This window comes from Novosphingobium pokkalii, from assembly GCF_014652855.1.
Taxonomy (GTDB): domain Bacteria; phylum Pseudomonadota; class Alphaproteobacteria; order Sphingomonadales; family Sphingomonadaceae; genus Novosphingobium; species Novosphingobium pokkalii.
The window spans coordinates 1-101,096 of record NZ_BMZP01000017.1 but is presented as its reverse complement, the minus strand read 5'-3'; the positions used below and the strand labels follow the sequence as shown (position 1 = coordinate 101,096).

The following is a 101,096-nucleotide window of genomic DNA, read 5'->3' as shown; positions in this document are numbered from 1 at the left end:
TACGCCTTGGGAATCCCAAAAATCACACTTCTGCCAAAGTAGTGCTAGCCTGCAAAGCGCCGCGTTGCCATGCATCTGCAACAATTCCCTGCTGGAGGGGAAGCGGATGGGGCCGTCTCGCCCCGGCGATATTTCGCATGGGGGATATGACCATTTCTTGACGATTGGCCTGCGCAGCCTCTAGCGCGCGCCAAGCTTTGTTATGCAGCCGGAGTGGGTCCCGTTCGCCAAATTGCCGCCTTGCCCTATCGCACCATCGGTGATGGCCTTTCCGCGCCCATCGAAGTGCTCCTCGTCACCTCGCGCGGGACGGGGCGCTGGGTCATTCCCAAGGGCAATTTCGGCAAGGGGGAGGCCGCCCACGCCGCCGCCGCCCGCGAGGCGGAGGAGGAAGCCGGCGTGGTCGGGGCGATCTGCCCCGCCGCGCTTGGCCGGTTCGAGTATCGCAAGACCCTGCGGTCTGGCGCGTCGGTGATGGTCCAGGTCCAGGTGTTTCCCCTGGCCGTGACCGAGGAACTGCCGCGCTGGGCCGAAGGGGAACAACGCAAGCGCCAATGGTTTTCGCTTGCCGCCGCAGCCGATGCGGTGGACGAGCCAGACCTGCAAGCCTTGATTCGCAGCTTCCGGGCCACGGAATTCCGGGCCCTTGCCACCACCGCACCGTTGGTCCGCAGCTTGGGCCACGTGAAAGAGAGACTGGGCATGTTTCACTGGTTCCAGAACCTGTTGCCGCGTCAGGGCAACTTCTTCGAACTGTTCGAGGCGCACGGCCAAACCCTGATTGCCGGCAGCAATGCGCTGGCGCGCCTGCTCCAGGGCGGGTCGGGCATGGCCGATCATGTGCGCGAGATCGCCGAGCGCGAGCACGACGCCGACGCGATCACCCGCGAAGTGCTGGTGACCGTGCGCCGCACGTTCCTTACGCCCTTCGATCGTGGCGCGATCACCTCGCTGATCAGCGCGATGGACGATTCGATCGACCAGATGCACCAGACCTCCAACGCGATCTCGCTCTATGAAGTGACCGCGTTCGAGCAGGAAATGGCCGACATGGCCGCGATCATCGTGGAATGCGCGCGCGTGATCGCCGAAGCGCTGCCGCTGCTGCGCTCGATCCACGCCAACGCCGCCCGCCTGCACGAGCTGACCGAGCGCCTGGTGCGCCTGGAAGGCAAGGCCGACGAGATTCACGATGCCGGCCTGTCCAAGGCGTTCAAGGCCCACGGGCAGAGCGCGCCGATGCAGTTCTTCGTCGCCCGCGAAATCTACAGCCATCTTGAGCGCGTGGTCGACCGGTTCGAGGATGTCGCCAACGAGATCGACGGTCTCGTGATCGACCATGCCTGATGTCCGGGCCTGAGGAGCTAGGTTCATGAACCATGTGGCCGTGGCCCTGCCCCTGATCATCGCGCTGGTGATCATGGCCTTGGCGTTCGACTTCATCAACGGACTGCACGACGCGGCAAACTCGATTGCCACAGTGGTCTCCACGCGGTTGCTCACGCCGGTTCAGGCCGTGCTGTTTGCCGCGTTCTTCAACTTTGCCGCCTATTTCACATTCGGCCTGAAAGTGGCCGAAACCGTGGGCAAGGGCATCGTCGACAAGGATGTGATTACCCCCCAGGTGATCTTCGGCGCCCTGGTCGGCGCGATGACCTGGAACGTGATCACCTGGTGGCGCGGCATCCCGTCTTCGTCCAGCCATGCACTGATCGGCGGCCTCCTTGGCTCGGGTGTGATGCACGCGGGCACCGGGGCAATCGTGTGGAAGGGCGTCACCTCCACCACCTCGGCCATCGTGCTTTCGCCTGTGGTCGGCCTGGTCGTGTCGATGCTGCTGATGCTGCTGTCTTCCTGGGCCTTTGCCAAGGCTTCGGCCCGCACGGCGGAAAGCACGTTCAAGAAGCTGCACCTGCTTTCGGCGGCAGCCTACTCGATCGGCCATGGCGCCAACGATGCGCAGAAGACCATGGGGATCATCGCCGTGCTGCTCTATTCGCAGGGCATGCTGGGCGGCACGTTCCACGTCCCCGGCTGGGTCGTGCTCTCGTGTTATGTCGCCATGGGGCTGGGCACGCTCTCGGGCGGGTGGAAGATCATCGAAACCATGGGCAGCCGCATCACCAAGCTGTCGCACCACCAGGGCTTCTGCGCCTCGGCCGGCGGCTCGATCATGCTGTTCGCGGCCAGTGCCTTCGGCATTCCGGTCTCGACGACGCACACCATCACCGGCTGCGTGGTCGGCGTGGGTGCCGCCCGCCGCGCTTCGGCCGTGCGCTGGAGCGTCGCGCAGCGTGTCGTCGTGGCCTGGCTGGTGACGATCCCCGCCTCGGCCTTTGTCGGCGCGGTGTTCTACGAGGTGGCCAAGATTTTCTGACGAGCGGCCATGGCCGTTGCATGAAGCCGTTGGCGCCATCGGGCCGCCAACGGCTTTTTTGTTTCACGGCGCCTGCCGGCAGGGTAACCGGATATTAGGCTGCAAACGCATAGAAAGCGCCCCCGAGGCTGGAGACCAAAGTAACCGCCGCGAAAGTGTGCAGCCTGTGCAAGGGCACCCGCTTCGGAGCATTTTTCCATGCGCGTGATCGTTACCGGCGGCGCCGGCTTCATCGGATCGGCTCTTGTCCGCTTTCTCGTTCTGGAGCGCGGCTATGACGTGCTGACGATCGATGCCCTGACCTATGCCGGGTGCGAAGCGTCGCTGCGCGCGGTGGCGGGCCAGCCGAATCATCGCTTCCTGCGGGCCGACATTCGCGACGGCAGCGCCATGGCCCAGGCCATCGCCACGTTCCGGCCCGACCGGATCATGCACCTGGCGGCCGAAAGCCATGTCGATCGCTCGATCACCGGCGCGGCCGATTTCATCCAGACCAACGTGGTGGGAACCTTCGTTCTGCTGGAGGCGGCGCGCGCCTATTGGCAGGATCTGGACGCGGCGGCCAAGGCCGCGTTCCGCTTCCTCCACGTGTCCACCGACGAGGTTTATGGTTCGCTGGGGGAAACCGGCCTGTTTGCCGAGACCACGCCCTACGATCCGTCCTCGCCCTATTCGGCGTCGAAGGCGGCGTCCGATCACCTCGCCAAGGCCTGGCAGCGCACGTATGGCCTGCCGGTGGTGGTGTCCAACTGCTCCAACAACTATGGCCCTTATCACTTCCCCGAAAAGCTCATTCCGCTGACCATTCTCAACGCGCTGGAAGGGCGGCCGCTGCCGGTCTATGGCCAGGGCGAGAACGTGCGAGATTGGCTCTATGTGGAAGACCATGCCCGCGCGCTGGACAGAATCGTGGCGCAGGGGCGCGTGGGCGAAACCTACAACGTCGGCGGTCGCAACGAGCGGCGCAACATCGAGGTGGTGCGGCGGATCTGCGCGGTGCTCGATCGCCTGGTGCCGGGGGCGGAGCCGCGCGAAAACCTGATCACCTTCGTGGCGGATCGGCCGGGGCACGACGCGCGCTATGCGATCGACGCCACCCGGCTGGAAACCGAACTGGGCTGGCGCGCCCGGGAAACCTTCGACAGCGGCATCGAAAAGACCGTGCAGTGGTATTGCGACAATGCCTGGTGGTGGCGCCCCTTGCGCGATCGCTATGACGGGGCGCGCCTGGGCCTGGAACCCGCGCCGGCGATGCAGGCATGACAGGGGCGGGCATGAGCAGCGCGTTTACGGGAGGCGCCACGGCATGAAGGGCATCATTCTGGCAGGGGGTAGCGGCACCCGGCTCTATCCGATGACGCTGGCCACCTCCAAGCAGCTCCTGTCGGTCTATGACAAGCCGATGATCTATTACCCGCTCAGCACCCTGATGCTGGCCGACATTCGCGAGGTGCTGATCATCTCCACCCCGCGCGACGTGCCCGCGTTCCAGGCGCTGCTGGGCGACGGGTCGCAGTGGGGCATGCAGATCGACTATGCCGAGCAGCCCAGCCCGGACGGGCTGGCGCAGGCCTATGTGATCGGCGCGGATTTCGTCAACGGCCAGTCCTCGGCGCTGATCCTGGGGGACAACATCTTCTATGGCCAGGGGCTGCCCCAAGTGCTCGCTTCGGCCGCATCGCGCCCGCAGGGGGCGACGATTTTCGCCTATCATGTCTCCGATCCCGAACGGTACGGCGTCGTCTCGTTCGATGCGGCGATGAAGGCGGTGGCGATCGCGGAAAAGCCGGCGCGCCCGGAGTCGAACTGGGCGGTCACCGGGCTCTATTTCTATGACGCGCAAGTGGTCGACATTGCTGCCAATCTCAAGCCTTCGGCCCGTGGCGAACTGGAGATCACCGACGTCAACCGCGCCTATCTCGAACGCGGCGAACTTTCGGTGGAGATGCTGGGGCGCGGCTATGCCTGGCTCGACACGGGGACGCCGGACAGCCTGCTCGATGCCGCCGAATATGTGCGCATCCTGGAAAAGCGGCAGGGGTTCAAGATCGCCAGCCCGGAAGAGATCGCGTTCCGCCGGGGGTTCATCGATGCGGCGGGCCTGATCCGCGCCGTCGATAAGCTGGGCAAATCGAACTATGCGGACTATTTGCGCGCGGTGCTGGCCTGGCACGGCGTGGGATGAGCGGCGCGATCTGGTTCAACCTTGCTTGACCACCGCGTCGATCGCCATCAGGCGTTTCCACAGTTCCTCGAAATCGCCGAGCGGCAAGGCGTTGGGGCCGTCCGACAGGGCCTGGTCGGGATCGGGGTGGGTTTCCATGAACACCCCGGCGACACCGGCGGCCACCGCAGCGCGCGCCAGCAGCGGCACGAATTCGCGCTGACCGCCCGAGCGTTCGCCCAGGCCACCGGGTTGCTGCACCGAATGGGTGGCATCGAACACCACCGGGCAGCCGGTCTCGGCCATGATCGCCAGGCCGCGCATGTCTGAAACCAGGGTGTTGTAGCCGAACGAGGTGCCGCGTTCGCACAGCAGGAATGCATCCGGATCGTGGCCGGCCGCGCGGGCGGCGTTGCGCGCCTTGTTGACCACCTGCTGCATGTCGGCCGGGGCCATGAACTGGGCCTTCTTGATGTTCACCGGCTTGCCGCTGGCCGCGACCGCCGCGATGAAATCGGTCTGCCGCGCCAGGAAGGCGGGCGTCTGCAACACGTCGACCACGGCGGCCACTTCGTCCACCTGGCCAGCCTCGTGCACGTCGGTGATCACCGCAAGGCCGGTTTCGCGGCGCACCTTGTCCAGGATTTGCAAGCCCTTGCTCATGCCAAGGCCCCTGAACGATTGGTCCGAACTGCGGTTGGCCTTGTCGAACGAGGCTTTGAAGATGAGCGTCAGGCCCAGCCGTTGCGCCACCCCGGCCAGCGTCTCGGCAATGGCCATAGTCATCGCCTCGCTTTCGATCACGCAGGGCCCGGCAATCGCGAACAGGGGGGAGGCAGGCGTAAGGGCATTGCCGCAAAGGTTCATGAAGCTGGGACTCGCCTGGATGGAAAAGGGGTGGGCCTGGTTCAGATCGGATCGATATCCCCCTGTGCGCCGGCGCGCGGGGAGAGCAGGCAAATCTTGGCGGAACGGAAATTTTTGGCAAGGTGGGGGCAATGTCCATTTTGGCGTCGAGATCGATGCGCGCGCTGATCGTCGTTCCGGCGCGCTTCGGCTCCACCCGCCTGCCGGGCAAGCCCCTGCTGCCGATTGCAGGGCGCACCCTGTTGCAGCGGGTCCATGCCGTGGCGCAGGCGGCGGCCGCCCTTGCCGGGGACTGCGCGGTGGTGGTGGCGACCGATGACGCGCGGATTGCCGATCATGCGCGCGGCATCGGCGCGGCCGTGACGATGACCGATGCTGCGCTCGATTCCGGCTCGGCCCGCGCCCATGCCGCTGCCCTGGCGCAGCCGCAGGCACCGGAACTGGTGATCAACCTGCAAGGCGACGCGCCGTTCGTGGCGCCTGGCGTGGTGGCGGGGCTGATCGCGGCGCTGCGCGAGGGCGACGCGGATGTGGCCACGCCGGTCTATCGGCTGGACTGGGAGCGGCTGGACCGCCTGCGCGCGCACAAGCAGGCCGCGCCGTTCAGCGGCACCACCTGCGTCCGCGATGCGCAGGGGCGAGCGCTGTGGTTTTCCAAGGCGATCCTTCCCGTGCTGCGCAACGAGGCGCAATTGCGCGCGAGGGACACGCTTTCGCCGGTGTGGCAGCACCTTGGGCTCTATGGCTATCGCCTGGCCGCGCTGGCATGGTTCGCCCAGGCGCCGCCAAGCCCGTGCGAAGTGCTCGAAGGGCTGGAGCAATTGCGCTTCCTGGAGGCGGGGCGGACGATCGCGACGATTCCGGTCGATCCGCCGCTGCATGCCATGGCGGGCATCGATACACCGGAAGACCTGGCCCTGGCCGAAGCCGCGATTGCGCGGCTGGGCGATCCGTTTCCGGCATGAGCGGGCCGATGCCACCCCCGGGCGGGCCGATGTTCGTCATCGTGCGGCACGGCAACACGTTCGCGGCGGGCGAGCCGGCGCCGCGCATCGGGGCGCGCACCGATCTGCCGCTGACGCCAGCGGGCGTGGCGCAGGCCGAGGCGCTGGGCCGCCATTTCGCGCAGCAGGGCTGGCACTTTGGCCGAGCTCTGGTCTCGCCATTGCAGCGCACCCGGGCGACGGCTGCGGCCATCCTGGCGCATCAGCCGGCCACTCTGCGGCCGGAGCCATGCGAATGGCTGCGCGAGATCGACCATGGACCCGATGAAGATCGCCCGGAGGCCGAGGTCGTGGCGCGGATCGGCCCGCAGGCGCTGGCCGCATGGGACCGCGAGGGAACGCCGCCGCCGGGCTGGATCGTGGATGCGCCCGAGCGTCTGCACGCCTGGCAGGCGTTTCTGACCACGGCAGCGCAGCCAACCTTGCTGGTCACCAGCAATGGTGCGGCGCGCTTTGCCTTGCTGGCGCTGGGCCTGGCGCCGGGTGGCGCGCTCAAGCTGGCCACCGGGGCCTATGGACTGATCGTGCGAGAGGCCGATGGCGCCTTGCGCCTGGCCGCGTGGGACGTGCGCCCGTGAGCGCGGCCGCGCCTGCGCTGCTGCGCTCGCCGCCGTTCCCGTTGGGCGATGCCGCGATATCGGGCGCAGGCCAGGCGCCTGCTGACAGGGCGCTGGATGCCGAGTGCCTGTTTGCCGAAATCCGCGCGGCGCAGGTGGGGGGCGCGTTCTGGGGACCGCCCGTGCCGGGGAGCGAGGCCTTGTCCACCGTGCTGCGGCCAGCCCGATCCGCAGAGGTGGCCGCGCTGTGCGACGAGGACGACGGGGCGGGCCTGTGGTTGCTGCCGGGGGATGAACCGGTTTGGGCGAAGTGCCTTGCCGGGCGGCAGACGGCGCCGTCACGGGTCGATCCGTGGTCGGTGCTGGGCCGGGCGCGCCGGGTGGTTGCCCATGGGGATGACGAATGGGTGGCGCTGGCCTGCATCGCCGGGTTGGATGTGCGGGTCTTGTCGCCCGGGCGTTATGGCCAGCCCGGCGACAGCACAGAGGCGCTGACGGCGCGGGCCTTGGCCGCCCTTGTGGCGGTGGCCTATCGCAGCCCGTTCACGGGGGCGGCGATCGGCATCGGCGAAGCGATCGATATACTCGCCACCTGGCGCACGGCGCTGGCGGCCAACCGCACGATTGCCGTGGCCAGCGGCATGGCCTGGTGGAAGCGCGCCGAGATGCGCCGCTTCCTGTGGCACCCGGAGCAGCGCTTGCGCTTCTTCCGCAACCCTCGCTTGGCCTTGGCCAAGGCGCGGACGGCCGGTGGCGCCGTGGCGATCTGGCCTTCGCGCGTGTCGCCGCACCTGATCGCCCGAGCGCGCGACGAGGGCGTGCCCCTGGTCAGGGTGGAAGATGGGTTCGTGCGTTCGGTGGGGCTGGGGGTCGATCTGGTGCCGCCGTCTTCGGTGGTGGTCGATGCGCGGGGTATGCATTTCGATCCATCCGGTCCCAGCGACCTGGAGTCGATTCTGGCCCAGGCGGCTTTTCCGCCACGCCTGCTGGCCCGCGCGGCGCGGCTGCGCCAGGCGATCGTGGCCGCCGGCATCAGCAAATATGCGGCGGGCGCCGATGCCGCGTACCCGGAGCGGAGCGCCCCGGCACGGCTCCGGGTGCTGGTGCCGGGGCAGGTGGAAGACGATCTGTCGGTGCAGGCCGGCGGCCATGGCCTGGCGTCCAATCTCGAACTCGTGCGCCGGGTTCGCCTGGCCGAGCCGGACGCCGAAATCTGGTTCCGCCCCCATCCCGATGTCGATGCCGGCCATCGCAAGGGCGCGGTGCCCGACGCGGCGATCCTGGGCTATGCCGATCGCGTGGTGCGGGGCGGCGGTATGGCCCCCCTGCTCGATGCGGTGGACGCCGTGCACGTGCTCACCTCGCTGGCGGGCTTCGAGGCCCTGCTGCGCGGCCGGCCGGTGACGTGCCACGGCACGCCGTTCTATGCCGGCTGGGGATTGACGCGAGACCTTGCGCCCGTACCCGCGCGGCGCGGCCGCGCGCTGACGCTCGATGCCCTGGTGGCGGGCGTGCTCATTCGCTATCCGCGCTATCTCGATCCAGTCAGCGGCCTGCCGTGCCCGCCCGAAGTGCTGGTGGAGCGCATGGCGCGCGCGCAGGCGATCAACCGCTTGCGCTGGATCGGCCCCTTGCGCCGCATGCAGGGACGAGTCCTGGCAACGCTGCGAGGGGCAGCCTGATCATGCGTCTCTTGCAAGTGACGCATAGGGAAAGTGCTGGGGTAGGGTGCCTCCGCCGGGGTGTATGGCGCCGTGCCCGCAGCGGGAACCGGCGCTTCGCTTTGGCGCTTCCCAACCACGTCTGAGCGGTGAAGCGAGCCAAAAAAAGGCCGGTCTTGCGACCGGCCCTGGAAAGTTTGGGAGAGGATGCCTGAAAGGCCCGCCCTAGATGGTGGAATTTGCCTGCCCTGACAAATGCGAATAACGGCATTCCAGTTGCATTTCGCGCAATTATCATATTTATGTGCGTGGAACAGGACTTTGGATCACCGCCCGATCTGCGCTATGACAGAAGGCAGCGGAAACAAGGGGACCCGCATGACCGACAATCCGGCCTGGCCCAGCTTGCGGCAATTGCGCTGCCTGGTGGCGCTGGCCGATTGCGGCAACTTTACCCGCGGTGCGGCGGCGATGGGCGTGTCGCAGCCGTCGTTCTCGCAACAGATTCACTTGCTCGAAGGTCTGTTGGGGGGCGCGGTGGCCGAACGCGGCGGGCGCGCGGTACTCACCCCGCTCGGGCGTGAAGCGGTGGCCGCCGCGCGCCGCGTTCTGGCCGAGGCAGAAGGCTTTGCCGATCTTGCCCGCCGCCATCGCGAAGGGGAACTGGCCGGCACGCTGCGGCTGGGCGTATCGCCCACGCTCGGGCCCTATATCCTGCCGCAACTGGTGGCGCGGCTGCATGCCACGCACCCCACGCTCAAGGTCCATGTCCGCGAGGGGCTGCCCGATGCCCTGCTCGATCATCTGGCCGAAGGACGGCACGATACCGTGCTGCTGCAACTGCCGGTGGCCGCCGCCCGGTTCCATGTCGAACGCCTGTTTCGTGAACCGATGTTTCTGGCCATGGCGGCTGATGATCCCATGGCGCAAGTGCAGGTCGTGCGGCCCGAGCACCTGGCCGGGCGCGGCCTGTTGACGATGCAGCCCGAATACCGGCTGAGCCAGCAGGTGGCCGCCCTGGCCGAACGCTGCGGCGCCCACGTGCTGCGCGATTACGAGGGCACCAGCCTGGATGCCGTGCGGCAGATGGCCGGCATGGGCATGGGGCTGGCGCTGCTGCCCGAACTCTATGTGCGCCAGGAAATCGCGGAGGGTGGGGACGTGGTGGTGCGCCCCTTTGCCGGCGGGCGCCCCTATCGCGAGATCGGGCTGCTCTGGCGCGCCGGCGCCGGGCGATCGAGCGACATGATGCTTTTGGCAGAGACATTGCGGAGCATTGCCGGGCGATAGGAAAAACCTATCGAAAGCATAGGTGACTACCGTATTGGCGTAAGGCTTTGCCGAGGCCACCTTTTCAGGAGAATTTTCAGCCAGGCAAGAAAGGCCGCTCTTCATGGGTGCAAGCGACCAACATTCGGCCCATCACGGCCCCGATCATGGTGGAGACCATGGGGGCCATCACGCCCATCGCCTGACGCTGCGCGATCTGCGGCGCTGGGCCAGCCTGGTCCTGTCGCCCGACAAGGCCTTCCTCCGCCTGGCGCTGGTCTATGGTGCGGCGATCTCGCTGCTGTCGCTGGCCACGCCGATTTCGGTGCAGTTGCTGATCAACTCGGTGGCCAATATCGCGCTGCCCGCCCCGCTGTTCACGCTGGCCCTGGTGCTGTTTGCCCTGCTGCTGCTGGCGGGGGCGCTGATGGCCTTGCGCGTGGCGGTGATGGCGCGGTTCGAGCAGCGCTTCTTCGCGCGGCTGATGGCCGAGATCACCACGCGTGCCATCCACGCGCAGAACCCGTTCTTCGTCGATGCGCGGCGGGGTGACCTGTTCAACCGCTTCTTCGACATGGGCACGGTGCAAAAGGCGCTGACCAGCCTGGTGATCGGCGGCTTTGCCATCGTCCTGCAAAGCCTGGTGGGCCTGGTCGTGACCAGCTTCTATCACCCGTTTTTCCTGGCGTTCAACGTGGTGCTGGTGGTCCTGGTGCTGGTGATCTGGCGCGCCTGGCTGCTGCCTTCGCTGGGCAGCGCGGTGGCCAAGAGCCATGCCAAGCATGCCGCCGCGCATTGGCTGGAAAGCCTGGGGGCCTCGAACGGCTTCTACAAGTCGGGCCGCCACATCAACTTCGCGATCGACCGCAGCGAAGCGATGACCGCCACGTATGTGGCCGCGCATCGCCGCCATTTCCGCCATACGTTCAGCCAGACGCTGTGCCTGCTGCTGCTCTATGCCATGGCCAGTGCCGGCCTGCTGGCGATGGGCGGCTGGCTGATCCTGCAAGGCGAACTTTCGGTGGGCCAGTTGGTCGCCGCCGAACTGATCCTCTCGGGCGTGTTCTACGGCATTGCCCAGCTCGGCGGCTATCTCGAGGTGTTCTACGATCTCGCCGCCGGGATGGAGGAACTGGCCCTGTTCTGGGACGTGCCGCAGGAAGCGCCACCGGCCGCCGATGCCCGCGCCCTGCCGCACGGCGCGATCCGCTTCCAGGGCGTGGTGCTGGGCGCGCATCGCCTGGATTTCGCCATCGAAAGCGGGGAGCAGGTGGGCATTCTCGCCGCTCCCGGCGTGGAGCGCAGCGTGGCCACCCTGCTCAAGCGCCTGGCCACACCCGAGCGCGGCCTGGTGCGCGTGGGTGGCGCGGACCTCGGCAGCTTCGACATGGTGCGCCTGCGCGCAGACGTGACCGTGCTCGATCGCCCGACGATCGTGGAAATGTCGGTGCGCGACTATTTGCGCCTGGCTGGCGCCGGGCGTGCCGACGGCGCCGGGCAGGACATGCTCGAAGCGCTGGCGCTGGTTGGCCTGGAAGACCGCGTGGGCGCCTTGCCCAAGGGGCTGGATACCATGCTGTCCAGCTCCGGCTGGCCGCTGTCGGTGGGGGAAACCATGCTGCTCAAGCTGGCCGGGGCCATCCTCGCCAGCCCGCGCGTGCTGGTGCTGTCCCCGCTTTACGACATGCTGGAGCCAGAACAACTGGCGCGCGTGCTGGCTGCCCTGCGCCCGCAGGGCACCACCGTGCTGCATTTCACCGGCCGGCCGGGCGCGCTTGCCCACGATGCCTGGCTGCATCTGGGCGAGACCGAGCAGCGCCGCAGCGCCGATCGCCCCACGGCCGCGAAGGAGAATTGAGCCATGGCGAGCCATGCCGATGAAATGAAGCGCTTTTCCACGCTCGCCGGGCTGCGTCCGCCGCGCACGGCGGTGGCCGTGGGATGGATGATCGGGATTGCCATTCCCCTGGTGGTGCTGGCCCTGCTGTTCGTGCCCTGGGTGCAGACCGCGCCCGGCACCGGGCAGGTCGTGGCGCTCAACCCCGAAGACCGTGTGCAGCAGGTGACCGCGCTGGTACCCGGCCGGGTGGAGCGCTGGTATGTCACCGACGGGCAGAGCGTGAAGGCCGGCGATCCGATCGCGCGGGTGGTGGACAACGATCCCGGCCTGCTCGAACGCCTCGCCGCCGAGCGGGCGCAAGTGCTGGCGCAGATCGCGGCGAGCGAGCAGGCCATGGCCACGGCGCGGATCGACGTTGGCCGTTCGGCGCAATTGCTGGCCGATGGCCTGGCCGCGCGGCGCGACTATGAAAATGCGCAGATCAAGGTGGCCGAGCACGGCGCCAAGCTGGCCGAAGCGCGCGCCAAGCTCAGCCGGGTGGACATCGCCCGCACGCGCCAGTCGGCGCAGCTCGTGCGCGCCCCGCGTGATGGCCGCATCCAGTCGCTCAACACTGCCGCCGGTGCCACGCTGGTGAGCGCAGGGGACTGGCTGGCGACGCTGGCGCCGGAACGCGCGGTGCGTGTGGTCGAACTGATGGTGGACGGGCGCGACGTGGCGCTGGTTCGCCCCGGCCAGCCGGTGCGGCTGCACTTTGAAGGCTGGCCCGCGATCCAGTTCAGCGGCTGGCCTTCGGTGGCGCAGGGCATGTTCGACGGGCGCGTGCGCAGTATCGACCCTTCGGCGCAGGGCACCGGCCTGTTCCGCGTGCTGGTGGAACCGATGCCCGGCAAGCCCGGCTGGCCCGACGACCATTTCACCCGCCTCGGCTCGCGCGTGCGCGGCTGGATCCAGATGGAAACCGTCTCGGTCGGCTATGAACTGTGGCGCCAGCTCAACGACTTTCCGCTGGAATTCCAGCGCCCGGTGGAAACCGGCCCGCGCAAGGGTGCCGGCAAGGGCCTGGCGGACAAGGAAGCGTCGAAGAAGGCCAAGCCGGCCAAGGACGATGCCAAGGATGGCGGGGAGGAGGACAAGTGATCCGCACCCTGCTCGCCGCCGCGGCTGCCCTGGTGTGGAGCCAGGGCGCCCTGGCCGCCGAACTGACGCTCGATCGCGTGCTGCAAGCCTCGGCCCGGCACCAGCCGCTGGTGCTGGAGGCGATGGCCCGCAGCCGCGCCGCCGACGCGCGCACGCTGGCCGCGCAAGGCCTGTTCGACATGGTGTTCGATGTCGACGTGCAGGCGCGCCCACTGGGATATTATGACAATGCCCTGGCCGACGTGAAGCTGACCCGGCCGCTCGCCACCAATGGCGGCCAGGTCTATGGCGGCTATCGCGTCTCGGCCGGGCGCTTTGCCACCTATGACGGCAAGAGCGTGACCAATGGCCTGGGCGAAGTGCGCGCGGGCGCGGTGTTTTCGCTGCTGCGCGATCGCTATGTCGACGAACGGCGGACCAAGCTGGCCCAGGCCCAGGCCGATGCCGAGATTGCCGGGCTGGACCAGGCCATGGTGGCGATCGGGGTGCAGCGGCGCGCGGCCGATGCCTATCAGCAATGGGTGGCGGCCGGCCTGCGCATGCGCACCTATCGCGATCTGCTGGCCCTGGCGCGCGAACGCCAGGCTTCGATCGAGCGACAGGTGCAATTGGGCGCGCGGCCGGCAGTGCTGGCGGTGGAAAACCGCCAGAACATCGTGCGCCGCGAAGCCTTGCTGGTCCGCTCGGAACAGGATCTCGCCGTGGCTGCGCAGGCGCTGTCGCTGTTCTGGCGCGATGATCTCGGCCAGCCGATCGTGGCCACGGCAGACGACCTGCCGGCGAGCTTTCCCGATGGCGTGGCGCCGCGCCTGGCCGATACGGCCACGGTGCTGGCCAACCGCCCCGATCTCCAGATCCTGATGAACCGGGCGGAGCAGGCGCGCCTGCGCGGAGACCTGGCGGGCAACGATCTGCTGCCCAAGCTGGACGTGCGGGTCGAAGCCTCGAAGGATTTCGGCAGCGGCAGCTATACCCGCGTGCCGGGCGAAGTGCTGTTTGGCGTGCGCCTGTCGATGCCGCTGGAACAGCGCGCGGCGCGTGGCCGCATGGCCGAGGCGCAGGCTGATGCCGATGCGCTGAGCCATCGCCTGCGCCTGGCCGAGCAGCAGATCACCGCTGATCTCGCCAGCCTGCGCGTCCAGGTCAGCGGCGCCGAGCGGCTGGCCGTTCTCGCCGGCGACGAAGCGCAACTGGCGCGCCGCATGGCCGAGGCCGAACGCCGCCGCTTTGCCCTGGGCGCCAGCGATTTCCTGCCGGTCAACCTGCGTGAGGAAGCCGCCGCCGACGCACAATTGCGCCAGATCGACGCGCAATACCGCCACGCCGCCGCCCGCGCCGAACTCGCCGCCAGCCTGATGGACGGCACCAGCCTGGGCCTGCCGTGAGGCACGGGATCGGCTACCACCAGAACGCGCCGGTCAGGTTTTTTGAGCGGGTCACTCGGTAGGGGGAGGACGCATTTGGTCTATGCTGCACCGGGTTTGCTGGATGCCTGGAATCGATCTGCGCCAGCGCGCATTGCTGAAACGTCACGAAGGCCGCGCAGGTCTTTGCGCCTGATGTGGGGGGCACGGCGACGACCCGCGCCGTTATCGACGCGATGATCGCTGCCATCGGAAGCGGGAATGTCTGATCGGATTGCCATCACGGACGAAACGGCGCGCCACCTGTTGCGTGCGATGTACGATGCGGCGATTGTCGCCAGCCAGCCGGCAGCGATGATCCACCGGCATGTGCCGCCGCCGCCGGCCGGTCGGTGCGTCGTGGTCGGTGCGGGCAAGGCGTCGGCAGCCATGGCGACTGCGCTCGATGCTGCGTTGTTGGCCCAATGGGGGCCAGGCGTGGCGGTCTCGGGCGTGGTTGCCACGCGGCATGGCCATGCTGCCGGCCTGCCTGCCGGGCGCATTGCCGTGGTGGAGGCTGGGCATCCTGTGCCCGATCGCCACAGCTTGGCTGCCGCTCAGCAGATTGTTGCGGCGCTGGATGGCCTTACCGCGCAGGATCTGGTCATCGCGCTGGTTTCCGGCGGCGGTTCGGCCTGCATGGAATGGCCGGTTGACGGCATGGACCTGGCTGACTTGCAGCGCCTTACCCGCGCGATGCTGGAATCCGGCGCCAGCATTGCTGAAATCAACACGGTGCGGCGCCATCTTTCCCGGGTGAAAGGCGGGCGGCTGGCTGCGCTTGCAGCGCCTGCGCCAGTGCTGACTCTCCTGATCAGCGATGTGCCGGGGGATGATCCAGCGGCGATTGCTTCCGGACCGACGCTGGCCGACGGAACCGTTCCCGCCGATGCCCTGGCAACCATCGCCCGCTACCGCCTGCCCGTGCCCTTGGCCGTGCTGGACGCATTGCGCACCGCGCCACCGATACTGTCCACGGCGGGGGAACACCGCATCATCGCCTCTCCACGCCTGGCTTTGCAGGCGGCAGCCGCCTGGGCACGGCAACAGGGCTTGGGGACGCTGGTGCTTGGCGACGCACTGGAAGGCGAGGCTTGTGAACTTGGTCGCGCCATGGCCGGCATTGCCCGGTCTGCTGCGACATGGGGTGATCCGCTGCGCGCGCCCGGCGTGATCCTGTCGGGCGGTGAAACCACTGTGACCCTTGCCGGCCGAGAATTCGGTCGGGGCGGTCGCAACTGCGAATTTGCCCTGGCCATGGCCGTTGCGCTGGATGGCGCGCCGGGAATCTGGGCGCTGGCGGCAGACAGCGATGGCATTGACGGAAGCGAGGATGCCGCAGGCGCTGTCATCACGCCCGATACCTTGTCCCGCGCCCGCGCCGCAGGTGCCAGCGCGCAAGAGGCACTGGCCGGGCACGACAGCTACAGTTTCTTCGCTGCGATCGACGACCTTCTGATAACCGGGCCCAGCCACACCAATGTCAACGATTTCCGTGCTGTGCTGATTGGATAGGCTGCGCCGACAAAAGCGGGGATCGTATTTTGTGATGACGACAAGCTGGGGTGGGCCACTGCCGTGCCTCGTGCCAGTTTCAGAATGGCCCCAAGGTGGCACCGTGAATCACACGATTGCGGGCGACCAAAGTCGGCCATCAGCCAGTTAGGCGGATGGTGAAAGCGGCAGAACACCGCATTTTTCTCAAATTTTGGCGAATGGGAAAATGGTGCGGGGACGGAACCGCGAAAATTACATATATAATTGATATTAAGAGGAAAATTGAATTTTGGTTTTTGGGTGGCCACCAATGTGGCCCCCAGTACCATCATGCTACTCTATTTTTCCACTGATTTCGTCCGCCTTTGCGCGTGCTTGAACGGCTACGGTAGGTTCCTTCAAACCACCACTTCACTCCCAGTCTGAGCGATCGAGTGCCTGCATTGCGCCGGTGATCTCCACCGTATCGACGCTCACGCGGACGACGCGGGCGAGCAGGTCGATCATACTCTCCTTGTAGTCGGCAAAGCGATAGGTGTTGAATTTGGCGGCAATGGTCGGATCGCGGGGCTTCTTCTCCTTGTGCTGGTCAAGCACCCAGTCGATCGCGCTACGGTTGCCCAGCCGGTAATCCCACGCTTGCCTAGGAATGCCGGTAAGCTGCGTATCGGCATCGACGACGACGTACCCCTTGTCGGGATGGCTTTTCAGCACAGGCTTGGGATGCGTGTCGGGTGCGCGCTTGGGTTCGGGCACGTCGATGCGCTCCAGTGCCCACGGCTCAACCAGTTCATAGCCGATGTGCATGGCCATCAGCGCTTGCCCCCAGGCCACCCATTGCGCGAAATCCGGATAAAACGGTATGCGCGGAAACTCGCGCTTTAGGTTCAGTGCGTATTTCTCGCGATAAACCGGATCGTGCAGCACGGCATAGCAATAGGCAAAGATCGCGTCCTTGGTGACGGCCTTTTTGCCATAGCGCGCAGTGAACTTCTTCAGGCCCCAGTCGGTGATATTGTCATTCAGTTCATTTAAGGCTGTTGTGTAACGCGGAACAATTTTATGGCCATCAGAGGATGCGCCAAAGTGAAAATCAATAGGCTTATCGCTACAGAACGGCGTCCATTTAGCTCTAGAAGATGTATCTGGAAAAGTGATTCCGAAATTTGGAATTATACCGTTAAAAAAATCAAAGTTAAAAGCGGGTTCGTCGATCAAAAGATTTGAATGATAAATGACCCGTTTCGAAAAAGGGCGATAATTTACCGTATCAAAAACTGTACCGCAAAAGCTTTCGGTAACTCCAGATTTTTGTTTATTTTTGAGGTTCCGAGACCATTTTATTGCTGCATCAAACTTTTCACCCAGCTTGTGCGCCCGGTAGACCTCTCCAAAAAATGAAATCTTGGATGCGACAGTTGCAGGATCGGTCCCATACACCCAAGAATCCCTTGCGGTATTTATTCCATTACAGAAATTGCGGAAGATTGCATCAATTCCTCTCGAGCCTTTCACCTTTTTTGTCTTCTCGCTAATCATGGGGATGTGCTGGCCAAAGTCAGGATGGCCGGGCTCGATCCAGTACCCAAGATTGTCAGGCTTGATTAGTGTTTGCGCGACATCTGCCAGACTTTTCTGGGAAATCGCAGTCAGTTTGTCCTCTTTGCTAAGCTTCTCAGGCTGTGCGCCATAGAATATCCTTTCTGCACCGAGTTTTCTCTTTTTGACAAGAAAGCAAATTGCAACACCGGTTGAGATGCCAAACACGTTGGCGCCGCCCGCGTCACCCGTTTGCTTCCAATCTCCGCCTAAGTCGCACACCCAAATTTCCGCAAAGTCGCGCACCAGCAACTTTCGAAATCCATCATAAGTCTTAGCCCATATAAAACTTCTGTTGGTAATAAAGGCGATAATGCCTTCATCAGATAGCCTGTCTGAAGCCCAACGATAAAAACGGGCATACATATCATAGGATTTTGGCTTTTTAGCGATAGAATTTTTAATGTAAGTGTTCTTTATCATTTTATCGATATGTGAATATACACGATTCTTATTATCGTCGTTTTCATTCTGTTGATTGGCATTGTATGGTGGGTTGCCGATGATGACGCTGATCTTTCGACGGTTCTGACGTTTGATGCGCTCAATATTTACGTCGCTCAAGGATCCTAGCAGGTCGAACTGGTGGCCTGCGTGAATGCCCAGCGCGTCCACGTTGTCCAGCGTGTCCACCAGGCACAGATTCTCAAACTCGGCAAACTGGCCGGTGATCGCCTGATAAGTCGCTTCGATATTCAGGTTGGCGACGTAATAGGGCAGGATCGCGATTTCGTTGGCGTGCAGCTCTTCCTTGTATTTGTGGCGCAGCTTGTCGCCATGGCCGCGAAAGCTTTCGAGCAGTTCGACGATAAACGTGCCGGTGCCGGTGGCCGGATCGAGGATCTCGACGCCCTGGTCTATCAGGTTCTTGCCGAAGTGCTTTTCGCAGAGCCAGTCGGTGCTGCGGATCATGAACCGCACAATTTCGCCCGGCGTATAGACCACGCCCAGCTTGTCCGCCGCCTTCGGGTTGTAGACCTTGTAGAAGTTCTCGTAGAGGCCCTTCAGGAACCCTTGCTTTTCCGAATGCGTGGAAATCACCGCAGCGGTGGCGGCAATGCCCGAATAGTAGGGGGCCAGCGCGCGTAGCAGCGTGGATTTCTCGCCACGAGCAAAGAGCTTGTCTTCCAACTTGTAAAGTTCGCTCGCGACGTTGTTCTGGCGGTGGAAGTCAGGGTTGTCGAAGACCTTGGCGAAGATGTCTTCGGTCAGGACGTGCTGAATCAGCATTTCCTGCACGTCGTCGCGGGTCACTGCCGGATTGATGGCGTCCTGTGCGTGCTTGAGGAAGGCCTTCTCGGCCTTGTCGAATTCCCTCGATACCTTGCGCTTGTCGGCAATGAGCGCGCGAAGGGCATCCAGCACGGCTGGCAGGTCCGCCGCAAACTGCTTCACCGCCTTGTTGAACTCGGCAATCTCGCGCCGCTCATGCCCGAAGAAGTGCGTCAGCAGGCCGTAGAGCGCGTCGGTATCGTCCATGGCCACGCGAACCAGTTCGGTGCCGTCTTGCACCAGCACAGCCGTGTGATCATCTGAGAAGATGATGTTATCGCGCGGGTAGCCCTTGCGGAACTTCGCCGCGATTTCCGCGTCCAGATCGTCGTCGGCGTCCTTGGCTTCCCAATATCCGAACGGCACGCGCAAGGCGTGCAGTAGCGCCCCGTCCACGTAGATGCGGTTCTTTTGCGCCGTGAGAATATCGTGTTCGGGGACGAAGCTTAACTCCTGTGAGCGGCCCCAACGCTTCAGCAAATCCTTGAACGCCTCGCGCAGGACGCTTTCGCGGCGGCTACCAGACACTGCGCGCAGTCGATCCAACTCGGCGCGGTACTCATTGATTAGCTGTTTGCTCAAGCTCTTGCCCCCTTCGAGCAAAGCCTAGCAGCGCCACCGCCGCCCCGCCAAGAGGCTATGCCAGGCCTTTGCCCCCCAATTTCTGCAACAGGCCCATAACTTGTGCCAAGGTGGCCGGATAGATCGCCGGGGCGGTCTGGTCAGCCGCCATCCCCCGGATCAACTCCGCCTGCCGGTGTGGGGCCAGGGTGCCATAGCTGGTCAGGGTGGTCATGGCGCGGGCGTGGCCCAGGTTTTGCGACCAGGCCTTGAACGCTTCGATATTGGGACAGACGCGCTCGCCAAGCTGGACCAGCGTGTCGCGGAAGGAATGCGGGTTGAAATAGGGCAGCCCCGCGCTGGCAAAGGCATCGGCAAAAATCTTGCGAACCGGCCCGGCGTTGGTCCAGCCGTCGCGGCGCAGGCCAGCGGCCACGAAGCCGCCGCTTTCGCCAAGGGCAATGCGGGTGGCGGGGAACAGCGGGTCTTCGTCTCCCCATAGCAGCGCCGTGCGCAAGTGCGTGCACCAGTCGCGCACGATCTCCAGCGCGTTCCCGCCCACGGGAAAGAACCAGGTGGAAAAGGTCTTGCTGGCTTTGGTCTGCACGTCGCGCGCGTCCTGGTCCACGCGGCCTTCTTGCAGATCGACGTGTTTCAGCCGGAACGACGCCAGCGCCCCGTCGCGCGCGCCGGTCAGCAGGGCAAAGGCCACCAGCGCGCGGTTGCGCTTTTCGATGTCGGTGGCGCAGGGCATGACGGCAAGAACGTGGTGCACCTGCTCCAGCGACGGGAACGGCTTGTGCCGCACGGCCTTGGCAATGCGCACGTCGGTGTCGGGCAGATTGAAATAGTCCGCATCGCCATAGCGCAGGCAGGATTTGTAGCCCGGCTGGCCCGCCAGCCAGACGAAGAACGCGCGCAGGGCCGAAAGCGTGGAATTGACGGTGGCGCGGCTCAAGGGCTTGCCGGTGCGCACGGTGCGTTCGGCATCCAACTTGCGCTTGAACGCCACGGCCTGTTCGCGGTGGAACTTGCGAAAATCCTTGTGGCCGTTGGCCTGTTCGAAGCGGTCCAGCGCCTTGGCCACGGCATCGATCGACGCTTCGCTACGGCGGCCCGCTTCCTTGAGATACTGGAAATATTCCCGCTTCGTTCGGGCATTGGCAGCGTTGTGTTTTGCCATGGTCGGTCACTCCTTCGCTTTGTCACAATTCAGGGAGGGCGGGGCGCGCTCTATTAGGCGTCAAGGTGCCTGCCTGATTTGGACGGCCAGCCGGGGCATGATCGCGGCAATCTTGGTCACATTGGCGCGTCGGTGCATCACGGTGCCGCAGGTTTCGCACAGCGCGGCAAGGTTGCCGGTGGTGCCCTTGCCGGGGATGAACTCCACCATGCCCAGCGCGGGCGGGCGCGGTTCGCGGCATCGGAAGCAATAGATCATGCCCGGCGGGCACGGGCGCTTGCGACTGGTCTGGCGGGCCAGCAGAAACGCCTTGGTGGTTTTCCCGTCAAACAGGGTGGGGCGGTTGCCGTCGATCGCGGCAAGGCCCGCGCCCTGCCAGTGGCGCACCGTGTTCTTGTGCACGCCCAGGCAATCGGCCAGTTCCTGCACGCTGTAGACGCGATGCAGCTTCACCCGGTGCGGATTGACGCGGCGGGCGGGCACCGGCCTTACTCCAGGCCCGCCACCAGGCGACGGATCGAATCCGCCTTCACCAGCGTGCGACGGCCCAACTTGAACGCTTCCAGCCGCCCGTCGGCGATCATCGCATAGATCGAGGTGCGGCCCAGGCTAAGCGCGCGGGCGGTTTCGTTGATCGAGTAGGCAAGGCGTTCCATCGGTATTGCTCCGTTTGAACCGTGGCGGGTGCCAGCGGATGCAATGGAGCATCAGCGAAACCGGGCAGTGCGTCGGCCAACAAGCGCCAGAAACTGCCAATTAGTCTGGCGGCAGGAGGTTATTGGCAGCCTGCAATTTGACGGCGTTCAACTCGGCCACGAAGCGCTTGCCATAGTCGCGCAACTGGCTGCTTTCGGGCGCGTCGCCACGGGTATCGATGAACCAGGCGCGCAAGTGGCGCGCAATGTCGGACTGGTTGGGGTCTTTGCCGTCGTCCCGAAACAGCCCATCGGGGCTGCCATGGGCCACAGCGGCGAGATGGAGCAGGGCGCCATCCCAATCCCACTTGCGCGGGGCGCCGCCGGGATTGGTTGCCGTCTTTGGCGTAAGCCGATCAACGGCTGGCAGCGCGGAGCGATCAAACTTCACCCCGCTGGCGAAGCCGGTCGCGTAAACGCCTGCATCGTTGTCTTCGAACGAGAAATCGCCCGCAATCCAGTCGATTTCGGCCACAGCGCGCAAACGCTGCAAGGTGCGCCAGAAATTGGCATCGATTGTCCTGTCTGGCTCGCGCAGATGGAAAACATGCTCTGCGCCGCCATCGCGGTTTCCTTGCACGAAGCGAAACCACACCGGGCAGGCCAGAAGCGTCCCTTCCGTAAGCCGACGCATCAAGGCATCGGTGGCCCTCACCATCGCTGCGCGCTGCTGCTTCTCCCTGGTTTCGTGCTCGACAATATCATGAAGCGCATAGGCCTCGCTCACAAGGCGAAGTGCCTCCCGCGCAGCGATCCAGTCGCGGCGCGGGTCAGCCTGCTTCGATGCCTTCGGCGCGCGGGGGAGCGAGTGCATGTAATCATGGTGTGGAATAGAACGTGAACGCACAAGGGCGAATATCAGCGTATCAACAGTTATCCGTAAGCGCGCGACAAGCGATGCCTGCAACCTTGCAGCGCTTTGGCGCGGTCACTTCGCCATAGGTTGCGGAAACGGCAAAATGTCGGCCCCCGTGCGCAGCGTATCAAGATGGTCCGCCCACCATTGCGCCATGTCCACACGCTCCTGCCAATGCTGGCCCCGGTGGTAAGCCGCGCGCACAGCGTCCTTGTCCTTGTGGGCCAGTGCGCGTTCGATCGCGTCGGGCGACCATTTTCCCGATTCGTTCAACAGCGTGCTTGCCATCGCGCGGAAGCCATGGCCGGTCATTTCGTCATTGGAATAGCCCAGTCGCCGCAGTGCCGCGTTAACCGTGTTTTCCGACATCGGGCGAAGATGCGTGCGGATCGATGGAAACACATAATGGCCATCGCCGGTCAGCGCCCGGGTTTGCGTCAGCACGTCCAGCGCTTGGCGTGACAAGGGCACGACGTGTTCGGCGCGGGCTTTCATCTTGGCGGCTGGAATGCGCCAGACTTTTGCGTCCGCGTCGATTTCCGACCACTCGGCATGGCGCAGTTCGCCGGGGCGAACAAAGACCAGTGCAGCCAGTTGCAGAGCGTAGCGGGTGACAGGATGACCACCATAGCCGTCAATCGCGCGCAGCAGTTCCCCGGCCTTCTTAGGCTCCAGAATGGCGGCGTGGTGCTTGGCCTTGTGGCTGGTCAGGGCGCCGCGCAAATCGCGCGTCGGGTCCGACGCGGCAAGTTGGTTGGCGATGGCAAAGCGGAACACCTGGCTGGCGAATTGCAGGGCGCGGTGGGCCGCTTCGGTGCGCCCGGTGGTCTCATACTTGCGGACGGCCTCAAGCATTTCAAACGGCTGAATTTCCGCAATGGGGCGCTGGCCGATGGCGCGATCCAGCAAGTTCAGCAGCCATTCCTGTTTCGTGGTCGTGGCCTCTGCGCGGCCTTCACGCTTGCACTTGTCGATATAGGCGCGGGCTGCGGCTTGAAACGAATTGGCGGCGCTGATTTTGGCGGTGTGGGCATCGCGGCGCTTTTTCTCCGCAGGATCAATGCCAGCCGCCAGCGTGGCGCGGGCTTCGTCGCGCAGCCGCCGCGCTTCCTTCAAGTTCACGTCCGGATAGGCGCCAAAGCCTACCTTCTTTTCAATGCGCTTCGGTTTGCCCTGTTCGTCGCGGCCATCGACGCGGAACTTGAGCCGCCAGAGTTTGCCGCCCGATGGCTGGACCAGCAGGAACAAGCCCTTTTCGTCTGCAAGCTTGTAGGGCTTCGCTTGGGGCTTCGCATTGCGGATTGCGGTGTCTGTCAGCGCCATTGGGGGCCACGCCTTTCGCCGGTTTCAGAATGGCCCCCAAGGTGGCCCCCTGAGTCACCCGATTGCGGGCGAACAAAGGCGGTCATCAGCGGTTAGGCCGATAATGAAAATGGCAGAAAACTGCGCTTTCTTCAACTTTTGGCGGATGGTGGCGAATAGAAAGATGGTGCCCGGGGACGGAATCGAACCGCCGACACCGTGATTTTCAGTCACGTGCTCTACCAACTGAGCTACCCGGGCTTGCCGCGCTGGCGGGCCGTTGGGCCGCTGCCTTGCGTTTGGTGAAGCGCCCTATGGCGGCGTGGCCCGGGCTTGTCCAGCCCTCAATTGCATCTATTTTTCCACAAGCGGGAATCGCTTCGGCGTTTCCGGTCCGCTCAGTCCGGGCCTTCTTCCTCGGCGTCGGCAGGCGGGCCGGGCAGGGCATAGCCGTCTTCCAGCCAACGCATCAGGTCGCGGTCGCGGCAGCGGGCCGAGCAGAAGGGTTTGTGCGCATCGCTGCGCGGCTTGCCGCAGATCGGGCAGCGTTTCGGGGGTGTCGTCATGGGGTGATCGCCTGGGCAAATCCGGCCGTGGGTGCAAGACTATCGTCCAGCGCCCAGTGCAGCATGCGGCCGGTGCGGCGGGTCAGTTTGGCCTGCCACTCCGGCCGCACCGCGCGGGCCAGCGCGGGATGGGCGGTGAGCAGCAGGGCGCCGGGGTCTCGTACCCGCTCGGCCCGGCGCAGCAGGCGGCGCGCGGCGGCGCCCAGCGGGTGGCGGGCAAACAGTGCGGGCAGGGAGGGGCGCTCCAGCCGGGCCACGAGTTGCACGAAGCCATAGCCGTTCATTGCGGTGCGTTCGCCGCGCCAGCCGGTCTGCGCGCCGCGCGTAGCCAGTTCCTCGGCCAAGGCGGCATCCACGGCCTGGCGATCGCGCTTTTCGGCGAGCGTCGGGAAATCGATGCCGATCGAGCCGCCGATGTCGAGGCGCAGGATCGCGGCGGCGATCGCCGGCACCGCGGCCAGCGCCAGGCCGGGCAAGGGCGGGCTGCCATCCACGTCGATCAGAGTCATGGCCGGGGTCGGGCTGATGCACAGGCCGCCGCGCGGGAACGCGATTTCGCCGGTCATCGCCTCGTCGATCAGGTCGTCCCAGCCGGCTTCGTCCAGCGCGCCATCGTGCGCGTGAACCGTGCGCACGGTATGGCCGGTGGCGGCAAGCTGTTCGGACAGTTCAGGCGCGGGGCGCGCGTCTTCGCCCGGTGCGGCGGGGCGGGCCATGGGCAGCTTGGTGCGGCCCTTTTCGGCAATCGCCGCGCGGGTCACGCGGAACAGGGCACTGGCGCCTTCGGGCAGGGCCGGGGTGAGGCCATCGACCAGCGCCATCGCGCCATCGGCAAATTCGACCGTGCCGCGCCGCGTACCGGCGAGGCGACTGGAAACGCGCGCCTGCGCGACCAGCCCCACGGCCAGGCCCTGATGCCAATCCACGCGCGCGGCCAGGATCGTGCCGCCCTCGACCAGCGCGGCGCGGGTTTCGCCGATGCCCCGTTCCACCAGCCAGGTGGCGGCCATCGCGCGTCAGGCCAGGAGGCCGGCGGCCACCAGCAGGCGCCGGGTTTCAAACAGGGGCAGGCCGATCACGCCCGAATGGCTGCCGGCCAGCCACGCGCAAAAGCCTTCGGCGCTGCCCTGGATGGCATAGCCACCGGCCTTGCCATGCCATTCGCCCCCCGCGATATAGGCATCGATCTCGGCCGGCGAGAGGCGCTTGAAGCGAACGATGGTTTCGCTCAGCGCTTCGCGCAGGGTGCCATCGGGCATGAGCAGGGCGACGGCGGAAAACACGCGGTGGCGGCGGCCGGAAAGCAGCGCCAGGCATTCGCGCGCGGTGGCTTCGTCTTCCGCCTTGGGCAGGATGCGGCGCCCGGCGCCGACCACGGTATCGCCCGACAGGATCGCGGCATCGGGCGCCAGGCTGGCCGCAGCGCGCGCCTTTTCGGCCGCCAGGCGCACGGCATGGGCGCGCGGCAGTTCGCCCGGCAGCGGGCTTTCATCGATGTCGGTGGCAAGAACGCGATCGGGAACCAGGCCCAGCCGCGCGATCAGGTCACGCCGGCGCGGGCTGGCCGAGGCCAGCACCAGCGGCACGGGCGCGGTCATCAGTAAGACCCAGGCCCGCCTCGACCCGGCATGAAGCGATAGGTGATGCGCCCCTTGGTCAGGTCATAAGGGGTGAGTTCCACCAGCACTTCGTCGCCCACCAGCACGCGAATGCGGTTCTTGCGCATCTTGCCGGCGGTGTGGCCCAGGATCTCGTGATCGTTTTCCAGGCGCACGCGGAACATGGCATTGGGCAGCAGTTCCACCACCGTGCCGCGCATCTCTAGGAGTTCTTCTTTCGCCATCGGCGGGTTCAGTAGCCTTTTGTCTTGAATGGCCGAAGCGAGAGCCGGCACCGACGCGGCGCAAGCTGCCCAGCCATGAACACGGGGTCGCAGGAATACGACGCGCGTGGCGCCCATAGCGTTCCGGCCAAGAAAAGAAAAGCCCCGCATTTGTGGGCATGCCTCCGGCTTCGGGAAATTGGCGGCCGGGCATCGGCAACGCCGGGGGCGGCCCTGTCGTTCGTCGATCGGGACGACAAATTGATACGATTTGCGTGTTGTTTCAAAAGGGCCGACCGGCCAGCAGGGCTGCGTCAAAAACCATCATGGGGTGTTTCGCGCGTGTCCTCTCGTCTTGTCCTGCTCTGTGCCGTGTCCGCCCTTGCCGTTGCCGGCGGGGATGGCGCCCGTGCCGCCGAACAGGCCGCGCAGGCGCCGGCACTCGCAGCCGAGGTGGACGGAACGACCGGAGCGGCCGGGGGCACGGGCCAGCAGATGGTCAACAGCCAGGGGCAGCCGGGCGTCGATGCCAATGGCGACGGTATCGATGATGCGACCGGCGAAATCCTGGTCAATGCCTATCCGATCAAGGGCGTGGTCAAGGCCGATCAGCCGCCGATCGTGACTTTGGATGAAGAGGAAATCGCGTCCTACGGGGTCAGCTCGATCCAGGAGCTGCTGTCGGTGCTGGCGCCGCAAACCGGTTCCGGGCGCGGGCGGAGCAGCGACGGGCCGGTGATCCTGCTCAATGGCATGCGCATTTCCAACTTCCGCGAAATGCGCGGGTTGCCGCCCGAGGCGATCCGCCGGGTTGAAGTGCTGCCCGAGGAAGTGGCCCTGAAGTATGGCTATCGCCCGGACCAGCGCGTGGTTAATTTCATCCTCAAGGACCATTACAAGAGCCTCAGCACCGAGACCGAAGCCAGCGCGCCCGGCAACGGCAGCTATGCCGCGCTGAGCGAGGAAGCGACTCTGGCCAAGATCGCCAACAAGGCGCGCGTCAACATTACCGGCACGGTCTCCACCCAGGGCGCGGTGACCGAGGCCGAGCGCGGCATCAGCCAAAGCACCACTGGCACAGGCAGCAGCGTTGCCAGCGACCCCAAGCAGGCCGACTATCGCACGCTCCAGGCCAAGGCCGACAGCGCCGCGCTCAATGCCACCTGGTCCAAGCCGATCGGCCTGGGCACCGGCCTGACGCTGAATGCCCTGGCGCAGCGCGATTACAGCCGCAGTTGGAACGGCCTCAACACCGTGACGCTGACCGACACCGACGGCACCAGCGTCAACCGCACCACCACCGCGCCAGAGCCGCTGACCACGCGCGTCTACACCACCACGCTCTCGGCCGGGGCGGGGCTCAACACCGGGATCGGCGCCTGGCAGCTTTCGGTGACGGCCGACGGCAGCCATGTGACCACCGACACGCGGATCGACCGCTCGGCCGATCTTTCCGGCCTTCAGGACATGGTCGATGATGGCAGCCTGAGCGCAACCGGCGCGCTGCCGACCGGGGCGATTGTGGCGGGCGGCATCGACCGCGCGCTGAGCCGCACCGACAGCCTGACCACGCTGGCCACCGCCAATGGCCAGCCGTTCCGCCTGCCGGGTGGGCCGGCCTCGCTCACGGTAAAGACCGGCTTTGCCTATTCCGGCATCCACAGCACCGACACCCGCACGACCACCGGCGCGATCGAGCTCAAGCGTGGCGATGCGCAAGTGGGCTTCAGCCTCGACCTGCCGATCACCAGCACGCGCGAGAATTTCGGCGGGTTCCTGGGCAATCTCTCGCTCAATCTGAATGGCGAGGCGCATACCCTGTCCGATTTCGGCGGGCTCTATGACTATGGCGCCGGGCTGACCTGGCGTCCGACCACCAAGCTGAGCTTTACCGCCACGTTCATCGGCGCCGAAGCCGCACCCACGCTGTCGCAACTCGGCGCGCCGACCACCACCACGCAGAACGTGGCTATCTATGATTTCATCAAGGGCGCGACGGTGCTGGCCACGGTGACCAGCGGCGGCAATCCCGATCTGCTCAAGCAGCGCCAGCGCGACGTGAAGCTGGCTGGCAACTGGACTCTGCCGTTCCTGACCAATTCCACTTTCGTGGTGGAATACTTCCGCAACCGCAGCTTCAACACCTCGAACAGCTTCCCCCTGCTCACCGCCGAAGTGGAAGCGGCCTATCCCGGGCGGGTGACGCGCAATGCTGCGGGTGACATCGTGTCCGTCGATGAAAGCCCGGTCACGTTCGCGCGCGAGGACAGCGAAAGCTTCCGCTATGGCATCAACCTGGCCGGCAGCTTTGGCACGCCCGATCCGAATATGCCCCGGCGCGGCATGGGTATGCGCGGCATGATGCCGCCGCCCGGCGGGCCGGGTGGGCCTGGTGGCGGCGGGCCGCGCATGGGCGCAGGTGGCGGCGGGATGGGGCCTGGGGGCGGTCCGGGTGGCCCAGGCGGCCCGCCGCCGGGCGGCCCCGGCGGGTTCGATGGGCGCGGGCGCTGGAACCTGTCGCTGACGCACACGATCATGCTGATGAACCGCGTGCAGTTGACGCCCAATGGCACGGTCTACGACCTGCTCGGCGGCAGCGCGCTGTCGAGCACCGGAGTTGCGCGGCACAGCATCGAACTGGAAGGCGGCGGCTTCTACCGCAGCTTCGGCCTGCGCTTCTCGGGCACCTATACCGGCGGCGCGCATGCGGACTCGGGCACCACCAGCCTCGATTTCCACCCGATCGCCAAGTTCAACCTGCGCCTCTTTGCCGATCTTGGCCGCCGCCCCGGCGTGGTCAAGGCCGTGCCGTTCCTCAAGAACGCGCGGGTCTCGCTGGGTGTGGTCAATCTGTTCGACGCGCAGCAGAAAGTCACCGACCAGAACGGCGACATCCCGCTGCGCTACCAGGCCGGCTATCTCGATCCCACCGGGCGCGTGTTCAAGATTGAGTTCCGCAAGCAGTTCTAGGGGGCAATGATCGCCGGTTCCTAAACGAACCGGCGTCCTTGCACGAACTCCCGCGCGGCGGTGCGTTCCTGCTCGCGGCGGTATTCGCTGAAATGATCGGCATATTGGCGCAGGTCGATCACCTGTTGCAGGTCCAGCGGATCGTCGAAGTGAAAGCCGCAATGGCGCCCCTTGATCCACACGGCCGCGCCAAAGCCTTCGATACGGTTGATTTCGAGAATGCCGGTTTCGCCCAATGCGGGCGGCTCGGCCAGCACCAGGCGCGCGCCGGTGCGCGACAGGTCTTCCACCAGGCAGGGCATCACGCCGCGCCGCAAGGTCAGCCGTGCAGGAATGTTGAGACGCGCCCGGGCCTCCGCGCGGCGCCCGCGCCTGGTGGAGTCGCCTGGGATCGGGGCGTACAACATCAGTGGGTTATCGCGCAAAAACGGTAAAGAACAATTTACAATCCGCTCTGGAGCAATACCGGGGCGGGTTTGTCCACCATCGGCGACCTTTCGGGCTCTCCCCAAACCGGGTGGCAGTCCTTATCTGGCAGGCATGGCCCGCAAGAGCGCACCTTCCCCCGATCGCGATACCGAGCGCTTCCACGAAGACGCCGCCACGTTCACGGTGCGCGGCACCGACCAGCCCGACCTCGAACGCGGCGTCGAAACGATCCGCGAGGTGGTGCGCACCCTGAAGCCCAAGCCGGGCGTCTATCGCATGCTCGATGCGCGCGGCGACGTGCTCTATGTGGGCAAGGCGCGCGCGCTGAAGAACCGCGTGGCCAATTACACCCAGGTCGATCGCCTGCCCAACCGCCTGCGCCGCATGGTCAGCCAGACGCGGTCGATGACGATCGTGACGACCAATTCCGAAGCCGAGGCGCTGCTGCTCGAAGCGCAACTGATCAAGCGCTATCGCCCGGCCTACAACGTGCTGTTGCGCGACGACAAATCGTTTCCGTTCATCCTGTTGCGTGCCGATCATGCTTTTCCCCGGATCATGAAGCACCGTGGCGCGCGCAAGGCCAAGGGCAACTATTACGGCCCCTTTGCCAGCGCCGGCTCGGTCAACACCACGATCAACGCGCTGCAAAAGCTGTTCCTTCTGCGCAGTTGCAACGATGGCTTCATGGCGCGGCGCGACCGGCCCTGCCTGCTCTACCAGATCAAGCGCTGTTCGGCCCCTTGCGTCGACCGCATCAGCGAGGCCGACTATGGCGAACTGGTGCGCCAGGCGAAGGACTTCCTTGGCGGCAAGTCTGGCGCGGTGCAGCGCGAGATCGAGACGCAGATGAGCGCGGCGGCCGAGGCGCTCGATTTCGAGCGGGCGGCAATGTTGCGCGACCGCCTGCGCGCGGCAACTTTCATCCAGGGCAGCCAGGCGATCAACGCCGAAGGCGTCGGCAATGGCGACGTGTTCGCGATGGCGACCAAGGGTGGGCAGATCGCCATCCAGGCCTTCTTCATTCGCGGCGGGCAGAACTGGGGCCATCGCGCCTTCTTCCCCAGCCACACCGAAGGGCTGGAAGAGGCCGAAGTGATGACCAGCTTCCTCGCCCAGTTCTATGAGGAAGTGCCGCCGCCGCGCCTGATCATGGTGGACCGCGTCTTGCCTGAGGCAGACCTGCTGGCCGAGGCCTTGCAGGAAGCGGCTGGCGGCAAGGTGGAGATCAGCGTGCCACAGCGCGGCGACCGCCGCCGCCTGATGGAACAGGCCAGCCGCAACGCGGTGGAGGCGCTCGACCGGCGCCTGGCCGAAACCGGCACGAAGGCCAAGATCCTGCGCGAACTGGCCGAATTCCTGGAATTGCCCGATGTGCCGCAGCGCATCGAGGTTTACGACAACAGCCATATCCAGGGCACCAACGCGCTGGGCGGCATGGTCGTGGCCGGGCCGGAAGGGTTCCAGAAGGGCCAGTATCGCAAGTTCAACATCAAGCGCGCCGAAACCCGGCCGGGGGATGACTTTGCCATGATGCGCGAAGTCATGGCCCGCCGCTTTGGCCGGGTGCAGGAGGAAGACCCCGATCGGCAGGGCGGCACCTGGCCCGATCTGGTGCTGATCGACGGCGGCAAGGGGCAGATGACCGCCGTGCGCGAAACGCTGGAGGAACTCGGCATCGAGGATGTGCCGCTGATCGCGGTGTCCAAGGGGCCAGATCGCAACGCCGGGCGCGAGCATTTCCACTTCCCCGACGGGCGCGAGAAGCTGCTGCCGCTCAATTCACCGGTGCTGTTCTACTTGCAGCAATTGCGCGACGAGGCGCACCGCTTTGCCATCGGTGCCCACCGCGCCAAGCGCAGCCGCGCCATCACCGCCAGCCCGCTGGACGAGATTCCCGGCATCGGCCCCGCGCGCAAGCGCGCGCTGCTGCTGCATTTCGGCACCGCCGGCAAAGTGCGGGCGGCTTCGCTCGACGATCTCAAGCGTGCCCCTGGGGTTAGCGAGGCGGTGGCCCAGACCATCTATGATTTCTATCACCCCGGTGGTTAAAGTGCTTTCCTGATGAAATAATTGCGCGTGGCATGAGCGCCGCACCGTGGACGTGCGGTGCCGCAATGGTTGATAGGTGCTAACCCTATCCGGCAACGGCTCTGTAGAGAGCGCGAGTCCAATCTGCTGCCTTCGGTACACAGATGCCGTGGGGAATCGATGGACAGCAGGGTCGAGCATGCGCGCCACGGCGTGGTGCTAAGCGAGAGAGCGGGGCAGGGGGCATGGCGCCGCGTCATGACACGCGCCGGCGTGGGTGCGGGGCTGGCCTTGGGCCTGGTTCTGGGCGGCACCAGCAGCGCGCCGGCATTGGCGCAGGATGCAGCGGTGATCGACAAGACGCTCGAACTGGAATTCTGGCGCTCGGTTGCCACCAGCACCGATCCCGCGCTGTTCGATGCCTATCTCCAGCAGTTTCCCAATGGCACCTTTGCCACGCTGGCCCGGGTGAAGGCCGCCACGCTGCGCCGTGCCGCGCCGATGCCGGCCGCTCCACCCTCTCTGCCACCCGCCGCGCCCGCTCCGGCCGCCGCACCGGCGCCGGTGCCACCCCCGGCGCCACCGATCACCCCGGCCGTGGTCACGGCGACCGCCAGCCCTGCACCCGCGATGCTGCCGGCGGTGGCGTCGGACACCGCGCCGGCGGGGAGCGAAGCGGCCGACCTCGCTTTGCTGGCGCGGCTGGCCGCCACGCAGGAAACGCCGGCCCTGCCACCTTCTGCGCCCGCTGCCCTTCCAGTGGGCGCACCGCCCGTGGACCTTGCCGCCGCGCGCCCCCGGTTGGACACGGTGCCCAGCATCACGCTGCCCGCGCGCTTTTGCAGTGCGGAGGAACGCAATGCGTTTCACGCCCAGGTCTTCCGCCCGGCCAGCGAGGCGGCAGAGGCCAACAACACCCGCGCCATCGGCTATCTCCACGCCATCCAGGCGCGCTATGATGCCATGGCCATGGGCGATCCGGACCAGCGCAATGCCCTGGCGCGGGAAGGGCTGGCCTACAAGCCGATTGCCGATGCCACGTTCCAGACGCAGCAGGCGCTGGTGCGCCAGTTCGATGCGCTGATGGCCGTGCCCATCGCCGGCTGCGCGCCGGCACGATGATGGCGCGCCATCGCTCCGCCGCGCTTGCCCTGCTCGGCATGATATGCGCCGCCCCTGCTGCGCAGGCGGCCCCGCCGTTGCCGCCCTCCTGCCTCGACCTGCCGACGCTGGAGGCGGCGCGGGTCCACCAGTTCCAGACGATGATGATGGCCGTGTCGCTGCGTTGCCGCGCCCATGGGGTGGACGTGGAAAGCAGCTTTTCCAGGATGATGGCGGCGCACCGTGCCACCTTTGCCGCCGCCGATAGGGTGATGCACGGCTATGTCACCCCGGCCCACGGCTTTGCCGGCGCGCATGCGTTCGACAGCTACGCCACCGTGCTCGCCAACCGCTATGGCGGCGGGGCGACCAGCCTGGCCACCTGCGGCGCTATCGATGGTGCGATGCGGGTGGTCACGGCCGATGCCAGTGGCGCCCGGCTGCACGGCGTGGCGCTGGCGATGATCGGCCGCCCGGAAATGGACCGGATGGCCTGCGCTGCGGCCGGCACGAAGCCTGCCTTGCCACCGGCCACGGCGCTCGCGCTGGCCAGCCCGGCGCCCGCTGTGCCCTGAAGTGCGCGCTTATTTCAGCGCGTGGATCAGCCCTTCCTGCGCGGTTTCGGCGATCAGCCGCCCATCCTGGGTGAAGATGCGGCCCCGGCTGAACGCGCGCATCTGCCCGGCCCAGGGGCTGTCGCAGGCATAGAGCAGCCATTGGTCGGCGCGGGCGTCTTCGTGGAACCACAGTGCGTGGTCCAGGCTGGCGCCCTTGGCCGTGCCGGCCTTGCCGCTGATGCCATGGGGCAGCATGCTGGTGCCGAGCAGCGTCATGTCGCTGATATAGGCGATCACCGCGCGGTGCAGGGCGGGATCATCGGGCAGCGGCGCCACGCAGCGCAGCCAGGTGTGCGCCACGGGCTCGGCCGGGGTGTCGCGCAGCCAGTTGAGCGGCTCGGCCGGGCGCATCTCGATCGCGCGCGGGCGGCCGAGCAGGGAACGGCGCTGCTCCGACAGGCGATCGGCATAGATCGTCAGCAGGTCGGCCTCGCTGGGCAGGTCGTCCGGGGCAGGGACCGACGGCATCGGCACATCGTGCCGCACGCCTTCGCCCCGGCTGTGGAACGAGGCGGTCAGCGTCAGGATGGTCTCGTCACCCTGGCTTGCCACCACGCGGCGATTGGCGAAATGCCCGCCATCGAGATCGCGCAGCACGGCATAGCGGATCTGCGCATCCTCGCGGCCGGGGCGCAGGAAATAGGCGTGGAGCGAATGGACCGGGCGATCGGCCGGCACCGTGGCCTGCGCCGCCGCCAGCGCCTGCGCCACGATCTGCCCGCCAAACACGCGGCCCACCCCGCCCGGCTTGCGCGGCCCGGCAAAGTGATCGGCCTGTTCGGCATCGGGCGTAACGGTCAGCAGGCGCACCAGCCCAGCGGCAATCGCGGCCGGATCGGTGGAATCGGAAAGCAGCGTGGTGGAAAGGGGGTGGAGCATGGGCGCGCGCCTATTCCAGCGGTTCGGGCGGCGTCAACGCATCGCCGCGCCTCGTCACAAATGTGAAACCGGGGCGTTGGCTGCGGCTCCCGCTGGTGAAAGAACAAGCCCCGCCGGGCCGGTGGCCTGACGGGGCTTGTCCTTCTCCTCCCCAACCTCGGGCACGGGCAGGTGCGGGTTTTCCCCCGCTTTCCTCCCGTTCATCCCGCTGGCGGCACCAGTCCAGCATGCTGGTCCGCCAGCGGAAGCGCGTGGTCAGCCCGCTGCGTGGCTGGCCAGGGCGGCCAGCAGCAGCAGGGCGACGATATTGGTGATCTTGATCATCGGGTTTACCGCCGGGCCGGCGGTGTCCTTGTAGGGATCGCCCACGGTATCGCCGGTCACCGCCGCCTTGTGCGCGTCGGAACCCTTGCCGCCGTGGTGGCCGTCCTCGATGTATTTCTTCGCATTGTCCCAGGCGCCCCCGCCCGACGTCATCGACAGGGCGACGAACAGCCCGCCCACGATCACGCCCAGGAGCAGCGCGCCCAGCGCGGCAAAAGCGTTGGTCTGCCCGGCCACGGCCAGGATCACGAAATAGACCGCGATCGGCGCCAAGACCGGCAGCAACGAGGGCACGATCATTTCCTTGATCGCCGCGCGCGTGACCAGGTCCACCGTGCGGGCATAGTCGGGGCGGCTGGTACCGGCCATGATGCCCGGATCGGCGGCAAACTGCTCGCGCACATCCACCACAACGTCACCAGCGGCGCGGCCCACGGCGGTCATCCCCATGGCGCCGAACAGATAGGGCAGCAGCGCGCCGAGCAGCAGGCCGACGATGACATAGGGGTTTTCCAGGCTGAAATTCACGTCCAGGTCCGGGAAGAACTCGCGCAAGTCGGTGGTATAGGCGGCAAACAGCACCAGCGCGGCGAGGCCCGCCGAGCCGATGGCATAGCCCTTGGTCACGGCCTTGGTGGTGTTGCCCACAGCGTCGAGCGCGTCGGTGCGTTCGCGCACCGCGTCTTCCAGCCCGGCCATTTCGGCAATGCCGCCGGCGTTGTCTGTCACGGGGCCATAGGCATCGAGCGCCACGACCATGCCCGCCAGCGCCAGCATCGCCGTGGCGCCATAGGCAATGCCGATCAGCCCGGCGAGTTGGTAGGCGACGATGATCCCGGCGCAGATCACCAGGGTGGGCAGGGCGGTTGCTTCCAGGCTCACGGCCAGCCCCTGGATCACGTTGGTGCCATGGCCGGTGACCGAAGCCCTGGCGATGGAGCGCACCGGGCGATAGCCGGTGCCGGTGTAGTACTCGGTGATCCAGATGATCAGGCCGGTGATCGCCAGGCCGACCAGCGCGCAATAGAACAGGGTGCGGCCGGTAAATCCTTCATCGCCGATCGGCGCTTCCATGCTGCCCAGCGCCGCCTGCGTGGCGAACCAGATCGCCGGGATCGACAGCAGCGCGGTGACCAGGAAGCCCTTGTACATCGCGCCCATGATGTTCTTGCCGCCGCCCAGCCGCACGAAATAGGTGCCGATGATCGACGTGACGATGCACACCCCGCCGATCAGCAGGGGCAGCGCCATCAGCGGCAGCAGCAGATCGCCCACGCCCTTGATCAGCAGCGCGGTCAGGATCATCGTGGCACCCACGGTGACGACATAGGTTTCGAACAGGTCAGCCGCCATGCCGGCGCAATCGCCCACATTGTCGCCCACGTTGTCGGCGATCACGGCGGGATTGCGCGGGTCATCTTCGGGAATGCCGGCTTCCACCTTGCCGACCAGGTCTGCGCCCACGTCGGCCGCCTTGGTGAAGATGCCGCCGCCCAGGCGCGCGAAAATCGAGACGAGTGAAGCGCCCAGCGCCAGCGTGGTCAGCGCGGTCACCACCGTGCGATCCCCCGGCGCATAGCCCGCCACGCTCACCAGGTACCAGAAGAACCCGGCAATCGCGAGCAGGGCCAGGCCCGCCACCAGCATGCCGGTGATCGCCCCGGCGCGGAACGCCAGAGTCAGCCCTTGCTGCAAGCCGCTTTGCGCGGCTGCGGCCGTGCGCACGTTGGCGCGCACCGACACGTTCATGCCGATGAAGCCGGCCACGCCCGAAAGCACGGCGCCGATGATGAAGCCCACCGCCGGCAGCGGGTGCAGTGTCATCGAAACGACAGCGGCGACGACCACGCCAACCACGGCAATGGTGCCGTACTGGCGCTTCAGATAGGCCTGCGCCCCTTCCTGGATGGCGCCGGCAATGTCTTGCATTTTCTGGTTTCCGGCCGGGCTTCCCAGCACTTGGCGGCTGGTGATGAAGCCATAAAGTACAGCCAGCAACCCCAACCCGATGGCGGTTACGACAAGGTTCACGATGGCATCCCCCTAACTCCCCATGCCCCGGCTTGTATTGATGTGCCGGGTACATGGCGTTTCCGCACGCTGGCTGGAAACATTCGGGAAGCTATCTTATTTGTCGCGCCCCGCAAGCGGTATTGTACGGGTGTTCGGTGCGATTATTCGCCGTGCTGATAGCCCAGCCGTCCTTGCGGGCAGGCGCCGTCGAGCAGCAGGGGCACCGGCCCGGCGGGCTGCACCACGCCGATCCGCGTGGCCGGGCAGGGCGGCAACGTCCCGGCGGGCAGCGTGAACAGCAATTCGTAGTCATCGCCCCAGGCCAGCGCCTCGCGCCGGCGGGCCACTGGCAGGTCGGGCGGCAGCGGGCAGGCGGCGCTGTCGATGGCCAAGGTCACGCCACTGGCGCGGGCCATGCGCGTGGCATCAAGCAGCAGCCCGTCCGACACGTCCATCATCGCGCCGACGAGCGGGGCCAGCGCGCGTCCTTCGGCCAGGCGCGGCACGGGGCGGGTGAAGCGCGTGGTGTCGCGCGCGCCGGCCTTGCCGGCATGGCCCTCGCGCAGCGCCTCGAACCCCAGCATGGCATCGCCCAGTGTGCCGGTGACCCACAGCGCATCACCCGGCCGCGCGCCGCCGCGCGTGGGCACGGGGCAATGCGTGGCGCGGCCCAGCGCTGTCAGGCCATGCGCGGCCGGCCCGGCGCGGCGCACTGTGTCGCCACCCAGCAGCGGCACGTCGAACGCGGCCAGCGCCTGCGCCAATCCGGCCAGGAAACGCTCTTCCCCGCCGCCCAGGCCATAGCCCAGCAGCACGCCGAGCGGCGCGGCGCCCTTGGCCGCCAGGTCCGACAGGTTGGTCGCCACCAGCTTCCACGCCACGTCTGCCGGATCCTGCGCCGGCAGCCAGTGCACCCCTTCCACCATCATGTCGTGAGTCAGCACCAGATGCTCGCCGCCCAGGGCGATCACCGCCACGTCGTCGTCCAGCCCGCGTGCGGCCGGATCGGGCGCCAGGGCGCGCAGCGCGGCGATGAAAGCAGCTTCGTCCATGCCTCGGTGCGGTAATGGCAAACCGGGGGTTTGCAAGCGGGCCGTTGCCGGCAGGCTCGCGTGTGGGACAAGCGCTTGACCCTGGCCGCCCGCCCCGCCTAATCGATCGGTTGAATTCGGGTGACGCAAGCCCGACAGGGCAAAGGGACGGGCCAGGGCATGACGAGCGCAGCAGCACCACCGGCACAGGGCGCACCGGCCGGCAGCGAGGCAGAAGGCAGCGGCAGCGCGCGCGACCTCCTGCTGGCCGCCGCCTCTGCGGTGATGCGCGAAGGCGATCTGGTCGATATCTCGCTGTCCGAACTCTCGCTGCGTTCCGGCCTCAATTCGGCGCTGGTGAAGTATTACTTCGGCAACAAGGCCGGCCTGCTCACCGCGCTGCTCGATCGCGACATGGCCGAGATCGTCCGCTCGGTCGACGCGCTGGTGGCCAAGGATGACATGCTGCCGCAGGACAAGCTGCGCCGCCATATCTCGCGCTGCATCGATACCTATTACCGCTATCCCTATCTCAACCGCCTGCTCATGCGCCTGGTGCGCGACAGTGACGAAGCCGAGGCGCAGCGGATCGCCGACAAGTATCTCCGGCCGCTCAGCCGCGCCTATGACCAGTTGATCGGCGAGGGGGTGCGCAGCGGCGTGTTCCGCCCGATCGATCCGCAACTGTTCTATTTCACCATGAGCGGCGCGGCCGACCGGTTCTTTTCCGCGCGGCTGGTGCTGCGCCACTGCTTCGGCCAGGATTCGTTGACCGAGGAACTGCGCGACCGCTATCGCGAACACACCGTCGATCTCATCATGGCAGGCATTCTTGCACACTGAACCCAACCAGCCCTCGGGCAACGCACATTGGCGCATCGGCGTGATCGGGGGATCGGGGATCTACGATCTGTCCGGCCTGGAAGACGTGCAGGACATCGCCGTGCAATCGCCGTTCGGCGCGCCGTCCGGCCCGGTCACGCTGGGGCGGATCGGCGCGGTGGAATTCGTGTTCCTGGCCCGCCATGGCGCGGGGCACCGCATTCCGCCCGAAGGCATCAACCACCGCGCCAATATCGATGTGATGAAGCGCTGCGGCGTGACCGACCTGATCGCGATTTCGGCGATCGGCTCGCTGCGCGAGGAACTGGCGCCGGGCAGCTTCGTGGCGGTGGACCAGTTCATCGACCGCACCCACGGTCGCGCCGACAGCTTCTTCGGGGAAGGGCTGGTGGCCCACGTCTCGCTCGCCGATCCGGTCTGCGCGCGCCTGTCTGCCCACCTCGCCGATGCGGCGCAAGCGGCCGGGGCCAGGGTCCATCGCGGCGGCTGCTATCTGGCGATGCAGGGGCCGCAGTTTTCCACCCGCGCCGAAAGCCGGCTCTATCGCCAATGGGGTGCGGACGTGATCGGCATGACCGCCATGCCCGAGGCGCGCCTCGCCCGCGAGGCAGAGCTGCCTTACGCGCTGATCGGCATGGTCACCGACTATGACGCCTGGCGGGAAGGCGATCATGTCGACGTGGCGCAGGTGCTTCAGGTCATGCGCGGCAATGCTGCCCTCGCGAAGGCGACGATCGGGCAACTCGCCGCGCGTTTGCCGCAGGTGCGCACACCGAGCCCGATCGATCACGCGCTCGACGGCGCGATCATGACCGCGCCGGCGCACCGCGATCCCGTGCTGGTGGCGCGGCTCGGTGCGGTGGCTGGGCGGGCGCTCAGGAATGAGGGCTGACAGGCAGGACTGTTGCAATGCAGCGCGTAACGAAAGTTGCGCTGCGATAGCTTGTCTTGCACGATTGCAAGAGTTGATAGCCAATTAAGAGAAATATCGTTGTTGCCATTGCCGCTGGTTTCCGTAGATACGAAACCATGCCCGGAACCCAGACCCGTCTTGCCGAATTCGTGCCCTACCGCATGGCTATCACCTCTGGTGCGGTGAGCCAGGCCATTGCCAACGAATATCGTATGCAATTCGGGCTCAAGATCTCGGAATGGCGGGTCATGGCGGTGCTGGGTGATGCCGGTCCGCTGACCCAGCGCGACCTGGTTCGCGCCACGCAGATGGACAAGGTGGCGGTCAACCGCGCGTGCAAAGTCCTGGAAGACCGCAACTTGGTGCAGCGCAGCCCCAATGTCTCCGACGGACGCTCGCACCATCTTGAACTGACCCAGGAAGGCCGCGAGATCCACGCCCAGATATGGCCGCAGGCTCTTGAAATTTATGAGGAAATCTTCTCCGCGCTGACGCCGCGCGAAACCGAGAAGCTGCGCGCGCTGCTCGACAAGCTGCTCGGCGCGGTGCGGCGGTTCGAAGCGCGGCCCAAGTAAACGGCAAGACAATAGCAAGACCAGAATAGAACCAGGATATTATCGTCGCAGCCAATACAGGAGAGGTGAACATGAAACTGGCATCGTTGCCGCAGGGGCGCGATGGGCGCCTGATCGTGGTGTCCGACGATCTCGCCTGGTATGCCGACGCCGATCATGTGGTGCCGACGATGCAGCGGCTGCTCGACGAATGGCACCGCCATGCCGATCTGCTGGAAAGCCTGAGCATCGAGCTGGCCCATGGCGCCATCCCTCGCAAGCGTTTCCACGAACGGGAAGCCGCCGCGCCCCTGCCGCGCACGTTTCACTGGACCGATTCGGCCGATGCCCTGCGCCACCAGCCCGGCGACGGGCTGATGGGCGCGCGCGATCCGCTGCGCCGGCCCGGTGCCTCGGCCGTGGGCCTGGTGGCGATGACGGCCGACGTGCCGCAGGGCGCCACTGCGGCCGAAGCGCTGGGCCGCGTGCGCCTGGTCGGCCTGGCCCACGCCGTGGCGGTGCAGAGCGCACCGGGCGCCACCGGGCACTTTTCCCCGGTATTCGTGACGCCGCAGGCCTTGGGCGAAGCCTGGGCCGATGGCGCGCTGGCCGTGCCGCTGCGCGTCACGCGCGGGGACGAAACCGTTGAAGTGACGCTGCCGCCGACGCTGGGTGACACCATTGCGGGGCTCGCCGCCGAACGCGCGCTTGCCGCCGGTACGCTGGTCAGCCTGTCCGCGCCCCTGCCGGGCGCGCCGCTGGGGGCGGGCGAAACCCTGCGCGTGGAAGCGCGCAATGCCGCCGGGCGCAGCCTGTTCGGCGCCATCGAACAAGCGGTGCGTGTTCCAGCTTGATTTGCGGCGCAGGGTAAGGCCCGGCACCACCCCCAACCCCCTCCTCTGAAGAGGAGGGGGCTTTTCTTTTCAGCGCTTTAATTCCCCCTCCTCTTCAGAGGAGGGGGTTGGGGGGTGGTGCGAAGCCTGGCACCAGGCCTTACGGCGTAGGCGGCTTGCGGTTGATGAACTGGTCGCTGATCGCGCAGGCAGCCGGGCCGAGGATGACGATGAACAGCGTCGGCAGGATGAACAGGATCAGCGGCACGGTCATGATCGCCGGCAGGCGCGCGGCCTTTTCTTCGGCGCGCATCATGCGCTCGTTGCGGAATTCGGCTGAGAGCACGCGCAGCGCCGAGGCCAGCGGCGTGCCATAGCGTTCGGTTTGGACCATCGTGGTGGTCACGCCCTTCACCGAATCGAGATTGACGCGATAGGCCAGGTTTTCAAAGGCCTGGCGCCGCTCGGTGAGGAACGACAGCTCGATCGCGGTCAGCGCGAATTCGTCGCCCAGTTCGGGATAGGCGCGGCCCAGTTCGCGCGCCACGCGCCCAAAGGCGGCGTCCACGGTCAGGCCGGCTTCGGCGCAGATCACCAGCAGGTCGAGCGCATCGGGCAGGCCCTTGCGGATGGCGTGGGTGCGCTTGGACACCAGGTTGGCGATCCAGATGTCGGGCGCCTTGTAGCCGAAAATGACCATCACGGCGAAGCCCATGAAGCGCTTGAACGCGCCCCATTCGGGAAAGAACTGGAGCACGTAGATCCACAGGATCGCCAGGCCGCCCAGCACGATCGGGCCGATCATGCGGCCAAAGATCACCGCAACCGCCCATTCCTTCTTGCGGATGCCGGCCTGGGCCAGGCGCTGCTGCACCACGGCCAACTGGCTGTCCTGCAACACGCGCAGCTTTTCCAGCACGCTGCGGATGGTGTCGGTGGTCTGGTTGCGGCGAACGATCGAGTTGCGCTTGCGCGCGGTCGAGGTGATGATGCCGGCCTTGAGCTGCTCGCGCCGCTCGCCCAGCGCCTTGACGCGCTTGGCCATGGGATCGCGCACCGTGATCGCGGCATAGATCGCCAGGATCATCGCGGCGGCGGCCAGCATCAGCAGGATCGAGCCGGCGTGGACGACATTGATGCCGAGCAGCGTGGGGGCGGCGGGGGTCTGTTCCATCAGCGTGGTCCTTGGCTCAGATCTCGAAGCTGACCATCTTGGCCATGATGAAGGCGCCCAGGCCCAGCCAGCACAGGCCGCCCATGCCCGCCACGATCAGGCGCTCGTCGATGAAGAACTTGCCCATGTAGACCGGGTTGATCCAATAGATCAGGCCAAAGACGATGAACGGCAGGGCGCCGACGATATAGGCCGAAGCCTTCGATTCCGAACTCATCGCCTTGATCTTGAGCTTCATCTGCGCGCGCTTGCGCAGCACGTCGGCCAGGTTGGCAAGCGTTTCCGCCAAATTGCCGCCGGTCTCGCGCTGGATCGCCAGGGTGATGCAGAAGAAGCTGAATTCGGCCATGTCCAGCCGGTCGGCGGTGTCCTGAAGCGCTTCCTCCATGGTCTTGCCCACCTTGATCCGGTCGGTCACCAGCTTGAACTCTTCGCCCACCGGGCCGGGCAGCTCGCTGGCGACAACGCCCAGCGTCTCGGTGATCGGCAGGCCGGAGCGCAGCCCGCGCACCAGCAGTTCCAGCGCATCGGGAAAGCGGGTGACAAAGGCGTTCGTGCGCTTGGTGATGGCGCGGTTGACCACGAAGTGGGGAATCCCCGCGCCCACCAGCAGACCGGCCGGAACGGCCAGCAGCAGCGCGCCGGTCTTGAGGAAGATCAGCGCCGCCACGGTCAGGCCCAGGCCCAGCGAAGCGTAGAGGTATTGCGACAGCGTCCAGCCCTTGCCGGTGCGATGCAGGCGCAGCGCCAGCGCCTCGGTGCGCGAGGCGGAGCCGGCGACCCGATAGGCGCGGGGCGTGCGCGAGGCGATCGCCTTGCGATACTGCGCCTCCACTTTGTCCACCGCGCTGTCGGAATGGCGAAAGCGCACCTGCTGCAACCGGCGCGTGCTTTCCTTCTTGGCGTTCGGCCCGCTGAACGCGCCCAGGAGCAGCATCACCAGGGCGAGGCCGGCCAGCATGAACATCACCTGGGGAGAGAGCATCGACGGACCTGCCTACCTGAAAAACGCGGAACGGGATGATGCCTCCGGCGGTCAGGCCGGCGCACCGGCCTTGGTCTTGCCCTTGGCCGGCAGCATCTTCTTGAAATCCAGCTTGCCGAGCAGCGAGGTGGGCTTGGCCTTGGCCTTTGTCTTGCCCGGTACTGCGGCGTCGTCGCTTTCCTCCGACAGGCTGGCGATGGCTTGGGCCACCTCCTTCATCGCCAGCGCGGCCTTGGCGCTGCGGTTGGCGCCCAGGAACGTCTGGCCAAGCTTGGCGGCGTTGGCGGCGGCCTTGGCATCATAAGGCACCACGAAGCCGAGCTTGCGCTCGATCGAGGATTCAAAGTCGGCGCGGCTGATCTCGCCCACGCCCTGCTGCACCTTGTTGGCCACCACGTGCACGTGCGCGTGGGGCGCGTTGGCCTTGAGCCAGGCGAGCAGGCGGATGGCGTCGCGCGCGCTGGCCAGGGTCAGTTCGGTGGTCAGCACCACCGCGTTCACGTCGGCCAGCAGATGCGGGAAGTTGATCAGCATGTTGCGCGGCAGGTCGATCACGGTGGTCTCGAACGCCTGGCGGAATTCTTCCTGCAACTGCACAAACGCGCTGCCGTCGGTCATCAGCGGCGCGTTGATCGGTGCCTCGGCCGAAAGGATCGCCAGGTTGTCGTTGGCGCGGATCATCGCGCGTTCGATGAACAGCCCGTCGATGCGGCTGGGATTGTCGATCGCATCGGTCAGCCCGCGCCCCGGCTCCAGATCGAGCGTCAGGGCGCCGGTGCCGAAGTGCACGTCGAGGTCGAGCAGCGCGGTGGAGCGCTTGAAATCGGTGCTGAACGACCAGGCGAGCGAAGTCGCCAGCGTGGAGGCGCCGACCCCGCCGCGCGTACCGACCACGGCAGTGGTGACATGGCGCTTGGCGGCGCTGCCATCGTGGTTCTTGGGCGCGTTGAAGATCGCCTGGGCCTGGCTCAGCGCATCGCGCACCTGGCCCACGGCCAGCGGCTTGAGCAGGTAATCCTGGATGCCCGAGGCGATCAGATCGCGATAGAGCCGCACGTCGTTGACCTGGCCCACCGCGATGACCACCGTGCCGGGTTCGCACACTTCGGCCAGCGCGTTGATATCGTTGAGCGGATCGCCGCTTTCCGACAGATCGACCATCAGGATCGCCGGGCTGGCGCTGATCGAGAGCGATTGCACCGCGTTGCGCAGGCCGCCGCGCGCGCACTTTTCCGGCGGCCAGCCCATGTCGGCGGCCACGGCACGCACCACGTCGAGCGCGGCATCGTCGCACAGGAAGGCGGCGAAGAGATCGCGGTTTCCGGATTTCCAGGGTGCGCTCATGTCAGTTGCTCGCCGTTGCGGTGGAGGTGTTGACCTTTCTGACGGTGGCACCGCCCATCCCGCTGGGAGGATTGTTGCGATAGGCCTCGATCGCCTTGTTGCCGCTCATCACGGCTGTGCTGCCATCGCCGGTCTGGCCGCGCACCAGGTCTTCCTTGTTGGCGACCATCACCGCCAGGTTGGAATTCACCGCGCAGCCATAGTTGGTCGACGTGGCATTGTTGCCATTGCCATCGTTGTGGGTGGACCAGTCCGGGCAGCCCGGAACCGAGGCGGTGGTGCGCGCGATGACCAGGCGCGCCGTGCCTGGAGCAAGCGTTCCGGCCGTCACCGGCACGGCATCGGCCAGCATCAGGCCGTGGGCCGAAAGCACGGCCTGCACGGCCGCGCGCGTGGCGGGATCAGCGGCCGGGTCGTCCAGCGCCACCTTGTCGCCATAGCCCAGGCCCAGCGATTCGAACCAGCCGGCCAGGCGGCGCTGTTCGCTCACCGGTACGCCGCCGCCGGGCAGCGTGTTGATATCCAGGGTATAGCTGGTGCGCTCGACCACGGGCTGGTGGACGCTGTTGAGCGAACGGTTGGTCGGCTGGCCGCCGACGCAACCGGCCAGCGCGCCGGTGAAGGCGAGGGCGGTGAAGGCCAGGGCCATATTGCGAATACGCTGGCCGATACGCCGGTCGATGCTGTTGCGCGGGGTGGACATGGGCGGGTTCCTTGTCGCGGGATCGGTCACAGGCTGAAGCCGGGCTTGATGTCGGCGCTGGCCTGCTTGGTCTTGTCGGCCTGCGGACTGCGGGCGTCGCCCACCTTGGGCGGCGGCGGCCCCTGCACCGTGCCTTCGCGCTCGGTCGGCAGCGGGCGGGTCTCGCCGTTGGAAGGCGCGGTTTCCTGGTTGCCCAGCACCTGCTGCACGGCGTCGGCGGCGCGGAAGCCGTCGGTCGGCAGCTTGATGTCCTTGGCGTCGACCGGCTTGACCAGGTACGGCGTGACCACGATCACCAGTTCGGTCTCGCCCTTCTTGAACGCGGTGGAGCGGAACAGCGAGCCCAGGATCGGCAGGTCGCCCGCGCCGGGCAGCTTGGTGATCGTGTTCTGCGCCGAATTGCTGAGCAGGCCGGCGATCATGAAGCTCTGGCCAGAGCCCAGTTCCACGGTGGTTTCGGCGCGGCGCACTTTCAGCCCCGGGATCGAATAGCCGCTGAGCGAGATCGCCCCGTCGGTGGACAGTTCCGACACTTCCGGCCGCACCCGCAGCGAGATGCGCCCGTTGGTCAGCACCGTGGGGGTGTAGGCCAGGCTGACGCCGTATTTCTTGTATTCGATGCTGGTGGTGCCCAGGCCCTGTGACAGCGGGATCGGGAATTCACCCCCGGCGAGGAACTCGGCCGTCTCGCCCGACAGCGCGGTGAGGTTGGGTTCAGCGAGGGTGTTGGCCAGGCCGATCGTTTCGCCCAGGTCCAGCGCGCCCAGCACGTCCATGCCGAACAGCTTGCCGTTGCCGACCAGGCGCGTGCCGGTGGCTGCCGATGGCGTGACCGTGGTCGTGGCGTTGAGCGCGGTGGACATCCCGGTAATCAGCGGGCCACCGGCCACGTATTGCGTGGCGGCGCTGCCCTGGCCAATGCCGAACTTGAACCCGTCGCCCGAGGAAGCCGTGGCCCAGTTCATCCCGATCGAGCGGGTCAGCGTACGGCTCACTTCGGCAATGCGCACCTGAAGCATGACCTGCAACGGCGTGGCCGTCTTGAGCCGGCTGATCACCTGCATCTTCTCGCCCACGAAAGCCTTGACCAGGCGTTCGGCCTCGGCGGCATCTTCGGGTGCGTTCACGGTGCCGGTCAGCAGCACAGTGTTGTTCATCGTTGCCGTCTGCACTTTGGCATCGGGCATGGCGAGGTGCAGCATCTGGTCGATGCTGTCGATATTGGTGCCCACGCGCACGTTGGCCGACCAGATCACGTCACCCTTGGCATTGCTGGCATAGACCGTGGTCTCGCCCGGCCCCTTGCCGAAGACATAGAGCTGGTTGGTCGATTTCACCTGCACGTCGGCGACCTTGTCGTCCGCCACGAAAATGTCGGCCATGCGCGAGGGCAGGGTGATGAGTTCACCCCGGCCCAGGCCCACCGCGATCGAGCGGGCCGGGCTGGTCACGTTCTGGGCATGGGCGGCCGGGGCCAGCGCGGCCAGCGGCGTGACGAGAGCCATGGCCGGGAGCAGCATGGAAGAGAAGCGGTTCGACATGCTCTGGCCCCTGGCGGCGCGGCGGAACGAGGCGGACTGGCGGAAAGCGAAGACGGCGTTCATCTCACTGCGCTCCCACGCTGACGGTCACGGTGTCCTTGCCGCGGGTGATGTTGACGACCGGGCCGCGCGGGCGCGGTGGCGCCACCGGGCCGGCCACGGCCGCAGGCGCAGGTGCGGGTGGCGCGGTGAAGCCGCCGCTGCCGCCACCGCCCATCGGCGGCATGGACTTGCGCTGGAACCGCGAGACATCGCCGCCGGTGGCAAAGCTGGTGCCGCCGTCGAGAGGATGGGCCAGCGCCTGCTTGAGCAGCTTTTCCTCGTCCTGCGGGCTGGCGCCGGCGGGAACCTTGACATCGCCCGAGGCGATCGCCTGCTCCAGCTCGGCCGAATTGTCGGCCAGCGAGCGCAGCGACAGGCTGAGCGTGCCGATGGTCTGCGCCACGGCGATCTTCTCGGCGATCTTGGGCGTCACTTCCACGGTGACCGTGCTGAAGGCCTTGACCTTGGTCTTGCCTTCGACTTGCTCCTGCGTGGCAGACTGGTCGGTGGCGAGCACGCGCAAGTTGCGGATGATCGTTTCCGAAGCCTTGAGCGGCTGGGGGTCATTGCCCTTGACGGTCTGGGTCAGCACCAGGTCGATATGGTCGCCCGGAAACACGAAGCCGGCCACGCCGGTGCGCGCGGAAACCGGAATGGTGACGGCGCGCATGCCCGGCCCGAGCGCGGCGGCGAGGAAGCCGCGATCGCCGGGCGCGACCAGCGAGCCTTGCGTGATCGGTTCACCGGCGGTGATCGGGTTGCGCACCACGGTGCCGAGCAGCTTCTGCATGTCGGCCTCGCCTTCCAGGAAATAGGCGTCCTGCACCATTTCCTTGGGCCAGGCCTTGAAGCCGATGGAGTCGGCGGTGATGATCGTGCCCACCGGCAGGGCGCGTTGCGCCACCAGCACCTTGGAACCCATTTCCACCTTGGCGGCGGCCGCCGCCTGGGGTGAGCCGGAACCGCGCACCATGTTGAGGCCGACATTGGCCATGAGGATCGCTGCGAGCCCAGCCCCTCCCAGCAGCAGCAGTTTCTTCTTGTCCATCGCCAGTTATCCCGCCCTTACAGAACAGTGCCCGATCCACCCGGCAGCCATCCGACAAATTGGTTAAGTTTGGCCTTAGCCGGCCGCGAGCGCCTGAAGCCCCGCGCCGTACGTTGTACCAAGGACACACAGCCCCGCCGTGGCGATCGCCACGCCATAGGGAATCTTGAGATGGTCCTTGCGCCGCCGCATCACGTGCCAGACCCCCATGGCCACGGTCAGCACGCCGCCCACCAGCGCCATGATCAGCAGCAGCTTGGCAAACAGCACCGGCCGCAGCCACAGCGCCAGCGCGGTGAGCAGCTTGACGTCACCCCCGCCCATCATGCGCAGGGCAAACAGCCCGGCCAGCACCACGAAGGCCGCCACGGCCACGCCCAGTTGCAGCACGACATCGGGCCACAGGTGCAGCCCGCAGGCCCACCAATAGACCGGGGCCAGTGCGGCAATCCCGGCGTTGAGCCAGTTGTCGATCTGCCTGCGGCGCAGGTCGGTAAAGGCTGCCACCAGCAGCGCGATTGCCAAGACCCCGGCCAATCCGTAAACCATCGAAATCCCCCTTGATGATGTGGGGATACCGGAAAATCACTTACCAAACGGTAACCAAGCCAAGCGGCGGGATCGGGCGTGAAACAGGGCGTCGCAAGCAATGGTTAAGCATGTCTGGCAGGGAACCGGCGGACGCGAGATTCCCGCCGGGGCCACCGAATCGACCTGGACCGCGGCCGACGGCACGCCCATCCGCCGGATCGACTGGCGGCGTGAGCCAGTGGCGCCGCGCGGTTCGATCCTGTTCCTGCCGGGGCGCGGGGACTTTTATGAAAAGTATTTGGAAACCTTCGATTACTGGGCCTCTAAGGGCTGGCACGTAACCGCGTCTGACTGGCGCGGCCAGGCAGGTTCTGCCGGGCCGGAATCGCGCAGCGACGTGGGCGATATCGCGGACTTTGCGGTCTGGGTGGATGACCTGGCGCATCTTTACCAAATCTGGCGCGCCGCCACGCCGGGGCCGCATGTGGTGATCGGCCATTCGATGGGCGGGCACCTGGTGCTGCGCACCCTGGCCGAAGGGCGAATCGATCCTGTCGCCACGGTGCTGAGCGCGCCGATGCTGGGATTCGCCACGATTCTCCCGCGCTGGGTGCAGCGCCGCTATGCCGCGATCATGAACCGCCTGGGTGATCCCGCGCGGCCGGCGTGGAAGGCCAGCGAAAAGCCCGGCGCGCGCGAAGCGATGCGGGCCAACCTGCTGACCCATGACGAAGCCCGCTATGCCGACGAGCAGTGGTGGCGCGCGCAGCGGCCCTGGCTGGCGCTCGGCCCGGCAAGCTGGCGCTGGCTGAAGAAGGCCAGCGAATCGTTCGACCGGCTCGATAGCCCCGGCCTGCTGGAAGCGGTGCACAGTCCCGTCCTGCTGGTGGCGACCCGCCACGATGCGCTGGTTTCGTGGCCAGCGATCGCGCGCGCGGCGCGGCGCCTGCCACAGGCTGAATTGGTCGCCTGGGGCCGCGAGGGGCGCCACGAACTGCTGCGCGAAAGCGACGTGGTGCGCGATCGGGTGCTTGCCTCGATCGACGAATTCCTCGAACGGGAAGCCCCCGCACCGGGCGGGAGTGCCACCCCGGCAGCGTAGCGCGAGGAAAGCGGCTATGATGGACGAATTCGACATTGCCATCCTGGGCGCCGGCATGGCCGGGGCGAGTCTTGCCGCCGAATGCGCGCCCCACGCCCGCGTGCTGCTGGTCGAGGCCGAAGACACCCCCGGCTATCACACCACCGGCCGTTCCGCCGCGTTCTGGGACGAGATCTATGGCGGCCCGGCGGTGGTGCCGCTCACGCTTGCCTCGGGCGATTACCTGGCCGGGCATGGCTTTCTGCAACCGCGCGGCTCGCTGGTGATCGGGCGGGCTGAGGATCGCGCCGCGCTGGAAGCCTTCGTGGCCGACTATTCGGCGCTGGGCGCGCGGGTGGACCTGATCGACCGCGCCGGCATGGACGCGCTCGTGCCCGGCTTGCGTGCGCCGTGGTGCCTGGGCGCGTGGCAGCCGGGTTGCGCCGATATCGACGTGGCCGGGCTGCACCAGCACTATCTGGCCCTGGCGCGCCGCACCGGCAGCGTGGTGCGGCTGCGCGCGCGGGTGGACGAGCTGGCCCGCGATGGCAGCGGCTGGCGCCTGGCCTGGCGCGGCGGGCAGGCGCGCGCGGCCATTGTCGTCAATGCGGCCGGGGCTTGGGCTGATGACATCGCCCGCCTGGCCGGCGCCAGGCCGCTGGGCATTGCCCCGCTGCGCCGCACGATCACCCAGTTGCGGGTCGATCCGCCGGTGCCGGCCACGCTGCCGCTCACCTTCGGGCTGGCCGGCGATTTCTATTTCAAGCCTTCCGGCGATCGCCTGTGGCTTTCCCCGCACGATGAAACGCCCGACGTGGCCCACGATGTCGCCCCCGAAGAGATCGACGTGGCCGTGGCGATCGACCGGCTGGAGCAGGTGGTGGACTGGCGCATCGCGGCGGTGGAACGGCGCTGGGCCGGGCTGCGCAGCTTCGCGCCCGATCGTGCCCCGGTCTATGGCTTCGATTCGCGCGTGCCGGGCCTGTTCTGGTTTGCCGGGCAGGGCGGCTTCGGCATCCAGACCGCGCCGGCGGCCGCCCGCCTCGCCGCGCAAGTGCTGCTGGGCCTGGGGCCTGACGCGATGACCGAGCGGCTCGATCCGGCGCGCTATGCCCCGGCGCGGTTCGACATGGTCGGCGCCGCCTAGCCTTTCAGATAATGGAACGGCTTCGTTCCATTATCTCGCGCACCAATCGGGTCAGGCCGCCTTGGCGGCGTCGCTGGCCAGCTTGTCCACGCGTTCGTTCTCGGGATGGCCGTCGTGACCCTTGACCCAGACCCACTCGATCTTGTGCGGGCGGGCGGCGGCGACCAGCGCGCGCCACAGGTCTTCGTTCTTCACCGGCTTGTTGTCGGCGGTTTTCCAGCCGCGCTTCTGCCAGCCGAAGATCCACTTGGTGATGCCGTCGAGCACGTATTTGCTGTCGGTGTGCAGCGTCACCTGGCACGGCTGGGTCAGGGCTTCCAGGGCCTTGATCGCGGCCATCATTTCCATGCGGTTGTTGGTGGTTTCGGGATCGGACCCGACCAGTTCCTTTTCATGTGCGCCCATCCGCAGCAGCGCGCCCCAGCCGCCCTTGCCGGGATTGCCCTTGCACGCGCCGTCGGTGAAGATGTCCACCTGCTTCATGCCGCAAAGACCCCGGAATTGGCCGGATCGGCATAGAACAGCAGACGCCGGGCAAAGGCCAGCGGATCCTTGCGCGTGACCAGCGCATCGGCGGGCGTGTTGAGCCAGTCATAGGCGCGGCTCATGGCAAAGCGCATCGCCGCGCCTTGCGCCAGGAGGGGCAGGGCGGCCTGCTCGGCCGTCGACAGCGTGCGCACGCTGGCATAGCCTTGCAGCAGCGCGGCCGAAAGATCGGGGCGGAATGCCTCGCCTGACGCATCAAAGCACCAGGCCGCGTGGGTCACGGCGAGGTCGTAGGCGAGGATATCGTTGCAGGCGAAGTAGAAGTCGATCAGCCCGGTGACGGTCTCGCCCTGCATCAGCACGTTGTCGGGAAACAGATCGGCGTGGATAACCCCGGTCTGCAGGCCGGTGGGCCACTGCGCGGCAAGGCGCGGCAGATGCTCGGCCACCATCTCTGCCAGCGCGGGAGCGATGCTGGCCAGGCCATCGGCGCCGCATTCCTGCGCCAGGCGTTGCCATTCGGCCAGGCCCATGCCGTTGGCGCGGGTGGCCGGATAATCTGCCGCCGCCCCGTGCAGCGTGGCCAGCGCCGCGCCCACCGCGCGGGCCTGGCCGGGGGTGGGATCGCCCAGTGAAACGCCGGGCAGAAACTCGATCAGCGCCAGCGCGCGCTCCCCGCGCGCAGTATCGACCACGCGATAGAGATTGCCGGCGTCATCGTGGATCGAGCGCGGCACCGGGCAGCCCTTGGCGGCCAGATGATCGAGCAGGCCGAGGAAATAGGGCAGGTCGGCAATCTCGATGCGGAATTCGTACATCGTCAGGATGAACCGCGCGGTCTCGCCGGCGGGCCGGGCCGTCTCGATCAGCCAGTTGCTGTTGGATACCCCTTCGGCAATGCCCTTGGCGGAAACCAGGTCACCGAGGTGATAGGGAGCGAGCAGCGCGGCCATGTCCTCCGCGCCGAGGTGGGTATAGACAGCCATGGACGGGTCTTTCAGCCGACGAGTTGGCGGGGCAGCTTGAACACCATGTGCTCTTCGGCCGTGGTCACCGGCTCCTCCACCACGCTGCGCGTCTGCGCGAGGCGCGCCACCACTTCGCGCACCAGCACTTCGGGGGCGGAAGCACCGGCGGTGAGGCCGAGCGTGGTTACCCCGTCAAGCCAGGCCGGATCGATCTCGTCCGCGCGCTGGATCAGGCGGGCGCGGGTGCCCTCGCGCTCCGCCACTTCGACCAGGCGCACCGAGTTGGAGCTGTTGGGCGCGCCGATCACCAGCACCAGTTGGCAGCGCGGGGCAATCGCCTTGACCGCCGCCTGGCGGTTGGACGTGGCATAGCAGATGTCTTCGGCGCGCGGGCCGACAATCGCGGGAAAGCGCGCCTTGAGCGCGGCGACGATCTCGGCAGTGTCGTCCACCGACAGCGTCGTCTGGGTCAGGAAGGCCAGCGGCTTGTCCACCGGGAAATCGAGCCGGGCAACATCGTCGAGCGTTTCGACCAGCGTCATGGCGCCTTCGGGCACCTGGCCCATCGTGCCGATCACTTCGGGATGGCCCTTGTGGCCCACGAACAGGATGTGGCGCCCGGCTTCCACCTTGCGTTCGGCCTGGCGGTGCACCTTGCTGACCAGCGGGCAGGTGGCGTCGAGCCAGTCCAGCCCGCGTTCGGTGGCCGCCAGCGGCACTACCTTGGGCACGCCATGGGCGGAAAACACCACTGGCTTGCCATCGGGCACTTCGTCCAGTTCCTCGACGAACACCGCGCCCTTGGCCTTGAGGCTGTCGACCACATAGCGGTTGTGGACGATTTCATGGCGCACATAGACCGGCGCGCCATAGCGTTCGATCGCCCGCTCCACGATCTCGATCGCGCGGTCCACCCCGGCGCAGAAGCCGCGCGGCGCGGCGATCAGGAGATGCAGCGGCGGCAGACCTGCTACAGGCGAGGGGCCCGTTTCGGGCGCTGGGCCGGTTTCGGGCGGGGGGGCGCTGGCGGCGGAATCCGGAAAGCTGGCGTTCATGCCCCTGCCCTTAGCAGCGCAAGGCGCCCAGGTAAAACGACCCCGCGTTTAAAACATGCCGTAAAACATGAAAGCCGCCCGGGCAGCGCCATTGCCCAAGCGGCACCGCGTGGGTAGAGGAGAGCGCACTACTCGATCGGGCGGCACCCCCTGCCGCCTGCCTTCGCGCCTAAGGAAGTTGCCCTGATGATCGCCAAGAGCCGCCGTCTCTCGCTTGCCAAGGCCGTGATCGGCACCACTATGCTGGCTGGTGCCCTGGCGGGCTGCGCCAAGAACAAGGGTGAGCTGGTGGTGGAAGACGGCGTGGGCGTGACGGCGCTGCGCACGGCTTGCCCGATCGTGGAAATTCCCGAGATGACCGGCGATGTGACGCTGTTCACCGATCCCTCGCGCACCGATTCGCAGGCGATCGACCTGGTCGCCTCGATCACCAACCTGCGTTCCACCTGCAACGACGCTGCCGATCCGGTGAACAGCGAAGCCACGTTCGACGTGCTGGCCCGCCGCACCGACACCCGCGGCGCGCGCCATGTCGAACTGCCCTATTTCTCGGTGGTGATGCGCGGCGGCGCGGCCGTGGTGGCCAAGCGCCTGGGGACCGTGGCGCTGGATTTTGCCGATGGCCAGGACCGTGCCGTGGGCCATGCCAAGGCCGGCGCCAGCGTGGACCGCGCTGCTGCCAGCCTGCCTGACGACGTGCGCCGCCGCCTGTCGCGCAAGCGCCGCGCCGGCGAGGCCGACGCCGCGATCGATCCGCTGTCGCTGCCCGAAGTGAAGAAGGCGATTGCCTCGGCCACGTTCGAGCACCTGATCGGCTTCCAGCTCAGCAACGCGCAACTGGAATACAACGCGCGGCGTTGAGGCCTGTGGTTTAGGCTTCGGAACCACCCCTCGCCCCCCTCCTCGGAGCAGGAGGGGGCTTTTATCTCAGCGCGAGCCCAGGCCGCGCAGCGATACGCTGAACAGGAACGAGTTACCGGCCGTGGCGTCCCCGGTCGTCACATAGTCGCGCTTCCAGGTCACCGACAGGTCGAAGCAATCGTCGGTATAGGCCAGGCCCACGCGGTGGCGCAGCATCTGGAAGCCATCGGAACCATAGATCGGATCGTCAGCCTTGGTGGTGAGGTTGACCACGCCCGAGGCGAAGATCGAGAAATAGCGGGCAAAGCCCACCCGCGCGGCGGCGCGCAGTTCCTCGCGATCGCGCAAGTCCTCGAACGTCGCCGGGATATTGCGGTTGAGCCGCAGGTAGCCGATTTCGGCGTAAGTGCGGTGGTCGCCGATCGTGGCATCGATCTCGTTCCGGCGCAGGACGAAATTGTCCTTGTCCAGCCGGTAGCGGTGGGTGAACTGGATGATGTCCTTGATCCGCAGGTCGGTGCGGCCGACGATGTCGGACAAGCGGTCTTGCAGGCCCGTGCCCGGGGGCAGCAGGCTCTGCTCGTCAGACAGGCGATAGCTTTGCCCGACGGTGGACGAGATGCGCCAGCCCGGACGGGTAAGCTGCCAGTCGAACCCATAGGTTACGCGCACGCCGTCTTCGTAGCGATCATAGCCGTTGAAGCGGTTGAGCGAGAACAGGTTGGAATCGTCGAGATCGGCCGCGCGCGAATCCTCGTTCGGGATCGATGTGTTGCGCACGTGCGGCGTGGCGACCAGTTGCACGCGCGGGGTCAGCACCTGGCTGCCGCCGAACAGCGCGCCGACCAGCGGCCACTTCACGTCCACCGCTGCCGTGGCGATCCCGCGCGCCTGCCAGCCCGGCACGCCGCGGTAGATGTCCACCGTGGTCAGCGCATTGGCATCGCTGTGATAGACATCGCCGCGCATCAGGGCCGTGAACGTCACTTCCTGGCCCATGCCGGTGATCGTGCGCAGATCCCACTGCGCGCGGGCAAAGGCGCGCTGCGTGTCCTGCCCGGCGGAGCGGCTGATCGCCAGGGTATTGGCTTCCAGTTCCAGGTGGCCGCCGATGCCCGGCGTGGCGATGCGCCAGCGCCAGTCGAGCGCGGGCAGGGCAATCGGCACCTGTCCCTGATCGTCGCCCACGCGCAGCGTCTGCACGGCCCAGCCGGCCAGGCTGAAATAGCTGTCGTCGCCGATCCGCTCCAGGTTGATCGACGAGCGCAGACGGTCGTCGCGGCTGATGTCGTAGCGGCGCAGGAACGTGCGGTCGCTGGCATAGCGGCCATAGGCGGTCAGGCTCCAGTTCTCGTCGAACTGCAACTTGCCGTTGGCTTCCAGATAGCCGCGCCACTGGCTGGTGCCCACGCCCGATCCGGCATCGACCGAGGAATAGACCGGGATGGCGGAAGACCGGGTGAGATAGCCGGTGATCTGGAACGCGCCCAGGTCGGTCAACTGGCGATAGGTGCCCGAGATCATCGGCAGCGCCCCGGTATAGAGGTGCCCGGTTACCGCCAGGTCCTTGTCATTGCCGAGGCGCCAGTAGAACGTGTCGGCAAATTCCACCCCGTTGGCCGCAGTCGAGCGGATGTCGGGGATCAGCAGGCCGGTCTCGGCACGGAAATCGCTGGTATGGGCAAGGCCGGGCAGCGGCAGCAGGGGAATGCCGAAGACCCGCAAGGTGGCGCCGGAATAATGGACCTTCTTGGTCTTCTCGTTCCACGTCACCTTGACGGCGGTGACTTCCCAGCTTGGCTTCTTGGGGCAGCCATCCTCGTTTTCCACCGCGCAGCCGGAAAAGGCGGCGTCGTGCAGCGTGAGGTTGCCATTGCCATCGCGCGTGGCCTGGCGCGCGGCGAGGCGTCCGCCTTCGCGCAGCACCACCAGCAGATCCTGCATGGCACCGGCTTTCAATTCGTCGGTCAGCTCCACCTTGTCGGTGTAGAGCACGTTGCCGCTTTCATCGACGGCGCGGATATTGCCGCTGGCCTCGATCTTGCCGGTCTTGCGATCCCAGGTGACGGTGTCGGCCCGCACGGTCTGCTCGTCGCGCCGCAGCACGACGCTGCCGGTGGCGGTGACCACGTCGGGATCGCTGGCATATTGCAGCTTGTCCGCCTCGAAGTGCACTTCGTCGGATTGGGCCGTTTCACCTTGCGGTTGGTCGCTCGCTGGTTGGTCGCCCGGGGCGGGATCGGTCTTGAACGGCGCCATGCCCACGGCGGCCTGGCCTCCAGGGGCATTGTCCCTTGGGGCATCTTGCGCCAGGGCAGGCTGCGCCCACAGGCTGACACCCAGACCCATGGTCCCGATCAACAAGGCGTTGCGGGCACTGCCAAGCGACAGGCGATGGGAAAACAGGCGCCGATTTCGAGCGGAGAAGGCGGCGGAAAGCGGCGTAACGGGGGACATGCGGTTGCCTATCGCACTGGTCGGTCGTAACTGCAAACCCACAATTGCGGCCCGGTTTCCCTTGCGGGCAAACTGTGGCCGCTTTCGGACAGGAGTTTGCTGATGAACATCGAATTTGCCGCAAGCCGGACCGACCTGCCGCGCCTGGTCGGCCGGATCGTGGGCGAAGGGCCGCTGCCGCAGGGCACACCCGATCTGGTGGTGCAGGGCGCCGCTGCGGCGCGCTTTGCCGGCAAGGCGGGGCAGACGTTCGAAGCCTTTGTCAGCGGCCCTGCGGGCCTGTCGCGCCTGGCCTTTGCCGGTGCCGGCGATCTGGCCAGCGGCAACCGCCGTGCGGCGCTGGAGCGCGCCGCCGGCGCGCTGGTCGCCAAGTATCTCACCTCTGGCGAGGAAACCCTGGCGATCGACTTTGCCGGCAGCGGCCTGTCCGCCGAAGAGGCCACGGCGGTCCTGCTCGGCGCGCGGCTGCGCGCGTGGCAGTATCTCGTCTATCGCACCAGGCTGAAGGACGAGCAGAAGCCCTCGCTCAAGACCGTGGTGGCGCTCGATGCGCCCGAAGGCACGGAAAGCCTGTGGGCGGTGGAAAGCGCCGTGGCCGAAGGCGTGGAGTTCACCCGCGAGCTGGTGACTGAGCCGGCCAACGTGATCTATCCCGAAAGCTTCGTGGCCCGTTGCCAGGAACGCCTGGCTGGCACCGGCGTGGAAATCGTCGTGCTCGATGAACAGCAGATGGCGGACCTCGGCATGGGCGCGCTGCTCGGCGTGGCGCAGGGTTCGGTCAAGAAGCCGCGCCTGCTCGCCATGCGCTGGAAGGGCAAGGCCGGCACCAGGCCCACTGCCTTTGTCGGCAAGGGCGTGTGCTTCGACACCGGCGGCATCAGCATCAAGCCCGCCGCCGGCATGGAAGACATGAAGTGGGACATGGGCGGCGCGGCCACCGTGGCCGGCACCATGCTCACCCTGGCGCGGCGCAAGGCCGAAGCCGATGTGATCGGCGTGTGCGGCCTGGTGGAAAACATGCCCGACGGCAATGCCCAGCGCCCCGGCGACGTGGTCAGGAGCATGAACGGCCAGACCATCGAAGTGATCAACACCGACGCCGAAGGCCGCCTGGTGCTGTGCGATGCGCTGACCTGGGTGCAGAAGGAATACAACCCCGCCACGATCGTCGACCTGGCCACGCTGACCGGCGCGATCATCATTTCGCTGGGCCACGAGCACGCCGGCATGTTTGCCAACGACGATCTGCTGGCCAGCCAGCTCGATGCCGCCGGCAAGGCGGTGGGCGACATGCTGTGGCGCATGCCGATCGGCCCGGCCTATGACAAGCTGATCGACAGCCCGATTGCCGACATGAAGAACGTGGGGCCGCGCTATGGCGGCTCGATCACGGCGGCGCAGTTCCTGGCGCGCTTCATCGACAAGGGCGTGGCCTGGGCGCACCTCGACATCGCCGGCACGGTGTGGATCGACAAGCCCGGCGCCACCCACGACAAGGGCGCCACCGGCTTTGGCGTGCGCCTGCTCGACCGCTACGTGCGCGACGTGCTGGAAGGCTGACGCCATGCCCAAGATGCGGCGCAAGTCTGACCTGCCGAGCAAGACCTGCGCCGCGTGTGGCCTGCCGTTCACCTGGCGCAAGAAATGGGAGCGGGACTGGGACAATGTGAAGTATTGTTCCGACCGTTGCCGGCGGGGAAAGGGCGGGGCGGTTTAGGCTCCCACCACCCCCCGACCCCCTCCTCTGAAGAGGAGGGGGAGAACAGATGCCTGAAAGCCCCCTCCTCTTCAGAGGAGGGGGTCGGGGGGTGGTGCGAAGCCAAGCACGGCCCAGAAGGACCAAACCATGCGCGTCGATTTCTACCAGCTATCCCGCGATCCGGCCGAACTGGTCGTGCCGCTGATCGCGCGCAACACGCTGGGCGCGGGCGAGCGCCTGCTGGTGGTTTCCGAAGACGAAGCGCAACTGGCGCGGATCGGCGAGGCGCTGTGGACGCGGCTGCCCGATACGTTCCTGGCCAATGGCCGCGCCGGTGGGCCGCACGATGCGCGCCAGCCGATCCTGTTGTCCACCACGGTGGAACCGGCCAACGGCGCGCAGTTCGTCGCGCTGGCCGATGGCGGCTGGCGCGAAAGCGAGGGGGAGCGCGTGTTCCTGCTGTTCCCGCCCGACCGCATCGACGAAGCCCGCGCCACCTGGCGCCTGCTCGGCACGCGCGAGGGGGTGGAGCGCAAGTATTGGCGGCAGGACGGCGGGAAATGGCGCGAGGGTCCGTAAGTTTTGCCCCGCGCCTTGCGGATGCGGCCCATTCCGGCTAGGGGCGCGCCCAAACAACGCCCACCTTCGCAAGGAACGCATCATGGCGGTTACCCGCACCTTTTCGATCATCAAGCCCGACGCCACCCGCCGCAACCTGACCGGCGCGGTCACCAAGATGCTGGAAGAAGCCGGCCTGCGCGTGGTTGCTTCCAAGCGCATCCAGATGACCAAGGAACAGGCCGAAGGCTTCTACGGCGTGCACCGCGAGCGTCCCTTCTTCGGTGACCTGGTCTCGTTCATGACCAGCGGCCCCGTGGTCGTCCAGGTTCTGGAAGGCGAAGACGCCGTGAAGCGCAACCGCGACATCATGGGCGCCACCAACCCGGCCAACGCCGATGCCGGCACGATCCGCAAGGAACTGGCCGAATCGATCGAAGCCAACACCGTCCACGGTTCGGACTCGGAAGAAAACGCCGCGATCGAAATCGCCTTCTTCTTCAAGCCCGAAGAAATCGTCGGCTGATCCGATACCGGATTGCTGATGGCGAAAAGGGCCGGGGAGCATGCCGCTTCCCGGCCCTTTTCTCGTGGGCGTCACAACAGCGGGCTCATCATCGCCAGGGTGTTGCGCCATAGCCGCTTGGGCAGTGGGGTGCGCGCGGCCATGGCGGGGGTGATGGCCAGGCACTGGCCGAGCCATTCGCGCTGGCGGGCGGCCAGGTCGCGGGCCAGGGTGGCATCGGCGAACAGGATGTTGTTCTCGAAATTCAGCTCGAAGCTGCGGCGGTCGAGGTTGGCCGAGCCGATGATGCCGGCGCTGTCGTCGGCCACCATGGTCTTGGCGTGGAGCAGGCCGGGCAGGAATTCGAAGATATGCACCCCTGCTTCGAGCAGCGAGGGATAATAGCTGCGGCTGGCGGCGGCGACGAAGCGGCTGTCGTTGCGGCGCGGGACGATCAGGGTGACGGCCACGCCGCGCCGGGCCGCGCTGACCAGGGCGGTCAGCACCTGCTCGCCGGGCACGAAATAGGGCGTGGTGATTGTCAGGCTGCGGCGCGCGGCGTGAATCATCGCGGCAAAGCAGGCATTCATCGCGCCATAGGCCACGGTCGGCCCGGTACCGATGGCCTGGGCCACGATACCGTCGCCGCAGGTCGGGAGCGGCTGTTCGAGCAAGGCTGACAGATCATCGCCGCCTTCGGCCATCCAGTCGGCCGCGAACAGGAACTGCCACTGGCGGGCGACGGGGCCTTCCCAGCGCGTCATCACGTCCACCCATGGGGCGAAGCGCGGCTTGATGCGGAATTCGGGATCGGCCGCGTTCTGGCTGCCGCACCAGGCAATGGCATTGTCGATCACCACCGCCTTGCGGTGGTTGCGCAAGTCCACCCGGCCACGGATCAGCGTCCACAGCAGGTTGCCCACGGGCAGCGCCTCGCGCGCATCGACCCCGGCGTCGCGCAGCGCCTGCCAGTGGGCCGAACGCAAGAACCGGCGCGAGCCGAGCGCATCGGCGAGCACGCGCACCGCCACCCCGCGCCGGGCTGCGCGGATCAGCGCCTGGGCCAGGGCGGCGCCGCTCTCGTCATCGAGCCAGATGTAGAAGCAGACGTGGACGCTGGCTTGCGCAGCCTCGATATCGGCAATGATCGCGGCGATCGCGGCGCGGTTGTCGGCGGCGATCCGGGCGCGGTTGCCAGTGGTGGCGGCCAGGCCATTGACCGAGGCGGCCAGGGCGAAGGGCGGTTGCCAGGGGCTGGCGGCAATGGCGGCCGACCCGGCGGGATCGGCCGGCGGGCGCGGCAGCGCGGCCTCCACGCCCAGCCCGTGCAGCCGGCGGCGGCGGATCAGGCGCGTGTCGCCCCACAGGATATAGGCGGGAATGCCCAGCCCCGGCAGCACCATCACCACCACCAGCCAGGCTAAGCGCGCGGCGGGATCGCGGTGCGGCCGCAGGATCACGCGCAGCAGGGTGGCCGCTTCGGCAACCGTGGCCAGCGCCAGGAAGATCCAGTGATAGATGGTCATGTGGGGCTGTGGTCCCACCCCGGCCGCGATTTGTCTAGGGCTTAGGCCGTAACGCCCTGGCGGCCATACCATCCCGCCAGCATGCGCCAGATCGCGCCGACCGCGATCAGGCCGAGCAGGATCGGCAGGCGGAACCCGGCCCCGGCCTCCAGCAGGCCGGCGGCGATCAGGCAGGCCAGCGAGCAGCCCAGATCCCAGCCGCCTTCGGTGGCCATGTTGAAGCGCAGCGTGCACGAAGAGGCGCGGGCCATGGCATAGAGCGGGGCGAGCATCGCCGTGGCCGCCATCGGCGTGACCAGTGCGCCCAGCGCCGTCGCGCCCACGGCGGCCAGCGGCGTGTCGAATGCCAGGGCCTTGGCCAGCAGGGCCAGGATCGCCGCGCCATAGGCCAGCGCCAGCGAATGCAGCGGGCGGCCGCCGTCGATCAGATGGCCGATCAGCAAGCTGCCGGCGGCAGCGGCCACGCCAGCCACGGCAATTGCCCCGCCAAAGGCATCGAAATGCTGGCCCAGGGTAACGAACAGCGCCAGGTTCCAGATCACCGTGGCGCAGCCGGCGTGGAACCCCTCGGACAGATAGAGACGGCGGGCGAACAGCGTCAGCGGCCGGTCGAGCGCGGCCTCGCGCGCCACATGCGGGTTGGGCGCGCCAATCAGCGGCAGCACGGCGGCCAGTTGCACCAGGGCAATCGCGCCAAAGCCGATCAGCGGACCGGCGCGATCGACCAGCAGCCCGCCGACCAGCGGCGCGACGATGCCGACCACGGCGGTGGTCGCCTGCTGGATCGACACCTGGCGGCCGCCCCGGTCGCTGTCGGCCAGCGCCGAGACGAAGCTGTGCCAGCCGGTCCAATAGAGCACGCTGCCCAGGCCCGTCACCAGGATGAACAGGGCGAGCATGGCCACGGCCGGCACCGGCCCCGCGCCCGGCACGAACGGCAGCAGCAGGAAGCTGACCACGCGCACCAGCACGCCAATGAGCACCACGGTGCGCAGGCCCGCGCGCCAGGCCAGCGGCAGCACCAGCCCGCGCAGGGCAAAACGCGCCAGCAGCGTGCCGGCAAAGGCGGCCAGGGCCATGCCATGGGAAAAGCCCTGCGCCACCAGGAAGCCGGCAATGAACAGCCCGCCGCTCGATTCAACAAACGATTGCAGACCGACGTGGACATAGATGCGGCGCATCGGATCGGCGGCCATCGCGATCAGAACTCCAGCATGGCGGCAAGGCGGCGGGGCGCGACGGCGGCCCAGCTCCGTTGCAGCCAGGCGGCGATATCGTCCCAATCGACGTCGCCAAGGTCAAGGCGGATGGCCACCCAGCCGTCGCCGAAATAGGCCGGCCGGAAGAAGCGCTCGGGATCGTTCTCGATCAACTGCGCCTGTTCCTCGATCCCGCTGATCTTGACCAGCAGCGCCACGCGGCCATCGCCGTGGTGATCGGCGCTGACATAGGCGAATTTCTTGCCCTTGATCACGCCGAAGCAGGACATGCCATGGCTGTTCACTTCGTCCGCCTCGGGCAGGGCCATGGCGCGTTCGCGCACTTGCGCGGTCAGCCAATCGGGGCTGGTCTCGCGGGTGACGAGCGTTTCGAGGCAGCGCGAATAGAGCTGGTGTTCGGCAAACAGCACGCGGCCCGCCAGCGTCTCGGGCGTGTCGCCGGGCAGGATCGCCACGCGCGTCTGGCCCAGGATCGGCCCGTCATCCAGTTCCGGGGTGACCAGGTGGACGGTGCAGCCGCCGTGGCTGTCCCCGGCGGCAATCGCGCGCTCGTGGGTGTGCAGGCCCTTGTAGAGCGGCAGCAGCGAAGGGTGGATATTGAGCATGCGCCCGTCCCAGCGGGCCACGAATTCGGGCGAGAGGATGCGCATGTAGCCCGCCAGCGCGATATAGCGCGCGCCATGGGCCAGCACTTGCGCTTCCATCAGCGCGTCGTGCTCGGCGCGGGGAATGCCCTTGTGCGGCAGGGCAAAGGTGGGCACGCCCTCGGCCGCGGCCAGGGCCAGGCCCTTGGCGGCGGGATCGTTGGAAAGCACCAGCACGATCTCGTACGGGCAACCGGGCGCACGGCTGGCATAGAGCAGGGCAGCCATGTTGGTGCCGCTGCCCGAGATGAAAACCGCTACCTTTGCCTTGGCCACTGTGTTCAATCCTTGGCGCGCTGGGTTGGTGTGGGTGGGCGCTGGGGCCTTCGACAGGCTCAGGCCGAACGGACTGTTGGGTTAGGAGAAATTGTCACCACCCCCCGTTCGGGCTGAGTTTGTCGAAGCCCCCCGCACCCGAACCTCAGCCGATGTGCACCGCTTCCCAGGCTTCGCGCGCAGACCAGGCTTCGGCGCTGCCGAACACGGTGCAGCCCTTGTCGCCTTCCACCACGGTGCCGATGGTGAACACGGTTTCGCCCGCAGCGGTCAGGTCGGCAGACAGGCTTTCCGCTTCGCCAGCCTCCACGGCCAGTACCATGCCGATGCCGCAGTTGAAGGTGCGCGCCATTTCGCCCGGCTCGATATTGCCCTGGGCCTGGAGGAAGGCCATCAGGCGCGGCTGCTCCCAGCTATCGGCATCGATCCGCGCATGGAGCCCCTTGGGCAGCACGCGGGGCACGTTTTCCAGCAGGCCACCGCCGGTGATGTGGGCGAGGGCATTGATCCGGCCCGAGCGGATGAACGGCAGCAGCGTCTTCACATAGATGCGCGTGGGTTCGATCAGCACGTCGATCAGCAGGCGCTCGTTGTCGAACAGCGCCGGGCGATCGAGCTTCCAGCCCTTGTCGGCGGCAAGGCGCCGTACCAGCGAATAACCGTTGGAATGGACGCCCGACGAAGCGAGGCCGAGCAGCACGTTTCCGGCCGCCACCTTGTCGCCGGTCAGTTGCTCACCGCGTTCCACCGCGCCGACGCAGAAACCGGCAAGGTCATAGTCGCCATCGGCATACATGCCCGGCATTTCCGCCGTCTCGCCGCCGATCAGGGCACAGCCAGCCAGCTTGCAGCCATCGGCAATGCCGGCCACGACTCGCTCCGCCACGCCGTTGTCGAGCCGGCCGGTGGCGAAATAATCCAAGAAGAACAGCGGTTCGGCGCCCTGCACGATCAGATCGTTGACGCACATCGCAACCAGGTCGATGCCGATCGCATCGTGGCGATCATGATCGATCGCCAGCTTCACCTTGGTGCCCACGCCATCGTTGCCCGCGACCAGCAGCGGGTCTTTGTAACCGGCTGCCTTGAGATCGAAAAAGCCGCCGAATCCGCCCAGTTCGGCGTCGGCGCCGGGGCGTGCGGTGGCCTTGGCAAGCGGGCCGATGGCCTTCACCAATGCGTTGCCGGCGGCGATGTTCACGCCGGCCTGTTCGTAGGAATAGCTCTGGGGCTTGGAGGTGTCGTTGGCCATGATGATCGGCGCCTAGCCGTTTCCGGCTTGGATTTCCACTTGCCTTTGGGCAAAAGCGCCCGGCACATTTTGTCCGGAGTTCCCTTGGCCGTCCTGCGCCTGTCCCGTCCGCTTCGTTTTTCCCGCTCGTGGCTGCTGTCTGGTGCCGGTGCGCTGGTGCTGGCCGTGGGCGGAGCGCTGGTCGGCCCGGCGATCCTGGCGCAGATCGAGGGCGATCGCGGCATCGCTCCGATCGCCAGCACCGGCGATTTTGAGGTGAGCGGGATCGAGGTCAACGTGCAGGGCAGCTCTGCCGCCGATGCGCGCGCCAAGGGTTGGCAGGAAGCGGAAAAGCTGGCCTGGCAAAAGCTTTGGAAAACCAACAGCCTGGGCGGAGGTGAGGCCCCCGCGCTCGATGCTGGCACGCTTGATGCCATGGTAGCGGCAGTGGTCGTGGAGCAGGAGCAGATCGGCCCGCACCGCTATATCGCGCGGCTGGGCGTGACGTTCGATCGCGCCCGCACCGGCGGCTATCTGGGCATGCATGGCCAGGTCGCGCGCTCTGCGCCGCTGCTGATCATTCCGGTGCTTTATGAAGGCGGCGTGGCTTCGGTCTATGAAACGCGCACGCCCTGGCAACGGGCCTGGGCCGAATTCCACACCGGCGAAAGCGCGATCGACTATGTCCGCCCCAATGGCGGGGGTGCCGATTCGCTGTTGCTGACCGAAGGGCAACTGACCCGGCGCAGCCGCAACTGGTGGCGCCTGGTGCTCGACGAATTCGGCGCGGCCGACGTGGTGATGCCGATCGCCCGGCTGACCCGCGAATTCCCCGGCGGCCCGATCCACGGCACGTTCACCGCGCGCCACGGGCCGGACAACCGCTTCATCGGCCAGTTCGACCTGACCGCGCCGAGCGACGACCAGTTGCCGCAGATGCTGGCCGATGCCGTCCACCGCCTCGACGCGCTCTACACCCAGGCCTTGCAGCAGGGGCAGCTTGCGCCCGATCCCTCGCTCAACATGGCGCCGCAGCTTGATACCAAGCTGATCAACCAGATCCTCGATTCGCTGGGGCCGGTGCAGCAGTCTGCGCCGAGCACGACGCCCGCGCCGGGAGTACCAGTAACCGGCGCGGCGCCGGCCGGGCCGGCGGCGGCCACGTTCACCGTGCAGGTGGCAACCGCCGACGGCGCCGCGCTCGACGCTGGCCTGGCTGCCGTGCGCGGCGTGGCCGGGGTGCAGGGCGCGGCCACCAGCAGCGTGGCGATCGGCGGCACTTCGGTGCTGCGCGTGACCTATGCCGGCAATCTGGAAACCCTGGCGGCGGCCCTGCGCGCGCAGGGCTGGAAAGTGACGGCCGGGGCCAACGCCCTCTCGATCCGCAGATAGCGCTGGTTTTCCCGGTCTTATCCCCACCCCCGGTGGTGCGATCCACAGGGTAGCCCCCAGATTCGCACGGTTTCGGCGCCGGTCAGGGGCTATGGGCCGTTCCCTTCCCGTTCCCTCGTTCCTATATGGCCTGCCATGACCAGCCAGATTGCCCTTCCTCTTTCGCCGGCCCACGGCGCTGAAAACATCGTGGTCGGCCCGTCGCTGCAACCGGTGATCGATGGCCTGATGGCGGGCCAGGACTGGCCCTATCGCAGTTGCATCCTGTCTGGCCCCTCGCGTTCGGGCAAAAGCCTGCTGGCGCGCTGGTTCGTCGCCTCGGATCTGGGCGACGCGCTCGACGGCGCCGATCGCCTGCCCGAAGACGAGGTGTTCCACGCCTGGAACCGCGCGCAGGCCAGCGGCCGGCCGCTGTTGCTGATCAACGATGCCGGGCCGGGGCAATGGCGGGTGAAACTGCCCGACCTGGGCTCGCGCCTGGGCGGGTCGATGGCGCTGACCATTCCCGCGCCCGATGAGGAGCTGCTGGTGCAACTGCTGGAAGAGCATGCCGCGCGGCGCGGGCTGGCTCTGGGCGATGGCGTGCTGGCGTTCCTGCTGCCCCGGGTGGAGCGCAGCCATGCCGCGGCCGAAACCCTGGTGGAAACAATCGACCGCCTCAGCCTTGAGCGCAAGGCGCCCGTCACCATATCGCTGGTGCGCGATGCGCTGGCGCAAGTGCAGGGCGCGGATTGACCGCGCAGGCGCCAAGGAGACATAAGGGGCGATGGTTTCAGGCCTGATCGAATACCTGGATTCCATTCGTGCCCGCGATCCGGCGCCGCGTTCGCGTTGGGAAATCCTGCTTTACCCCGGTCTCTGGGCCGTGGCGCTGCATCGCGTGGCGCACTGGCTGTTCGAAGGGCGAATGTTTTTCCTGGCGCGGCTGGTCAACCATCTGGCGCGGTTCCTGACCGGGATCGACATCCATCCCGGCGCCACGATCGGCCGCCATCTGTTCATCGATCATGGCTTTACCGTGATCGGCGAGACGGCGCAGATCGGCGACACGGTGACGATCTACCAATGCGTGACGCTGGGCGGCACCAATCCGGCCAACGGCGTGGCGGGCAAGCGCCATCCCACGCTGGCCGACGGGGTGATCGTCGGTTCGGGCGCGCAGATCCTGGGACCGATCACGGTGGGCGAAGGCGCACGGGTTGGCGCCAATGCGGTGGTGACCGAGGATGTTGCCCCGGGCACCACGATGGTCGGCTGGAAAGCGCGGCCCACCCATGTGCCAATGGAGGCCTGGCTGCGCGATTTCATGCCCTATGGCACGCCCTGCGCGGACCCTTGCCCCGATCTGTCCGGCGTGGCCGATGCCGCGCGGGTAGAGGCACTGGAAGCCGAAGTGGCCGCGCTCAAGGCGCAAGTGGCGGCGCTGCTTGCGCAGCAGACGGTGATGCCCTGAGCGCGCCCGTCAATGGGCCGGCTGACATGCCGGGCAACGTGGTGCCGCTGGTGCCGGCCGCGCGTATCGCCGCGCAAGTGGCGTTCGACCGGCTGGAACTGCTGCGCATTCTCGATCTTTACGGCCGCATGGTGGCGGCGGGGCTGTGGCGCGACTATGCGATGGATTTCGGCAAGGAAGCGGCCAGTTTCTCCGCCTTTCGGCGCACCGCCGAGCGCCCTACCGCGCGCATCGAAAAGCGCCCCGCGCTGCGTGGCCGCCAGGGCATGTGGGCGCTCTATGGCGAAGCGGGGCAAGTGCTCAAGCGCGGGCACGAGCTGGCCGGCGTCCTCTCCCCGCTTGAGCGGCGGCTGCTCAAGGTGGTGGAAGACTAGCCTTCTGCTGCCTGCATTGGCGCTGGTGAACGCCTGCCACGATGCGCCGGCCCGCCGGGCCACCGGGCCGCGCGAAACCCCGGTCATGCGCGTGGTCTATCGCGACGCGCACGATCGCATGCTGCTGACCTTTCCGCGCGATGGCGACGCGGCGATCACCACTCGCCTGGTGGACGATGAATGCCACGCGCCCCTGCTGATCGACGGGCAGACCGGCGCGGCGCGGCGCCTCTCCGCGCGCGAGGCGATGGACCGCACCCACACCATGCAGCTTGCCGGGGCAACGCCAGGGGTTTGCCCGCGTTAGTTTCCGCACCGTAAGGTAATCGCCGGATGCCCCGGTTACCGAAGCCTTGCACGGTGCGCGCTATCGCCATGCGCTGAACCGCAGGCGCAGCAGGGCCTGCCCCGAAGGCATCAATGAAAGTACCAAACATGGCATGGACAGGCGCGCGGCTGGGCAGTCTGGAAGACAAGTCGATCGACGCGCGGCTCAATATCCAGGCCCGCGCGGCGATCATTTCCGCCGTGGTGATGTTTGCCACGATCATCACCAGCTCGCTGCTCGCCCTCGATCGCCAGAAGCAGGCCCATGTCTATGCCCAGCAGGCCTTGCGCGCGGCGATGCTGGAAAAGGATTTCACCTCGCTGGCGCGCGACGTGTTCCGCCATGCCGCAATCAACACCGCCGATAGCCGCAAGGACGTGGACGGCAATATCGGCGACATGAAGGATTCGATGACCGCCGCCAAGGCCGAGCTGGACGATTCCGAAGATGCCGTGGTGGACGAGGTGGCCGGCAAGTTCGACCGCTATGTCGCCCTGGTCAATCAGGCCTTCGCCAATGGCCAGGTGGACCATGCCACGCTCAAGCAGGCGGAACACATGGGCGACGAGATCGACGACACGATCGAGAAGATCCGCAATCCGGTGATCGCCAAGGCCGCTGCGGTGGACGCGCAACAGACCATGCTGGCCTGGGTGACGCTGGCCGTGACCGGGGCGATCAGCGGCTTGATCGGCGCCTTCTCGTTTCTTCTGGCGCGCCGCGTGCGTCGCTCGATTTCGGGCGAGCTGGGCGAACTGGCCAGCACCATCGGCCGGATCACCGATGGCCACTACAACACCATGGTGCCGTTTGGCGATCGCGCCGACGATATCGGCCAACTGGCGCGGGCGGCGGTGAACCTGCGCGAAACCAGCAAGGCGCGGGAGGAAGCCGACCACGAGATGCGCACCCTGGTCAATGCCATGGTCAGCGCGCTCGATCGCCTGGCGCAGGGCGATCTGACCGTGACGATGCCCGAAGTCTCCCCCGCCTTTGCCAAGCTGCGCACCGATTTCAACGGCGCGGTCAAGGCGCTGCACGATGCGATCAGTTCGGTCTCGATGGCAGCGGCCGCGATCGAGAACGGCGCGCGCGAAATCGATGCCGCCAGCCACGATCTTTCCCTGCGGTCAGAAGCGCAGGCGGCCGACCTCAGCGCCGCTGCGGCCAAGCTGGGCGAAGTGACCGGCACGGTGAAGGACACCGCCAGCAGCGCCACCGAAGCCGCCGGCGTGGTCAGCACTGCCGTGCGCGAGGCGGGCGAGGGCGGCCAGACCATTCGCGAGGCGGTGTCCGCCATGGGCAATATCGAGAAAGCCTCTGACGAGATCAGCCAGATCATCAGCGTGATCGACGGCATCACATTCCAGACCAACCTCCTGGCGCTCAACGCCGGGGTCGAAGCGGCGCGCGCGGGCGAAGCGGGCAAGGGCTTTGCCGTGGTGGCCAGCGAAGTGCGCGCCCTGGCACAGCGATCGTCGGACGCGGCCAGCCAGATCCGCAGCCTGATCGAATCGTCGGGCCGCGAGGTTTCGGGCGGGGTGCAACTGGTGCGCCGCGCGGGTGAGGCATTCGGCGCGATCGGGCAGCGCATTGCCCAGATCACCGCGCTGGTCGAACGCATTCGCGAGGGATCGGAGCACCAGTCGCAGAGCCTGGGCACGATCAACGTGGCCGTGGCCGGCATGGATCGCACCACGCAGCAGAACGCGGCCATGGTGGAAGAAGCGACGGCCGCAGCCAAGAGCCTGGCCACCGAAGCGCGACAATTGACCGACCTGGTCGATCGCTTTGCCATCGCCAACCGGGCGGGCGCCTATCGCCCGGCGGCGCAGCCTGCGCGGTCGGCGCCTGTATCGCACGCCGTTCACGGCAACCTGGCGCTGGTCCACGCCGACGACGATTTCAGCGCGTTCTGATCGCTTCGGCGGCCAGATCGCGGATCGGCACGCGCACCCGCATGCGCACGGCGAGCAGCGCGGTGCCGCTGACCTTGCGCTGCACCAGCAGGGTCTGCACCGGCGGCACGTGCCAGGCGGCGCGGTCTTCGGCAATCGGGCGGCCGATCCGGCGCAGGTCTTCCACGAAGCGGCGGTCCGAGAAATCGAGCGGGCCGGGGCGCGAGAGATGCGCCATCAGGATCGCGATCATCGCATCGATGCGCTCGCCGTGCCGTTCGAGCAGAGTGGGGGAGACGAAACCCACTTGCAGGATCGCCTCGCGCAGCGCCTGCGGGTCTTCGGCAAGCCCGGCGGCCAGCACGGCGCGATAGGCAGCGGCGGTCTCGGCCGGGACCGGACGGGCCGCGCCGAAATCGAGCAGCACCAGCCTGCCGCTGTCGGGCTGCCAGCGATAGTTGGCAAAGTTGGGATCGGTCTGCATGTAGCCGAACACGAACAACTCGTGCAGCACCAGGTTGAGCAGCGCGGTCAGCATCGCGTCGCGCTGCTCCTGCGGCGCTTCCGCCAAAGTGTCGATCGGCCGCCCTGCGACATAGTCCATCGCCAGGACGCGGGTGGTGGTCAGCTCTTCCACCGGCGCGGGCACCAGGAAGCGCGGGTCGTCAGCCAGCAGATCGCGATAGTGGCGCATCTGCGCTGCCTCGCGCACATAGTCGGCCTCTTCGTGCAACTGGCGCTTGGCCTCTTCCAGCAGCGGCGCGATGTCGAGCGAGGCGGGCAGCAGGTTGGACAGGCGCAGCAGCGTGGCCACGTTGTCCACATCCGCATCAATGCTGGCGGCAACGCCCGGATACTGCACCTTGATCGCCAGTTCGCGCCCATCGGGCAGGCGGGCCCGGTGGACCTGCCCGATCGAGGCGGCCGCCAGCGGGCGCGGGTCGAAGTGGGCAAAGCGGCGGCGCCAGTCCGCGCCCCATTCGGCATTGAGCACTTTCTGCAATTGCGCGGGCGGCATGTGATGGGCCGAATCGCGCAACCGCGCCAGGATCGCGGTGAGTTCGGCGGGGAGCATGTCACCGGCATCGAGCGAGAGCATCTGGCCCAGTTTCATCGCCGCGCCGCGCAGGCGGGAAAGCTGCTCCGTCACGCGCAGGGCATTGGCCGGGGTCAGCACCAGGTCACTCAATTGCGGGCGCTCGCCGCGCGCCAGGCGCTTGGCCCCTTCGGCCACGACACCACCGGCCAGGCCCCCGGCCAGTTGGCCGAACGCCGCCAGGCGCGACAGTCGGCCGCTGGGCACCTTGCGCGCGCTGGCGCTGCTGCGGGCCGAATCGCTCATGCCAGGTCTTTCAGCAAGGCGGGAATCTCCTGTTTCAGGGCAAAGAAGCCACGCCGGCAGTGCGGCCAGACGGCCTTGTCCCATGCGCGCAGATGCTCGGCCAGAACGCAGCCTTGCGCAGACAGCGCGGCGCGGATCGCGGGCAAGGCATCGGCACGCAGGCCGACGGGAACGAAACCGGTGACAATCTGCGTGGTTCCGGCACCCTGAGCCGCAGCGGCCAGTTCGGCCGGGCTGTTGATCCACTGCACCGGTGCGTTCCAATGGGCCGCCGCGCGGGCCAGCGCGTCATCCAGCGCAGCCGCGTCTGCGGCAGTGCCGGCATCGCTGCGACAGGCAACCACGGCGCGCACAGGCAGGCGGGCAAGGGCGGCCTCCTGCTCCAGTCCCGCGTCTTCGGGCGTGATCCACAGCAGGGCTGGGCGACCCGGATCGACTGCCGGGGTGGTGCGCCATGGTGCGGCCAGGGGCGCGGGTGCGTCGCCGGGAATGATCGCCTGCGTGGCCAGGCCCCGGGGATGAAAGCGGCCATCGGTCATCGCGGTGATGCGCGCGGCATCGGCCAGGTAGGCCTTGCCCGCCGTATGCAGCCCTGCCACCCAGCGCCAGGACAGCGTGTTGGAGGCCGGATCACCATCGCGCAACTGGTCGAGGAAATGGGCGGCGCCCAGCTGCCACGGCAGGCCCAGCGTGAAGATCCAGATTGAGGCGACCTGCATCCGTGCCCAGTTGTGCAAGTATCCGGTCTCGGCCAGTTCGCCGATCCAGTGGTCGAATGCATCGATCCCGGTGCGGCCGGTGAGGGCATCCCGGTGCCGCGCGGCGAGATCAGGATCGCGGGCCAGGCGGGCTGTGGCAGCGTCTCGCCCGGCCAAATAGCGGGTCCAGATCGCCGGGCGCTGCTCCAGCCAGCCTTTCCAGTAGGTGCGCCAGAATACTTCGCTGATGAAACTGGCCGCAGCCTCTGGCCCGTGCGCCGCAAGCACGGCGCGCACCACTTCGGCCTCGCTGATCGTGCGGCGGCGCAGTGCGGCAGACAGGCGCGAGACGGCGCGATGCTGCCCCGGCCCGTGATCGAAATTGCGCCCCTTGGCATAGGCGGCGCCAGCCTGCGGCACGAATTGCGCCAGGCGCGCCAGCGCATCGGCGCGGGTGACGGGAAAGGATGGGGCCGATGCCATCCCCGGCCTATCGGCGTGATTGCCCGTGGCGGCGAGCCGTCCCTTAGGTCAGGCGAACACCGACGTTGCGGCGCGTTCGTGCTGTGCCGTGTTCACCTGGCGGACCAGGACCCGGAACAGAACGCAAGCGGTCAAGCCGGCGAGCGCGGCAATCGGGGTCAGGACAAAACGATCCATTTCGGTATCGACAACGTGGCGGCTGCCCGACAGGTTCATGCTGAGTGTCGCCACGACCCAGGCACCCCACCATTGCGCCATCAACGGGGGCGCCTTGGGAGTGTGGCCGGACGACAGTTCCATGCTTTGGCTCCAGATCTCGCGCATGACGTCAAATGGCTTGAACAGCGAGGCGATCGGAACGAATGCCCAGAGCCATGCCATCGTCGGCCCGTGTTTCAGGGGAATGCCGGCTGCGCGCAGATTGGCATTGGCGCGATAGAACCACATGCAGCACATCGCCATAGTCACGATCATGACCACGAGAGCGATAACCGTGAAGGGTCCCATGATTGAAGGCAGTCGTGCAACGCCGTCCAAGGGACCGTCACCGATCAGGGCCACGGCCATCGTGCTACCGCTGATGGGCAACAGCCACGACAGCGCCCTGGTCAATCGGTTGAGCCGGAAAAGCCCTTGTTCCAACGTCAATCGCGCCACACGCATCCCCCGCCTTTTCCCGATGGATAGGCGCAGGATGCGGGTGGCGGCAAGGGCAGATCAGGCGATCTTGCGGACCCAGCCGTGGGTATCTTCGGCTTCACCGCGCTGGATCGAGACCAGGCGCTGGCGCAGCTTTTGCGTGAGCTGGCCCGGCCCGCCCGAGCCGATCACGAATTCGCCGTTGTGATCGGCCACTTTGCCCACCGGGGTGACGACCGCGGCCGTCCCGCAGGCAAAGGTTTCGACGAGCTTGCCCGAAGCGGCATCGGCGCGCCACTGGTCGAGGCTGTAGCGTTCCTCGCGCACGGTCAGGCCTTCCTCGCGCGCCAGGGCGATCAGGCTCTCGCGGGTGATGCCCGGCAGGATCGTGCCCGAAAGCGGCGGGGTGAGGATCGAGCCATCGTCGAAGGCGAAGAACAGGTTCATCCCGCCCAGTTCCTCGATCCACTTGTGCTCGGCCGCGTCGAGGAACAGCACCTGGTCATGGCCGCGCGCAAAAGCCTCGGCCGTAGGCACCAGGCTGGCGGCATAGTTGCCGCCGCACTTGGCTGCGCCCGTGCCGCCGGGTGCGGCGCGGGTATAGTCGCTGACCCAGATCGACACGGCGGGCGAGCCGGACTTGAAGTAGTTTCCGGCCGGGCTTGCGATCACCATGAAGCGATAGGCCTTGGCCGGGCGCACGCCGAGGAAGGCTTCCGACGCGAACATGAACGGGCGCAGGTAGAGCGAGCCGCCTTCGACCGTGGGGAACCAGTCTGCATCGGTGAGGACGAGCTGTTCCACCGCCTGTACGAACAGGTCTTCGGGAATTTCGGCCATGGCCAGGCGCCGGGCCGAGGCATTGAAGCGCGCGGCATTGGCTTCGGGGCGGAACAGGGCGATGCCGCCATCGGCGAGGCGATAGGCCTTCAGCCCTTCAAAGATTTCCTGGGCATAGTGCAGCACGGCGGCCGCCGGATCGAGCGCGATCGGGCCATAGGGCAGGATTTCGGCCTTGTGCCAGCCTTCTGCTTCGGTCCATTCGATGGACACCATGTGGTCGGAAAACTTGGTGCCGAAGCCCGGATTGGCGAGCACCTCCGCGCGCACCTGCGCCGTGGCCGGCGCGGGGTGGGGAACGCGGGTAAAGCGCAACGCGGGCGCGGCGGTGGTCGCCATGGCACAATCATCCTTGAAGATAGGGAATCGGTGATTCGCCCGTTGAACGATTGTTGCGCCAAACGCAAGGAAAAAGAAATAAATGTGAAGGGCCGCTTCGGCAGTCCCGAAACGGCCCTTCGCATGGTCAGCGGCCGGAAGTGCCGCTCACGAAGCCTTTATCGCTGTGCTGGAAATCAGCGATAATGCCTCGCGCTGCGGAATGCCGACCTCTCTGCTGAACCATGAGACATCGGATCACCTCCTTTCGCGCTGTTGAGCCAAAGTCGCTGCCCGGGGCGTTCCGAAACAGCTAGGCCGGGAGGGCTTGCGAACCGCTCACCGACCTTGTGATCTATGTGCGCAATCGATCGCCAAACAACAAGACTTGCATTCATTTATTTTGCCGTCAAAATCGCCGCTTCGTGCCTGCGCCGATGCACCGGAAAACCGCCAATTCCGGCGACTTTCAGCGGCAATCCTCCACCACGCGGCCCACTTCTGCCCATGCGGGCAGGATCAGCGTGGGCAGGCCGTTCACGTCCACCATGAAGCGGCCCCGGCTGAACGCCATGGCATCGAGCAGATTGTCCCGCGCGGGCAGGGTGATGACCAGGCTCTGCGCATCGGCGGGCACCGCGCTGAGCGCGCGTTGCTGGCTGGTGGTGGTGATCGCGGCGGGCACCGGCTGGCCCGCTGCCCCGGCAATGATCAGGGCGACCTGGCCCTGGCGGCATTCCATGGCCAGCACAGGCGCGGCGCCCGGCTGCCCGAATTGCGCGCGGCCATCGGCATAGCGCCAGGTGCCCGGCGTTTGCGGCCAATCGCGCCAGTCGCTGGATCGGGTGGCGGCCACTGGCGGCGGGGCCGGGCGGGGCGTCGGCGGCGCAGGGCGCACGGGAGCGGGCGGAATCACCGCCTGCGGCGCGCAGGCCGTGGCGAGCGTCAGGAGAGCGAAGGTCGCGACACAGGCGCGAAACCGGGCAGGAAGCAGCGGAGAATTGTGCCCGGACCGGGCCACATGGTTGATCTTCATGCCCGGCTTATGGAAGGAAGCGCGCGTGACGACAAGCCGAACGCCCCCGCCCGATCCGGCACCCCGTGCCAAACCCGCCACGAAACAGCGCGTGGACCAGCTTCTGGTCGAACGCGGTCTGGCCGAAAGCCGCGCCCGCGCCCAGGCGCTGATCCTGGCCGGCCTGGTCTTCGCCGGCGAGGCCAAGGTAGCCAAGGCCGGGCAGACCGTGCCCGCCGATGCCGCCATCGAGGTGCGCGGCCGCGATCACCCGTGGGTGTCGCGCGGCGGCATCAAGCTGGCCCATGCGATCGACCACTTCGGGCTCGATCCGGCCGGGGTGGTGGCGATGGACATCGGCAGTTCCACCGGCGGGTTCACCGATGTCCTGCTGCAAAAGGGGGCCACCCATGTCTTTGCGGTGGATTCGGGCACCAACCAGTTGGCGTGGAAGCTGCGCCAGGATCCGCGTGTCACCGTTCTGGAGCAAACCAGCGCGCGCATCCTGACCCCTGCCCATATCGACCAGGCCGCCACCTGGGTGGTGTGCGATGCCAGCTTCATCGCCTTGCGCAAGGTGCTGGAAGTGCCACTGTCGCTGGCGGCGCGGCCCACCCGGCTGGTGGCGCTTATCAAGCCGCAGTTCGAGGTAGGGCGCAGCGAAGTGGGCAAGGGCGGGGTGGTGCGCGATCCGGCGCTGCACGCGCGGGTCTGCAGCGAAGTGCGCGACTGGCTGGAGGGCGAAGGCTGGGACGTGCAGGGGATTGTCGAAAGCCCGATCACCGGGCCGGAGGGCAACGTAGAATTCCTTATATCTGCGTTTCGGAATGAGATTCCCTCGCCAATTGCCTAGAGCCACGACACTTGCCATACCGGGCGGCGGAACCGGCCGCTTCGGAACCATTTGCTTGAGGCAGACGTAAAACCACACCATGCGTTATCTTGCTTCGCCCGCGCAGCTTCGTGCCAGCCTCATGCGCTGGTCCCTTTTCACCATTCCGCTGGTGTTGGGGCTCGGTTTCCTGTCCGGCCGCTCGGCCGGCAGCGGGCCGGACAACCCGTGGTTTGCCAACCTGGTCAAGCCGGCGCTGTTTCCACCCCCGGCCACGTTCGGCATCGTGTGGAGCGTGCTCTACCTGATGATGGGGCTGGCGCTGGCCATGGTCCTCTCCGCGCGCGGTGCGCCGGGCCGGCCGGGCGCGGTGGCGGCCTTCATCGTCCAGTTGCTGCTCAACCTGGCCTGGAGCCCGGTGTTCTTCGCGCTGCATCGCATGGTCGTGGCGCAGGGCATCATCCTGGCGCTGATCCCGCTGGTGGCGCTGACCCTGTTCCTGTTCCGGCGGGTGCGCCCGGCGGCGGGCTGGCTCCTGGCGCCTTACCTCGCTTGGGTATGCTTTGCCGCCGTGCTCAATTTCCAGTTCATCCAGGCCAATCCCGGTGCTGATGGTGCGGCTGCGCCGCAGGCGGCGGTGCGGGTGAACCTGTAAATCGCGCGACTCTGTGCGGGATTAAGTGGATTGGGCGCTTGCGGTTCGCGGGCGCCCGCACCATGTAGGCGGCCACACGTTCAACCCCAGGATGGGCCGCCATGCAGACCGAAAACCCGATGATCGCCGATTTCGTCAAGGTGCTGAACAGCGCTGCCGGTACGCTGGCCGGCCTGGGCCGCGAAGCGGGCGAAACCGCGCGCGAAAAGGCCCGCGAAGTGTTCGGCGGCTTCGACTTCGTCAGCCGCGAGGAGTTTGCCGCGGTCAAGGACATGGCCGCCGCCGCGCGCGAGGAAGTCGAAACGCTCAAGGCGCGCATCGCCGACCTCGAAGCGCGGCTCGCCGGGCAGGACGCCGGGCAGGGCCAGGCCTGAACACCAGGCATCACGGGGCGGCGCGCATCCCCTGTTCGCGCGCCGCGTCCACCAGCCAGTCGTGAAACTTGACCAGGCCGGGGTGGTCTCGCCAGTCCGGCCGCAGGACCAGGTAATACTGGCCCTCATCGACCAGGGCCGTGGCAAAGGGCGTGACCAGTGCGCCCGATTGCAGTTCCGGCTCGATCAGGAAGCGTGGCAGCAGCGCCGCGCCCGAGCCAGCCGCCGCCGCCTGCGCCAGCATCAGGAAATGCTCGAAGGTCGCGCCCTTGAGCGGTGGCAGGCCGTCGATGCCGGCCAGCGCGAACCAGCGGTTCCACGCGGTGCGGCGTGAAATCTGGAACAGCAGCGGCTTGCCCAGCAGATCGGCCGGCCGTTCCACCCGCTCTGCCGCCAGCCATGACGGGGCACAGGCCACCACCGCCTGCTCGGTGAACAGGGGCACCATCACTGCATCGTCCCAATCGGCCGCGCCAAAGTGGATCGCGGCGTCAAAGCGTTCCTCGCGCAGATCGAACGGAAACGAGCGCGCGGCAAAGTTCACCGTCAGTTCCGGATGCCGCGCGGTCAGGCCCGGCAGGCGCGGGGCCAGCCAGCGCATGCCGAAGCTGGGCAGGGTGGCGATCGTCAGGTCGCGGCGGCTGCCCCGGTCCATCGCCTTGGCGGTCGCCATGCGGATGCGGCGCAGCGCCGGCTCGATATCCTCGGCATAGGCGCGCCCGGCCTCGTTCAGCGTGACGCGGCGGCCGTGTCGCTGGAACAGCGGGGTCTGCAAGCTCTCTTCCAGCAGGGCGATCTGCCGGCTGACCGCGCTTTGCGTCAGGCCGAGCTGTTCCCCGGCGCGGGAGAAGCCGCCTTCGCGCGCGGCGGCCACGAAGCAGGCCAGCGCGGTCATCGAGGGGAGTTCACGGCGTGATTCGCTCATTCCAAAACCCGATCAACAGATGATGCTTCCCCGTTTTGAAGCGCCACTTTCCTAGCATAAATTGCGCTGCGGGACGATATTAGATCGAAAGGGCGCATGATGCCGAACTTGGCAACCATCGAACAAGGCGCGGGCGCAGACCTTGTCGAAAATGTCCTCGGGCACGAGGCTGCGACGAAGATTCGTGCGCTGGCCGCGCCGATGGTGCCGGTGGGTGGCCATGCCCCGGTCAATGGAGTCGATGCGCTGCGCTTTGCCGAGGCGCTCAATCTGGTCCTCTTTGCCGATCTGCTGAAGCGCGTTCCCGAAGGCGGCGAATATGTGGAGCAGTGCCAGCGCGAGGGCCGTCGCATCGTGCTCGACCATGGCGCCCTGCGCACCGTGGCCCTGCCGCAGGGCGCGCGTTGCGCCATGCCGAACGGGGTGGAGGCGTTCCGCCGCGTGCTCGAACCGCTCGGCTATGTCGAAGTGGGCGTCTATCCGCTGCCGCGCCTCAAGATGACCGGCCATGTCTGGTGCCATGCGCGCCTGCCCGAAACCATGCCGCAGTTCTTCGTCAGCGAACTGCATGTCGACCAGTTCTCGCCGGCCTTTGCCAAGGCGGCGGTGCGTGTGTTCGGCCCGGCGCTCGATCGCCTGGACGCCGCTACGGCGCAGGTGCTGGCGCGCTTTGCCGCCGGTGGCAGCGTGCCGCAGGAGGATGCTGCTGCTGCGCTCAAGGTGGTGATGACGCTGTTCGATCGCCAGCATCCCGTGCCGTTCGAAAGCGACTATGAGATCCTGCTGGCCGAAAGCGCGGAAGCCGCCTGGATTTCGACCGAGGGCAATGCCTTCAACCACGTGACCGACCGCGTGACCGACGTGGAAGCCACGGCACAAGGCGAGCGCGAAGCGGGCCGCAGCATCAAGGACAAGGTGGAAGTCTCCGCCTCCGGCCGGGTGCGCCAGACCGCCTTGCGCGCGGCGCAGGTCAAGCGTTCGTTCCGCGCCGCCGATGGCACGCTGACGGCGCAGACAGTGCCGGGCTCGTTCTTCGAGTTCATCACCCGCCGCGTCGATCCGGCCACCGGCAAGCTCGACCTCACCTTCGATAGCGGCAACGCCACGGGCATCTTCAAGATGACCGCCGCCGCCTGACGCCTTTGCCGCCCCCGCGCGCAACCGTGCGGGGGATGGCTCTTACCTGATCGCAACACAACACGCCGCACATCGATTGCGGGGAGAAATCGTCATGTCTGAAGCCCTGATGCCGCTCTATGCCCGTGCCCAGATCGAAGTGGAGCGTGGGGAAGGCGTGTGGCTGGAAGCGCGCGACGGGCGCCGCTTCCTGGATTGCGTGGCAGGCATTGCCACGTGCAGCCTGGGCCACGCCCATCCCGCGCTGGTCGCCGCGCTTACCGCGCAGGCGCACAAGCTGTGGCACGTATCCAACATCTTCCGCATTCCCGGCCAGGAGGCGCTGGCCGAAAAGTTGACCGGCGCGACCTTTGCCGACCTGGTCTATTTCGCCAATTCGGGGACGGAGGCGGTGGAAGCCGCGCTCAAGACCGCGCGCCGCTATCACCATGCCAAGGGCAATCCGGAACGGATCGACGTGATCGGCTTTGCCGGCTCGTTCCACGGCCGCACTTATGCCGCGATCAATGCCTCGGGCAATCCGACCTATCTCGAAGGGTTCGGCCCGCGCCTGCCCGGTTTCCACCAGATGACGATCGACGACATGCCCGCCCTGGCCGAGGCGATTGCCCGGCCGACCACGGCGGCAGTGATTGTCGAGCCGGTGCAGGGCGAAGGCGGCGCGCGGGCGCTGTCGGGCGAATTCCTGCTGGAACTGCGCCGCCTGACGCGCGAGGCCGGCGTGCTGCTGATCCACGACGAAGTGCAGAGCGGCATGGGCCGCACCGGCAAGCTGTTTGCCCACCAGTGGTTCCCCGGCGCGGAGCCCGACATCATGGCGATTGCCAAGGCGCTGGGCGGCGGCTTCCCGATTGGCGCCTGCCTGACCACCGCCGAAGCGGCGAGCGGCATGGTCACCGGCGTGCACGGCACCACCTTTGGTGGCAATCCGCTGGCCATGGCCGTGGGCCTGGCGGTGTTCGACGTGATTGCGCAAGACGCCACGCTGGCGCATGTTGCCGCGATGTCCGACCGTTTCTACACCGGCTTTGCCACACTGGCGGCGCGCTATCCCGATCAGATCGTGGAGACGCGCGGCAAGGGCCTGCTCATGGGCCTCAAGCTCCACGCCAACAACCGCGAAGTCATGGCGCTGGCGCGCGAGCATGGCCTGCTGGTGGCCGGCGGCGGCGAAAACTGCGTGCGCATGCTGCCTTCGCTGCTGATCACGGCGGCGGAAGTGGACGAAGCGCTGGCCCGGCTTGATGCGACGCTGGCCGACGCCCGTGCGCGCGGCTGGGGCAACGTGGCGGCCAGCCAGTCGGTGGCGGCCTGATGCTGGTGGTGCGGCCGGCGGGCCCGGCCGACATCGACGCCTTGCTCGATCTCGCGTTCCTGTCGGGCAAGGGCTTTACCAGCCTGCCCGAGGATCGCGCCGTGCTGGCCGAGCGGCTGGCGCTTTCCGCGCAAAGCTTTGCGCGCGAAGTGCCGCCGCAGCAGGCCTGGTACACGCTGATGCTGGAAGACAGCGAAACCGGCGGGATCGAGGGCGTGGCCGGGATCAAGGGCGCGGTCGGGCTGGACCGGCCGCACTTCTCGTTCCGGGTGATGACCCTCGCGCAATATTCCTCGGCCACGGGCACGCGGTTCGATCACCAGGCGCTGGTGCTGGTCAACGAATGCACCGGCGCCTCGGAAGTCGGCTCGCTGTTCTTGCGCCCGCGCAGGCGGCAGGGCGGGGCGGGCTCGCTGCTGGCGCGGGCGCGCTATGCCCTGATCGGCGCCAACCGCGATCTGTTTGCCGCCACCATCATGGCCGAGCTGCGCGGCTGGTTCGACGAGCGCGACGAGAGCCCGTTCTGGCACGGCATTTCCGCCAAGTTCTTCCGCCTGCCGTTCGAGGATGCGGACCGGATGATCACCGCCACTGACGGGCAGTTCATCCTCGACCTGGCGCCGCGCCATCCGATCTACCTGGAACTGGTCGATCCCGCCGCGCGAGAGGCCATTGCCAAGGTGCATCGCCACGGCGCGCGGGCGCTGGCCATGCTGGAGGACGAGGGCTTTACCCGTTCCGGCCTGATCGACATCTTTGACGGCGGCCCCACGGTGACCGCGCCGCGCGACCAGATCCGCACCGTCCGCAACGCGCGGACGCTGCCGGCCGCCGCCGGCGCAGTGGACTTGGCCGAAGGGGAGCGCCTGCATCTGGTGGCAACGCCGGGCTTGGCCACGTTCCGCGCCGTATTGACCCCGGCTCGCGTCGACGAAAAGGCGCTGGTCGTTCCCGAAGCAACCCTGGCCGCGCTGGGCACCCGCCCCGGCGAGCCGCTGATCGTGAGTTGATTGCCGTGACCCAAAGGCTCCAGTCGTTCGATCCGGCCCATGGCCGCCTGGTGTGGGAAGGCGATGTCGCCGATGCGGCTGCCTGCGGCGCTGCGCTGGACAAGGCCCATGCCGCCTTTACGGCCTGGGCGCGCACTCCGCTGGAAGAGCGCGTGGCCGTGGCCGAGCGCTATGCCGGCCTGGTCAAGGCCAGCCCGGCCCTGGCCGAGCTGATCGCCGCCGAAACCGGCAAGCTGCTGTGGGAAACCCGCACCGAGCAGGCCTCGATGGCCGGCAAGGTGGCGGTCTCGATTGCGGCGCAGGCCGAGCGCACCGGCTCGCGCAGCGCGGAGATGCCATTTGGCACGGCCACCTTGCGCCACCGCCCCCATGGCGTGATGGCCGTGCTGGGGCCGTACAATTTCCCCGGCCACTTGCCCAATGGCCATATCGTGCCGGCGCTGCTGGCCGGCAACACCGTGGTGTTCAAGCCTTCGGAACTGACCCCGGCCACTGGCGCGGCGATGATCGGCCTGTGGCGTGAAGCGGGCCTGCCCGACGGCGTGCTCAACATCGTGCAGGGCGGGCGCGAAACCGGCGAGGCGCTGCTGAAAGGGCGGATCGACGGGCTGTTGTTCACCGGTTCGGCCGCGGCCGGGCAGATTTTCCGCCGCCAATTTGCCGATCGGCCCGATGTGATCCTGGCGCTGGAACTGGGCGGCAACAATCCGCTGGTGGCCTGGGATGGCGATCCAGCAGCGGTGGCCAGCCTCATCGTGCATTCCGCTTTCGTTACCAGCGGCCAGCGCTGTTCGTGCGCGCGGCGGCTGATCCTGCCCGAGGGTGCCTGGGGCGATGCGGTGATCGAAGCGCTGGTCGATCTGGCCCGTCGCCTGCCGATCGCGGCGTGGGATGAACCGGGCGAAGCGTTCATGGGGCCGCTGGTGGGCGATGTGCAAGCGCGCGCCGCGCGGGGGGCCGTGGCCGAACTAGTGGCCGCCGGCGCCCGGCCGATCCTGGCCGAAGCGGCGCAGGAGGGGCGGCGCGAGGCGTTCTTCGCACCGGTGATCGTGGATGTGACCGGCCTGACCGTGCCCGATCGCGAAGTCTTTGCCCCGGTGCTGAGCGTGCGCCGCGTGGGTGATTTTGCCGCGGCCGTGGCCAGCGCCAATGACACGGCGTTCGGCCTTTCGGCGGGCCTGATCACTGCCGATCCGGCCTTGTGGGAGGAATTCCGCCTGTTCGTGCGCGCCGGGGTGGTCAACTGGAACCGCCCCACCACCGGGGCGGCGGCCAACATGCCGTTCGGCGGGCTGGGCGAGAGCGGCAACCACCGCCCGAGCGCCTATTACGCCGCCGATTATTGCGCCTGGCCGATGGCGAGTTTCGAAGCCCCGGCAATCTCCGCCCAGCCCGTGCCGGGCTTGCCTGCGTGAAAATGAACAGGGTGCCGAATTTTTCGGCACCTTTTTTTCGTGGGCGCGTTACTGCCTGCACGAATGACCCAGAAAACTGAATCGAGCGGCCAGGTTCCCGTCGAGCGGGCGGAAGCCTTTGCCGTGGATCTCAGCAATTGCGATCGCGAGCCGATCCACATTCTGGGCATCATCCAGCCTTTCGGCTTTCTTGTTGCGGTCACGCCAGACTGGATGGTGGCGCGCGTATCGCAGAACTTGGCCGACTTTACCGGCACGAGTGCGCAGGACGCGCTCGGGCAGCCGCTGTCGTTCCTGTTCGAGCGGGAAGCTATTCACACCATCCGCAATCGCCTGACCACGCTGCGCGGGCCGGACGCCGTAGAGCGCATCTTTTCCGTGCCGCTGCTGGCCGGGCGCCCGCCGTTCGACGTCGCGGTGCATTTTGCCGGGCGCGAGATCGTGATCGAGGCCGAACCGGCGGCGGTCGAGCCACTGGAGGCGACTTCGGTGGTGCGCAGCATGATCGCGCGGCTGCAACAGGTAGACGGCCTGCCCGCGTTCCTGCGCGAAGGCGCGCGGCAGGTGCGCGCGATCACCGGTTTCGACCGCGTCATGGTCTATCGCTTCGATGCGCAGGAATCGGGCGAAGTGGTGGCCGAATCCGTGCGCCATGGCATCGACAGCTTCCTGGGCCTGCATTACCCGGCCAGCGACATTCCCGCGCAGGCGCGGCAACTCTATCTGCGCAACACCTTTCGCGTGATTGCCGATGTGGGGGCAACGCCCGTGCCGCTGGTGCCGCAGCGCGATCCCGATGGGGTGCTGCTGGACCAATCGCTGTCGGTGCTGCGCGCGGTTTCGCCGATCCATATCGAATATCTGCACAACATGGGCGTCTGCGCGTCGCTGTCGATCTCGATCGTCGTCGGCGGCAAGCTGTGGGGGCTGTTTGCCTGCCACCACTATGCGCCGCGCTTGCCCAACATGGCAGCGCGCAGTGCGGCCGAGCTGTTTGGCCAGATGTTTTCGCTGATGCTCGACGCGCGCGAAAATGCCCAAGCCCGCGAATACGAAGCGCGCGGCCGCGCCGTGACCGATCGCCTGCTCGCCACCGTGGCGCAGGACAACGACCTGCTCGACAATCCGCAGTGGCTGGCCGACGTGATCGGCGACGCGATCCCCGCTGACGGCATTGGCGTGCACGTGCGCGGGCAAACCTCGCTGGTGGGGCTGACGCCCGATGCAGGGCAGTTCGATGCCATCGTGCGCCTGCTCAATCGTGTCTCTTCAGGCCAGGTCTTTGCCAGCGAGACGATCGCGGCGCTGCTGCCCGAGGCGGCCGCCCACGCCGATGTCGCAGCGGGCATGCTGGCCATTCCGCTCTCGCGGGAACCGCGCGACTACATCGTGCTGTTCCGCGCCGAGCGGCTTCGCGAGGTACGCTGGGGCGGCAAGCCGGAAAAGGAAATCGTCCATGGTCCCAACGGCCCGCGCCTGACGCCGCGCAAGAGCTTCGAGGCCTGGGCCGAGCTGGTCAAGGGCACCAGCCAACCGTTCACCCCGGCCGAGCGCCGCGTGGCCGAGGCGCTGCGCGTGGGCATGCTCGAAGTGTTGGTGCGCTTGGCCGAAACCGCCGGGGCGGAGCGCGCCCGCGCATCGGAACGGCAGGAACTGCTGATCGCCGAACTCAACCACCGCGTGCGCAACATTCTCTCGCTGATCCGCGGCCTGATCGCCCAGACCCGCGACGGTGCCGCCGATGTCACCGGGTTCATTGCCACCCTCGATGATCGCATCCGCTCGCTCGCCCGCGCGCATGACCAGATCACGGCCGATCGCTGGGGGCCGGCGCGCCTAGCTGATCTGGTCGAAGTGGAAGCGGGCGCCTATCTGCGCGCGCAGTCCGAACGGGTGGTGGCGCAGGGCGAAAACGTGCTGCTCTATCCCACCGCCTATGTCACCATCGCCCTGGTGATCCACGAATTGATGACCAATGCGGTCAAGTATGGCGCGCTGGCGGGCGAGGGCACGGTGCATATCTCGTGGCAGCGCGATGCGGGCGGTGGTCTGACGCTGGATTGGCAGGAGCAGGATGGCCCGCCGGTGGCGCCTCCCACCCGGCGCGGGTTTGGCAGCACGATCATCGAGCGTTCGATCCCCTATGATCTGGGTGGCACGGCGGAAATCGCCTATCACCCGGCCGGCGTGCATGCACGCTTTACCATGCCCGAACACTGCGTGGCGGGCGTCACCGCAGCGCGGCACAGCGGGCCGGTTCCGATCAGCCTGGGCGGCGCGACCACGCCGCTCGACGGGTGCGACGTGCTGCTGGTGGAAGACAGCATGATCATTGCCCTGGATGGCGAGGACGCGCTGCGCGAACTGGGCGCCGCTTCGGTCAGCACGGCGCCCACGGTGCGCGATGCCTTGCGTCTGCTGGATCAGCAGGCGTTTGCCTTTGCCCTGCTCGATTTCAACCTGGGCGTGGACACCAGCGCGCCGGTGGCCGACCGGCTGACCGAACTGGGCGTGCCGTTTGCCTTTGCCACCGGCTATGGCGAGGGGATCGGCGCAGAGCGCTGGCCCGGGGTTCCGGTGATCAACAAGCCCTATGGTCTCAAGGAACTGCGCGTGGCGGTGAGCCAGGGGCAGGCAGTCGCGCCATCGTCCCACGCGGGCACTTGACCGCCGGGGCAGGGGGCGGGCACACCCCGCCTGTCGCGGTGCATCGGGCACCGCCATCACCTCCGGGAGACGAGACGCCCATGTTCAGCCACCTGATGATCGGCACGAACGATATCGATCGCGCCAAGACGTTCTACGACGCCACTTTTGCCGCGTTTGGCGGGCCGAAGGGCTTCATCGATCCCAAGGGGCGGCTGATCTACCTGCACAACGGCGGCATCTTCATTCTCACCAAGCCGATCGATGGCGAACCGGCCACGTGCGCCAATGGCTTTACCGTGGGCTTTGCGATGACGCCCGAGCAGGCCGACGCCTGGCACGCCGCCGGCCTCGCCAACGGTGGGGCGCCGTGCGAAGACCCGCCGGGCGTGCGCAAGGGCAGCCCCTATTACCTCGCCTATCTGCGTGATCCCGATGGCCACAAGATCTGCGCCCTGCACAACTATGGCGAAGTGCAATGACGCTGGAAACCGTCTCCACCAGCAAGGCGCATGGCGGCGTGCTGGGCGTGTACAAGCACGCCTCCACTGCCACGGCCACGCCGATGACCTTTTCCGTGTTCGTGCCGCCGCAGGCACAGGCCGGGGCCAAGCTGCCGGTGCTGCTCTATCTCTCGGGGCTGACCTGCACCCATGCCAATGTCACCGACAAGGGCGAATACCGCCGCCTCTGCGCGGAACTGGGCCTGGTCTTCGTGGCGCCCGATACCTCGCCGCGTGGCGAGGATGTGGCCGACGATCCGGCTGGCGCCTATGACTTTGGCCTGGGTGCGGGGTTCTATGTCAACGCCACGCAGGAACCCTATGCGGCGCATTACCGCATGTGGGACTATGTTGCGCAGGAACTGCCCGCGCTGCTCGCCGCGCATTTCCCGGTGGACCTGGCGCGCATGGGCATCACCGGCCATTCGATGGGCGGACATGGCGCGCTGACGCTGGGGCTGACCTATCCCGAGACGTTCAAGTCGCTGTCTGCCTTCGCGCCGATCGTGGCGCCGGGGCAGGTGCCCTGGGGGCACAAGGCGCTGGGCGGCTATCTGGGCGAAGATCGCGCCGCCTGGCGCGCGCACGATGCCACTGCGCTGGTGGAAGACGGCAAGCGCCCGGCGGGTGCAATCCTGATCGACCAGGGCGAGGCCGATGGCTTCCTGGCTGAACAGTTGCGCCCGGAACTGTTCGCGCAGGCCTGCAACGCGGCGGGCGTGGACCTGACCCTGCGCCTGCAACCGGGCTATGACCACAGCTACAATTTCATTTCCACGTTCATGGACGACCATCTGCGCTGGCACGCAGAGCGGCTGTAAAGGACAGCTCCCTGCCATCGGTCCAGCGCCGGTGGCAGGGACGCCTGCTGCTTACTTGCGCACATCCTTGGCCACGGCGTCGAGCACGCCGTTGGCAAACTTGGCTTCGCGCGCATCGAAGAAGGCGTGGGCCACGTCGAGGTATTCGCTGATCACCGTGCCCACCGCGATGTCGGTGCGGGCGAGCAGCTCATAAGCGCCGCAGCGCAGGATCTGGAGCATGGTCTTGTCGAGCCGGGCCAGCGACCAGCCCTGCGCCAGGCGCGCCTGGAGCAGGCCGTCGATCTCGTCACGGCGGGCGAGCACGCCCTTGACCACGTCGTCGAAGAATTCGACGTCGGCCGCGGCATATTCCACGTCCTCGATCTCTGCGCCCAGGCGGTGCTGGTGAAACTCGTCGAGCAGGAAGCGCAGTTCGGTGCCTTCCATTTCAACCTGGTAGAGCGCCTGGACGGCAGCCAGCCGCGCGGCAGAGCGGGCCTGGCCCTTGATGTTCGTCATATTCCCAATCTCAGTTCGATGGAGCGGGCGTGGGCGGAAAGCCCCTCCGCATCGGCCAGCGCGATGGCCGCCGGGCCGACCGCGCCGATGGAAGCATCGCTCACTGCAATGAAGCTGGTGCGCTTCATGAAGTCGAGCACGGAAAGCCCCGAGGAAAACCGCGCACGGCGCCCGGTGGGCAGCACGTGGTTGGGCCCGGCGACATAGTCGCCGATCGCCTCGGGCGTCATGCGGCCCAGGAACACCGAGCCGGCATGGCGAATCTGGGCAAACAGGGCATCGGGATCGTCGGTGGCGATCTCCACATGCTCGGCCGCGAGGGCATTGGCGAGCGCGGGCGCCTCGTCCAGCGAGCGCACCACGATCACCGTGCCATGCGCGTCCCAACTGGCCTTGGCCACACGCGCGGTGGGCAGCATGGCGATCTCGACGCCGACCATGTCCACCACCTGATCGGCAAAGGCGGCATCGTCGGTGATCAGGATCGATTGCGCGGCGGGATCGTGCTCGGCCTGGCTGAGCAGGTCGGCCGCGATCCACTGCGGATCGTTCTTGGCATCGGCGATCACCAGGATTTCCGAGGGGCCGGCCACCATGTCGATCCCGACCACGCCATAGAGCTGGCGCTTGGCTTCGGCCACCCAGGCATTGCCGGGGCCGGTGATCACGTCCACCGGGCGGATCGTCTTGGTGCCATAGGCCAGTGCGGCCACGGCCTGCGCCCCGCCCACGCGCCACACTTCGTCCACCCCGGCAAGGTGCGCGGCAGCGAGCACCAGCGGATTGACTTCACCCTTGGGCGTGGGCGTGGTGACGACCAGGCGTTCCACTCCGGCGACCTTGGCCGGAATGGCGTTCATCAACAGCGAGGAGGGATAGGCGGCGCGGCCACCGGGAACATAGAGCCCCGCGCCATCGACCGCGCGCCACTTGGCCCCCAGGCGCACGCCGGCCGCGTCGGTATAGTCGCGGTCCTGCGGCAGTTGCGCCTCGTGATAGGTGCGGATGCGCTGTGCGGCCAGTTCCAGCGCGGCGCGCAAATCGGGCGCCAGCGCGTCGAACGCCTCGCGGCAGGCGGCCGGGTCGATCTTCCAGCCGTCGGCCGCCGGCAAGTGGCCGTCGAAGCGCTGGGTATATTCGGCCAGGGCCTCGTCGCCACGCAGGCGCACGTCCTCGATGATCGTCTGCACGTCGCGGCTGACGTTCTCGTCGCTTTCGCGGCGGTCCTTGACCAGGCGCGCAAAGCGGGTGGCGAAATCCGGGTCGGTCGTCTTGAGGCGAAGCATCAGGCGGCGGCCTTTCGTGCGGCAACGTGCGTGCGGAACGCATCTATCAGCGCGCCCAGGCGGGCGCTGTCGGTCTTGAGCGCGGCGCGGTTGACGATCAGCCGCGCCGAGATCTGCATGATCTGGCTGGTTTCGACCAGGCCGTTTTCCTTGAGCGTGCGGCCCGACGAGACGAGATCGACGATGCGGCTGGCCAGGCCCAGCGACGGCGCCAGTTCCATCGCGCCGTTCAGCTTCACCACTTCGGCCTGCACGCCCATCTTCTCGAAATGGCGGCGGGTGAGGTTGGGATACTTGGTGGCAACGCGGGCATGGCTTTCGCGCGCGCTGCCGCCATCGCCGGTCCCGCCCACTGGCTCTGCCACCGACAGCCGGCAATGGCCGATGTCGAGGTCTACCGGGGCATAGAGATCGGCATAGTCGAATTCGTCGATCACGTCGGAGCCGACGATGCCGGCCTGCGCGGCGCCATGGGCCACGAACGTGGCGACATCGAACGCACGCACGCGGATCAGCGTCACGTCGGGCCGGCTGGTGGCAAAAGACAAGGCGCGCGAGGACTTGTCGAAGAACGCAGCCTCGGGCACCACACCGGCTTGGTCCAGCAGGGGCAGCGCTTCATCGAGGATGCGGCCCTTGGGCAGGGCGAAAACGAGCGGGGTGGCGGTGGTCATGACGCCTTCGCCCCTATGGCAAGCGCGGGAAAAGGGCAACCTCATGGCGTCGATCATGGATATCGCTTCCGTCGAACAGGCGATCACCTGGCAGGCGGACCACGCCACCCAGAACGGCGCCCCGGCCACCGGCCGCGTGGTGCGCGCGCAATTGCCGCTGCTGACGGGCGGCGGCGCGATCGGCGCGCGCATGGCGGCCTGGCCCGGCAAGCCGCTGGAAGACGCGCTGCCGCTACGCCTGACCGGCGGCTTGCACAACCTGGTGCTGACCGGCGCCGACACGCGGCTGGCCGCAGTCTATCGCGGCGCATTGACCGACCAGCACGCCATCGATGCCCTGGTCGCCGATCTTGCCGAGCGCTTTGCGGCCCGGCTGATGCCCTGGCTCGACGGTCCACCGCAGACCAACGAGGCGGGGCGGTCTGCCTCGATCATGGCCGGGCTGCTGTGGCTGGCAGAGCGGGTGGGGCCGCGCTTCGTGCTGCACGAGCTAGGCGCGAGCGCGGGCGTCAACACGATGATGGACCGCTTTGCCTTCGATCTGGGCGGCACCCGCGCCGGCCCTGCCGATTCGCCGCTGAGGGTGGCGCCGGAATGGCGCGGCACCGGCCGGCCACCGCAGGTGGCGGTGGAGGTGCTGGCCATTGCGGGATGCGATCGCGCGCCGATCGACCTGGCCGACCCTGCCCAGGCGCTGCGCCTCAAGAGCTATGTCTGGGCGGAAATGACCGAGCGCCTGGCCCGGCTCGACGCGGCAGTGGCCCTGGCGCAGGCTAGGCGACCCGACGTGGTGGCGATGGACGCGGCGGACTATGTCGAGGCCGTGCTGGCGGCGCCGCAGCCCGAGGACAGCACGCGGGTGATCTATCATTCGATCGTCTGGCAATATCTGCCGCCCGCCACCCAGGCGCGCATCATCGCCGCGATCGAGGCGGCAGGGCAACGCGCCAGCGCCGGGCAGCGGCTGGCGTGGCTGACGCTGGAGACCAACCGCGCCACGTTCCGCCATGAACTGACCGTGCGGCACTGGCCCGGTGACGGCGTGCCGGTGCGCCTTGCCGCCGCGCATGCCCATGGCGCCTGGGTGGAGTGGCTTCAACCCTGAGCGTCACCCTGCGACGAGCCGTGGCTGGCGCCGTGGCGATGGTAGGATGCCCATTCCCACACCGCCACCACCAGCAGGGCGAGCACTGTGGCGCCCACGAACACCGGCGCGGGCATCGGCAAGGCGAGGCCCAGCGCGGACAGCGCCAGCAGCAGGCCGCCGCCGATCCAGTGGGACAGCGGGAAGTTGCCGTGCGGGCTCGACGGGCGCTTGAACAGCCCGGTGCCCGCCAGGAACACCAGCAGACCGCCCGCTTGCGTGGCGATCAGTGGCAAGCCGGCCGGGGCCAGCGGATGCTCCAGCAACAGGGCATCGGCCACGGCGGTGATGACGATGCCGCCCACGATCGGCATGTGCAGATAGGTGTAGACGCTGCGCGCCACGCGGCCGGGTTCCGCATGCTGGGCGATGTGGCGCGCGCCGCGTTCGGCGCCAAGATCGAAATAGATCCACCACATCAGCGCCGATCCGGCAAAGGCCAGCACGAAGACCGTGGTGCGGGCCAGATCGGCGGTTTCCTCGGCAAAGCTGGAGCCGGTGACCACCACGCCTTCACCCAGCGCGATGATGATGAACAAGGCGCAGCGCTCGGCCAGGTGGCTGCCCGAGATATCCCAGTCCTCCGGCCTGGAGCGCCCCAGGCCCGGCGTGGCAAAGCCCAGGAACGGGCCGCCGTAATCCACCACCAGCGCCAGCGCCCACAGCGCCAGCCGGGCCATCGGCGCGTCGACCAGCGCGCCGCCCAGCCACAAGGGCGCGGAGGCGACAAACCACAGGGTAATGCGGATCATGTTGCGCGCGCCGCTACCCCGCCAGCCGCCGCGCTGGCTCTTGGCCATGGCCCAGGCCACGAAGCCGCTGCGCCCGACCTGCACCGCCACATAACAGGCCGCGAACAACACCGCATCGCCACGCCCGCCCGGCGCGAAGGCGCGTGGCATGGCCACGGCCATGCCCAGGCTGGCCAGCATCGCGAACAGCAGCATGATCCGCACCGGGCCGCGCTCGGGATTGGTCCAGTTGGCCGCCCACGCCGTGAACATCCACGCCCACCACACCGCCAGGAACAGCACCAGCGCTTCGGCCAGGCCGGCCGGGTCCATGTGATGCAACACGTGGTGGGAAAGCTGGGTTACGGCAAAGACGTAGACCAGATCGAAGAACAGTTCGAGATAGCTGACCGGGGCATGGCCGCCTTCGTGATTGCGCAAGAGCGAGGCGGGCGCAGGGACGCCATCGGTTTCTGCCTTGGGCGCGGGTTTGCCGGCTTCGGCAATGGCTTCGGCCTCCGCCTTGGCTTGCTCGCTCATTCGCCGGGGGCGCGGGCGCGAATGGCCAGGGCGTGAACCCGCTGGCCCGGCAGATCGCCCAGCGCCTGGTTGACCAGCCGCTGGCGCTGGAGGCGCGAAACCCCGGCAAAGGCGGCGCTCTCGATTTCCACGGTGAAGTGCGATTCGCCGGTGCCGTCATCGCCCAGATGGCCGCTGTGGCTGGCCGAATCGTTGATCACCGCCAGATGCGTGGGGGCGAAGGCGTCCACAAGTTTACGTTCGATTTCCTGGGCGATCGGGCCTGTCATGTCTTTCCTTTCGGGCTGGCAGCCACCATGTGCAATGGCGTGAAGCATGACAAGTTCCATGGCCGCGTCACGGATACCGGGCGCCTGTGCAGTGCCCCGGGGTGCGACGCCCCGGGGGAATTCCGTGCGCCCGGCGTGCGCCCATCGGGGTTTGACGGCCCTGGCGACTATCGCTGGTTCTGCCTCGATCACATTCGCGCATTCAATGCCGGCTACGATTTCTTCGACGGCATGAGCATGGACGAGATCCTGGCCGCGCAATCGCCGCTGGCGGGGTGGGATACCCATAGCCGCGCGTTTCGGCCCGATGCCGGGATCGACCAGGCGCCGCGCTGGGCTGATTTCGCCGATCCGCTCGAAGCGATCGCCCAGCGCGCCCGTGCCCGCAAGATGGATCACCAGGCGGCGCAGGATGCCGCCCGGCGCGGCCTGTCACCCGAAGACCGCGCCGCCTATGAAGCGCTGGGCCTGGGTTTCGACGCGGATCGCCACGCCCTGCGCCGCCGCTATGCCGATCTGGTGCGCCGCTATCACCCCGATCGCAACGGCGGCGACCGCAGCCTGGAAGGCAAGCTCCAGCGCGTGGTGGCCGCTTACGACCATTTGCGCCAGTCAGCGGCGTTCCGGTAAAGCGTCAATCCGGTGCCTGGTGGGCCACTTCGATCATCGAGGGGCCGCCGGCCACGGGGGTGAGCCAGACGGCGAGATCGGCGCCGATCAGGAAGGCCATGCCCAGCATCAGTGCGGGGCGCTTGCGTTCGCCCCGCCGCCAGAAAAAGATTGCGCCGCCGACCAGCGCAATGGTGGCCAGCATCAGCAGCGAAAGTACGGTGTCCATCATCGGGTTTAGCCGAACAGGCCCTTGGCAATGCCGGCAATGTCGTTGATCGGGTTGCCATCGCCATCCCGGTCGAGGAACTTGCCGACCTGGCCCAGCGCATCGGGATGCTGGCTGAGCATCGCGGCAAACTGCGACAGCGCGCCTTCGCCACCGATATGGCCCACGATCTGTTGCAGCACGCTGGCATCCAGCCCGGAATTGGCGGCGGCGGTCTCGATCGTGTCGCCCTTGGCCTGGTGACCGGCGGCGAGCGCGGCAATGGCCGTTTCGGCCTGGGCGGGATCGATGCCCAGCTTGGCGGCCATGTTCTTGACGTCCACCGCGCCGCTGACCTGACCCAGGATGCTGTCGAACACGCTCATCGCCTTGATCCCCTGATGCAGACCGCCGATGCGGCGGCCTGCATCACCGATAGCGCGCCCGGCGGCACCGGCGCCACAAAAAACGCTCTGCCGTGGCAAGCCAGGGCAGAGCGCGAGGGGACACGCGACCGGGGCAGGGTGGCCCCGGTGCGGGACGATCAGATGGCGACGGTATCGTCGGCGATGATGTGGCTGAGCGTCAGCGCCTGCTGATGGCCCATGGCATCGTTGAGGATGAACGTGGTGCCATCAAAGCCGCTGGTGTTGACGAAGTAGCTGCCCAGCGTGGGGTTCGCCTTGAGGTACGCGGCCAGCTTGTTCACATCGTCCTGCGAATCGATATAGGCGGAACCGGTGCCCTTCACGGTCAGGCCGATGGCATTGAAGATGGTGTCGAAGCCGGTGATCCGCACGACGTCGTGCTCGGCAAAGTTGAGGTCTTCCACCGTCACCCACTGGTACACCGTGCCAACGCCGTGGCCGCCGGTAAAGTCGAAAGCGGAAAAGCCTTCGCCCGAGCGGAACACGAACTGGTCGGCGCCCGCGCCGCCGGTCAGCCCGTCCTTGCCGCCACCGCCCTTGAGGATGTCGTTGCCATCGCCGCCATAGATCGCGTCGTTGCCGCCACCACCATAAAGGGTGTCGTTGCCGTCGCCGCCGCTGATGATGTTATTGCCCGAACCACCGGTGACTACGTCGTCGCCGCCACCGGCGTTGACGATGTTGTTGCCCTTGGGCGCGGCGATGGTGTCGGCGCCGCTGGTGCCATTGATCACTGCCATGTTCATTCTCCTTCGTTCCGCCGTCGTGCGGAAAGTTGTTCCACAAGTATTTTTCGAGGATACCTTGTGGTCGGGAAGAACTGACACGTTCCTCGGCCACGCAAGTCACGATTGCGACCAGACTTGTCTTATTGGGTAATTGCGAGATCACCTTGGCCTGCAAGGCTTGAATCAGTGCCTGCCTTGCGGAAACTATAACGCCATATTGCTGTGCAGCGTGCCCGTGTTTCCCATTCATATTGGCTGTTTCGTGCCATAACCGTGAGAAGACGGGTTCAATCTGGACCAAGTTTGGCGGTCAACGTTCGGTCGCTGCTCCTCCCTATTGTGCGCTGCGCTTCAACCATGGCGAATGGCTGCGGGACGGGGTGAGGGCCGGCCAGCCTGGTCGAGCCAGCGCGTCAGTGCGGCGCGGCACGGCTCGTCGATGCGGGTCAGCACCAGCCATGCCGCCAGCAGCAGCGGTGGCACCAGCGCCATTCCCCACAGCCCTAGCGGCGCGCCGTGCATCAGGCGCTTGGCCGCACCGGCAACGATGGCCAGCAGCGGAACGTGAATGCCGTAAAGCGGATAGGAGATGCGCCCCAGCCAGGCCCCGCCCGGCACTGCGGCATGGCGCCCGGCCGCCACCGCAAGGATCAGCACGCAGGGCAGGAAGACCATCGCCAGAAACAGCGTCCAGGCCAGCCGCTGGACCGGCAGGGCCAGGGCATAGACCAGCGCGAGGGCCGCGATCGGCGCGACGATCCAGGCCATGGTGGGCAGGGCCGCGCGCAAGCGATGCAGCAGCAATCCGACGCCAAAGCCGAAACATACCCGCGCCAGCCCGCCATCGAGCGAGGACGCCTGCCACCCCATGTCCAGCGTGCCATGGCGCACGGCGCAGGCCATCACCGCCAGGGCCGAAAGCGCCACGAGCAGGGCAAGCACCGGTGTGCTCCGCCGCACGAGAAAGGCGGCCCAGGCCAGGTTGGCGACGATTTCGAAGAACAGCGACCATAGCGGGCCATTGGCGGGAAACAGTTCCCAGCCCGTGGCCGGGCCATGCCACAGTTTGGGCAGGATCAGAAGGTTGAGCGCATTGCCCAGCAGGATCTGGTCCAGCGGGTCTGACCGCTCTGGCGCGACGAGGCAGCGGGCCAGGAGATAGAGCCCACCCAGCGCTGCCCCCAGGACGGCCACCGGCGCCATGCGCACCAGTCGGCGCCGGGCAAAGCCGGTCCAATCCATTCCGCCGCTTGCACCGGGCTGGCCAAGACGCGCTTCATAGGCTTCGGCCAGAACGAAGCCGCTGAGCATGAAGAAGAAATCGACCGCGAGATAGCCGTTGGGAAACAATTGCACGCCCGTGGCGCGCGTGCCGATGTGGAACAGGCAGACGGCGAGGGCGGCGATGCCCCGCAGTTCATCGAGCAGGGCAAAGTGCCCGCCGTATCCGGCCTGCCGTCTTGCCATGTTCATGCGCCTGTGCCCCCTTGGCCGCCGGTTGGAACCGGTGGTGCGTCTGCCCGAAATGCTGCGCCGCGATATCGCGGTGCACCGCAAGGGCAGGGCATGCGCAATCGTGACTAACGCATCATTAACCAAACTGCTCGTGAGGACTCATAAGGATCATTACTTAGGGCAAGCCGCAATTGCCAATTGTCATAGAAAATATCGTTAATACAATACGTTGTTAAACTATGCGTGCGCGCAGGGCGGCCAGTCGCGCCGCGCCTTCCGCGCCATAGATCAGGGGTATGTCGCGTCCACCGTAAAACGCTTCGAAAGCCGGAATGCCGGTAGGCAGGGTAATCCAGGGCAGACGGGTGCGCGTGTAGATGTGGACGTGCGGCGCGCACAGCGCAGGCGAATCGAGCGTACCGGTGCGAACGAATGCGGCCTTTTCGTCCATGCTGCCGTAATGGCTCCACACGGCACCCTGGCATTCGTTGCAGCGCAGAATGGTCTGCCCCCGCCCGCTGGGCGTTGGGTGCGAAACCGGCAGCACGGTGCCGGCCAGCAAGGCCAGGCGATCGGTCTCGATCACGGCGTTGATGGCAAAGGCACTGCCGGTCAGCCGCTGGCAATCCCGGCAATGACAGGCATGTACCACATAGGGTGCGCTCACCATGGCAAAGCGCACCGCGTCGCACGGGCAGGCGCCGGTGGCAAAGGGCGCGTCGGGTGTTTTCATGGCGCCACGTGTTGGTCCAGCAGCGCCTGGTCGATGGCTTTGCCCTTGCGATAGGCCGGGCGCGCGCGGCAACGCTCCGCATAGGCGGCCAGGGCTGCCCGCGCGGGCAGGGTGCCGAACGTCAGCCCCCAATCGACTTGCGCGCCAACCAGCACGTCGGCCATGGTAAAGCGTTCGCCACAGACCCATTCGGTGGCGGCAAGATGCTGTTCGAGCGCGCCAACGGCTCGCTCGAAGCTGCCGAAACCGACCATGCCCTAGCGCTTGGGCGGAACCTCCCATCCCATCGCCTGCGCTACGATCGCCTGTTCCAGCGGGCCTGTGGCAAAGAACAGCCAGCGATAGTAGGCCGCACTTTCCTCTGGGGTAGGGGCCAGCGCAGTGCCTTGCGCCAGATAGGCGGCGATCGCGCCGCATTCGGTGATCACGCGATCGCCTTCGGCAGCGTGGTGTATCAGCGTGGGCACCTTGTTCATCGCGTTGGCAGCAAGCAGGGCAGGGGGGCGATCGGCCCAGTCGATCACCACGGCGTGATAATCGGCGCCCGCTTCGTGCAGCGCCCAGCGGGCGATCTGGCCGCGCGACATGGGATGGGTGTAGAGCGTGTAGTCGGCCATGGCTGGTTCTCCGTCGGGAGCGTAGCGGGTCAGATCGGCTTGCGGGAGACGAGCCCGAAGAAGGCGCCGGCGGGATCGCGGGCCTGCACCATGCGGTCTTCGCCCGGCACATCGTGCACCGGGCTTTCCAGCGTGCCGCCCAGCGCCGTCACCGCTTGGGCGGCGCGTTCCACATCGTCCACGCGGAAATAGGTGCGCCAGGCGATCGGTGCCTCGGCGCTGGGCTGGGCCATCATCGCGCCGACCGGGCCTTGCAGCGGATGGGAAACGAACTGGTAGTCGCCCAGTGGCCCCATCGGCATGGTATCGGGATAGGTGAAGCCGAAATGGCGCGCGTAGAAATCCCGCGCGGCTGGCAGATCGGCGGTGAGCAGTTCGTTCCATGTGACCGCCTGCGGCAGGTCCATGGCAAAGACCGGCTGTGGCGGGGTGGCCTGTCCCGGCGGCGGGGTCGGATCGATCAGGTAGAACGGCGCGCCCCATGGATCGGTGACCATCGCGAAGGTGCCTTCGGCAATCGTCTGCGATGGCCTCAGGGTGTGGCCGCCGTCTGCCGCGATCGCCGCCACGGTGGCCGGCACGCTGTCGACCATCAGGTAGGGCAACCAGCACGGGCGAGCGCCGGCCTCGACCATGGCCGGGTGCAGCACCAGCATGCCGCCCTGGCCAGCGCCGTCGGCGCGGTGGATGTGCCGATAGTCGATCGCGCCCGCCTCGTGCCCGGGCGCGCCTTCGATGGTCCAGCCGATCACGCCTTGGTAGAAGGCGCGCACGGCCTCCGGCGCGTCGGTCATCACCTCGTACCACACGAACAGGCCCTGGGGCATGGCAGCTCTCTCCCGCGGGGCGAGCCCCGCTTTGCCAGGCAAGCGATTCGCCCGGATTATGGGCCGCAGTATAGCAGTTTGTCGGTCCACGCCCCACTGCCACCACGCCCGATCCAGCGAAAAGCCGACCGGACCAAAGAGGCATGCCAAAGCATGTTGCGGCGCGGCGCACACGCGGATAGGCAGGGAAGTGATGAGCGACACTTCCAATCTTGTGGCCCAGCCCGGTGCCACCACCGCCCTGCCCGCGCCCGACACCCAGGTTTCGGTGCGCGAGGTGTTCGGCATCGACATCGACATGACGGTGCCGGCCTTTTCCGTGGCCGACGAGCGTGTGCCCGACACCGATGACAACTATGTCTTCGATCCCGACACCACGCTCGCCATCCTTGCCGGCTTTGCCCACAACCGCCGCGTGATGGTGCAGGGCTATCACGGCACCGGCAAGTCGACGCATATCGAGCAGGTTGCCGCGCGCCTGAAGTGGCCCTGCGTGCGCATCAACCTCGACGCGCACATCAGCCGTATCGACCTGATCGGCCGTGATGCCATCGTCCTGCGCGATGGCCTGCAAGTGACCGAATTCCGCGAAGGCCTGCTGCCCTGGGCGCTCCAGACGCCGACCGCGCTGGTGTTCGACGAATACGACGCCGGGCGCCCCGACGTGATGTTCGTGATCCAGCGCGTGCTGGAAACCGAAGGCAAGCTGACCCTGCTCGACCAGAACCGGGTGATTCGCCCCAATCCTTTCTTCCGCCTGTTCGCCACGGCCAACACCGTGGGCCTGGGCGATACCTCGGGCCTCTATCACGGCACGCAGGCGATCAACCAGGGCCAGATGGACCGCTGGAACCTGGTCGTGGCGCTCAACTATCTGCCCGCCGAGACCGAGATCGACGTCGTCGCCAAGAAGGTGCAGGGCCTGGATGCGCAAGTGATCGCGCAGATGGTCCGTGTCGCCGACCTGACGCGCAAGGGCTTCATGGCCGGGGACATCTCCACGGTGATGAGCCCGCGCACGGTGATCAGCTGGGCGCAGAACAGCCAGATCTTCAACGATGTCGGCTTTGCCTTCCGCCTTTCGTTCCTCAACAAGTGCGACGAGGCCGAGCGCGTACTGGTCGCCGAATACTATCAGCGCGTGTTTGGCCGCGATCTGCCGGAAAGCGTTGCGCACAAGGCTTGATGTGCAAGCATTTCTCCCCTCCTCTTCAGAGGAGGGGTTGGGGGTGGTGCGAAGCCTTGCGCAAGGTATCCACCACCCCCCGACCCCCTCCTCTGAAGAGGAGGGGGAGTGTGTTGGGTTTTCCGTTCTGGCTGAGCTTGTCGAAGCCCTCCTCGGCAACGCCTCAATTGTCCCCCGGGTAGACCGCCTTCACGAAATAGAGCCCCTCAGGCGGGGCGTTGTGGCCCAGTTTCTGGCGGTCGCGGGCGTGGAGCGCGGCGACGAGGTCGGCGCGGGTCCAGTGGCCCTGGCCGATCAGGCCCAGGCATCCTACCATTGATCGGACCTGGTGATGCAGGAAGCTGCGCGCGGCGGCTTCGATGATCACCATGTCGCCCTCGCGCCGCACGTCGAGCCGGTCGAGCGTCTTGACCGGGCTGGCGGCCTGGCAATGGACCGAGCGGAACGTGGTGAAATCGTGGTGTCCGACCAGTTCCTGCGCCGCTTCATGCATGGCGGCCGCGTCGAGCGGGCGGGCGATCCGCCAGGCGCGCCCGGCATCGAGCGTCAGTGGCGCGCGGCGGTTGGCGATGCGGTATTCATAGGCGCGGCCCAGGCACGAGAAGCGCGCATGCCAATCATCGGGCACCAGCCGGCAGTCGAGCACGGCGATCGGATCGGGCTTCAACCGCGCGTTGAGCGCTTCGGACAGGCGGAACGGATCGAAGGCGCGTTCCACGTCGATATGCGCGCGCATGCCCAGCGCATGAACGCCGGTGTCGGTGCGCCCGGCGGCGTGGAGCGTGACGGCATGGCCCACCACGCTCTGCGCGGCCTCTTCCAACGATTGCTGGACCGAGGGGCCATGCGATTGGCGTTGCAGGCCCATGAACGGGCCGCCATCGAATTCCAGCGTGAGGGCGTAGCGGGGCATCAGGCCAGCACCGTGCCGGCCGGAATGGCGCGGCCGCGCAGCAGGGCGGCGGTGTCCATCGCCGGGCGCCCGGCGCGCTGAACGGTGAGCGGGCGCAGCGCGCCTTGCCCGCAGGCAATCGTCAGCGCATCGTCAAGCACGGTGCCGGGCGTGCCGCTGCCATCGGCGACGGCTGCGGCAAGCACGCGAAAGCGTTCGCCTTCCAGCTCGAAGAACGCGCCGGGCGCCGGGGCAAAGGCCCGCACCTGCCGTTCGGCCTGCTCGGCGCTCTGGCTGAAATCGAGGCGGCTTTCGGCCTTGTCGATCTTGGCGGCATAGGTGACCCCGGCTTCAGGCTGCACTTCGGGCGCAAAGCTGGGCAGGTCGGCGAGCACGCGGATCATCAGGTCAGCGCCCAGCGTGGCGAGTTCGGTGGTCAGGTCTCCGGCGGTCTTGCCTGCCACGGGCGTGGCCACGGTCGCCAGCATCGGACCGGTATCGAGCCCGCGCTCCATCTGCATGATGGTGATGCCGGTGTGCACGTCTCCGGCCAGGATGGCGCGCTGCACCGGCGCCGCGCCGCGCCAGCGCGGCAGCAGCGAGCCGTGGACGTTGAGGCAGCCCTGTGCCGGGGCCGAGAGGATCGCCTGGGGCAGGAGCAGGCCATAGGCGGCGACCACCGCCACATCGGCGCCATGGGCGGCAAACATGGCCTGTTCCTCGGCGCCTTTGAGGCTCACCGGCGTGAACACCGGCAGTCCGTGCCGTTCGGCCGCCAGGTGCACCGGGCTGGGTTGCAGCTTCTTGCCCCGGCCCGCCGGGCGCGGCGGCTGGCTGTAGACGGCGACAACCTGATGTCCGGCGGCCACCAGCGCATCGAGCGTGGGCACGGCAAATTCGGGTGTGCCCATGAAGACAACACGCATCGCGCAATGGGTCCTTTTCCAATCCTGCGCGCGGCCCTATCTGTCGCGCCATGGCATCGCAAGAGATCGAGGCGCTGGCGAGCGCACTGGCCCGTCTGCCCGGCCTTGGCCCCCGCTCTGCGCGGCGGGCCGTGCTGTGGCTGATCAAGCGCCGGGAAAGCGCGCTGCCGCAATTGCTGGCCGCGCTCGACACCGTGCGCCAGAACCTGGTGGAATGCCGGACCTGCGGCAACGTGGACACCACCGACCCGTGCGGCATCTGCGCCGATCCGCGCCGCGATGCCCGCGCGCTCTGCGTGGTGGAGGATGTGGCAGATCTCTGGGCGCTCGATCGCGCGCGGCTGTTCACCGGGCGCTATCATGTGCTCGGCGGGCGGCTCTCGGCGCTGGAGGGGGTGCGGCCCGAAGACCTGACGATCGCCCGCCTGCTCGAACGGGTGCAGGCCGGGGGGATCGACGAAGTGGTGCTGGCGATGAACGCCACGCTGGAGGGCCAGACCACCGCGCACTACATCGCCGAACGCCTGGAAGACCTGCCGGTGCGGGTGACGCAACTGGCCCACGGCCTGCCGGTGGGTGGCGAGCTGGACTACATGGACGAAGGCACGCTGGCCCAGGCCTTGCGCGCGCGGCGGCCGGTTTGATTTTGCGCCTGTTGCGCGGGGCCCTTCGACAGGCTCAGGGCGAACGGGGGCGGGGAATTTTTCCGTGAATTCCGTTCGGGCTGAGCTTGTCGAAGCCCCCTGCGCCAGGCTCAGCCCTCCAACGTCGCCAGCACCTCGTAAGCCAGCACCGCACCGGCCACGGCGGCGTTGAGGCTGTCGGCGCGGCCTTTCATCGGCATGGTCACGCGCAAGTCGCAGGCCAGTTCATAGTCTTCGGGCAGGCCGCGCGATTCGTTGCCAACCATGACGAAGCAGGGCGCGGCATAGGCGGCGCCGCGATAGGGCACGGCATCGCGTAGCGAGGCGGCGACGAGCTGGCCCTCTGCGCGCCGCAGCCAGGGCAGGAATTCGTCCCAACGCGCTTGCGCCAGCCCTTGCGTGAAGATGGCGCCCATGCTGGCGCGCACTGCCTCCACCGAAAAGGGATCGACGCAATCGTCGAGCAGGATCAGCCCGCCTGCGCCCACGGCATCGGCCGTGCGCAGCATCGTGCCGAGGTTGCCCGGATCGCGCATGGCCTGGGCCACCAGCCACAGCGGGGCGGCGGCGCGGTCGATCTGGTCCAGCCCGGTGTCCCATTCGGCAAAGACCCCGGCCACGGCCTGCGGGTTATCCTTGCCGGTCACCTTGGCAAGGATATCTACCGGCAGTTCGATCACGTCGCCACCGACGGCGGACACGGCCTGTTCCAGTTCGGCCAGCAGCGGATGGGCCTCGCGCCCCTGGGCCATCAGCAGGATTTCCGGCAGGCGCCCGCCGGCGCGCGCATCGGTCAGCAGGCGCAGGCCTTCGGCCAGGAAGCGCTGCTCGCGCTTGCGGTGCTTCTTGTCGCGCAAGCTGCGCACGAACTTGACGGTGGGGTTGGAAAACCCGGTGATGACGCGACGGGACATGGTTTCGGCCATGCGTCAGCACGCCGCGATGGGCAAGGGCTTCAGAGGTTGTTTGGAAATCCGGCTTCGCCGGATTTGCGGCACCGGCCCGCTCCCCCACCCGACCTCCCATAGGG

General features: G+C 67.1%; 101 protein-coding genes and 1 tRNA gene. 48 read left to right on the top strand and 54 right to left on the bottom strand.

Annotated features, from left to right (window positions below):
- From IE191_RS21110 to rfbA, 5 genes are all read left to right on the top strand, one after another.
- Positions 1-184 (top strand): hypothetical protein (locus IE191_RS21110; RefSeq protein ID WP_229815513.1); only part of this gene is annotated, 184 nt, incomplete at its 5' end.
- 56 nt (positions 185-240) lie between these two features.
- Positions 241-1,347, top strand: a complete 1,107-nt coding sequence (locus tag IE191_RS16305; RefSeq protein ID WP_191325441.1) for a DUF47 family protein — start codon at positions 241-243, stop codon at positions 1,345-1,347.
- Between the two features lie 25 nt (positions 1,348-1,372).
- A complete protein-coding gene (locus IE191_RS16300) occupies positions 1,373-2,377 on the top strand; it encodes an inorganic phosphate transporter (protein WP_191325440.1) in 1,005 nt (334 codons plus the stop codon).
- A gap of 198 nt (positions 2,378-2,575) precedes the next feature.
- A complete protein-coding gene (rfbB, locus tag IE191_RS16295; protein WP_191325439.1) occupies positions 2,576-3,640 on the top strand; it encodes a dTDP-glucose 4,6-dehydratase in 1,065 nt (354 codons plus the stop codon).
- 43 nt (positions 3,641-3,683) lie between these two features.
- Positions 3,684-4,562, top strand: coding sequence for a glucose-1-phosphate thymidylyltransferase RfbA (rfbA, locus tag IE191_RS16290; protein WP_191325438.1), 879 nt, complete (start codon positions 3,684-3,686; stop codon positions 4,560-4,562).
- A 15-nt stretch (positions 4,563-4,577) separates the two neighbouring features.
- Here the strand turns inward: rfbA and kdsA are convergent, their stop codons facing one another.
- The gene (gene kdsA, locus IE191_RS16285; RefSeq protein WP_191325437.1) at positions 4,578-5,408 is read right to left on the bottom strand and encodes a 3-deoxy-8-phosphooctulonate synthase; all 831 of its coding nucleotides are present in this window, start codon (positions 5,406-5,408) and stop codon (positions 4,578-4,580) included.
- Between the two features lie 131 nt (positions 5,409-5,539).
- Between kdsA and IE191_RS16280 the strand changes: the two genes are divergently transcribed.
- The 7 genes from IE191_RS16280 to IE191_RS16250 all read left to right on the top strand — a co-directional run bounded on the left by IE191_RS16280 (position 5,540) and on the right by IE191_RS16250 (position 14,264).
- The gene (locus tag IE191_RS16280) at positions 5,540-6,373 is read left to right on the top strand and encodes a 3-deoxy-manno-octulosonate cytidylyltransferase (protein WP_229815511.1); all 834 of its coding nucleotides are present in this window, start codon (positions 5,540-5,542) and stop codon (positions 6,371-6,373) included.
- Positions 6,370-6,990, top strand: coding sequence for a histidine phosphatase family protein (locus IE191_RS16275; RefSeq protein WP_229815510.1), 621 nt, complete (start codon positions 6,370-6,372; stop codon positions 6,988-6,990). The genes IE191_RS16280 and IE191_RS16275 overlap by 4 nt, the downstream gene beginning before the upstream one ends.
- A complete protein-coding gene (locus IE191_RS16270; RefSeq protein WP_191325436.1) occupies positions 6,972-8,651 on the top strand; it encodes a capsular polysaccharide export protein, LipB/KpsS family in 1,680 nt (559 codons plus the stop codon). Before IE191_RS16275 ends, IE191_RS16270 begins: the two co-directional genes overlap by 19 nt.
- Before the next feature lie 357 nt (positions 8,652-9,008).
- Positions 9,009-9,920 (top strand): hydrogen peroxide-inducible genes activator, encoded by a 912-nt coding sequence (locus tag IE191_RS16265; protein ID WP_191325435.1) that lies wholly within the window; start codon positions 9,009-9,011, stop codon positions 9,918-9,920.
- 103 nt (positions 9,921-10,023) lie between these two features.
- Positions 10,024-11,757: an ABC transporter transmembrane domain-containing protein gene (locus IE191_RS16260; RefSeq protein WP_191325434.1), complete on the top strand. Its 1,734-nt coding sequence runs from the start codon at positions 10,024-10,026 to the stop codon at positions 11,755-11,757.
- Positions 11,758-11,760: 3 nt separating this feature from the next.
- Positions 11,761-12,879 carry an HlyD family secretion protein gene (locus IE191_RS16255; RefSeq protein WP_229815508.1) on the top strand — a complete coding sequence of 373 codons (1,119 nt, stop codon included), beginning with the start codon at positions 11,761-11,763 and terminating at the stop codon, positions 12,877-12,879.
- Positions 12,876-14,264 (top strand): TolC family protein, encoded by a 1,389-nt coding sequence (locus IE191_RS16250; RefSeq protein WP_191325433.1) that lies wholly within the window; start codon positions 12,876-12,878, stop codon positions 14,262-14,264. The genes IE191_RS16255 and IE191_RS16250 overlap by 4 nt, the downstream gene beginning before the upstream one ends.
- A 13-nt stretch (positions 14,265-14,277) precedes the next feature.
- Here the strand turns inward: IE191_RS16250 and IE191_RS16245 are convergent, their stop codons facing one another.
- Positions 14,278-14,493, bottom strand: a complete 216-nt coding sequence (locus tag IE191_RS16245) for a hypothetical protein (RefSeq protein ID WP_191325432.1) — start codon at positions 14,491-14,493, stop codon at positions 14,278-14,280.
- A gap of 11 nt (positions 14,494-14,504) precedes the next feature.
- On the opposite strand from IE191_RS16245, the gene IE191_RS16240 reads away from it, so the two are divergent.
- On the top strand, positions 14,505-15,797 hold the full coding sequence (locus IE191_RS16240) for a glycerate kinase type-2 family protein (protein WP_229815506.1): 1,293 nt from the start codon (positions 14,505-14,507) through the stop codon (positions 15,795-15,797).
- A gap of 393 nt (positions 15,798-16,190) precedes the next feature.
- Here the strand turns inward: IE191_RS16240 and IE191_RS16235 are convergent, their stop codons facing one another.
- The 11 genes from IE191_RS16235 to infA all read right to left on the bottom strand — a co-directional run bounded on the left by IE191_RS16235 (position 16,191) and on the right by infA (position 25,656).
- A complete protein-coding gene (locus IE191_RS16235) occupies positions 16,191-19,232 on the bottom strand; it encodes a type ISP restriction/modification enzyme (RefSeq protein WP_191325431.1) in 3,042 nt (1,013 codons plus the stop codon).
- 55 nt (positions 19,233-19,287) lie between these two features.
- The gene (locus IE191_RS16230) at positions 19,288-20,394 is read right to left on the bottom strand and encodes a tyrosine-type recombinase/integrase (protein ID WP_191325430.1); all 1,107 of its coding nucleotides are present in this window, start codon (positions 20,392-20,394) and stop codon (positions 19,288-19,290) included.
- Between the two features lie 60 nt (positions 20,395-20,454).
- Complete coding sequence (locus IE191_RS16225) at positions 20,455-20,877, bottom strand: helix-turn-helix domain-containing protein (RefSeq protein WP_191325429.1); 423 nt, start codon at positions 20,875-20,877, stop codon at positions 20,455-20,457.
- A 5-nt stretch (positions 20,878-20,882) separates the two neighbouring features.
- Entirely contained in the window at positions 20,883-21,050 is a 168-nt protein-coding gene (locus IE191_RS16220) for a helix-turn-helix domain-containing protein (protein WP_191325428.1), read from the bottom strand.
- Between the two features lie 100 nt (positions 21,051-21,150).
- On the bottom strand, positions 21,151-21,996 hold the full coding sequence (locus tag IE191_RS16215) for a hypothetical protein (RefSeq protein ID WP_191325427.1): 846 nt from the start codon (positions 21,994-21,996) through the stop codon (positions 21,151-21,153).
- A 21-nt stretch (positions 21,997-22,017) separates the two neighbouring features.
- Entirely contained in the window at positions 22,018-23,268 is a 1,251-nt protein-coding gene (locus IE191_RS16210) for a tyrosine-type recombinase/integrase (RefSeq protein ID WP_191325426.1), read from the bottom strand.
- 164 nt (positions 23,269-23,432) lie between these two features.
- Positions 23,433-23,508, bottom strand: a tRNA-Phe gene (locus IE191_RS16205).
- Positions 23,509-23,645: 137 nt separating this feature from the next.
- A complete protein-coding gene (yacG, locus tag IE191_RS16200; RefSeq protein ID WP_022677963.1) occupies positions 23,646-23,813 on the bottom strand; it encodes a DNA gyrase inhibitor YacG in 168 nt (55 codons plus the stop codon).
- Positions 23,810-24,823, bottom strand: coding sequence for a ribonuclease E/G (locus tag IE191_RS16195; RefSeq protein WP_191325425.1), 1,014 nt, complete (start codon positions 24,821-24,823; stop codon positions 23,810-23,812). Before IE191_RS16195 ends, yacG begins: the two co-directional genes overlap by 4 nt.
- Before the next feature lie 6 nt (positions 24,824-24,829).
- Positions 24,830-25,411, bottom strand: coding sequence for a Maf family protein (locus IE191_RS16190; protein ID WP_191325424.1), 582 nt, complete (start codon positions 25,409-25,411; stop codon positions 24,830-24,832).
- Entirely contained in the window at positions 25,411-25,656 is a 246-nt protein-coding gene (gene infA, locus IE191_RS16185; RefSeq protein ID WP_008071722.1) for a translation initiation factor IF-1, read from the bottom strand. Before infA ends, IE191_RS16190 begins: the two co-directional genes overlap by 1 nt.
- 351 nt (positions 25,657-26,007) lie before the next feature.
- On the opposite strand from infA, the gene IE191_RS16180 reads away from it, so the two are divergent.
- A complete protein-coding gene (locus IE191_RS16180) occupies positions 26,008-28,605 on the top strand; it encodes a porin family protein (RefSeq protein ID WP_191325423.1) in 2,598 nt (865 codons plus the stop codon).
- A gap of 20 nt (positions 28,606-28,625) precedes the next feature.
- Here the strand turns inward: IE191_RS16180 and IE191_RS16175 are convergent, their stop codons facing one another.
- Positions 28,626-29,012 carry a PilZ domain-containing protein gene (locus tag IE191_RS16175; RefSeq protein WP_191325422.1) on the bottom strand — a complete coding sequence of 129 codons (387 nt, stop codon included), beginning with the start codon at positions 29,010-29,012 and terminating at the stop codon, positions 28,626-28,628.
- Between the two features lie 133 nt (positions 29,013-29,145).
- On the opposite strand from IE191_RS16175, the gene uvrC reads away from it, so the two are divergent.
- The 3 genes from uvrC to IE191_RS16160 all read left to right on the top strand — a co-directional run bounded on the left by uvrC (position 29,146) and on the right by IE191_RS16160 (position 32,741).
- Positions 29,146-31,086, top strand: a complete 1,941-nt coding sequence (uvrC, locus tag IE191_RS16170) for an excinuclease ABC subunit UvrC (RefSeq protein ID WP_191325421.1) — start codon at positions 29,146-29,148, stop codon at positions 31,084-31,086.
- 237 nt (positions 31,087-31,323) lie between these two features.
- A complete protein-coding gene (locus IE191_RS16165; RefSeq protein WP_191325420.1) occupies positions 31,324-32,187 on the top strand; it encodes a hypothetical protein in 864 nt (287 codons plus the stop codon).
- A complete protein-coding gene (locus IE191_RS16160) occupies positions 32,187-32,741 on the top strand; it encodes a hypothetical protein (RefSeq protein WP_191325419.1) in 555 nt (184 codons plus the stop codon). Before IE191_RS16165 ends, IE191_RS16160 begins: the two co-directional genes overlap by 1 nt.
- Before the next feature lie 9 nt (positions 32,742-32,750).
- Here IE191_RS16160 and IE191_RS16155 read toward each other — a convergent pair whose 3' ends face one another.
- The 3 genes from IE191_RS16155 to thiL form a co-directional block, all read right to left on the bottom strand.
- On the bottom strand, positions 32,751-33,662 hold the full coding sequence (locus tag IE191_RS16155; RefSeq protein WP_191325418.1) for an acyl-CoA thioesterase: 912 nt from the start codon (positions 33,660-33,662) through the stop codon (positions 32,751-32,753).
- Positions 33,663-33,917: 255 nt separating this feature from the next.
- Positions 33,918-36,017: a sodium-translocating pyrophosphatase gene (locus IE191_RS16150; RefSeq protein WP_191325417.1), complete on the bottom strand. Its 2,100-nt coding sequence runs from the start codon at positions 36,015-36,017 to the stop codon at positions 33,918-33,920.
- 143 nt (positions 36,018-36,160) lie between these two features.
- Positions 36,161-37,051 (bottom strand): thiamine-phosphate kinase, encoded by an 891-nt coding sequence (gene thiL, locus IE191_RS16145; protein WP_191325416.1) that lies wholly within the window; start codon positions 37,049-37,051, stop codon positions 36,161-36,163.
- Positions 37,052-37,210: 159 nt separating this feature from the next.
- Between thiL and IE191_RS16140 the strand changes: the two genes are divergently transcribed.
- The 4 genes from IE191_RS16140 (at position 37,211) to IE191_RS16125 (ending at position 40,194) form a co-directional block, all read left to right on the top strand.
- Positions 37,211-37,873 carry a TetR family transcriptional regulator gene (locus IE191_RS16140; protein WP_191325415.1) on the top strand — a complete coding sequence of 221 codons (663 nt, stop codon included), beginning with the start codon at positions 37,211-37,213 and terminating at the stop codon, positions 37,871-37,873.
- Complete coding sequence (gene mtnP, locus IE191_RS16135) at positions 37,863-38,765, top strand: S-methyl-5'-thioadenosine phosphorylase (RefSeq protein ID WP_229815504.1); 903 nt, start codon at positions 37,863-37,865, stop codon at positions 38,763-38,765. The genes IE191_RS16140 and mtnP overlap by 11 nt, the downstream gene beginning before the upstream one ends.
- A 137-nt stretch (positions 38,766-38,902) precedes the next feature.
- Positions 38,903-39,361: a MarR family winged helix-turn-helix transcriptional regulator gene (locus IE191_RS16130; protein WP_191325414.1), complete on the top strand. Its 459-nt coding sequence runs from the start codon at positions 38,903-38,905 to the stop codon at positions 39,359-39,361.
- Between the two features lie 71 nt (positions 39,362-39,432).
- Entirely contained in the window at positions 39,433-40,194 is a 762-nt protein-coding gene (locus IE191_RS16125; RefSeq protein ID WP_191325413.1) for an FAA hydrolase family protein, read from the top strand.
- A 139-nt stretch (positions 40,195-40,333) separates the two neighbouring features.
- Here IE191_RS16125 and IE191_RS16120 read toward each other — a convergent pair whose 3' ends face one another.
- From IE191_RS16120 to IE191_RS16090, 7 genes are all read right to left on the bottom strand, one after another.
- Positions 40,334-41,347 (bottom strand): type II secretion system F family protein, encoded by a 1,014-nt coding sequence (locus IE191_RS16120; RefSeq protein WP_191325412.1) that lies wholly within the window; start codon positions 41,345-41,347, stop codon positions 40,334-40,336.
- A 16-nt stretch (positions 41,348-41,363) separates the two neighbouring features.
- Entirely contained in the window at positions 41,364-42,332 is a 969-nt protein-coding gene (locus IE191_RS16115; protein WP_191325411.1) for a type II secretion system F family protein, read from the bottom strand.
- A 51-nt stretch (positions 42,333-42,383) separates the two neighbouring features.
- Positions 42,384-43,676: a CpaE/TadZ family protein gene (locus IE191_RS16110; protein WP_191325410.1), complete on the bottom strand. Its 1,293-nt coding sequence runs from the start codon at positions 43,674-43,676 to the stop codon at positions 42,384-42,386.
- Position 43,677: 1 nt separating this feature from the next.
- Entirely contained in the window at positions 43,678-44,379 is a 702-nt protein-coding gene (locus tag IE191_RS16105) for a CpaD family pilus assembly protein (protein ID WP_229815502.1), read from the bottom strand.
- A gap of 26 nt (positions 44,380-44,405) precedes the next feature.
- Positions 44,406-45,983 carry a type II and III secretion system protein family protein gene (locus IE191_RS16100; protein ID WP_373299313.1) on the bottom strand — a complete coding sequence of 526 codons (1,578 nt, stop codon included), beginning with the start codon at positions 45,981-45,983 and terminating at the stop codon, positions 44,406-44,408.
- Between the two features lies 1 nt (position 45,984).
- Positions 45,985-47,010, bottom strand: a complete 1,026-nt coding sequence (cpaB, locus tag IE191_RS16095) for a Flp pilus assembly protein CpaB (RefSeq protein WP_191325409.1) — start codon at positions 47,008-47,010, stop codon at positions 45,985-45,987.
- Positions 47,011-47,085: 75 nt separating this feature from the next.
- Entirely contained in the window at positions 47,086-47,559 is a 474-nt protein-coding gene (locus IE191_RS16090; RefSeq protein ID WP_191325408.1) for an A24 family peptidase, read from the bottom strand.
- 100 nt (positions 47,560-47,659) lie between these two features.
- On the opposite strand from IE191_RS16090, the gene IE191_RS16085 reads away from it, so the two are divergent.
- Together IE191_RS16085 and IE191_RS16080 are read left to right on the top strand one after the other, a co-directional pair.
- Positions 47,660-48,643 (top strand): alpha/beta fold hydrolase, encoded by a 984-nt coding sequence (locus IE191_RS16085; RefSeq protein ID WP_191325407.1) that lies wholly within the window; start codon positions 47,660-47,662, stop codon positions 48,641-48,643.
- Between the two features lie 19 nt (positions 48,644-48,662).
- Entirely contained in the window at positions 48,663-49,769 is a 1,107-nt protein-coding gene (locus tag IE191_RS16080; protein ID WP_191325446.1) for an NAD(P)/FAD-dependent oxidoreductase, read from the top strand.
- 51 nt (positions 49,770-49,820) lie between these two features.
- Here the strand turns inward: IE191_RS16080 and rnhA are convergent, their stop codons facing one another.
- Genes rnhA through ispH form a run of 3 tightly spaced genes read right to left on the bottom strand, consistent with a single transcriptional unit; the run spans position 49,821 to position 52,278 of the window.
- Positions 49,821-50,252: a ribonuclease HI gene (rnhA, locus tag IE191_RS16075; RefSeq protein WP_191325406.1), complete on the bottom strand. Its 432-nt coding sequence runs from the start codon at positions 50,250-50,252 to the stop codon at positions 49,821-49,823.
- Positions 50,249-51,241, bottom strand: a complete 993-nt coding sequence (gene thrB / locus IE191_RS16070) for a homoserine kinase (protein WP_191325405.1) — start codon at positions 51,239-51,241, stop codon at positions 50,249-50,251. Before thrB ends, rnhA begins: the two co-directional genes overlap by 4 nt.
- A gap of 11 nt (positions 51,242-51,252) precedes the next feature.
- Positions 51,253-52,278, bottom strand: a complete 1,026-nt coding sequence (gene ispH / locus IE191_RS16065) for a 4-hydroxy-3-methylbut-2-enyl diphosphate reductase (RefSeq protein WP_191325404.1) — start codon at positions 52,276-52,278, stop codon at positions 51,253-51,255.
- Between the two features lie 186 nt (positions 52,279-52,464).
- Between ispH and IE191_RS16060 the strand changes: the two genes are divergently transcribed.
- Complete coding sequence (locus tag IE191_RS16060) at positions 52,465-53,139, top strand: hypothetical protein (RefSeq protein WP_191325403.1); 675 nt, start codon at positions 52,465-52,467, stop codon at positions 53,137-53,139.
- A gap of 66 nt (positions 53,140-53,205) precedes the next feature.
- Here IE191_RS16060 and IE191_RS16055 read toward each other — a convergent pair whose 3' ends face one another.
- The gene (locus IE191_RS16055) at positions 53,206-55,596 is read right to left on the bottom strand and encodes an LPS-assembly protein LptD (protein ID WP_229815500.1); all 2,391 of its coding nucleotides are present in this window, start codon (positions 55,594-55,596) and stop codon (positions 53,206-53,208) included.
- Positions 55,597-55,698: 102 nt separating this feature from the next.
- On the opposite strand from IE191_RS16055, the gene IE191_RS16050 reads away from it, so the two are divergent.
- From IE191_RS16050 to ndk, 4 genes are all read left to right on the top strand, one after another.
- Complete coding sequence (locus tag IE191_RS16050; RefSeq protein WP_191325402.1) at positions 55,699-57,156, top strand: leucyl aminopeptidase; 1,458 nt, start codon at positions 55,699-55,701, stop codon at positions 57,154-57,156.
- Between the two features lie 4 nt (positions 57,157-57,160).
- Complete coding sequence (locus IE191_RS16045; RefSeq protein ID WP_191325401.1) at positions 57,161-57,313, top strand: DUF2256 domain-containing protein; 153 nt, start codon at positions 57,161-57,163, stop codon at positions 57,311-57,313.
- 129 nt (positions 57,314-57,442) lie between these two features.
- Positions 57,443-57,874: a DNA polymerase III subunit chi gene (locus tag IE191_RS16040; RefSeq protein ID WP_191325400.1), complete on the top strand. Its 432-nt coding sequence runs from the start codon at positions 57,443-57,445 to the stop codon at positions 57,872-57,874.
- Between the two features lie 82 nt (positions 57,875-57,956).
- Positions 57,957-58,379, top strand: coding sequence for a nucleoside-diphosphate kinase (ndk, locus tag IE191_RS16035; RefSeq protein WP_022675339.1), 423 nt, complete (start codon positions 57,957-57,959; stop codon positions 58,377-58,379).
- Positions 58,380-58,450: 71 nt separating this feature from the next.
- Here ndk and cls read toward each other — a convergent pair whose 3' ends face one another.
- From cls to purM, 4 genes are all read right to left on the bottom strand, one after another.
- Positions 58,451-59,884: a cardiolipin synthase gene (cls, locus tag IE191_RS16030; protein WP_191325399.1), complete on the bottom strand. Its 1,434-nt coding sequence runs from the start codon at positions 59,882-59,884 to the stop codon at positions 58,451-58,453.
- Between the two features lie 41 nt (positions 59,885-59,925).
- The gene (locus tag IE191_RS16025; protein ID WP_191325398.1) at positions 59,926-61,080 is read right to left on the bottom strand and encodes an MFS transporter; all 1,155 of its coding nucleotides are present in this window, start codon (positions 61,078-61,080) and stop codon (positions 59,926-59,928) included.
- Positions 61,081-61,085: 5 nt separating this feature from the next.
- The gene (purN, locus tag IE191_RS16020; RefSeq protein ID WP_191325397.1) at positions 61,086-62,024 is read right to left on the bottom strand and encodes a phosphoribosylglycinamide formyltransferase; all 939 of its coding nucleotides are present in this window, start codon (positions 62,022-62,024) and stop codon (positions 61,086-61,088) included.
- A 145-nt stretch (positions 62,025-62,169) separates the two neighbouring features.
- On the bottom strand, positions 62,170-63,276 hold the full coding sequence (purM, locus tag IE191_RS16015; RefSeq protein ID WP_191325396.1) for a phosphoribosylformylglycinamidine cyclo-ligase: 1,107 nt from the start codon (positions 63,274-63,276) through the stop codon (positions 62,170-62,172).
- An 84-nt stretch (positions 63,277-63,360) separates the two neighbouring features.
- Here purM and IE191_RS16010 point away from each other — a divergent pair, with 84 nt between their 5' ends.
- The 6 genes from IE191_RS16010 to IE191_RS15985 all read left to right on the top strand — a co-directional run bounded on the left by IE191_RS16010 (position 63,361) and on the right by IE191_RS15985 (position 68,721).
- Positions 63,361-64,647: a heavy-metal-associated domain-containing protein gene (locus IE191_RS16010; RefSeq protein WP_229815499.1), complete on the top strand. Its 1,287-nt coding sequence runs from the start codon at positions 63,361-63,363 to the stop codon at positions 64,645-64,647.
- 135 nt (positions 64,648-64,782) lie between these two features.
- A complete protein-coding gene (locus IE191_RS16005) occupies positions 64,783-65,382 on the top strand; it encodes an HdaA/DnaA family protein (protein ID WP_191325395.1) in 600 nt (199 codons plus the stop codon).
- Positions 65,383-65,413: 31 nt separating this feature from the next.
- Positions 65,414-66,100, top strand: coding sequence for a serine O-acetyltransferase EpsC (gene epsC / locus IE191_RS16000; protein ID WP_191325394.1), 687 nt, complete (start codon positions 65,414-65,416; stop codon positions 66,098-66,100).
- 26 nt (positions 66,101-66,126) lie between these two features.
- A complete protein-coding gene (locus IE191_RS15995; protein ID WP_191325393.1) occupies positions 66,127-66,474 on the top strand; it encodes a DUF2794 domain-containing protein in 348 nt (115 codons plus the stop codon).
- 16 nt (positions 66,475-66,490) lie between these two features.
- Positions 66,491-66,781, top strand: coding sequence for a hypothetical protein (locus IE191_RS15990; RefSeq protein ID WP_229815497.1), 291 nt, complete (start codon positions 66,491-66,493; stop codon positions 66,779-66,781).
- Between the two features lie 128 nt (positions 66,782-66,909).
- Positions 66,910-68,721: a methyl-accepting chemotaxis protein gene (locus IE191_RS15985; RefSeq protein ID WP_191325391.1), complete on the top strand. Its 1,812-nt coding sequence runs from the start codon at positions 66,910-66,912 to the stop codon at positions 68,719-68,721.
- Here the strand turns inward: IE191_RS15985 and IE191_RS15980 are convergent.
- The 5 genes from IE191_RS15980 to IE191_RS15960 form a co-directional block, all read right to left on the bottom strand.
- Complete coding sequence (locus tag IE191_RS15980; RefSeq protein WP_191325390.1) at positions 68,708-70,042, bottom strand: ABC1 kinase family protein; 1,335 nt, start codon at positions 70,040-70,042, stop codon at positions 68,708-68,710. The genes IE191_RS15985 and IE191_RS15980 overlap by 14 nt on opposite strands.
- Positions 70,039-71,223: an FAD-binding domain-containing protein gene (locus IE191_RS15975; RefSeq protein WP_191325389.1), complete on the bottom strand. Its 1,185-nt coding sequence runs from the start codon at positions 71,221-71,223 to the stop codon at positions 70,039-70,041. Before IE191_RS15975 ends, IE191_RS15980 begins: the two co-directional genes overlap by 4 nt.
- A gap of 48 nt (positions 71,224-71,271) precedes the next feature.
- Positions 71,272-71,790 carry a DUF4328 domain-containing protein gene (locus tag IE191_RS15970; protein WP_191325388.1) on the bottom strand — a complete coding sequence of 173 codons (519 nt, stop codon included), beginning with the start codon at positions 71,788-71,790 and terminating at the stop codon, positions 71,272-71,274.
- A 150-nt stretch (positions 71,791-71,940) separates the two neighbouring features.
- A complete protein-coding gene (locus IE191_RS15965; protein WP_191325387.1) occupies positions 71,941-73,041 on the bottom strand; it encodes a branched-chain amino acid aminotransferase in 1,101 nt (366 codons plus the stop codon).
- Positions 73,042-73,489: 448 nt separating this feature from the next.
- Positions 73,490-74,056, bottom strand: coding sequence for a hypothetical protein (locus tag IE191_RS15960; protein ID WP_191325386.1), 567 nt, complete (start codon positions 74,054-74,056; stop codon positions 73,490-73,492).
- Between the two features lie 25 nt (positions 74,057-74,081).
- Between IE191_RS15960 and IE191_RS15955 the strand changes: the two genes are divergently transcribed.
- The 3 genes from IE191_RS15955 (at position 74,082) to IE191_RS15945 (ending at position 75,896) form a co-directional block, all read left to right on the top strand.
- Entirely contained in the window at positions 74,082-74,888 is an 807-nt protein-coding gene (locus tag IE191_RS15955) for a TlyA family RNA methyltransferase (RefSeq protein ID WP_229815495.1), read from the top strand.
- A 79-nt stretch (positions 74,889-74,967) separates the two neighbouring features.
- Complete coding sequence (locus IE191_RS15950) at positions 74,968-75,522, top strand: TspO/MBR family protein (protein WP_191325384.1); 555 nt, start codon at positions 74,968-74,970, stop codon at positions 75,520-75,522.
- Positions 75,523-75,623: 101 nt separating this feature from the next.
- Positions 75,624-75,896: an accessory factor UbiK family protein gene (locus tag IE191_RS15945; RefSeq protein ID WP_191325383.1), complete on the top strand. Its 273-nt coding sequence runs from the start codon at positions 75,624-75,626 to the stop codon at positions 75,894-75,896.
- A 10-nt stretch (positions 75,897-75,906) separates the two neighbouring features.
- Here IE191_RS15945 and IE191_RS15940 read toward each other — a convergent pair whose 3' ends face one another.
- Positions 75,907-76,821, bottom strand: a complete 915-nt coding sequence (locus tag IE191_RS15940; RefSeq protein WP_191325382.1) for a LysR substrate-binding domain-containing protein — start codon at positions 76,819-76,821, stop codon at positions 75,907-75,909.
- A gap of 96 nt (positions 76,822-76,917) precedes the next feature.
- Here IE191_RS15940 and IE191_RS15935 point away from each other — a divergent pair, with 96 nt between their 5' ends.
- The 7 genes from IE191_RS15935 (at position 76,918) to fghA (ending at position 85,668) form a co-directional block, all read left to right on the top strand.
- Positions 76,918-77,958, top strand: coding sequence for a DUF1338 domain-containing protein (locus IE191_RS15935; RefSeq protein ID WP_229815493.1), 1,041 nt, complete (start codon positions 76,918-76,920; stop codon positions 77,956-77,958).
- A gap of 94 nt (positions 77,959-78,052) precedes the next feature.
- Positions 78,053-79,273 carry an aspartate aminotransferase family protein gene (locus IE191_RS15930; protein ID WP_229815491.1) on the top strand — a complete coding sequence of 407 codons (1,221 nt, stop codon included), beginning with the start codon at positions 78,053-78,055 and terminating at the stop codon, positions 79,271-79,273.
- Positions 79,273-80,283 carry an arginine N-succinyltransferase gene (gene astA / locus IE191_RS15925; RefSeq protein WP_191325381.1) on the top strand — a complete coding sequence of 337 codons (1,011 nt, stop codon included), beginning with the start codon at positions 79,273-79,275 and terminating at the stop codon, positions 80,281-80,283. Before IE191_RS15930 ends, astA begins: the two co-directional genes overlap by 1 nt.
- A gap of 5 nt (positions 80,284-80,288) precedes the next feature.
- On the top strand, positions 80,289-81,698 hold the full coding sequence (gene astD, locus IE191_RS15920; RefSeq protein ID WP_191325380.1) for a succinylglutamate-semialdehyde dehydrogenase: 1,410 nt from the start codon (positions 80,289-80,291) through the stop codon (positions 81,696-81,698).
- Between the two features lie 63 nt (positions 81,699-81,761).
- A complete protein-coding gene (locus IE191_RS15915; RefSeq protein ID WP_191325379.1) occupies positions 81,762-84,365 on the top strand; it encodes an HWE histidine kinase domain-containing protein in 2,604 nt (867 codons plus the stop codon).
- An 80-nt stretch (positions 84,366-84,445) separates the two neighbouring features.
- Positions 84,446-84,826, top strand: coding sequence for a VOC family protein (locus IE191_RS15910; protein WP_191325378.1), 381 nt, complete (start codon positions 84,446-84,448; stop codon positions 84,824-84,826).
- Complete coding sequence (gene fghA, locus IE191_RS15905) at positions 84,823-85,668, top strand: S-formylglutathione hydrolase (protein ID WP_191325377.1); 846 nt, start codon at positions 84,823-84,825, stop codon at positions 85,666-85,668. Before IE191_RS15910 ends, fghA begins: the two co-directional genes overlap by 4 nt.
- A 51-nt stretch (positions 85,669-85,719) precedes the next feature.
- On the opposite strand, the gene nusB is transcribed toward fghA, so the two are convergent.
- Genes nusB through hisG form a run of 3 tightly spaced genes read right to left on the bottom strand, consistent with a single transcriptional unit; the run spans position 85,720 to position 88,129 of the window.
- On the bottom strand, positions 85,720-86,169 hold the full coding sequence (gene nusB, locus IE191_RS15900; protein WP_191325376.1) for a transcription antitermination factor NusB: 450 nt from the start codon (positions 86,167-86,169) through the stop codon (positions 85,720-85,722).
- Complete coding sequence (gene hisD, locus IE191_RS15895) at positions 86,166-87,455, bottom strand: histidinol dehydrogenase (RefSeq protein WP_191325375.1); 1,290 nt, start codon at positions 87,453-87,455, stop codon at positions 86,166-86,168. The genes nusB and hisD overlap by 4 nt, the downstream gene beginning before the upstream one ends.
- Positions 87,455-88,129 carry an ATP phosphoribosyltransferase gene (hisG, locus tag IE191_RS15890; protein ID WP_191325374.1) on the bottom strand — a complete coding sequence of 225 codons (675 nt, stop codon included), beginning with the start codon at positions 88,127-88,129 and terminating at the stop codon, positions 87,455-87,457. The genes hisD and hisG overlap by 1 nt, the downstream gene beginning before the upstream one ends.
- Before the next feature lie 55 nt (positions 88,130-88,184).
- On the opposite strand from hisG, the gene IE191_RS15885 reads away from it, so the two are divergent.
- The gene (locus IE191_RS15885; RefSeq protein ID WP_229815490.1) at positions 88,185-89,234 is read left to right on the top strand and encodes a DUF2332 domain-containing protein; all 1,050 of its coding nucleotides are present in this window, start codon (positions 88,185-88,187) and stop codon (positions 89,232-89,234) included.
- Here the strand turns inward: IE191_RS15885 and IE191_RS15880 are convergent.
- Positions 89,225-90,544 carry a low temperature requirement protein A gene (locus IE191_RS15880; protein WP_191325372.1) on the bottom strand — a complete coding sequence of 440 codons (1,320 nt, stop codon included), beginning with the start codon at positions 90,542-90,544 and terminating at the stop codon, positions 89,225-89,227. The two genes, IE191_RS15885 and IE191_RS15880, sit on opposite strands and share 10 nt — an antisense overlap.
- Positions 90,541-90,813 carry a BolA family protein gene (locus IE191_RS15875; protein WP_191325371.1) on the bottom strand — a complete coding sequence of 91 codons (273 nt, stop codon included), beginning with the start codon at positions 90,811-90,813 and terminating at the stop codon, positions 90,541-90,543. The genes IE191_RS15880 and IE191_RS15875 overlap by 4 nt, the downstream gene beginning before the upstream one ends.
- Before the next feature lie 39 nt (positions 90,814-90,852).
- Between IE191_RS15875 and IE191_RS15870 the strand changes: the two genes are divergently transcribed.
- A complete protein-coding gene (locus IE191_RS15870) occupies positions 90,853-91,443 on the top strand; it encodes a J domain-containing protein (RefSeq protein ID WP_191325370.1) in 591 nt (196 codons plus the stop codon).
- A 4-nt stretch (positions 91,444-91,447) separates the two neighbouring features.
- Here IE191_RS15870 and IE191_RS15865 read toward each other — a convergent pair whose 3' ends face one another.
- From IE191_RS15865 to IE191_RS15835, 8 genes are all read right to left on the bottom strand, one after another.
- Complete coding sequence (locus IE191_RS15865) at positions 91,448-91,654, bottom strand: hypothetical protein (RefSeq protein ID WP_191325369.1); 207 nt, start codon at positions 91,652-91,654, stop codon at positions 91,448-91,450.
- Between the two features lie 5 nt (positions 91,655-91,659).
- A complete protein-coding gene (locus IE191_RS15860) occupies positions 91,660-92,016 on the bottom strand; it encodes a hypothetical protein (protein WP_191325368.1) in 357 nt (118 codons plus the stop codon).
- A gap of 158 nt (positions 92,017-92,174) precedes the next feature.
- Positions 92,175-92,798 carry a calcium-binding protein gene (locus tag IE191_RS21260; protein ID WP_268249444.1) on the bottom strand — a complete coding sequence of 208 codons (624 nt, stop codon included), beginning with the start codon at positions 92,796-92,798 and terminating at the stop codon, positions 92,175-92,177.
- A 339-nt stretch (positions 92,799-93,137) separates the two neighbouring features.
- Positions 93,138-94,259: an acyltransferase family protein gene (locus IE191_RS15850; protein ID WP_191325366.1), complete on the bottom strand. Its 1,122-nt coding sequence runs from the start codon at positions 94,257-94,259 to the stop codon at positions 93,138-93,140.
- Positions 94,260-94,473: 214 nt separating this feature from the next.
- Complete coding sequence (locus IE191_RS15845; RefSeq protein ID WP_191325365.1) at positions 94,474-94,974, bottom strand: GFA family protein; 501 nt, start codon at positions 94,972-94,974, stop codon at positions 94,474-94,476.
- A complete protein-coding gene (locus IE191_RS21315; RefSeq protein WP_308432925.1) occupies positions 94,971-95,228 on the bottom strand; it encodes a glutathione S-transferase C-terminal domain-containing protein in 258 nt (85 codons plus the stop codon). The genes IE191_RS15845 and IE191_RS21315 overlap by 4 nt, the downstream gene beginning before the upstream one ends.
- A gap of 3 nt (positions 95,229-95,231) precedes the next feature.
- Positions 95,232-95,591, bottom strand: a complete 360-nt coding sequence (locus IE191_RS21310; RefSeq protein ID WP_308432923.1) for a glutathione S-transferase — start codon at positions 95,589-95,591, stop codon at positions 95,232-95,234.
- 29 nt (positions 95,592-95,620) lie between these two features.
- Entirely contained in the window at positions 95,621-96,418 is a 798-nt protein-coding gene (locus IE191_RS15835; RefSeq protein ID WP_191325364.1) for a VOC family protein, read from the bottom strand.
- 193 nt (positions 96,419-96,611) lie between these two features.
- On the opposite strand from IE191_RS15835, the gene cobS reads away from it, so the two are divergent.
- A complete protein-coding gene (gene cobS / locus IE191_RS15830; RefSeq protein WP_191325363.1) occupies positions 96,612-97,604 on the top strand; it encodes a cobaltochelatase subunit CobS in 993 nt (330 codons plus the stop codon).
- A 163-nt stretch (positions 97,605-97,767) separates the two neighbouring features.
- Here the strand turns inward: cobS and truA are convergent, their stop codons facing one another.
- Positions 97,768-98,517 (bottom strand): tRNA pseudouridine(38-40) synthase TruA, encoded by a 750-nt coding sequence (gene truA / locus IE191_RS15825; protein ID WP_191325362.1) that lies wholly within the window; start codon positions 98,515-98,517, stop codon positions 97,768-97,770.
- A complete protein-coding gene (gene fmt / locus IE191_RS15820; protein WP_191325361.1) occupies positions 98,517-99,422 on the bottom strand; it encodes a methionyl-tRNA formyltransferase in 906 nt (301 codons plus the stop codon). The genes truA and fmt overlap by 1 nt, the downstream gene beginning before the upstream one ends.
- Before the next feature lie 50 nt (positions 99,423-99,472).
- Here fmt and recR point away from each other — a divergent pair, with 50 nt between their 5' ends.
- Positions 99,473-100,066 carry a recombination mediator RecR gene (gene recR / locus IE191_RS15815; RefSeq protein ID WP_191325360.1) on the top strand — a complete coding sequence of 198 codons (594 nt, stop codon included), beginning with the start codon at positions 99,473-99,475 and terminating at the stop codon, positions 100,064-100,066.
- Between the two features lie 110 nt (positions 100,067-100,176).
- Here recR and IE191_RS15810 read toward each other — a convergent pair whose 3' ends face one another.
- Entirely contained in the window at positions 100,177-100,980 is an 804-nt protein-coding gene (locus IE191_RS15810; protein ID WP_191325359.1) for a TrmH family RNA methyltransferase, read from the bottom strand.
- Between the last annotated feature and the right edge of the window lie 116 nt (positions 100,981-101,096).

Coding starts and splice junctions, on each gene's coding strand:
- IE191_RS16300 (WP_191325440.1), top strand. CDS start 1,373: ATGAACCATGTGGCCGTGGCCCTGCCCCTGATCATCGCGCTGGTGATC.
- rfbB (WP_191325439.1), top strand. CDS start 2,576: ATGCGCGTGATCGTTACCGGCGGCGCCGGCTTCATCGGATCGGCTCTT.
- rfbA (WP_191325438.1), top strand. CDS start 3,684: ATGAAGGGCATCATTCTGGCAGGGGGTAGCGGCACCCGGCTCTATCCG.
- kdsA (WP_191325437.1), bottom strand. CDS start 5,408: ATGAACCTTTGCGGCAATGCCCTTACGCCTGCCTCCCCCCTGTTCGCG.
- IE191_RS16280 (WP_229815511.1), top strand. CDS start 5,540: ATGTCCATTTTGGCGTCGAGATCGATGCGCGCGCTGATCGTCGTTCCG.
- IE191_RS16275 (WP_229815510.1), top strand. CDS start 6,370: ATGAGCGGGCCGATGCCACCCCCGGGCGGGCCGATGTTCGTCATCGTG.
- IE191_RS16265 (WP_191325435.1), top strand. CDS start 9,009: ATGACCGACAATCCGGCCTGGCCCAGCTTGCGGCAATTGCGCTGCCTG.
- IE191_RS16260 (WP_191325434.1), top strand. CDS start 10,024: ATGGGTGCAAGCGACCAACATTCGGCCCATCACGGCCCCGATCATGGT.
- IE191_RS16255 (WP_229815508.1), top strand. CDS start 11,761: ATGGCGAGCCATGCCGATGAAATGAAGCGCTTTTCCACGCTCGCCGGG.
- IE191_RS16245 (WP_191325432.1), bottom strand. CDS start 14,493: ATGGCAGCGATCATCGCGTCGATAACGGCGCGGGTCGTCGCCGTGCCC.
- IE191_RS16240 (WP_229815506.1), top strand. CDS start 14,505: ATGTCTGATCGGATTGCCATCACGGACGAAACGGCGCGCCACCTGTTG.
- IE191_RS16230 (WP_191325430.1), bottom strand. CDS start 20,394: ATGGCAAAACACAACGCTGCCAATGCCCGAACGAAGCGGGAATATTTC.
- IE191_RS16220 (WP_191325428.1), bottom strand. CDS start 21,050: ATGGAACGCCTTGCCTACTCGATCAACGAAACCGCCCGCGCGCTTAGC.
- IE191_RS16210 (WP_191325426.1), bottom strand. CDS start 23,268: ATGGCGCTGACAGACACCGCAATCCGCAATGCGAAGCCCCAAGCGAAG.
- yacG (WP_022677963.1), bottom strand. CDS start 23,813: ATGACGACACCCCCGAAACGCTGCCCGATCTGCGGCAAGCCGCGCAGC.
- IE191_RS16195 (WP_191325425.1), bottom strand. CDS start 24,823: ATGGCCGCCACCTGGCTGGTGGAACGGGGCATCGGCGAAACCCGCGCC.
- IE191_RS16190 (WP_191325424.1), bottom strand. CDS start 25,411: ATGACCGCGCCCGTGCCGCTGGTGCTGGCCTCGGCCAGCCCGCGCCGG.
- infA (WP_008071722.1), bottom strand. CDS start 25,656: ATGGCGAAAGAAGAACTCCTAGAGATGCGCGGCACGGTGGTGGAACTG.
- IE191_RS16175 (WP_191325422.1), bottom strand. CDS start 29,012: ATGTTGTACGCCCCGATCCCAGGCGACTCCACCAGGCGCGGGCGCCGC.
- uvrC (WP_191325421.1), top strand. CDS start 29,146: ATGGCCCGCAAGAGCGCACCTTCCCCCGATCGCGATACCGAGCGCTTC.
- IE191_RS16165 (WP_191325420.1), top strand. CDS start 31,324: ATGACACGCGCCGGCGTGGGTGCGGGGCTGGCCTTGGGCCTGGTTCTG.
- IE191_RS16160 (WP_191325419.1), top strand. CDS start 32,187: ATGGCGCGCCATCGCTCCGCCGCGCTTGCCCTGCTCGGCATGATATGC.
- IE191_RS16155 (WP_191325418.1), bottom strand. CDS start 33,662: ATGCTCCACCCCCTTTCCACCACGCTGCTTTCCGATTCCACCGATCCG.
- thiL (WP_191325416.1), bottom strand. CDS start 37,051: ATGGACGAAGCTGCTTTCATCGCCGCGCTGCGCGCCCTGGCGCCCGAT.
- IE191_RS16140 (WP_191325415.1), top strand. CDS start 37,211: ATGACGAGCGCAGCAGCACCACCGGCACAGGGCGCACCGGCCGGCAGC.
- IE191_RS16130 (WP_191325414.1), top strand. CDS start 38,903: ATGCCCGGAACCCAGACCCGTCTTGCCGAATTCGTGCCCTACCGCATG.
- IE191_RS16125 (WP_191325413.1), top strand. CDS start 39,433: ATGAAACTGGCATCGTTGCCGCAGGGGCGCGATGGGCGCCTGATCGTG.
- IE191_RS16120 (WP_191325412.1), bottom strand. CDS start 41,347: ATGGAACAGACCCCCGCCGCCCCCACGCTGCTCGGCATCAATGTCGTC.
- IE191_RS16115 (WP_191325411.1), bottom strand. CDS start 42,332: ATGCTCTCTCCCCAGGTGATGTTCATGCTGGCCGGCCTCGCCCTGGTG.
- IE191_RS16110 (WP_191325410.1), bottom strand. CDS start 43,676: ATGAGCGCACCCTGGAAATCCGGAAACCGCGATCTCTTCGCCGCCTTC.
- IE191_RS16105 (WP_229815502.1), bottom strand. CDS start 44,379: ATGTCCACCCCGCGCAACAGCATCGACCGGCGTATCGGCCAGCGTATT.
- IE191_RS16100 (WP_373299313.1), bottom strand. CDS start 45,983: ATGAACGCCGTCTTCGCTTTCCGCCAGTCCGCCTCGTTCCGCCGCGCC.
- cpaB (WP_191325409.1), bottom strand. CDS start 47,010: ATGGACAAGAAGAAACTGCTGCTGCTGGGAGGGGCTGGGCTCGCAGCG.
- IE191_RS16090 (WP_191325408.1), bottom strand. CDS start 47,559: ATGGTTTACGGATTGGCCGGGGTCTTGGCAATCGCGCTGCTGGTGGCA.
- IE191_RS16085 (WP_191325407.1), top strand. CDS start 47,660: ATGGTTAAGCATGTCTGGCAGGGAACCGGCGGACGCGAGATTCCCGCC.
- IE191_RS16080 (WP_191325446.1), top strand. CDS start 48,663: ATGGACGAATTCGACATTGCCATCCTGGGCGCCGGCATGGCCGGGGCG.
- rnhA (WP_191325406.1), bottom strand. CDS start 50,252: ATGAAGCAGGTGGACATCTTCACCGACGGCGCGTGCAAGGGCAATCCC.
- thrB (WP_191325405.1), bottom strand. CDS start 51,241: ATGGCTGTCTATACCCACCTCGGCGCGGAGGACATGGCCGCGCTGCTC.
- ispH (WP_191325404.1), bottom strand. CDS start 52,278: ATGAACGCCAGCTTTCCGGATTCCGCCGCCAGCGCCCCCCCGCCCGAA.
- IE191_RS16060 (WP_191325403.1), top strand. CDS start 52,465: ATGATCGCCAAGAGCCGCCGTCTCTCGCTTGCCAAGGCCGTGATCGGC.
- IE191_RS16055 (WP_229815500.1), bottom strand. CDS start 55,596: ATGTCCCCCGTTACGCCGCTTTCCGCCGCCTTCTCCGCTCGAAATCGG.
- IE191_RS16050 (WP_191325402.1), top strand. CDS start 55,699: ATGAACATCGAATTTGCCGCAAGCCGGACCGACCTGCCGCGCCTGGTC.
- IE191_RS16045 (WP_191325401.1), top strand. CDS start 57,161: ATGCCCAAGATGCGGCGCAAGTCTGACCTGCCGAGCAAGACCTGCGCC.
- IE191_RS16040 (WP_191325400.1), top strand. CDS start 57,443: ATGCGCGTCGATTTCTACCAGCTATCCCGCGATCCGGCCGAACTGGTC.
- ndk (WP_022675339.1), top strand. CDS start 57,957: ATGGCGGTTACCCGCACCTTTTCGATCATCAAGCCCGACGCCACCCGC.
- cls (WP_191325399.1), bottom strand. CDS start 59,884: ATGACCATCTATCACTGGATCTTCCTGGCGCTGGCCACGGTTGCCGAA.
- IE191_RS16025 (WP_191325398.1), bottom strand. CDS start 61,080: ATGGCCGCCGATCCGATGCGCCGCATCTATGTCCACGTCGGTCTGCAA.
- purM (WP_191325396.1), bottom strand. CDS start 63,276: ATGGCCAACGACACCTCCAAGCCCCAGAGCTATTCCTACGAACAGGCC.
- IE191_RS16005 (WP_191325395.1), top strand. CDS start 64,783: ATGACCAGCCAGATTGCCCTTCCTCTTTCGCCGGCCCACGGCGCTGAA.
- epsC (WP_191325394.1), top strand. CDS start 65,414: ATGGTTTCAGGCCTGATCGAATACCTGGATTCCATTCGTGCCCGCGAT.
- IE191_RS15995 (WP_191325393.1), top strand. CDS start 66,127: ATGCCGGGCAACGTGGTGCCGCTGGTGCCGGCCGCGCGTATCGCCGCG.
- IE191_RS15985 (WP_191325391.1), top strand. CDS start 66,910: ATGGCATGGACAGGCGCGCGGCTGGGCAGTCTGGAAGACAAGTCGATC.
- IE191_RS15980 (WP_191325390.1), bottom strand. CDS start 70,042: ATGAGCGATTCGGCCCGCAGCAGCGCCAGCGCGCGCAAGGTGCCCAGC.
- IE191_RS15975 (WP_191325389.1), bottom strand. CDS start 71,223: ATGGCATCGGCCCCATCCTTTCCCGTCACCCGCGCCGATGCGCTGGCG.
- IE191_RS15970 (WP_191325388.1), bottom strand. CDS start 71,790: ATGGCCGTGGCCCTGATCGGTGACGGTCCCTTGGACGGCGTTGCACGA.
- IE191_RS15965 (WP_191325387.1), bottom strand. CDS start 73,041: ATGGCGACCACCGCCGCGCCCGCGTTGCGCTTTACCCGCGTTCCCCAC.
- IE191_RS15960 (WP_191325386.1), bottom strand. CDS start 74,056: ATGAAGATCAACCATGTGGCCCGGTCCGGGCACAATTCTCCGCTGCTT.
- IE191_RS15950 (WP_191325384.1), top strand. CDS start 74,968: ATGCGTTATCTTGCTTCGCCCGCGCAGCTTCGTGCCAGCCTCATGCGC.
- IE191_RS15945 (WP_191325383.1), top strand. CDS start 75,624: ATGCAGACCGAAAACCCGATGATCGCCGATTTCGTCAAGGTGCTGAAC.
- IE191_RS15940 (WP_191325382.1), bottom strand. CDS start 76,821: ATGAGCGAATCACGCCGTGAACTCCCCTCGATGACCGCGCTGGCCTGC.
- IE191_RS15935 (WP_229815493.1), top strand. CDS start 76,918: ATGATGCCGAACTTGGCAACCATCGAACAAGGCGCGGGCGCAGACCTT.
- IE191_RS15930 (WP_229815491.1), top strand. CDS start 78,053: ATGTCTGAAGCCCTGATGCCGCTCTATGCCCGTGCCCAGATCGAAGTG.
- astA (WP_191325381.1), top strand. CDS start 79,273: ATGCTGGTGGTGCGGCCGGCGGGCCCGGCCGACATCGACGCCTTGCTC.
- IE191_RS15915 (WP_191325379.1), top strand. CDS start 81,762: ATGACCCAGAAAACTGAATCGAGCGGCCAGGTTCCCGTCGAGCGGGCG.
- IE191_RS15910 (WP_191325378.1), top strand. CDS start 84,446: ATGTTCAGCCACCTGATGATCGGCACGAACGATATCGATCGCGCCAAG.
- fghA (WP_191325377.1), top strand. CDS start 84,823: ATGACGCTGGAAACCGTCTCCACCAGCAAGGCGCATGGCGGCGTGCTG.
- nusB (WP_191325376.1), bottom strand. CDS start 86,169: ATGACGAACATCAAGGGCCAGGCCCGCTCTGCCGCGCGGCTGGCTGCC.
- hisD (WP_191325375.1), bottom strand. CDS start 87,455: ATGCTTCGCCTCAAGACGACCGACCCGGATTTCGCCACCCGCTTTGCG.
- hisG (WP_191325374.1), bottom strand. CDS start 88,129: ATGACCACCGCCACCCCGCTCGTTTTCGCCCTGCCCAAGGGCCGCATC.
- IE191_RS15885 (WP_229815490.1), top strand. CDS start 88,185: ATGGATATCGCTTCCGTCGAACAGGCGATCACCTGGCAGGCGGACCAC.
- IE191_RS15880 (WP_191325372.1), bottom strand. CDS start 90,544: ATGAGCGAGCAAGCCAAGGCGGAGGCCGAAGCCATTGCCGAAGCCGGC.
- IE191_RS15875 (WP_191325371.1), bottom strand. CDS start 90,813: ATGACAGGCCCGATCGCCCAGGAAATCGAACGTAAACTTGTGGACGCC.
- IE191_RS15865 (WP_191325369.1), bottom strand. CDS start 91,654: ATGATGGACACCGTACTTTCGCTGCTGATGCTGGCCACCATTGCGCTG.
- IE191_RS15860 (WP_191325368.1), bottom strand. CDS start 92,016: ATGAGCGTGTTCGACAGCATCCTGGGTCAGGTCAGCGGCGCGGTGGAC.
- IE191_RS21260 (WP_268249444.1), bottom strand. CDS start 92,798: ATGGCAGTGATCAATGGCACCAGCGGCGCCGACACCATCGCCGCGCCC.
- IE191_RS15850 (WP_191325366.1), bottom strand. CDS start 94,259: ATGAACATGGCAAGACGGCAGGCCGGATACGGCGGGCACTTTGCCCTG.
- IE191_RS15845 (WP_191325365.1), bottom strand. CDS start 94,974: ATGAAAACACCCGACGCGCCCTTTGCCACCGGCGCCTGCCCGTGCGAC.
- IE191_RS21315 (WP_308432925.1), bottom strand. CDS start 95,228: ATGGTCGGTTTCGGCAGCTTCGAGCGAGCCGTTGGCGCGCTCGAACAG.
- IE191_RS21310 (WP_308432923.1), bottom strand. CDS start 95,591: ATGGCCGACTACACGCTCTACACCCATCCCATGTCGCGCGGCCAGATC.
- IE191_RS15835 (WP_191325364.1), bottom strand. CDS start 96,418: ATGCCCCAGGGCCTGTTCGTGTGGTACGAGGTGATGACCGACGCGCCG.
- cobS (WP_191325363.1), top strand. CDS start 96,612: ATGAGCGACACTTCCAATCTTGTGGCCCAGCCCGGTGCCACCACCGCC.
- truA (WP_191325362.1), bottom strand. CDS start 98,517: ATGCCCCGCTACGCCCTCACGCTGGAATTCGATGGCGGCCCGTTCATG.
- fmt (WP_191325361.1), bottom strand. CDS start 99,422: ATGCGTGTTGTCTTCATGGGCACACCCGAATTTGCCGTGCCCACGCTC.
- recR (WP_191325360.1), top strand. CDS start 99,473: ATGGCATCGCAAGAGATCGAGGCGCTGGCGAGCGCACTGGCCCGTCTG.
- IE191_RS15810 (WP_191325359.1), bottom strand. CDS start 100,980: ATGTCCCGTCGCGTCATCACCGGGTTTTCCAACCCCACCGTCAAGTTC.